Raw genomic sequence first — 110,424 nt, 5'->3', positions numbered from 1 at the left:
ACTGGCCCGTACACGCATGCCGGTGTTGCTGCAGGGCGAGACTGGTGTTGGCAAGGAGGAGTTTGCACGGGGCATTCACGGCAACAGAGGCGGACCCTTCGTAGCCTTGAACTGTGGCGGCTTGTCGCGTGAGTTGCTGGCCAGTGAATTGTTCGGTTATGCAGACGGAGCGTTCACCGGCGCACGCAAGGGGGGAATGGTTGGAAAGATCGAAGCTGCCGATGGCGGGACGCTGTTTCTCGATGAAATCGGAGAAATGCCGCTGGATATGCAGCCCAACCTGCTGCGGGTGCTCGAACAGGGCGAGATTTACCGGCTGGGTGAAAACACGCCGCGCCGCGTGAACTTTCGGCTTGTCGCGGCCACGCACCGCGACTTGCGCCAGGACATCGCCGCAGGGCGTTTTCGCATGGACCTGTTCTACCGGATCGCCGTCACCAACCTGCGCATTCCCGCGCTGCGCGAGCGCCAGGGCGACGTCGAGGTGCTGGCACAGCATTTTCTTGAGCGCTTCAGGCGCGCGCAAGGTCAGGGCCCCGAGCGCATCACACCCGACGCCTTGAGGGTTCTGCGCTCCTACCCGTGGCCGGGCAATGTGCGGGAGCTGCGCAACCTGGTTGAAGGCCTGGTGCTGCTTTGCGAGGAGCCTTCCGTCACCTGTGCCCATCTGCCGCATGAATTCCAGGCGGTGCACGATGCCGCCCAGCCCGGTTCCTGCAATCCGTCGGGCGCGATGTCCATGGCTGAGGGCGAGGAGGATTTGATTCGGCGCGCCATCCGGGCGAGCGAGGGAAACCTTACCCTGACCGCGCGCAAGCTGCAGATCGCCAAGAGCACGCTGTACGCAAAGATGCACCGCTACGGCCTCTCGCGCGACGATAAATAAGGGGATCGCAAATACAAAACCGCCCGGCGGTGACGCCGAGCGGTTTCCTGTTTTGATAGCTGCCAGCGCTTTCCTGGTAAGCGCTGGAGGCCGATTTGATGCTTATTTCTTGGTGCTGCCGTCTTCCAGCTGCGCCAGTGCCGCGTTGCCGCCCAGCGACAGCAGCCCGGCGCGCGCGTACACGCCGAGCTTGCCGCGCGTGTCGGAGATGTCGAGGTTGCGCATGGTGAGCTGGCCGATGCGGTCCAGGGGGCTGAACGGCGCGTCCTCCACCTTCTCCATCGACAGGCGCTCGGGCGCGTAGGTCAGGTTGGGCGACTCGGTGTTGAGAATGGAGTAGTCGTTGCCGCGGCGCAGCTCCAGCGTCACGGTGCCGGTCACGGCGCGCGCCACCCAGCGCTGGGCGGTCTCGCGCAGCATGATGGCCTGGGGGTCGAACCAGCGGCCCTGGTACAGCAGGCGCCCGAGCTTCAGGCCGTTCAGGCGATACTGCTCGATCGTGTCCTCGTTGTGGATGCCGGTCACGAGGCGCTCGTAGGCGATGTGCAGCAGCGCCATGCCGGGGGCCTCGTAGATGCCGCGGCTCTTGGCCTCGATGATGCGGTTCTCGATCTGGTCGCTCATGCCCAGGCCGTGGCGGCCGCCGATGCGGTTGGCCTCCAGGAACAGCTCCACGGGGTCGGCGATCTCCTTGCCGTTGAGCGCCACGGGCTGGCCTTCGTCAAAGGTCACCGAGACCTCCTCGGCTGGCACCTTGACCTCGGGCTTCCAGAACGCCACGCCCATGATGGGGTTGACGATGCGGATGCCGCTGCTGAGGTACTCCAGATCCTTGGCCTCGTGCGTGGCGCCGAGCATGTTGCTGTCGGTGCTGTACGCCTTCTCGGCGCTCATCTTGTAGCCGAAGCCTTCCTTGGTCATGAAGGCCGACATTTCGGCGCGCCCGCCCAGCTCGTCGATGAACTGCTGGTCCAGCCAGGGCTTGTAGATGCGCAGGGACGGGTTGGTGAGCAGGCCGTAGCGGTAGAAGCGCTCGATGTCGTTGCCCTTGAAGGTGGAGCCGTCGCCCCAGATGTGCACGTCGTCCTCCTTCATCGCGGCCACCAGCATGGTGCCGGTGACGGCGCGGCCCAGCGGCGTGGTGTTGAAGTAGGCGATGCCGCCGGTGCTGATGTGGAACGCGCCGGCCTGGATGGCGGCGATGCCCTCGTGCGCCAGCTGCGTGCGGCAGTCCACCAGGCGCGCGGCCTCGGCGCCGTACTCCATGGCCTTGCGCGGGATGGCGTCGTAGTCGTCCTCGTCGGGCTGGCCCAGGTTGGCGGTGTAGGCGTAGGGAATGGCGCCCTTGTTCTTCATCCAGCGCAGCGCGGCGCTGGTGTCGAGGCCGCCCGAGAAGGCGATGCCGACCTTCTGGCCGACGGGGAGGGATTGCAGGATGGTTGCCATGGAACGTCGTGTGTTGAGGGGTTTGCGTCAGCCGTAGTGGCAGATGTAGTGGAAGGCTTCGGCCACGCGGATGTCGAAGCTGGAGTTGGCCGGGATGCTGAACTTGTCGCCCGGGCCGGCCGCGAGCCAGGCGTCGCTGCCCGCCAGCCGGTATTCGCACGATCCGGCCACGCATTCCATGATCTCGGGCGCGCCGGTGCCGAACGTGAGTGTGGCCGGCAGCACCACACCGACCGATTTCTGCGTGCCGTCGGGGTAGGTGATGCCGTGGCTCACGCATTTGCCGTCAAAGTACACGTTGGCCCGGGTGGCGACGCTGACGCCGGCGATCTTCTCGGTGGTCATGGGTAGGAGCGGGGGATGGGACAAACCATCGATTTTAGGGCCTGCGGCCCGCCGCGGGCGTCAGTAGCGGCCGTAGTAGTGCGGCGGGCGATGGGGGTAGCCGTAGGGGGCGCGGTACTCGATCACCGTGGGGGGCGGCTCCACCACGTAGGCGGGCGGGCCGGGCGGGGTCGAGACCACCACGCCGGGCTGGGCGTAGCCGCCATAGCCGGGTGCGTAGCCGGACGGATGGTCGGACGGGTAGTCCGGCGGGTAGCCGGGCACGCCTGGCACGGCCGGCTGCACGCTCAGCGGGATCCACTGGCCCGGGTCGCTTTGCGTGCGCGTGGTGTAGCGCCGGCCCGCGTATTCGTAGACCACGTCGTAGCCCACCACGCGGTTGTCGTAGTAGGTCTCGGTGGTGCAGCGCTGCACGTTCTGGTAGCCGGGACGGCCGCTCTCCACCTGGTTGCCCAGCACCGCACCGCCGATCACGCCCAGCGCCGTGGCTGCCGCGCGGCCGCTGCCGCCGCCGATGGCGTTGCCCGCGGCGCCGCCGGCGATGGCCCCCAGCACGGCGCCCGCGCCCGTGGTGGGGCGGGCGCCGCCGTAAATGGTTTCATTGCCGCACACCTGGCGCGGCACCGCCACCTGCTGCGTGACGGGGGTGGCCGAGAACACGCGGCCCTGTTCCTGGGCCTGGGCGGCCAGGGCCGCCGTGGCCAGTGCGGTGAGGATGATGGTCTTGTTCATGGGCTCGAAGCTCCTTTGGGCCGGCATACAACGCGCCAGCCGGCCAAAAAGTTTCGGCGCGGCGCGTCAACGTCCCGGGGCAGGTCCGTAAAACTGCGTAAAGACGTTCTAAAGGCAGGCTCAGGCGTTGGAGCCGCCGCCCGCCAACTCGTTCCACTGGTCCGCCTGGAAGCCCACCGTCACGCGGTCCGTCGAAGTGCCGCTCCACTCGACCACGGGGCGCTTGATGACCGAGGGCTGCTCGGCCATCAGCGCGGCAGCGCTGGCGGCATCATGCACACGGCCCTGCACGGTGGGGTCGAGCTTGCGCCAGGTCGTGCCCTGGCGGTTGAGCAGCCTGTCCCAGCCCACGGCGGCCATCCAGGCCGGCAGGCGTTCGGCGGGCACGCCCTGTTTCTTGAAGTCGTGGAACCGGTAGGGCAGGCCCTGCTCCTGGAGCCAGGCGCGCGCCTTCTTGACGGTGTCGCAGTTGGGGATGCCGTAAACGATGATCGTGGGGGTACTCATGGGCGCGGATCATCGCGCATGCGCGGCTCGGCGACAATTCGGCCCGCTATGCACACCATTCCCCCGACACTGGAAAGCTGGCTCGCCCACTGCGAGCGACTGCACGCCAAGAACATCGACATGGGCCTGGCGCGCGTGGGCGAGGTGGCGCGCCGGCTGGCGCTGCGCTTCGACTGCCCCGTGATCACCGTGGCCGGCACCAACGGCAAGGGCTCGACCTGCGCCATGATCGAGGCCGTGGCCATGCAGGCCGGCTACCGCACGGGCGTCTACGGCTCGCCGCACCTGGTGCGCTTCGAGGAGCGCTGCCGCATCCGCGGCGAAACGGTGGACGCCGCCTCACTGGTGCCCCACTTCGAGGCCGTGGAGCGCGCCAGGACGCAGGGCGACGAGGTCTCGCTGACTTACTTCGAGTTCACCACGCTGGCCATTCTGCGGCTCATGAGCATGTCGCTGCTCGACGTGGCGATTCTCGAGGTGGGGCTGGGCGGGCGGCTCGACGCCACGAACGTCATCGACGCGGACTGCGCCGTCATCACCAGCGTGGACATCGACCACGTGGAATTCCTCGGGCCGGACCGCGAGGCCATCGGCCGCGAGAAGGCCGGCATCATGCGCACCGGGCGCCCCGTGGTGGTGAGCGACCCCGTGCCGCCGCAGAGCGTGATCGACCACGCGCGCGAGATCGGCGCCGACCTGTGGCGCTTCGGCCATGACTTCAACTATTCCGGCGACAAGCAGCAATGGGCCTGGGCGGGGCGCAGCCGCCGCTACGCGGGCCTGGCTTACCCGGCGCTGCGCGGGGCCAACCAGCTGATCAACGCCGCAGGCGCGCTCGCGGCGCTGGAGGCGCTGCGCGCGCGCCTGCCCATCACCGCGCAGGCCGTGCGCCTGGGCCTGGCCCGGGTGGAGCTGCCCGGCCGCTTCCAGATCGTGCCGGGCCAGCCCACGCTGGTGCTGGACGTGGCGCACAACCCGCACGCGGTGGCGGCGCTCACGGCCAACCTGGACGCCATGGGCTACTTCCCCACCACGCACGCCGTCTTCGGCGCCATGGCCGACAAGGACCTTGCGCCCATGCTGGCCAAGGTGGGGCCGATCATCGACCGCTGGTACTTCACCGACCTGCCCACGCCGCGCGCCGAGAGTGCCGCGGCGCTGCAGCAGAAATGGAACGCGCTGCAGATGGTGGCGGGCGGGCGCCGGCCGGTGTCCACGAGCCTGCACACCAGCCCCGAGGAGGCGCTGCGCGCAGCCGTGGAGGCCGCAGACCCGGCTGATAGAATCGTAGTCTTTGGCTCGTTCTATACGGTGGGCGGCGTGCTCAAAGACGGAGTGCCCCGCCTGCAGGCCAAGCATCTGGGCGCATAAAAGCACTCCATGGCATTTTTCAAGTTTCGTTGGCCCGGCAGGCAGGAGCCGCAGGGCGACAGCAGCAAGCCCGCCCGGCGTTCGCGCGGCACCGCCCAGGCCGAAAGCATCGAGGACATGCGGCGGCGCGCGCGGCACCGGCTCATCGGCGCCGTCGTGCTCGTGCTGGCCGGCGTGGTGGGTTTCCCCATGCTGTTCGACACCCAGCCGCGGCCGGTTGCGGTGAACATGGCCATCGACATCCCCGACCGCAACAAGGTGGCCCCGCTGGTGGTGCCGCACAAGGGCGGAGAAGCGGCCGCGCCCGCCGCCGAGCCGCCCGCGGCCGGGCTGGATGCGGGCGAAGAAGTCGTCGCATCGCGCCCGCGCGGCGAGCCGGCGCCGGGGCAGCGCGCCCAGGCCGAGCCCAGGCACGAGCCCGCGCCCGAGCAGCGCACCGAACCCAAGCCGGCGCCGAAGGTCGAGCACAAGGCCGAGCCCAAGCCGGAACCGAAACCTGAACCGAAAACCGAGCCGAAAACCGAGCCGAAAACCGAGCCCAAGACCGCGCGCCAGGAAGATGCGGCGCGCGCGCGCGCGCTGCTCGAAGGGCGCGTGCAGCCGCCGGCCGCGGCGGCCGCCGGAGAGCAGGGCCGCTTCATCGTGCAGGTGGGCGCGTTCGCCGATTCAGACAAGGCGCGCGAGGTGCGCGAGCGGCTCGAACGCTCGGGGCTCAAGACCTATACCCAGGTGGTGGACACCAAGGACGGCAAGCGCACGCGCGTGCGCCTGGGGCCGTTCGACAGCCGCGCCGAGGCCGACAAGGCGGCCGGGCGCGTCAAGGGCGCAGGCCTGTCTGCATCCGTGCTGAGCCTGTAACGACGAATTGCGCATGGCGGCGCTGGACTGGATATTCCTGGCGGTGCTGGCCGCGTCGCTGCTGCTCGGCGCGTGGCGCGGCCTGGTGTTCGAGCTGCTGTCGCTGGCCGGCTGGGTGGTGGCATTCTTTGCGGCGCAGTGGTTCGCGGGCGACGTGGGCGCGTGGCTGCCCATGGGGCAGTCGGATGCCGCCTGGCGCCACGTCGCGGGCTTCGCGCTGGTGTTCGTGGGCTCGGTGTTCGCCTGCGGCCTGGTGGCCTGGCTGCTCAAGAAGCTGGTCGAGGCCGTGGGGCTGCGGCCCGCGGACCGGGCGCTGGGGGCGCTGTTCGGCGTGCTGCGCGGCCTGGTGCTGCTGCTGGCCGTGGTGCTGGTGGCGGGCTGGCTGCAGGTGCAGGAGGCGCCGTGGTGGAAGGAATCCCAGGCAGCCCCCATGTTGCAGGGGGCGCTCAAGGGATTGAGGCCCGTGCTGCCCGATGAACTAGGGCGGCACCTGCCTTCGTGACGGCAGGCGCAGAGAATTGTTGTCGGCGGGAAGTCTCCCGCCCTTGTGAATGGAACGCGAACTATGTGTGGAATCGTCGGCGTGGTCAGCACGGCCCCTGTCAATCAGCTGATCTATGACGCCTTGCTGCTATTGCAGCACCGGGGGCAGGATGCCGCGGGCATCGTCACCCAGCAGGGGCGCAAGTTCTTCATGCACAAGGCCAAGGGCATGGTGCGCGACGTGTTCCGCACGCGCAACATGCGCGCGCTGCCGGGCACGGTGGGCCTGGGCCAGGTGCGCTATCCCACGGCGGGCAATGCGTCGAGCGAGGAGGAGGCGCAGCCGTTCTACGTGAACGCGCCGTTCGGCATCGTCATGGTGCACAACGGCAACCTGACCAACGCCAAGCAGCTGCGCCGCGAGCTCGCCGAGACCGACCACCGCCACACCAACACCGAGAGCGACTCCGAGGTGCTGCTCAACGTGCTGGCGCACGAGCTGGCGCGCGCCAGCAGCGGCTCGCCCCTGAAGGACGAGGACGTGTTCGCGGCGGTGCGCGCCGTGCACCGGCGCATCAAGGGCTCGTATGCCGTGATCGCGCTGATCGCGGGCTACGGGCTGCTCGCCTTCCGCGACCCGTTCGGCATCCGCCCCCTGTGCATGGGCAAGGGCGCTGACGGCACGGTGATGCTGGCCAGCGAATCCGTGGCGCTGGAGGGCACGCTGCACCAGCTGGAGCGCGACGTGGCGCCCGGCGAGGCCGTGTTCGTGCGCCTGGACGGGCGGGTGCTGACGCAGCAGTGCGCCGAGAACCCGCACCTGAACCCCTGCGTGTTCGAGTACGTGTACCTGGCGCGGCCGGACTCGGTGCTCGACGGCATCTCGGTCTACCAGGCGCGCCTGAACATGGGCGAGACGCTGGCCAAGCGCGTGATCTCCACCGTGCCGCCCAGCGAGATCGACGCCATCATCCCCATCCCCGAATCGAGCCGCCCCAGCGCCATGCAGCTGGCGCAGCTGCTGGGCATTCCGTACCGCGAGGGCTTCGTGAAGAACCGCTACGTGGGCCGCACCTTCATCATGCCGGGGCAGGGCACGCGCAAGAAGTCGGTGCGCCAGAAGCTCAACGCGATCGCCAGCGAATTCAAGGGCCGGCGCGTGCTGCTGGTGGACGACTCCATTGTGCGCGGCACCACCTCCAAGGAGATCGTGCAGATGGCGCGCGACGCGGGCGCCGTCAAGGTGTACCTGGCCTCGGCCGCGCCGCCGGTGCGCCACCCCAACGTCTACGGCATCGACATGCCCACGCGCACCGAGCTGGTGGCGCACAACCGAACGGTGGAGGAAATCCGCCAGGTGATCGGCGCCGACGCGCTGATCTACCAGGACGTGGACGCCATGAAGCAGGCCGTGGGCAAGATCAACCCGCGCGTGGAGGGCTTCGAGGCCTCGTGCTTCGACGGCCTCTACATCACGGGCGACATCTCCGACGAGGACGTCACCGCGCTCAACGAAGGGCGCGAGCGCGGCGGCGACGAGGAGCCCGAGGACACCTCGCGCCTGTCCCTGCCCAACGCAGAGGCGCTGTGAGCGCAGCCGGACTCATCAAAAAAATGAGCGACTTCCACTTGTCGGTTATGGTTTCCAGTATAAAAAGATACTGAAATCCCCGTGAATCAAGCGCAAGCAGCTCCTGTTTTTAAGCAAGGACCGTCATCGTGACCGATAAAACCCTGCCTGCCGGCCTGCACCCGGACACCCTCGCCGTGCGCGAGGCCGTGGAGCGCAGCCAGTGGGGCGAGCACAGCGAAGCCCTTTACCTGACCAGCAGCTTCGTGCAGAGCGACTGCGCCAGCGCCGCGCGGCGCTTCGCCAACGAGGAAGCGGGCTACACCTACAGCCGCACCAGCAATCCCACGGTCACCAGCTTCGAGCGGCGCCTGGCCGCCATGGAGGGCACGGAATGCGCCGTGGCCACTGCCACCGGCATGTCGGCCATCCTGCTCGTGGCGCTCACGGCGCTCAAAGCGGGCGACCACGTCATCTGCTCGCAGTCCATGTTCGGCTCCACCATCAAGCTCCTGGGCACCGAAATGGCGCGCTTCGGCGTGGAGACCAGCTTCGTCTCCCAGACCGACGTGCAGGCCTGGAAGGCGGCGATGCGCCCCAACACGCGCCTGCTGTTCGCCGAGACGCCCACCAACCCGCTCACCGACCTGTGCGACATCGCCGCGCTGGCCGAGCTGGCCCACGCCCACGGCGCGCTGCTGGCGGTGGACAACAGCTTCGCCTCGCCCGTGCTGCAGCAGCCCGTGCGCTTCGGCGCCGACCTCGTCGTGCACTCGGGCACCAAGCTGCTCGACGGCCAGGGCCGCGTCATGGCCGGCGCCGTGTGCGGCACGGTGGCGCTGGTCGACAAGGTCATGGGCACCTTCCTGCGCAGCGGCGGGCTGAACCTGGCGCCCTTCAACGCCTGGGTGGTGCTCAAGGGGCTGGAGACGCTGGGCCTGCGCGTCAAGGCCGAAAGCGCCGCGGCGCTGGAGCTGGCCACCTGGCTGGAGGCGCACCCCAAGGTGGCGCGCGTCTACTACCCCGGATTGAAGAGCCACCCCCAGCACGAGCTCGCCATGCGCCAGCAGAACGGCATGGGCGGCACCGTGCTGGCGTTCGACGTGGCGGGGCAGGGCGCACAGCAGCTGCGCGCCAACGCCTTCCACGTGGTCGACAGCACGCGCGTGTGCTCCATCACCGCCAACCTGGGCGACGTCAAGACCACCATCACCCACCCGGCCAGCACCTCGCACGGGCGGCTCACCGAAGAACAGCGCCAGGCCGCCGGCATAGGCCAGGGGCTGATCCGCATCTCCGTCGGCCTGGAACACCTGGGCGACCTCCAGAACGACCTGGCCCGCGGGCTGGACACCCTGCCATGACGAGCACCAAAGTACGCACCCGGTTCGCCCCCTCGCCCACGGGCTTCATCCACCTGGGCAACATCCGCTCGGCCCTGTACCCCTGGGCCTTCGCGCGCGCCAACGGCGGCGACTTCATCCTGCGCATCGAGGACACCGACCTGGAGCGCTCCACGCAGGCCTCGGTGGACGTCATCCTCGAAGGCATGGCCTGGCTGCAGCTGGACCACGACGAGGGCCCGTACTACCAGATGCAGCGCATGGACCGCTACAAGGAGGTGCTGGCCCAACTGCAGGCCGCGGGCCACGTCTACCCCTGCTACATGAGCGTGCAGGAGCTCGACGCCCTGCGCGAGCGCCAGATGGCCGCTAAGGAAAAGCCCCGCTACGACGGCACCTGGCGCCCCGAGCCTGGCAAGGTGCTGCCGCCCGTGCCCGAGGGCGTCAAGCCCGTGCTGCGCTTCAAGACGCCGAAGGACGGCGTGGTTGGCTGGGACGACAAGTGCAAGGGCCGCATCGAGTTTCAGAACAGCGAGCTCGACGACCTCGTCATCGCCCGCCCCGACGGCACGCCCACCTACAACTTCTGCGTCTGCGTGGACGACATGGACATGCGGGTCACCCACGTGATCCGCGGCGACGACCACGTCAACAACACGCCGCGCCAGATCCACATCTTCGAGGCGCTCGGAGCGCAGGTGCCCGTCTTCGCCCACCTGCCCACGGTCCTGAACGAGCAGGGCGAGAAGATGAGCAAGAGGAACGGCGCCAAGGCCGTCACGCAGTACCGCGACGAGGGCTACCTGCCCGACGCCATGGTCAACTACCTCGCGCGCCTGGGCTGGAGCCATGGCGACGACGAAATCTTCTCGCGCGCGCAGTTCCTCGCGTGGTTCGACCTGGACCACCTGGGCAGGAGCGCCGGCCAGTTCGACGAGGCCAAGCTGCGCTGGGTCAACGCCCAGCACCTCAAGGCCATGGACGACGCGCAGCTCGCCGACATGGTCGAGCCCTTCGCCGTGAAGGCCGGCGTGGCCGCGAGCCAGCTCGACGAGCGCCTGCCGCGCATCTGCGCCCTGTTCAAGGACCGCTGCGAGACCCTGGTCGATCTCGCGCGCTGGATCGCCGTGTTCTATGCCGATGCCGTTGAGCGCAACGCCGACGACTACGCCAGGCACGTGACCGAGGCCGCGCAGCCGCTCCTGGACGCCTTTGCCGCCGCGCTGCAGACCGTGGAGTGGAACAAGGAGGCCATCGCCGCCGCCATCAAGGACGTGCTGAAGGCGCAGGGCGCCAAGATGCCGCAACTGGCCATGCCCGTGCGCGTGCTCACCATGGGCACGGCCCACACGCCCTCGGTCGATGCGGTGCTCGAACTGCTCGGACGCGAAAAAATCCTGGCGCGTTTGAAAAGCCGCTGAAAACCTGTCTATAATTTGAGGCTCAGGTGATGACGGTAGTTAAGAAAAATAAACGCCGGAATCAACGGGGGTATAGCTCAGCTGGGAGAGCGCTTGCATGGCATGCAAGAGGTCAGCGGTTCGATCCCGCTTACCTCCACCACCTGAAACAATCTAGGTTTTGACCCTATCGTCTAGAGGCCTAGGACATCACCCTTTCACGGTGAGTACCGGGGTTCGAATCCCCGTAGGGTCGCCAAGTTTTGTGGCACTTGGTTCCGCAAGGAACGAAAGTCACACCGACGCGGAGTGGTAGTTCAGTCGGTTAGAATACCGGCCTGTCACGCCGGGGGTCGCGGGTTCGAGTCCCGTCCACTCCGCCATAAACGACCTTCTAAGTCATTGATTCAGAAGGAAAAAGAGCCGCCTTCGGGTGGCTCTTTTGTTTTCGACATCCGCTACCACCCCAGTGTGTAGATGCGACTTCTTGAGACGCAGTGAATTGTTTGCAGTAGGTATAGCAAGGACTTTTCCGCCCAATCGGGCTTGAGAGAACTTCACGATGGACGGTTCTGGCTGGACAAGTCGCAGCCTGCATCAAGGAGAGTACGGCGAGTTGTACCAGTGCGAGCTGACAGCGATGACCCACCGTCTGCCGCAAGCGTCTCGAGCGCCACACGCGCGTTCACGAGTGCGGCGTTGTAGTCGGGCGGCCTCGCGCAAAAAGCCTGCGTCTAATCGGCGATCTTTTCCATGATCTCGGTGGCCCAGAGGCGCGCCGGACCTCTGAAATGACCAACGGGAGTGTCCGAATTTCCGTGTGTGAGGCTCATTGAACCTTCACCGATTTCGTGAAGCTGGTTGACTATCTTACGTGCTCGATTTTGTGAACCGGTCTTCGTAGAGGATCGCGAATTGGTTCATCGCTGATTTCCAGTGGCCCTGCGCCAGGCGCTGACGACAGTCGGGAATTTTTGCCCCCATGGCCTGGCCTCAAACGCGTGCAGTTCGGCCTCGGTCGCTTCGGCGCTGCAGTCGTTTGCGCGCAGCCGCTCGCTGCCTGCAGCCTTGAGCGCACGGGCACGCATCGTCCTGAGCAGCGCCGATGGTGAGCCCAACAGCACGATTTCCGAGCGCTTGGCTCTGACCAAGGCCACCGTGGGCAAGTGGCGCGCGCGTTTCATCGAACGACGCATCGCGGGTCTGTACGACGATGTTCGACCGGGCAAGCCGCGCACGATTGACGACGAACGCGTGGCGCATTTGATCAAGACGACGTTGCACACCAAGCCAGCCAACGGCTCGACGCATTGGAGCGTGCGCACCGTGGCCGCCGAGACCGGCATCTCCAAGAGCAGCGTGGCGCGCTACTTCCAGCTCTTTGGCCTGCAACCGCACCGCAGCGAGAGCTTCAAGCTCTCCACCGACCCGTTCTTCATCGAGAAGCTGCGCGATGTGGTCGGGCTGTACCTGAGTCCGCCGGACAACGCCTTGGTGATCTGCGTGGACGAGAAGAGTCAGTGCCAGGCGTTGGAGCGTACCCAGCCAATGCTGCCCATGGGATTTGGCTATGTCGAGGGCGTGACCCACGACTACAAGCGCCATGGCACGACCACACTGTTTGCAGCCCTGAACGTGCTCAACGGCGCGGTGCTGGCCGCGTGCAAGCCGCGCCATCGGCATCAGGAATTCTTGTCTTTCCTGCGCGAGATCGACAAGGCCGTCCCCGCCGAGCTGGACATTCACTGCATCTGCGACAACTACGCCACCCACAACCATCCGAAGATCAAGGACTGGCTGACAGCGCGGCCCCGTTGGCACATGCACTTCATCCCGACCTACAGCTCCTGGCTCAATCAGGTCGAGCGCTTCTTTGCGCTGATTACCGACAAAGCCATTCGGCGCGGTTCGTTCACCAGCGTCAAACAGCTCGTGCAGCGCATCGACCACTTCGTCGCGGCCTACAACACGAACTGCCAGCCGTTCAAGTGGACCGCCACCGCCGATTCCATCCTCGAAAAGCTGCATCGACTTTGCTCACGTATCAGCGGGACAGGACACTAGGCTGGAGTGAGATAACCCCTTGATCCCCCGGCCCCGTCCTGTCGCTTATCGCTGCGACAGCGCGCGGCGATGGGGTGTCATGCGAGACCATGGGCGCCCGGCGATATCGTCGGACTGATTGTTCTATCAGCCGCCGGAGTACAGCAGACGCCGTGCTTCGCGTTGTGCGGCGGTCTCATTGCGCATCTCATCGATCACCTGTTGGCGGGTCTTGTTCGACGTCACCGGTGCGGCTTCTGCACCTCGCGGGAAGTTGCTTTGGCCGTAAGACAAACGGCCTTGTCGCATCGCGGCTTCGGTTTCCGCCCTGACTTGCTCGCGGGTCTTTTCGCTTTTGAAGTGTTCCGGGTGAACGACCACGCCAGCTTGGTTGTTGGCGGGATGCATGTATTCCGCCGATGCCATTCCCGGCAGGCCGAAGGCCACCACGGCGGCCACGCTGGCGATCACGGCGGAGAGGGACAGGCGACGTTGAGTCATGATCAATATCCTTTTTGGAGTCTCTGAGGTTTGCATCTCCAGCGCTTTGGTACAGAGCTGAGGAGATGTGTTCATGGTAGAAGCCCCTACCCAACAAAACCTAGACAGCCAGATGACATCTTCGACAGCTTTCGTTGCGGCTCACATCCCTTGACTACAGATCGCCCTACGAATAATTGCAGACCCCCTCCCGCTCCCATGGCATCGAGTTTGAAACTGTGGGTGCTGGCAACCGAAAGATGACAAAACAGTCATCTGACTGACCCGGCGACAATCGCTCATCTCGGTGTTACGCCGATACGCTACTGCCGACAGTGGTTGAATCTGGCACCGTGAAAGTCCTTGAGCGAAAGGCGATTCAGAAAGCAAATCGCCGCGACGGCGCGCGGCGATGGGGTGTCATGCGCGACCATGGGGGCGCCCGACGATATCGTCGGGCGGGTTGTCCGATCAACCGGCCGTGTACAGCAGCCGCCGTGCTTCACGTTGCGCGGCATTCTCATTGCGCAGCTCGTCGACCACCTGTTGGCGGGTTTTGCTCGACGTCGCCGGTGCGGCTTCTGCTCCTACAGGGTAGTTGCTTTCGCCATAAGACAGACGGCCTTGTCGCATCGCGGCTTCGGCTTCCGCCCTGACCTGCTCGCGGGTTTTTTCGCTCTTGAAGTGTTCCGGGTGAACGACCACGCCAGTTTCGTTGTTGGCCGAGTGCATATATTCCGCCGATGCCATTCCCGGCAGGCCGAAGGCTGTGACGGCGGCCACGCTTGCGATCACGGCGGAGAGGGAGAGGCGACGTTGAGTCATGATCAATTTCCTTTTGGAGTCTCTGAGGTTTGCATCTCCAGCGCTTTGGTACAGCGCTGAGGAGATGTGTTCATGGTAGAAACCCCTACCCAACAAAAGCTAGACAGCCGGATGACATCTTCGACAGCTTTCGTTGCGACATACGTCATGCCTGGATCGCGCGATGCGGAAACACCAGGGCAAATCATGTACGCCTATGTGATGGTCAGTCGCCGACGGGTAGCGCGTCGCCTTGCAATTAGTGGCCGTGGCATATAGCCATAATGCACACAATATGGTCATCCATGAACATCAGTGTCCTCCACGCCCTGCTGGCTGCCGCCCTGTTTGGCGCCAGCACCCCGCTGGCCAAGCTGCTGGTGGGTCTGGTTTCTCCGGTGCTACTGGGCGGGCTGCTTTATCTGGGCAGCGGCATCGGCCTGGCAGTCATCCGGCTCCTGCGGGATCGGCGTTGGGCGGCTTCGGGCCTTGAGCGCGGCCAGTGGCCCTGGCTGCTGGGGGCGATCTTCTTCGGCGGCGTCCTGGGTCCGATCGCGCTGATGTTCGGTCTGGTGCACACCAAAGCGTCCGACGCCTCGCTGCTGCTCAACCTTGAATCCGTCCTGACCGCCGTACTGGCCTGGTTGGTGTTTAAGGAGAACGCCGATCGTCGCATCGTCGTCGGCATGGCCGTCATCGTGGTCGGCGGGGTGCTCCTGTCCTGGCCGGATCAACGCGTGGCAGCTAGCGGGAATTGGCTTGGCCCTGGGGCCATCGCGTTGGCATGCCTGTGCTGGGCCATCGACAACAACCTGACACGCAAGGTTTCGACCACGGACGCCTTGTTCGTTGCCGGAGCCAAGGGTCTGATTGCCGGGCTCGTGAATTGCGCAGTGGCACTGTCGATGGGGACGGCGCTTCCTGCCTGGGGCACCGTGGCTTCGGCTATGGTGGTCGGCTGGTTCGGCTACGGCATCAGCCTGGTGCTGTTCGTGCTGGCACTGCGCGGTCTGGGTGCGGCGCGCACAGGGGCCTATTTTTCCACAGCTCCGTTCGTCGGGGCGGCGGCGGCGCTGGTCTTTCTGGGTGAAACACCAACGCTACTGTTCTGGCCAGCGTGCGCACTGATGGCGTTTGGCGTCTGGTTGCACCTGACAGAGCGTCACGAGCACCAGCACACCCACGAGCCGCTGGAGCACAGCCATCGCCACGTACACGACGAGCACCACCTGCACGAGCATGGCCCTGATTGGGATGGGCGCGAACCGCACGAGCACTGGCACCGCCATCTGCCGGTCACCCACAGCCATCCGCATTTTCCAGATATCCACCATCGACATCCGCATGGGTGACGAGATGGTTACGTCGACTGGCGCCTGGGTTCCGTCAGCAGATTGCCCCTAGATTCGCAGTTCTCGGGCCAAGTTCGATGAAATGATGGTCAGGCACTGAAAGCATTTTGCAGGCCGCCCAGCTATTCGACTGATAGGGAGTTGGTCAAACGTGGAATTCGTCGGCTACAGATGGATCATCACACCCACTTATTTACGTTACTGTTTCCTGACTGATTGGACCGTCTCGCCTGCCATTGCTCAACATGCTGAAACCAATCGTCGTCACACCGTCTTTCGAGTCGGCCAGTGGTTCACCGCCATGCATGCGCGCAATAGCCGCGACGATGGCCAGGCCGAGCCCATGGTTGCGGACGGCGTAGCTGCGAGATGGGTCGGCTCGGTAGAAGCGATCAAAAAGGCGTGGAAGGTGTTCTGGAGCAATGGTGCCACCGAGATTGATGACCTGCAGGCGCACCCGACCGTCCAGTTCCTGGATTTCTACACGAACCGTAGTTTGTGGCTGCGCATACCGTGTCGCATTTGACAGCAGGTTGGAGATCGCACGCTGCAACAGCGCATCGTCAAACTCCCCTTGCGCATCGCCAACAATTTCCAGGCGCAGATCCGCATCAGCCAGTTCCCCCTCGTGGTAGTCGGTGATTTTTTGGGTCAGTGCGGCCATGCTGAACACTGGTACACGGCGTGCAAGTGCACCCCGATCGGCCTGGGACAAAAACAACATGCCCTGCACTATGTCGGTAATGCGGTGCAATTCCTCCAAGTTGGAACCCAGAACGTCCTGCAGCTCTTCGGCACTTCGGACCTTGCGCAGAGCCAGCTCTGTGCCACTGACCATGGTGGCCAGCGGCGTACAAAGCTCGTGCGCGACATCCGCATTGAATCCTTCCATCTGGTCGTAGGCGCGTTCAAGGCGCGCCAGCAGCGCATTGAACTGCTCCACCAGGGGCTCCAGCTCCTCGGGTTGCGCCGATCCATCCAGCCTCTTGTGCAAGGTATCTGCAGCCAGCTGCCGTGTCTGCGCGACCAGGTCGCGCACTGGCCGTAGTCCTCGTTTTACGAGGGCATACCCACTGGCCGATATCACCGCCACTCCAATCAGGGCCACTGCCAGCAGCGTCAAACCAATACGAGACAGAAGGAGTCGATCGTCACGCGTATCCAGCCTGAGTTCGGCATGCAGGGGCGCACTATCGACGGTGGGCGCGGCCACGGCAAACTTCAGCACGCGCAGATTCGCATCGGCATGATTCGGCACAGTTGCGATGGCGCCATAAAACCGTGTGCCGTCGGCGCGCCTCAGCGTCAGCTTCATGTCCTGGTGGCCAATCAAAAAGTCGTCGAGCCTATGGCTCAATGCCTCTGCGTCCGACATCTCCACAGTGTCGGACAACAGGTGGCGTATCTGCATCTCCTTGTCTGCAAGCGCGTTGCGCTGACGTGCCTCGAAGGCCAGAAGGGTGGTGACGTATACAACCACGCAAACCATCGCCAAGGCGACCATGCTCTGCAGTGCGAGCCAAAGCGAAAGCCGGCGCCCCAATGAGCGAATGGGATGCCGGGTCATTTTGCTCGCGCCTCCAGCACGTAGCCCATGCCACGCACCGTATGAAGCAACGGCCGATCGAACGGCGTGTCCATTTTGGCGCGCAGGCGTCGTATTGCGACGTCGATCACGTTGGTGCCATGGTCAAAATTGACGTCCCAAACCTGCTCCGCGATTTCAGCACGTGAAAGCACTTCACCTTGCCTACGCAATAGCAGAGACAGTAGTTGAAACTCCTTGGCTGTCAGGTTAAGACGCTTGCCCGCCCGTTCCACACGCCGCCGCACCAGGTCCATGTGCAGATCGTCTATTGCCAGCGTAAGTGCTTCGTGACTTGCAGGGAGCGGATGGGAGCGTTTAAGCAGAACCTCGATCCGCGCCACCAGCTCGGTAAATGCAAAGGGTTTGACCAAATAGTCATCCGCCCCGGCCTTCAGGCCGCGCACCCGGTCTTCGACACGCATGCGCGCCGTCAGCATTAAAACGGGTGTTTGCCTGGATTGCCGCAGTGCGGCCAGCACCCCCATTCCGTCTATGCCCGGCAACATGCCATCCAGGACGATCAGGTCGTATGCGCCTTCCATCGCCAAGTGCAAACCATCCACACCGTTGTGCGCCACCTCCACCACATAGCCCTCCTCGGACAGGCCCTTGCGCAGGTATTCGGCCAGCTTGATCTCGTCTTCAACAATCAACAACTTCATGCGTCGGGTTCCATATTGAAGAGGCGATCCGAAATTCTGTCCCCAATGTGGGGTGGAGCGCGCCGTGAATCACAGCCCATGCGCACTCGCCTGGCGGACAAGGTCTGTCAAGGTGCGGCTGTCATGTGGCTCCCCGACCCTGCGGCATGTTCGCCGTGGTGTCGCGGTAGGCCAGCAGCCGCAGCGCGTTGAAGACGACCAGCAGCGTCGAGCCCTCATGCACCGCCACTGCGGCCCCGATGCCCAGGCCCATGATCGTCGCGGGCACCAATACCGCCACGATGCCCAGGCTGACAAACACGTTCTGGCGGATTACCGTGCGGGTATGCCGACTCAGGCCCACCGCGAATGGCAGATGCCGCAGATCGTCGGCCATCAAGGCCACGTCCGCCGTTTCCAGCGCCACGTCCGATCCGGCGGCGCCCATGGCAATGCCGACCGTCGCGTTGGCCATCGCGGGGGCATCGTTGACGCCATCACCTACCATCGCCACCTTGGTTTCTTGGCGCAGCTTGCGGATCGCCTCGACCTTGTCCTCGGGCATCAGGTCGCCCCAGGCTTCGTCGAGACCGACCTCAGCGGCCACCGCGTCTGCCACCTTTTGGTGGTCGCCCGAAATCATGATCATGCGTTTGATGCCCAGCTCGCGCAGTGCCTGCAGCGCCTCGCGCGCGCCGGCGCGCGGCGTGTCCAGCAGACCGATCGCACCCAGGTCGCGCGCACCCTGGCGTACCACCATGGTGGTGCGGCCGCGCTCGCGCAGGCCCGCGACAGCGGCCTGGGCGGTGGCGCCCAGGGCTGGCACATCCTCGACGCCGAACATCTCGGCCTTGCCTATCCACACCGTCTCACCCGCCAGCCTGGCGGTGACGCCGCGGCCTATCAGGTTCTGCAAGCCATCAGCGACCGGTTCCGTCCGGCCCGCCAGGCGCTCGCGCCCGTCGCGCGCAATCGCGGCTGCCAATGGGTGATCGCTGAGCGACTCAACGGCCACCGCCACGGTCAGCAGTTCCTCCTCGCTTGCGCCGTCCACCGCCACCACATCGGTGATGCGCGGACGCCCCTCGGTCAGCGTTCCGGTCTTGTCGAAGGCCATGGCGTCGAGTGAGCCCAGCTCCTCCAGCGGCGCACCGCCCTTGATCAACACGCCGCCGCGCGCTGCCCGGGCAATGCCCGACAGCACCGCGCTGGGCGTGGCGATGGCCAGAGCGCAAGGGCTGGCCGCCACCAGCACGGCCATCGCGCGGTAGAAGCTGTCGCGAAACGGTTCGTCAATCGCCACCCAGGCGAACAGCAACAGAAATGTCAGACCCAGCACCGCTGGCACAAAGATGCGTTCGAACTTGTCGGTGAAACGCTGGGTTGGCGACTGCCGCGTCTCGGCCTCGCTGACCATCTTGACCACCCGCGCCAGCGCGGAGTCGGTAGAGCGGCGCGTCACCTCGATTTCCAGGCTTCCCGCGCCGTTGATGGTGCCGGCGAACACGCGCGCGGCAGACTCCACGCCATCCGGCCGAACGCGCGCCAACGCCGCATCCTCCACCGGGCGCTTGTCAACCGGGATACTCTCGCCGGTCACCGGTGCCTGGTTGATCGCCGAGCTGCCCTGCACGATGAAGCCGTCGGCCGACAGGCGTTCGTTCGGCCGCACCAGCACGATATCCCCGACGCGCAACTCCTCCACGGCAATCTCACGCGTCAGGCCGTCGCGCCGCACCGTCGCGGTGTCCGGCGCCAGCTCCGCGAGGGCCTCGATGGCGCGCTTGGCGCGGCCCATTGCATAGTGTTCCAGCGCATGGCCAAGGCTGAACAGGAACAGCAGCAGCGCACCCTCTGCCCATGAGCCCAGGGCCGCGGCGCCGGCCGCCGCCACCAGCATCAAGGTGTCGATTTCAAAACGCCTGAGCCGGAGGTTGTCGAACGCCTCGCGCAGCGTAAAAAATCCACCGAAGCCGTAGGCCAGGACAAAGCAGGCCCAGGGCAGCCAGCCGGGCGCCCCCGGCACCAGCTTCTCTATCAGCACGCCCAGGCCCAGCAGCGCGCCACAGCTCAGCGCAAAAATCATCTCGGTATTGGGACCGAGCAGGCCGCCATGGGCGTGCCCATGGCCGTCCGGCTCACCGGGCGCATGCCGGTGTCCCGACTCGCCGTGGCCGTGCACTTCCTCTGCGGGCGCGGAATCCGCCTGCGGCCATACGCCCCAATCGGCCAGAGCGGCGAGGATGGATTGATCCGAAGTCAGCTGGCGGTCGAAGTCCACATGCACCTGTCCCGCAGCGCTGGCCTCAGCCTCCAGCACACCGGGCAGGCCTCGCAGCTGCTCGGCCACCGTGCGGGCCCGGCGCGCATGGCCGATGCCGTCAACCTGCCACAGCGCGTGCCCGAAACGCTCGGTAATACGCGCGCCGGCCGCCTCAACGATCTCGCGGATGCGCGCCAGTGGCAGCGCCTGCGGGTCGTAGTGAACGCACAGCTGGGCCGAAGCCCCGGCCTTCTCGGTGCGCACATGCACCGCATCGATACCCTCGCGGCCCTGCAGATCCTCGACCAGGCGCTTGACGCAGACGTCCTCGGCGGCGTCTATCTGTGGCAACACAAGGGGAATGTCCAGGCGGAATTTGGTGGTCATGATGAAGATGGCGGGTCATGAGGGGATATAGGCGGTAGGCGACACCTGGCATAACCAAGTGCCGCCCAGCGAGCTCAGTCTTCCGAGAGGGCCGGCACACCGGTGGCAGATGATCCACCGGTGACGGAAGCGTCCTGCGTCCGCCCGCGCCATGCATGCGCCCAGCGATAGAGCACAGGCAGCACCAGGAGCGTCAGCGCCGTCGACGACATGATGCCGCCGATGACGACCGTGGCCAGCGGGCGCTGTACCTCGGCGCCGGTGCCGGTCGCCAGGGCCATCGGCACGAAGCCCAGAGAAGCCACGAGAGCCGTCATCAACACCGGCCGCAGGCGCGTCAGTGCGCCTTCACGCACTGCCTCGTCCAAGCCCAACCCTTCCTCCCGGAGCGATCGGATGAAAGAAATCATTACCAGGCCATTCAATACCGCCACGCCGGACAATGCGATGAAGCCCACCCCTGCCGAGATAGACAGTGGTATGTCGCGCAGCCACAGCGCCACGATGCCTCCGGTCAATGCGAAGGGCACGCCGGTGAACACCAGCAACCCATCCTTGACGTTGTTGAACATCGCAAACAGCAGCATGAACACCATCAGCAAGGCGATGGGCACGACGATCTGCAGGCGCTGGCTGGCGGACTGCAGCTGCTCGAAGGTGCCGCCCCAGGCGGTCCAGTAGCCGCTGGGGATCTCGACCTTCTGCTGCAGCTGCTCATGCGCCTCGGCCACAAAGGAGCCGATGTCGCGGCCGCGCACGTTGGCGGTGACGACGACGCGGCGTTTGCCGTTCTCGCGGCTGATCTGGTTGGGGCCGGGCGCTATCTCGAAGCTCGCCACTTCGCCCAGCCTCACATAGGCGGGCGAACCGCCAGCGCTGGGCAGGCGGATCGGCAGGCGCTTGAGCGCCTCGATATCGTTGCGTTGCGATTCCGGCAGACGCACCAGAATGTCGAAACGGCGGTCGCCCTGGAACAGCGCACCCGCTTCCCGGCCGCCAATGGCGGTCGCTGCCGTACTTTGCACGTCATCCAGGCTCAGCCCCAGCCGCGCCAGCTTGGTGCGGTCGATCTGCATCGTCAGCATGGGCAGCCCGGTGGTCTGTTCGACCTTCACGTCCGCAGCCCCGGGAATAGCTTCGAGGACCTGCGAGATCTGTTCGGCCGTGTTCTCCATCACGGCCATGTCATCACCAAAAACCTTGACGGCCACGTCGCTGCGCACCCCCGATATCAGCTCGTTGAAGCGCATCTGTATGGGCTGCGTGAACTCGTAGTTGTTGCCCGGCACCTTGTTCACGGCCTGTTGCAGGGCCGCCACCAGCGATTCGGCGCTGCGCTTGGGGTCGGGCCACTCGGTGCGCGGCTTGAGCATCAGGAATGTGTCGGCCACGTTCGGCGGCATCGGATCGGTGGCAATCTCGGCGGTGCCCAGCTTGGCGAACACCTTGTCCACCTCCGGAAACTTCTTGATCACCCGTTCCAGCTCGAACTGCATCTCGATCGCCTGGCTCAGGCTTGTGCCGGGGATGCGCAAGGCATGCAGTGCGACATCACCCTCGCTGAGGCTGGGGATGAACTCACTGCCCATGCGCGAGGCCAGCAGCCCGCTCAACGCGACGGACACCGTTGCAATCGTCACCACCAGTGGGCGATTTACGAGCGCCCAGTCCAGCATCGGCGCATAGCCCTTCTTGGCCGCCAGCATCAGGCGGTTTTCCTTCTCGCCCACATGCTTGCCGATCAGCAGCGCGACGGCGGCGGGGATAAAGGTGACGGAGAGGATCATCGCGCCGACCAGGGCAGCCACCACCGTGAAGGCCATCGGGTGGAACATCTTGCCCTCGACGCCACTGAGGGCAAAGATCGGCAGGTAGACCACCATGATGATCAGTTGCCCGTAGACCAGTGGCCTGCGCGCCTCGCGGGCGGCGGCGAAGACCTCATGAAAACGCTCCTGGCGGGTCAGGGGCCTGCCCGCAGCCGCCTGCGCGTGGGCCAGGCGCCGCACGCAGTTCTCGACGATCACTACCGCGCCGTCGATGATGATGCCGAAGTCCAGCGCTCCCAGGCTCATCAAGTTGGCGCTGACCTTGTTGCTCACCATGCCGGTGAAGGTGAACAGCATGGCCAGCGGGATCACGGCCGCCGTGATCACGGCAGCGCGGATGTTGCCGAGAAACAGGAACAGGATTGCCACGACCAGGAGCGCGCCCTCGGTCAGGTTCTTTTTGACCGTGGCGATGGCCTTGTCGATCAGGATCGTGCGGTCATAGACCGTCTGGGCGATCACGCCCGGGGGAAGGGTCTTGTTGACCTCCTGCAGGCGCTTATCCACGGCCTGCGACACGGTGCGGCTGTTCTCGCCCATCAGCATGAAAACCGTGCCCAGCACGACCTCACGACCGTTCTCCGTGGCGGCGCCAGTGCGCAGCTCCTTGCCAATACCTACCTCCGCAATGTCACGCACGCGAATCGGTGCCCCTTGTGCTTGGCTCACGACGATGTTGGCGATGTCTTCGATGCCGGCCACCTGGCCGGGTGCGCGGATCAGGTACTGCTCGCCACGGCGTTCGATGTAGCCGGCGCCCACATTGGCGTTGTTGCGCTCCAGCGCCTGCACCAGATCGGCCATGCTCAGGCCATAGGCCACCAGTTTGTCGGGGGAGGGTGCGACCTGGTATTCCTTGGCGTAGCCGCCAATCGTGTTGATCTCTGTCACCCCCGGAACGTTGCGCAGCTGGGGTTTGATGATCCAGTCCTGAATCTCGCGCAGGTCGGTCGGGGTGTAGGGCGTGCCATCGGGCTTGAGTGCGCCCTCCTTGGTCTCCACCGTCCACATATAGATTTCGCCCAGGCCCGTGGCGACCGGACCGAGCGCGGGGGACAGGCCCGCGGGAAGCTTCTCCTTGGCCTCCTGGATGCGTTCGTTGACGAGCTGGCGGGCAAAGTAGATGTCGGTGCCGTCCTTGAACACCACGGTGACCTGCGACAGGCCGTAGCGTGACAGCGAGCGTGTCTGCTCCAGGTGGGGCAGGCCTGCCATCGCGGTCTCGATCGGAAAGGTCACGCGCTGCTCGGATTCCAGGGGCGAGTACCCCGGTGCCGGTGTATTGATTTGGACCTGTACATTGGTGATGTCGGGCACGGCATCGATGGGCAGGCGCTGGTAACTGAAAACTCCCAGCGCGGCCATGCCCAGCACGGCGAGCAGCACCAGCCAGCGCTGCTCGATGGCAAAGCGGATAATTTTTTCAAACATGGATTGTCCTGTGCTGTGCTGCCTCAGACGGCTTTGCGGCCATGCTCGCCGCTGCGGATGCGCACGATGTCGATGACCTCGGTCACGGCAATCAGGCCGTCGCCCGGCTGTCCCGTATGGGCCGCCTGCTCAATGGTTTGCACGATCGCATCGACCTGTTCATCGTCGCAGTAGATCCACAGAATCAGGCGTAGATGGTGGCTGGGCTCCCATTCATCGGCCAGGTAGGCGTGGCTGTGCCCACGGCCGCGTGGATGACCTCGTCCCTGAAAAATCGTGAAGCCCGGAAAATGGGGCAGGCGGTGCAAGGCGTCTTCGACTTTTTCCAGTCGGTGCGGCTGCAGGATGGCGGTAATCTGCTTCATTGCTGACTCCTCAGTGGTCGTGGCTCGCACCGGCCTTGCCAAGCTCGGCCTTGATCAGAAAGCTGTTCTTGGCGGCGTAGCGCTCGCCTGCCGACAGGCCTTTGACGACCTCGGTGAAACGCCCGTCGCTGCGCCCGAGCTCCAGCGGTCGCGCCTCGAACTGCTGGCCGTAGCGGCCGAACACCACCGGCCCTGTACCCAGTGTCTGCACCGCATCTGCGGCCACCGCCACCGGCACGGTGACTTCGTCCGACGTCAGATCGACGGACACCGGCAACCCCGGGCGCCATTGGCCCTTGGCATTGCCCAGCACCAGGCGTGCGGTGGCATTGCGGCTCTGCTCGCCGATCAGCGCGCCCACATAGGACACCTTTGCACTCGCCTCGCCCTCCAGTGCCGCGGATTTGACCCGGGCCTGGTCGCCCACCTTGATCCGCCCCACATCCTTGGCCGGGACGATCAGCTCAACCCACACCGTGGATAGATCGGCCAGCTGGAATACGGTGCCGTCCTCCTTGAGCACCTCGCCGACGCTGATTTTCTTGTCGGTGATGACCCCGTCGATCGGCGCGCGTACTTCGTAGCGCGTCAGGCCCTGGGTGGACTCGGTGGCGCCGGCCCCCAGGCTGGCCAGCTTCTGGCGCGCGCTTTCGGTGGCGATCTCGGCCTCTTGATAGAGCTGGCGTGCAGTCAAGTAATCTTGCTCTGCGGAGATCTTGTCTTCCCAGAGTTTCTTTTCGCGCTCATAGGTTGTTCGGGCCAGATTCAGGCGCTTCTGTGCGGCCAGCAGCTCACTGCGCTGGTCGGCCAGCGCCTGACTCGAAATCACGGCCAGCACCTGCCCGCGGCGCACCGGGTCGCCGGCATTGGCGCGTACAGACTCGACGATGCCCGCCAGGCGCGGGGTGACGAAAACGCTGCGATCCTGGTTCAGCTTCACCTCGCCCAGCAATTGCAGGCTGCTGCGGATGCGCGCCGGGCCCGCGTCGCCCAGCTCCACGCCGTTGCGCTGGAGCTGCTCGTCCGTCATCTGAACACGGCCCTCTACCTGTTCGAACTTGAACTCGTAGGTCTGGGTGCCGGCCTGCGCTTTGATCGCGGCATTGAACGAGTGCGGCTCCTCGACGGTGGCCGAGCCCTTGAGGTAGTCCTGCTGCGGGGTGAAGCTGAACTGCTCCGGCGGGCGGCCCAGGCGCTCCAGGGTCACGGCGACCTGGGCCTGGCCTGGGGCCACGGGCTTGCCATCCTTGAACAGATAGACACGGAATTCCGGTTCCGCACCCGTCTCGAAAATGGTCAGCTCGAGCCCAAAGCCGTCCTGCACGAACAGCTTGCCGCCATGCGGCCCCTTGGCGGGGGCAGTGCCTTGGCCTGCATCCTCGTGGTGCTCCTCGTCATCATGCCCGGCCTCATGCGCATGCTTGTCCTCGGCCTTCTCGCCATGGTGTTCCGCATCGGCATGCGCCGCGCTCTCGGCATGGCCATGGCCATGTTCGTCACCCCCGGGGTTGACCTTGCCACTGCGCAGGATGGTGATGCCCAAGGCCACACCCACCACCAGCACTGCGGCAATGGCGATGGCCGATTTTTTGCTCTTCGTTGAATTCGTCATTGTTTACTCCTGGAGTGGATCGACCCCGCCGGTGCCTTGACCGAGCAGGCGATCGATGTCGGCGGCGGCGCGGTAGGCGTCGGCCGTGCTGCGCAGCACCTGCTGGCGCAGCTGGAACAGGGTGCGCTGGGCATCCAGCACGTCGAGGAAGGCGAACTTGCCCAATGCGTAGCCCTTGACGGCTGCGTCATAGGCCGCCTGCGCGGTGGTCAGCACCTCGCCGCGCAGCAGTTGCACCTGCTGGCGCGTCAGGCGCAGTTTCTCCAAGGCCGCGGACACCTCGGTTTGCAGCTGCAGACGGACTGTCGTCACGGTCTCCCGCGCCTGGTCTTCGCGCCGCAGGGCTTCGAGCAAATTGCCTTGGTTGCTGTCCAGTATGGGTAGCGGGACGGATATGCCGACGACGAGCTGTGTGCGCCCCAGTTCCGCGGCCCGCTTCGCCCCCAGAGTGACGGTCGGATTGGGAATGCGCTTGGCCTGCTCGATGCCGGTCAGCGCCTGGCGTCGTGCCACATCGAGTTGCGCCACCCTCAGTACCGCCGCCTGGGCCATGCGCTCACCCACCTCGCGGTCCGAGGGGATGGCGGGTAGTGCATCGGCATTGCCCTCGGCCCGCTCAAAGTTGGGGGCTGTTTGCCCCCAGAAGGCGGACAGGCGTTGTCTGGCCAACTGCAGCTCGCTCTGTGACTGGATCAGTTCGGCGCGCACGCCGGCCTCGGCCACCTGCGCCTTCGCCAGTTCCAGCGGCGGCACCTTGCCGGCCTGCAGGCGCTTGCTGGCAATGGTGCTGGCGTTGTGCGCCAAGCCCAGCGAGGCCTGCATCAGGACCACCTGCTCCTGGGCGCCCAGCAATTCGAAAAAGGCACTGGTCACGGTCGCCTGCAACCCGGCCTGCTTGGCCTGCAGCGCCACCAGCGCCTGTTCGCGGGCACGTGCCGCGGCGGTGAGGCGGGCGCTGCGCTTGCCTCCCAGCTCGATCGGCTGGGTCCATTGCACCGTCGTCGTACGGGTGGCGCTGCGCGTGTCTTCGACCAGCACGCCGAGCTCGGGGTTGGGCCGGGCACCCGCCTGTATCTCGGCGGCCTCCATCGCCTGCACTTCGAGGCGCGCGCTCGCGAGCTCCGTGTTGTGCGCCAGGGCCAACCGCAGGGCATCGCCAAGCGTCAGGGCGGGGATGGCGGCAATGCTCGGCGCCACCGCCTGGGCTGGTGCGACAGAGTTGCCTTGGGCAAGTGCCCATGAATAGGGGGAACAAATTACCGCCAGCAATAGCGGTACACAGTAGCCTCGAAGACGGCTTTGCATCGAACTCTCCAGGGTTGTGGGAACAACAAGGTGTGGTTCGGCGCGGCATCTTCCCGCTCTGAGGAGCGGGCTACCGGACGGGGTCAGCGAATTGCAGACAGCGCGCCGCTCAGGCGCGGCGCCAATTGGGGCGTTCTAGGCGTGGGGGGATATGCGACTCACCGATACCGGCAAGCACTCCGCACGGAGCACTGGGCGGTGCTGCCTCCAAGACGCAGCGCACCGGCGAAACCGCTGCGGCGTAACCGTGGAAGCAATGGCAATGACTGGCGTCGCAAATATGAGCCGTGTCGTTGCCCTGGGCCTGCGCGACGTCAGACCCATCTGTCGCGGACGATGGTGACGTCGCAAGTGCCACCTCTGCGCCCGCGCTATGCAGTTCGTCAATGCCGGTCGTGGTGGCCTCGACGGCCCAGGAGAACTGGGCCGCAATCACCAGGGCAACAAGGACAATGAGCCAGCGGCGCATGAATTTCAGTCTATCGGCTAATGCCAGATTATTTGCGGCTTGGCCAAGTAGGCAATTCGCGTGTGGCCGGGATCACGAACTGAGTCGAATTCTAGCCGCGCCAAAGGAACGTAGTGGCAACCGAAAGATGACAAAGCTGTCATCTTGAATCGCGAAGACCTCACGATTTAACCTGTAGATGAAGAGAAAAACTATGCACGTAATCGGTTCGACTTGGCTGAATGGGTCGGCGCCTTTGGCGACTTGGGAACGCTGATTCCTTTTGCGGTGGCCTACTTTTCGGTCCTCAAGATGGATGCCGCTGGCATGCGGTTTGCCTTTGGCATCGCGCCGATCACAGTCGGGGCTGTCTACCGTACATGGCTAGAGTTGGCATCTACAAGTTTGAAACACCTAGAGCACGGGATCGGTTGTTGGCAACCGGCGTCTAGGCATGGCCTGCGCGCACTGTCTTGCTCCCGCTCACAACCATGAACCCGCCCAGCGGCAAGCCACCAGGGATCAGCTGCTCCATGAGGCGGGCCGGCCATCTCCCCGACGGGAAATACACCGCGCTTTGCAAACAAAGGTTGGCAACCGACAGCCCGCTGAAAGCCTGGCGAAACTCCGCCGGCGACAGCCAGAGCGCACCGCGATAGGCTCCACTGCCTCCGAGGCGCCCCTTGTCGATCCATAGCAGACTGTGCCGGTTCAGCAAGCCAATCGCAAAGCGTTGACGCGTGACCCGGACCATTTCAGAAACAGCCTGCCGCCAATCGGCGGTAAAGCACAGTGCCGCCATCGACACCACATGATCAAAGCTGGCGTCGACAAAGGGCAAGGCAAGCGCATCGGCCTGCCGGTAAGTTGAAACGGGATCTTGACTGCGCGCGAATGCCAGTGACTCCGCATCGAGATCGATGCCGGTCACCTGCAGTCTGGACTGTGCCGCCAGTCGTCGGGTAAACCAGCCCGTCCCACAGCCGACATCAAGCAACTGCCCTGCAGCCGGACAGCCCAACCCGCTCCACATCAGGCGGTACTCGGCCTGGCCAATCCAGCGCCCTCGCGGGCTGTCGTACCAGGCGTCGTATTCTGTCGGGTTCAAGGCGTCACGGCGCCCGCCGACGCTTTCAAAAGGTGATCACTTTGTCGCACTCGATGACCCATTGGGCCAGGGCGGACATGGTGGATTGCTCCGCCCCGTCGAAATACGGATGATTCTTGTAGATTCCGCAGCGTGACATGCAAGTCCCGCAGACCTTGACAGGCACGCCTTTCGCGATTAGGTCCTTGAGCATTTTCGAGAGATCCTGGTCGTAGCCCTCTGGCGGACGACACACGTCGCGTGCCATATCCACCGCGTCGTTCATCAGGAACAGTCTGACCTCGCTGCCGGCCTCCAGCAGCTTGTCTGCCAAGCGCAGGCCGTTCCAGGTGACATCGGTATTGTCATAGGGTTCGCGGTTGAAAATGATCAGGGTTTTCATGCCAGCTCCTTAGGGTGTTGGCTCAGCGCCTGGCCAGCAGGCCAAAGTGATACGGACAGCAGCCTTGCAGGTCCACCGCTTCAATGGCGGTGAAGCCGGCCTGGGCCATCCAGTCCCGGCACTGCTCGGGCGACGGACGGATCGACAGGGAAGGGCCGCGCGGGGTGGGGATGTCGCTGCGCCAGTGGATCACCGATAGCACGCCTCCCTCCTTCATGGTCCGGCGCGCCTCGCGCAACAGTTCCACCGGCTGCTCCAGGTGCAGCAAGTTGAAAATCATGGCGTGTGCCTGCGAACCGGTCGCCACTTCGGCTCCATCTGCGACAAAGTCCCTCACTTGCGCCTTGATGTTGTCGAGATGGCCGGCCAGTGCCTTCTGCCGCACGCAGTCGACCATTTCGGGCTCGATGTCCAGCGCGGTAACTTGCCCCGTCGTGCGCCGGGCGGCTGGTACGGTAAACGAGCCATATCCGCTGCCGAACTCGATTACATTCCCATCGACCCTTGGCCCCAACAGCCTTTCAACCGCGACCTCGGTGTCGAAAAAGCTCGCCCAGTAGGTTTCCTCGGGCATGCCACTTTCACGTCCCTTCATGTTCCTCACGCTCCCTGCTCCACAGGAAACCCTGCCGCCTGCCATTCACTGACCCCATCGCGAATTTTTCGTATTCGATAGCCCTTGGCCGCCAGCAAGACCACCGCCTCATCGGACATGAGGCAGAACGGTCCGCGACAGTAGGCGACGATGGCACGGTCCATGGGCAGCTCAGCCAGCCGCCTTTCCAGTTCGTCCAACGGCAGCGAGCGGGCATGAGGCAGATGTCCGGCATTGAACTCGCTGACGGGACGCACGTCGATCACGACGATTTCGCCTTGCCGTGCCTTCTCCAGCAGGCTCTCCCGGCTTTCCGAAACCAGTGTGTCAGGCTGCGAGGTCATCTGCTCCAAGGCCAGGCGCAACTCCAGCAGGTGCTCCTCGGCGGTTTCCCGCATCGCCACCCAAAGCTGTGACACATCCGGGCCACTGAGCCGGTAGTAGATGTATTTGCCTTCCCGCCGGGTCACGACCAACCGGGCTTCGCGCAGCGCCTTGAGATGCGCGCTGGCCAGCCGCATGTCCAGGTCGGCCTGGGCCGCCAGTGTCTCGACGCTCTTCTCGCCTTGCGCCAACAGTTCGACCAACTCCAGTCGCTTTGGGCTGGCCAGCGACTTGCCGATGCGGGCGACCTGTTCGTAGAGCATGTCTTTCAATAATCGGCTTTTCATGCAATCATTCTAATGATTATTGGATTGTTAGTCGATCTTGAGCTAAACCCAGCCATCAGAGTCTTTTTCAGTAGGCGAATGACTGCACGAAATGTCAGGATCCATCTGCACTACCTCGTGATGCCGTCACCTGCACTTACAGGGCTCTCGCATTGAGAAAGACATTGGGGCGCACTCAACGGGCGCAGCAGTTGCGACAAGCGTTGCCGCTTGTCACGATCTTCCCGAAGAGGTTCGCCGAAACTATTCTTCGGCAGGCAAGCGCACTCAAGAAAGGAATGGACATCGGACACTGTGTCCGAGGAACGGTCATGACGCGTGAGAAACTTGGGTGCATCACCCGGGCCAGCGGCGCCATCACCGATACGGCAGCATGGCTTGAACGCAAACCTGATTTACGCTCGGCACTGGCGGGAGCGCGACAAGCGAGTTCGGCCCCGGGCAACGCTCCATCGCCGTCTGCCCCGGAATTCATTGCCTTGCCGCTGGTATTGGTGTTTGCGCTCGTCGTCTAGGTCATTCACAGCCGCTTGCGAGTCAACAGCAGGTTAGCAAATCGCCGCGTCTGTGCGCGGCGATGGGGGAGTCATGCTAGGTGAGAGGGCGCCCAACGATACCGTTGGGCTGGCTTTCCGTTTAGCCGGCCGGGTACAGCAGTTGCCGTGCCTCGCGTTGCGCGGGCGTTTCATTGCGCATCTCGTCGATCACCTGTTGGCGGGTCTTGCTCGACATCGACGGCGCTGCTTTTGCGCCTCGCGGGAAGTTGCTTTCGCCATAAGACAAAGGGCCTTGCCGCATCGCAGCTTCGGTTTCCGCCCTGACTTGCTCGCGGGTTTTTTCGCTCTTGAAATGTTCGTTGTGAACGACCACGCCAGCTTGGTTGTTGGCCGGGTGCATGTATTCCGCCGATGCCATTCCCGGCAGGCCGAAGGCCGCCACGGTGGCCACGCTTGCGATCACGGCGGAGAGGGAGAGGCGACGTTGAGTCATGATCAATTTCCTTTTTGGAGTCTCTGAGGTTTACATCTCCGGCGCTTTGGTGCAGCGCTGAGGAGATGAGCTCATGGTAGAAACCCCTGTCCAACAAAACCGAGACAGCCGGATGACAACTCCGACAGCTTTCGTTGCGGCCAGCGTCAGGCGTGGTGAATCGCCCCGGATTCCCTAGACACTTTTGAGCCGTTGGGAATGGCGTCTCTCGAACTCTACCGGCGAAGTATCTCCGGCAGTGCCATGGCGGCGCTTAGGGTTGTAGAACATCTCGATGTAGTTGAAGACATCGGCTCTCGCGTCATCGCGGGTCGGATAGATCTGGCGGCGGATGCGTTCGCGCTTGAGCAACTGGAAGAAGCTCTCGGCCACGGCGTTGTCGTGGCAGTTGCCGCGACGGCTCATGCTGCAGATCAGCTTGTGGTCGCGTAGGAAGTCCTGCCAGTCATGCCCAGTGAATTGACTGCCTTGATCCGAATGCACTGTGACTGGCTGCTCGGGTCGACGACGCCACAAGGCCATCACCAGCGCATCGAGCGCCAGCCCGGTATCGATGCGGCTACCCATTGACCAGCCGACCACCTGACGCGAGAACAGATCGACCACCACGGCCAGGTACAGCCAGCCCTCATGGGTGCGGATGTAGGTGATGTCGGTCACCCAGGATTGATTGGGCTGCGCCACGGAGAACTGGCGCTGCAGGTGGTTGGGCGCGACGACCGCGGGCTTGCCACCACGCATGCCAGGGCGACGGCGGTAGCCGGTCTGCGAGCGCAGTCCTTCGAGTTTGAGCAATCGGGCCACGCGGTGCTTGCCGCAGGACTCGCCTAGATCGCGCATGTCCAGGGTGAGCTTGCGGTAGCCGTACACGCCGCCGCTCTCCAACCACGCGTGCTTGAGCAGGCCCAGCACCCGTTGATCGTCCTGGGCGCGTGGGCTCACCGGATCGGCCTTCCAGGCGTAGTAGCCGCTGGGGTGCACCGTCATGATCTTGCACATGCGGCGCACGCTGTGCTCGTGTTCATGCCGCTCGATAAATGCGTACTTCACCCGGACTGCTTGGCAAAGTACGCTGCGGCCTTTTTTAAGATGTCGCGCTCCTCGGTCACACGCTTGAGCTCGGCCTTCAGGCGGCGCATCTCGTCGGCTTGCGAGCACTGCGCTTGGCGCTGGTCAGGCGACATCTGCTTGACTTTGATCCATTGATACAGACTGTGCTGGCTGACGCCAAGCCTGGCCGACACGTCGGCCACCTTGTGGCCTCGTTCGGTGATCTGCTTGACCGCTTCGATCTTGAATTCTTCGGGGTATCTCTGCTTGCTCATGGCACCTCCTATTGGGCCTCAGGTTTGAGGCTCAGAGGTGTCTAGAAAACCCGGGGCGATTCATGGGTCGCGTGATGCGGAAACACCAGGGCAAAGCATGTACGCCCATGGGATGAGGTGACGGTGACGCAGCCGCCGTGGGCTTCGGCAATGGCACGGGTGATGGCCAGTCCCAGCCCGCTGCCCTCGGAGTCGGGATGCGCCCTGGCGGGATCGGCCCGGTAGAAGCGGTCGAACAGCCGCGGCAGCATCTTGGGGTCGATCTCGGAGCCCGTGTTCACCACGGACACCACCGTGGATCGATGCAGAAAGCAACCTCAAGGCGGCCGTGGGGGGCTTTGGGCACTCCTCACATGGAACTAAGCCGGGCGCACAAGGCACCCCGGATCTGATTAAGCCTGCTGCCTCCGTCGGACATCAGGGTGAAGGCAAGGTGGAGGAGTTTGATGCCAAGGCCGGCACGGTCACTATTGCCCATGGCTCCATACCTACCCTCAAATGGCCCGCGATGTCTATGGAGTTCAGGGTCTCCAACAACGGGCTGCTGGAGGGCATCAAGCCTGGCGCATTGGTCGCCTTCGAGTTTGTTGAGCGTGGACAGGGCGAATGGGTGATCACCTCCGTGAAACCCGTGGGCAGCGCGGCTGCCAATGCGCACACCGGCCATAACTGACCGTCAGGGAACACCATGCTCGCGAAGATCATTGACTGGTCGGGGAACAACCGTTTTCTGGTTCTGCTTGCTACGCTTTTTGTCATTGCCGGGGGGGTGTTCGCGGTACTGCGAACACCGCTGGACGCGCTGCCGGACTTGTCCGACGTGCAGGTCATCGTCTACACCGAATACCCTGGACAAGCGCCCCAGGTGGTCGAGGACCAGGTCACCTATCCGTTGACCACATCCATGCTGTCGGTGCCCAAGTCCAAAGTGGTGCGAGGTTTTTCGTACTTTGGAGCGTCCTTCGTTTACATCATCTTTGAGGATGGCACAGACATCTATTGGGCACGTTCGCGCGTGCTGGAATACCTCAACTTCGCTTCCAGCCGAATGCCCAAGGGTGTCACGCCGCAAATCGGCCCTGACGCCACCGGCGTGGGTTGGGTCTACCAGTACGCGTTGCTTGCCAAGGACAAGACGCTGGCCGAGTTGCGCACATTGCAGGATTGGTATCTGCGCTATCAGTTGACCAAGGCACATGGCGTGGCCGAGGTGGCATCCATTGGTGGCTTTGTCCAAACCTACCAGGTCACCGTCGATCCGGTAAAACTGCGGGCCTACGGCATTCCGTTGGCCAAGGTGTCGCAGGTTATTCGCGATTCCAATCGTGACGTCGGAGGCCGCGTCGTGGAGATGGCCGAGACGGAATACATGGTGCGCGGCAAAGGCTATTTGCGCGGTGTTGCGGACATTGAAAATCTGGTCGTCAAGGCCGAGAAGGGCACGCCCGTATTGATTCGAGATATTGCCCGCGTCGAAATCGCTCCCGACGAAAGGCGTGGTCTTACCGAGCTCAATGGGGAGGGCGAGGTGGTCTCGGGCATCGCCATGGCCCGCTATGGCCAGAACGCCCTGGAGGTCATCCATAACCTGAAGGAGAAGATCGCCGAGGTTTCGACCGGCCTGCCCGAGGGCGTGACCATCGAGGCGGTGTACGACCGCTCCGACCTGATTCATCGAGCCATCGATACGCTCAAGCGCACGCTGCTGGAGGAAAGCGTGATCGTTGCCTTGGTCTGCATGGTCTTTCTGATGCACATGCGATCAGCCCTCGTGGCTATCTTGATGTTGCCCGTGGGGGTGCTGATCTCCTTCATCGCGATGCGCATGCTGGGCATGAATTCCAACCTGATGAGTCTGGGTGGTATCGCCATTGCGATCGGGGCCATGGTAGATGCGGCCATCGTCATGATCGAGAACGCCCATAAGCACTTGGAGAGACTCCCGCCCGAGCACGACGGCAAGCAGCGAGCGCAAGCCATGCTCACGGCCTGCAAGGAGGTCGGCCCGGCACTGTTCTTCTCGCTGCTCATCATCACCGTGTCGTTTCTGCCCGTGTTCACGCTGGAATCACAGGAAGGACGCATGTTCTCGCCGCTGGCCTTCACCAAGACCTTCTCGATGGCGGGCGCGGCACTGCTGTCGGTGACGCTGGTGCCGGTGCTCATGATGATTTTCATTCGCGGGCGCATCATGCCGGAGTCACGTAACCCGGTGAACCGGTTCCTGATCTGGGCCTACCGGCCCATCATTGCCGCTGTGATGCGCTGGAAGAAAGTGACCATTGCTATTGCCCTGATCGTGCTTGGGGTGTCGTTCTATCCGGCCAGCAAGCTAGGGTCGGAGTTCATGCCGACACTCAATGAAGGCACCTTGCTCTACATGCCCGCTTCGCTGCCCGGCATGTCGATCACCAAAGCCGCCGAGTTGCTGCAGACGCAAAACAAGATCATCAAGAGCTTTCCGGAGGTGGAATCGGTCTACGGCAAGGCAGGGCGAGCCAACACGGCCACCGACCCCGCACCGACGGAAATGTTCGAGACGGTCATCAATCTCAAGCCTGAGTCAGCGTGGCGATCTGGCATGACCACCGACAAATTGATTGCCGAGATGGACAAGGCACTGCAATTTCCGGGAGTCTCCAATGCCTGGACCATGCCCATCAAGGCGCGCATCGACATGCTGTCCACCGGCATCCGCACGCCCATTGGAATCAAGGTTTTTGGCAAGGACCTGGACGAGATGGAACGCCTGGCGCGGGAGATCGAGACCGTGGTGAAAGCGGTTCCAGGCACGACCTCGGCATTCGCGGAGCGGATCACAGGCGGTTTCTACCTCAACATCGAGCCTGACCGCACTCAGTTGGCACGCTACGGTCTGGCGGTGGGCGATCTGCAGGACGTCATCGGTACGGCGCTTGGCGGGGACATGGTGACCACCACGGTCGAGGGGCGAGAGCGTTTTGGCGTGACGGTTCGCTACCCACGCGAGCTGCGGTCTGATCCCCAGCAGATCGCTCGCGAGGTCCTGGTGCCGACCATGGATGGAGCCATGGTGCCGCTGGGCCAGGTCGCGCGCGTGGAGGTGGCCAAGGGCGCACCGGGCATCCGTACCGAAAATGGATTGCTGTCAGCCTACATCTTTGTGGACATCCGAGATCGTGACATCGGAGGCTACGTCGCCGAGGCGCGCAAAGCAGTGAACGAGCAGGTCAAATTCCCGCCAGGCTACTACGCCACATGGAGTGGTCAGTTTGAATCCATGGAACGAGCTATCGAGAAGATGAAACTCGTTGTGCCGGTAACGTTGTTGCTCATCTTCTTGCTGCTGTACCTGAATTTCCGGCGCCTGACGGAGACACTGATCGTCATGCTGTCGGTGCCGTTCGCGCTGGTCGGCGGAGTCTGGCTGATGTGGTGGCTTGGCTACAACCTCTCCGTCGCGGTTGCGGTGGGCTTCATCGCCCTGGCCGGGGTGGCCGCTGAAACCGGGGTCGTCATGCTGATCTACCTGGACCACGCCTGGGAAGAGATCAAGGAGAAACGCCGCACTGAGGGGAAAGAGCCAGGAGTTGCTGACCTTTATGAGGCAGTCATGGAGGGCGCCGTCGAACGGGTTCGTCCCAAGATGATGACGGTCGTTGCCATCATGGCGGGCCTGCTGCCCATCATGTGGGGGACCGGCACCGGCTCGGAAGTGATGAGTCGCATTGCCGCACCGATGGTCGGTGGCATGATTTCCTCGACCGTACTGACACTGGCCGTGATCCCTGCGCTTTACGCTCTCGTCAAGCAAGTTGAACTTCGAAGAAGGCGAGCTTGATGCGATTGGCCTCGCATGCACAAGAAACTGCTCGCCCGTGGCATCCGGGTGGGCAGGGAACGTGTGCGCCGCCTGATGCAGCAGCACGGCATCCGGGCCAAGACCCGGCGCAAATTCGTGGTGACCACGGACAGCCGCCACAGCCTGCCGGTGGCCCCGGACCTGGTGCAACGACGTTTCAATCCCGATGCACCCGACCAGCTCTGGTATGGCGACATCACCTACATCGCCACCGACGAAGGTTGGGTGTACTTGGCGGCGGTCATCGACCTGTTCAGCCGCCAAGTGGTGGGCTGGAGCATGCAGGGCGCACAACGAGGCCGCCGTCAAGGCACTTTGTTCCCCCCACGCAGCTCAAGCCCCCTGTTTCGCATACCAAAGGAATCATCATGAACAAGCTGATCTACCCCCTCGTCGGCGCGCTGATGCTGGGCGCCACCTTACCGGTCCTGGCCGGCCCTGACTTTCAGGCCATCGAGCAAGGGCGCAAGGCCGGGCAGGAGGCCGAGGCCACGCGCACGCGAGAGGCCGCCGAGGCCGCCAAAGCCGGCCGTGGCGACTGCCCGCCCCAGCCCTTGATCCTGCCGCTTGACCATGGTCCGCGGGCCCTGACTACGCCCTACCTGAACCAGCTGCGCAAGCAGCGCTTCGAGGCGGAGGTGAAGGCCTGCAAGGAATGACTCCGAGGAATCGCCTATTCGGTCGGCCCTGAAAAGCGCACCGGCAACGTGAGTTGCTGATTTGGTGACATCAATCTGCCCAACGTGGATGGTGAAATTTCAAACCTGCATGTTCATCACATCGGTATAGGCCTGAACTATTCGGTTTCGACTTTGGAGCGTGGCCTGGAATGCGATATTCGACTTGACACCAGCGAGCATCGTTTCTTCAAGGCCCACCGTTGGATTCTCAAGAGTAACCTCTCGACTCAGGCGGCCAGACTCCGCTTGTAGTTTGCTCGTGGTCGAGAGCGCCTGCTTCATCGCGTCCAAAAAACCGCCGTCCTGCACACTGGGTGTTTTGGACGCCAATTTGCCCGCCTGGGTGACGGGCCGTAGTGCTTCGAGCGGGTTTGTGGTTACGTTCATGTTATATCCGTTGTCCAACCGAAGAGGGTGATGAACAACCCTTTTCGGAAGATCGAGGTCAGGAGCCGGTACGAGAAATAGTAAGTCCAGCCCGCTTGTCCGTAAGCCTTCAGACTGGGGCATCGGCCCTCCAAATGCATGGCTATGGATTACAAAAACTTAATCTCGCTGACATCACCACCCAGGTCGGTCCTCGGAGTGTGAGCGCAGCAACAACCCCATGAGCGTGAAAGAAGGCATGTCAAGGCAGACGACTTACATCCGCTGTGAAATCTCCAGCAATGGCTTGATACCCGAGCCCAAGCGGCTCATGGACGCGTGGTTCTGACCGACCTGGCGCCGGTTCTCGATGCAGCGCGATTGGGGTGCTGCGGGGTGGATAGACTGCTAGTCTTCCTCAAGATTCCTCCAAGGCCCAGCCCCAGTCATGCACGAACACCTCGCCGTCCTGATCGACCGGTGGAAATCCGATCCGCACAGCACATACAACTCATGGTTTCTCTGGGACCAGCGGTTGAAGAATTTCCGATCGATCCGCCGCGGCCTGGCCCAGGTGGCGCGCGAGATCGAAGCGGGAACGTTCGGCAACGCCTACCGGGGCTCGACGCTAGAGACGGTTGTCGGCTCCATTGCGGAGCAGCGCCAGATCTTCAAGGGCGCGGACCACGCCTTTCTCTGGAAGCCCAAGTTGCGCATCCCTGACATCTACGAGAACCCGGCCAACCAGAAAGCCTTCGCGCATCTGCTGACGAGCTGTGACTGCTGTGACACGGCCGAAGGGGTCGTCGAGGCCATTCGCCGCATTGATGCTATACAGATCAAGGGCTTGGGGCCGGCTGCGGCCAACCTGCTCTATTTCATTCACCCCACTTGGGTCGTGCCCTTCAACACGGCGATAGTCAAGGGCTACAACGCGTTGACCGGCAGCCATGTCAAGCTGGGGCGATGGGACCATTACTTGACGATGCGCGAAGGGGTGCTCCGACTCAATGGCGAGCATCGCACGCGGTTGTCGAACGACCTGGGCGCCATCGCGGGCCTGCTGTTCGACGTCGGCAGCGGCCGCTACGCGGCGCCTCCGCGCGAGGACGACCAGGCGTCCCACGCCGCTTGGGAAATCGACCTGCAGCGTGTTCGGGAAGAGAGCGCCTCGGCGCACAAGCAATGGCTCGCGCAAAGGGAAGGGGACACGACGCATACCGAGGTCCAGGGCTGGCTGCGTGATCTGGGCAAGGCACTGGGCTTCGACGTCTGGGTGGCGGCCAATGACCGCAACCGCAGTTATGGCGCAGGACGGCTTTACGATGGCTGCCTTGACCAGTTGCCGCCGCAGATCAACGGGGCCGCGGATGCGGTACGCCTGATCGACGTGGTCTGGCTCGACCCGGCCTCCCGGCGCGTCAAGGCGGCCTTCGAGGTGGAGCATTCGACCACGATCTACTCGGGCATCGTGCGCATGCTCGACCTGGCGCTGGACGGCGACATGGGCTCGGAAAGTACGCTGTTTCTGGTCGCGCCGGACGAGCGCCGCCAGGAAGTCGCCCAGCAGCTGCGCCGCCCGGCATTTTCCCGGGTCGCCGACCTCGGCATCCGCTACCTGCCGTATGGCGAACTCAAGGACCATCGCCAGGCGATCCAGCGGTTTGGGGCCGGCATAAAGCCCTTGCTCGAAGTCTCAACCGTGCTTTGATGCGGCGCCAGGGGAGCTTTTGCTGCGGTCCTGCCTTGAGCCAGCGCTTGACCTTGCCACGTGGGAAGGTTTTATCGTTGACGCGCGACGCTGAAGCCGCCGCGCTGAAGGATACCGCCATGCTATCCAATGTCGAAGTCCGGGGCAGGTTAGAGCAAGACTTGCTGAGCCTTTACCGTAGGGCACTGTCCGCCGATTGCTTGGACGTGGCTGAACATCTGCTGCGGGCGCTGGAGCAGCTGGCAGCCACTGGCTCCTCGTGCGCCGCGCTGGACGCGGGCTACCTGGACCTCGCAGCCCATGCCCGCCGCAAACCGGGTTCAGGTGGGCGTCTCACTTGAAGGTCGCAACGGCATCTCCGCCCGGCTCGGGGAGCGGGGCACCGCCGCGCATCACCAAGGCGCGCAGGGCGACATGGCTAAAGATACCACCCTGGGGTTCTTCGTCCTGGTTCAGGTCTGGGCATCGACACCGATCAGCAGCTTTAAGGCGCTCGCGTAGCCAGCCCGACGATATTGTTGGGCGCCCGCCCATCTAGCGTGACTCCCCATCGCCGCGCGCTGTGGCGGCGATTTGCTTTCTGAACGGCCGCTCACTCAACGACTGCCGCGAAACCAGGTTGAAACCCATGCAGTCATCGCGCATGGCAGTAGAACTGCTTGCCTTCATTTTTGATGGCGGGAGGTTTCACAGCAGGCTCATGTTGGCGCCCTTTTCATGGCTTCCTGTGCCGCCTCACGACGAGTCCGATGGGGGGTATGTCGCTGAAAAGATGACGAACGGGTTACGCAAATGTAATTAATGCGTAGCACGCCGGTCAGCCATCTCCCTCTAGCATTCCGATAACGCACCGTCGCACCAGCAAACAAGTTCCCATTGAAGTCAAAGGAGCATCGTTATGAACCTGCCGTATGACCCAGGCCAGCGTCGTCCATCCGGACCTAACTGGTCTCGCATCAACCAGTGGTTGCTTTGGATCGGGCTAGCTGCGGCTGTGGCCTGGATGTTCTTCCGTCACAACGCCCACCTCCTGCAATTGCTGCCCTTCCTGTTCATCCTGGCGTGTCCGCTGATGCACATCTTCGGACACGGAGGCCATGGTGGCCATGGGGACGCTTCACCGCGCAATACGGACAAGCCATCGGCGCAACGTCCCGAACAAGAGGCAAACCAACAACCACCGGCCGGCGGTCATGCCGGTCATCACCACTGAACTCCAGGAGAACATTATGGAAACCGCCGAACTCTACGTTGCCGGCATGACTTGCGGGTCCTGTGTCGCATCGGTTACCAGGGCACTCAAACGAGTGCCCGGAGTGAAGGATGTGCACGTCGATCTTTCGAGGGGCACTGCTCAAATCACGGGCGAAGAAGCCGCGCAACAACTGCCGGCGCTGCTCGCGGCCCTGTCCGATGCAGGGTATGAGGCGTCCGCGAAGACGACAGCGGCATCGGAGGATCATGTCGCACCGGTATCTCACCATTCAGCCAAAGCCACAGGTGCTGGAAAGGGTAGCTGCTGCTGCCGCAGATGAAACCGACAGGAATATGACGACCCACGCTTGGCTCACCCGATGCGCGCCAATCGGAAGCTGTGGTCCGAGCTTACTGCGGCGGAGTTGGCCTGGCTGCAGTGGCCGAGGCATGGACCTCCTGGCGAACGCTGCGCGATCTGTGGGCCAAGACTCATATTCATTGAGAGAAGCGGCGCTGTCTATTTCAAGTTCATAGGAGTCGGATCAATAAGGCGCAGTTGTCGTCTCCCAGCTACTTCATGCTGGCACTATCCGGTTCTCTTGCAACGAAGCAATCAGCGGACAGGAAACATTCCCCTTCCGCGCATGACAGGCGCACACCAATGCGGATAGCGCGGCTTCCATGCGCGCCAAATCAGCCATCTTTTCGCGTACGTCCTGGAGCTTGTGCTCCGCCAAGCGGCTGGCTTCATCGCAGTGCGTGCCATCGTCCAACCTGAGCAGTTCGGCAACTTCGTCCAGGCTGAAGCCCAGCCGCTGGGATGATTTCACAAACCGTACCCGCGCCACGTCGGCTTCGCCATACCGGCGAATGCTGCCATAGGGCTTGTCCGGCTCGGGCAACAAGCCTTTGCGCTGATAGAAGCGGATGGTCTCCACATTGACCCCGGCCGCCTTGGCAAAAGCGCCAATGGTCAGATTCTCAAAAATAGTTTGCATATTGCTTGACTCCGTACATGACTACGGAAATAAGGTTACGCTATTCAATCCATTTTCGATAGGACAGGCACATGGCTGAACCACAAAACGGGCGCGGCGCGCTCGTCGCCGGCGGGCTGGCCGCCATTCTCGCTTCGACCTGCTGCCTGGGGCCGCTGCTTCTGATCACCCTGGGATTCAGTGGTGCCTGGATCGGCAACCTGACGGTACTGGAGCCGTACCGTCCGCTTTTCATCGGTGCGGCGCTGGTGGCGTTGTTCTTCGCCTGGCGGCGCATCTATCGCCCGACACAAGCCTGCAAGCCGGGGGAGGTGTGCGCGGTTCCACAGGTGCGCGGTACCTACAAGCTCATTTTCTGGATCGTTGCCGCGCTGGTACTGGTTGCGCTTGGATTCCCCTATGTCCTCCCCTTGTTTTACTGACCGGAGATCACCATGAAAAAACGGTTTGCCGCCCTCGCTCTCGTCGCCGTCGCTGCCCCAGCGTGGGCCGCCACCCAAACCGTCAAGCTGTCGGTGCCTGGCATGACTTGCGCAACCTGTCCGATCACGGTCAAGAAAGCGCTCTCCAAGGTCGATGGCGTGAGCAAGGCCGACGTGAACTTCGATAAGCGCGAAGCCGTCGTCACCTTCGACGACGCCAAGACCAGCGTCCAGAAGCTGACCAAAGCGACCGAAGACGCGGGCTATCCGTCCAGCGTCAAGCAGTGAGCCGTTGAACCGGGCGCGGCATCATGGGTTTGATGGTCGGGGTGTCAATCTGGGATTTCGCCTCGCCAGCGCATCGCCGCTGCAGACTGGACGGTTGCGAACTGCCAACCCAATGCGGCTGACGGCAGAGGCCGTCGCCGACAACAGAAAAGGAACGAGCATGACCACCCTGAAGATCACCGGCATGACCTGCGATTCGTGCGCGGCCCACGTCAAGGACGCGTTGGAGAAGGTGCCGGGCGTGCAGTCGGCCGTCGTGTCCTATGCCAAGGGCGCGGCGCAGGTCGCCATCAAACCCGGCACTGCATCGGACGTACTGACGGCCGCCGTGGCGGAGCTTGGCTACCAAGCGACGCTCGCCGATGCTCCGCTGACCGAGAATCGCAGCGGTCTGCTCGACAAGGTGCGCGGCTGGAGGGGGGCCGCCGACAAGCACAGCGATGGCGAACGCCCGTTGCAGGTTGCTGTGATCGGCAGCGGCGGCGCGGCAATGGCGGCGGCGCTGAAAGCTGTCGAGCAAGGCGCACATGTCACGCTGATCGAGCGCGGCACGATCGGCGGCACTTGCGTCAATGTGGGGTGCGTGCCGTCCAAGATCATGATCCGCGCCGCCCACATTGCGCATCTGCGCCGTGAAAGTCCGTTCGACGGTGGCATCGCGGCGAATGTGCCCGCGATTGACCGCAGCAAGCTGCTGGCCCAGCAGCAGACGCGTGTTGATGAGCTGCGCCACGCCAAGTACGAAGGCATTCTGGACGGTAATCCGGCCATTACCGTACTGCACGGCGAAGCGCGTTTCAAGGACGCCCAGAGTCTGACCGTGCGGCATGGCGATGGGGGTGAACGCGTGGTGAGTTTCAACCGCTGCCTAGTCGCCACCGGTGCCAGTCCGGCCGTGCCGCCGATTCCGGGCTTGAAAGACACGCCGTATTGGACATCCACCGAGGCGCTGGTGAGTGACACCATTCCCGAGCGCCTGGCAGTGATCGGATCGTCCGTAGTCGCGCTGGAACTGGCGCAAGCCTTTGCCCGGCTGGGCAGCCAGGTCACGATCCTGGCGCGCAACACTTTTTTCTTCCGCGAAGATCCGGCCATTGGTGAAGCCGTCACCGCAGCCTTCCGTGCCGAAGGCCTCAAGGTGCTGGAACACACGCAGGCCAGCCAGGTCGCCCATGCAGACGGTGAATTCGTGCTGACCACCGGGCATGGTGAAGTGCGCGCCGACAGGTTGCTGGTCGCGACCGGCCGCACACCGAACACGCGCAGCCTGGCGCTGGAAGCGGCGGGTGTCGCCACCAATGCGCAGGGGGCCATCGTCATCGACCAAGGCATGCGCACCAGCGCGCCGCATATCTATGCCGCCGGCGACTGCACCGACCAGCCGCAATTCGTCTATGTGGCGGCGGCGGCCGGCACCCGTGCGGCCATCAACATGACCGGCGGAGAAGCCACGCTCAATCTGACCGCGATGCCAGCAGTGGTGTTCACCGATCCGCAGGTGGCCACCGTGGGCTACAGCGAAGCGCAAGCGCATCACGACGGCATCGGGATCGACAGCCGCACCTTGAGCCTGGACAACGTGCCACGCGCGCTGGCCAACTTCGATACGCGCGGTTTCATCAAGCTGGTGATTGAGAAAGGCAGCGGGCGACTCATCGGCGTGCAGGCGGTGGCTCCTGAAGCGGGCGAGCTGATCCAGACGGCGGCGCTCGCGATCCGTAACCGCATGACGGTACAGGAACTGGCCGATCAGTTGTTTCCCTATCTGACGATGGTCGAAGGGCTGAAGTTGGCGGCGCAGACCTTCAGTAAAGACGTGAAGCAGCTTTCGTGCTGCGCAGGCTGAGGAAAAGGAGGTGTTCGATGAATACCCACACGGTGCCCCTCCCATAGGAAAGCAAGTCTCAACGGTGGGGCGCATGCTTATCTGCGTCGGCATGACGTTGTCGACGTGCGGGCTCATCCGGCCAGCCTTGGCACACGCGGCGCGTAAAAGTGCCATGCGACGATCACGCTGAGCAGCGCGGCGAAGAAGCACCAGACCGAAATGAACCAGGTCGCGTAGGAGGCATAGGCGGCGACCGCGGATCCGAATGCGGCGATACCGAAGGCCACCACGCGGCGGTGACTGGAAAACATCAGGCTGGCGCAGGTTCCCGCGAAGTACAAGGCCATCGTCGTCAGCACGTAGAAATGCGGCGAGTCGTAGAAGATGTGCTGACCGATCACGCGCGCGGTGATCGGCAGACGGACGAGCATGACGAGCAGATACAGCCCGACCACGGCGCCGGCCAGGGCAATTGCGATCAGAACCCGGCGCCGCCAGCGCACGGGTTCGAGTGCCAAGGCCGCGAGCGGGATGTAGATGGGCCACAGCACATGCGAGAAAAACGAGAACGCATGTGTGAGCCACACATTGAGCGTCGGTGCCCGGTCCGGGAAGGTCAGCCATAAGGTACCCTCGAGCAACTGTTGCAGGCCGAACAGCACTGGAATCAACGCATAGGGCAGTTCAGCGCGGCTGGCGGCGCGCGGAACCGTCGTGGCGCCGAGCGCCAGGAGGACGCCGCCAGCGGTGAAACTGGCAGTGGCTGAGAAACACATTCGCTAAAGACTCCAATAAGTTGATCGTGTGTTAGAGCGCGCGTTTGCCGTCTCGCGTGAACCACGTTCCCGCATCGCCCAGCAGCATCGCCTCAATCTGCTCCAATGAGCCTATCACCGCCCGAAGTCCGGTGGCCCGCACGAACGCGCAAGCTGCTTCGACCTCGGGCACCATTGAGTCGGCGGGAGAAATGCTGTGCGTCGAGCGCCATCGGCGACACCGCTGCGCAGCGGGCACTGCGCCGGTTGGCCGAAATCGAGGTAGACCGCGTCGACGTCGGTGGCGATCACCAGACAGTCGACGTTTAACTCGCGTGCCAGCAGGCTGCTGCACAGATCTTTGTCGATCACCGCGTCGACGCCGCGCAGGCCAGGCTCGTCCGCAGCCTTGGCGACCGGGATCCCGCCGCCGCCGGCCGCGATGACCAGGGCGCCGTTTGACAGCAGCCAGCGGATGGGTTGCAAGCCGACCACGCTCAAGGGCTTTAGCGATGCCACGACCAGCAGCCGGAAGGCGGGCCGATCGGCTCCACGGGTCAAGGCAGACACGAAATGGGTCTCGAGCGCGCGCATGGTCCCGCTTCATTGCTTGCGTGTGACCGGCCTCTGGCCGAGTTCAACCGTCACCGCGATCGGTTCGCCGCCGCGCAGGAGCTTGAACTGCGCGCTCGTACCGGGCACCAGCGCCGCCGTCTCGCCGACCAGGGCCGCGGTGTCGATCACCTCCTTGCCATTGATCGCCAGCACGGTGTCACCGGTGCGCAGGCCTGCCTTGTCCGCCGGGCCTCCTCGCTGCACCGCGGCCAGTGCTGCGCCGGCGGGTGCCCCTGTCGTCTCGTGGATCACGTCGCGCGCACTGACCCCGAGCCAGCCGCGGCTGACTCGTCCCGTGGAAATGATTTGCTCCAGCACCTGCCGAGCCAGACTGACGGGGATCGCGAAGCCGATCCCCTGCGAGCCGCCGCTGCGCGAGTAGATCGCCGTGTTGATGCCCACGAGATGGCCGGCGGTGTCTACCAGCGCGCCGCCGGAGTTGCCCGGATTGATGGCCGCATCGGTCTGGATGAAGTTCTCGAAGGTGTTGATACCCAGCCGGTTGCGGCCGGTCGCGCTGACGATGCCCTGGGTCACCGTCTGGCCCACGCCGAAGGGGTCGCCGACTGCGAGCACGATGTCGCCGACCTGCACCGATGCCGGGTCGGCGAAGGTGATCGGCTGCATTCCCTTCGCCTCGACGCGCAACACGGCAAGATCCGACTCGGGATCGGTGCCCACGACAAGCGCTTCCGCCACCTTCCCGCCGGGCAGCATCACGGCGATCTCGTCGGCGCCCTCGACGACGTGGTTGTTCGTGAGGATGTAGCCCTGCGCAGCGACGACCACCCCGGAGCCCAGACTCGACTGCCCTTGTGCTGCCTCGTCCTGGTCGCTTGGGGGACGCAGCCAGCTCGGCAGTTGTCGTGGCGGCGCCTTGTGCGTATAGATGTTGACGACGGAGGCCGAGGCCTTGGCGGCGGCGGCCCGGAAGCCCGCCTCGAGGCGCGACGCCACCGCCTTCGAGGAAGGCGCCGATGCCGGTGCTTCGACGGCTGGCGCCTCGCGCAGCGCGACGACGTCGTTCCGTGTTGGCGCGGCCGGTGCCGGGCCGAAGGCGCGCCAGGCGATCAGCAGGCCGGCGGCAATTGCGATCACCTGGGCCACGAGCAGCCACAGTCGCCGGAGGGCGGATGGCCGATCCGAGTTCATGTAGCGCTTCCCTCCATCAGTTGTTCCAGCGCGCGGGCCATCGCTTCAGTGACGTCGATGCCGTTCGAGGCGTGCGGCACCGTGTTGCAGGTGACGACCCGAGCGGCCCCGCTGGCCAGCAGCTCGTTGTAGGCATCTGGTGCGAACAAGGCGTGCACGCCGATGCAGACGGGCGTGGGCAAGCCGACCTTGCGCACGCTGCCAACAGCTTGAATCATAGTGCGCGCGCTGGAGACGATGTCGTCCACGAGCACCGGCTGCCGGTCGAGCCAGGGCGTGACGTCCGGCAGACTCACCTCCACATCTCGGTCGCCGTGGCGGATCTTCTGCAGCACGGTGAAGGGCGCGCCGGCGTCGGCAGCAACCTGCGTCACCCATTGCTCGCTTTCTGAATCAGGCCCAATCAGCAGCGGACGATCGACCTGCGCCTTGACCCATTGAGCGATCAGCGGCGCGGAATGCACGACCCGGCTCGGGATGCGGTAAATCTCGTCCAGCGAGTGGTAACGGTGCAGGTGCGGATCGACGGTGACCAGGGCGTCGAACGTGTCTGACAGCAGGCGCGCGTATGTCTTCGACGTGATGGCTTCGCCGGCGCGGAACCGGCGGTCCTGGCGCAGGTAGGCGAGATAGGGTGCGGCGAGTACGACGCGGGCCGCGCCGAGGTCACGCGCGGCATCGGCTGCGAACAGCAGCGGCAGCGTCTTCGCATCGGGCTTCGCAAGGCTGCAGGTGATGACGACCGTGCGCCCCGCCACGCTGGCGTCTAAGCGCACGAGCGATTCACCATCGGGGAAGTGGTGCAACGCCAGCCCGGCTGACTCGGCCTGCAGCGCGAGGGCGAGTCGGTCGGCGAAGTCTTCATCGCCTGGCAGATGAAAGACCAGTGGTTTCATGCTGCCTCCGAGATCTGGAAGATGGGCGGACGGGTGTCCACGAAGTGCCCGGCGTAGTCCAGCTCGCCGGCCGTCTGGGCATGCAGCGTGAACAGCGGTTGGCCGGCCTGGACCGGATCGCCGATGCGTGCGTGCACGTCCACCCCGGCGGCTGGCGCCTTTGGCGCACCAGCCAATTTGGCCGCGCGCGCGAGCACGCGGTTGTCAATGGCCGCAACCCGCCCGGCCACCGCTGCCGTGATGACCTGCCGATACGGCGCCACGGGCACCTCGCGCAGCCCTCCCTGCGCCTCACAGATGGCCTGGAACTTGGCCCAGGCGCGGCCGTCAGCAAGCACCTCGGCGGCCAGTCGCAGGCCGCTTCCGTTAGGCGCGGCATTGCCCAGCTCCAGGATGTCGCCGGCCAACTGCAGGGCCCGCTGGCGCAGATCGTCAGGTGCATCGGCCTGGCCGCGCAGCACCGCCAGTACGTCGCGTGCTTCCAGTGCCGGGCCGACACCCCGGCCGACGGGCTGCAACCCGTCGGTGATGCGCAGAGTGACCTGCAGGCCGATCGCGCGGCCGACTTCCATCAGGCGGCGACCGAGCGCCTGCGCGGCCTCGGTGCTGCGCACCTTGGCGGTCGGGCCGACCGGCAGGTCGATCAGCACATGGGTGGAGCCGGCTGCGGCTTTCTTTGACAGAACCGAGGCGACCAACTGGCCCTCGCTGTCGAGGTCCAGCGGCCGCTCGACGCGGATCAGCACATCGTCGGCCGGACTCAGCCGCACCGAGCCACCCCACACGATGCAGCCACCGGTGCGCTCAACGGTGCGCCGCATCGCGGCGATGTCCAGGTCCACTGGCGCCAGCACCTCCATCGTGTCGGCGGTGCCGGCCGGCGAAGTGATCGCGCGCGAGGATGTCTTGGGCATGGTCAGCCCGCAGGCCGTGACAATGGGCACGACCAGCAAGGTGGTGCGGTTGCCTGGCAGCCCACCGACGCAGTGCTTGTCAACCACGGTTTCGCGGCCCCAGTCGAGCCGGTGGCCGACGGCGACCATGGCCCGGGTCAGCGCCACGGTCTCGGACAGGTCGAGCCGGTCGCCGGCGCATGCGGTGACGAATGCGGCCAGGTACAGGTCGGAGTAGCGGCCTGCCGCGACGTCGCCGATCACGGCATTGAATGCGCCGGCATCGAGACGGTGGCCATAGACCTTGGCGCGCACGTGGCTCATCGAATCAAGCGTCGGCGCGTAGCTGACGTCGATCCAGGCGTCGGCGGCAGGATCGAGCGCACGCCAGGTCGCCTCGGACAGGCCAGCGACGCCAGGGGCCAGCCAATTTCCCTCGACCACATTCAGCGTGGCCACGGCGCTGCGGGTGCCGGCGGTAAGCAGCACGCGCGTCTGCGTCGTGAAGCCCTCGGAACGGCAGACCACGCAGTCACTGCGCATGTAGACGATCGGCTCCTGGTAGGTGTCGATACCGGTGCGCCAGGCGCGCAGCCTGGTGTCATGGTCGCGCTGCCCGTTCATGGCGTGGTCACTCATGCCAGCTCCACCGTTTCCAGGTAGTCCGGCACGCGGCAGGGCCAGCCCAGCTCGTGTTCGATGCGCGAGCGCATCGCATCGGCCGCCGAGGGTTCGCCGTGGGTCACAAAGGTCATTTGGGGCGCCGCGTCAAAGCCGCGCATCCACTGCAGGATCTCGCCCGCGTCGGCATGGGCCGACAGGCTGCCGAGCGAGGCGACTTCGGCCCGGATCGGCACCTCCTCGCCGTGGATGCGCACCGAGGCCGCCCCCTGCAGGATCGTGGCACCTCGTGTCCCGCCGGCCTGGTAGCCGGCGAACAGGATGGTGTTGCGGTGGTCTGGGGCGAAAGATTTGAGGTGGTGCACCACGCGCCCCCCGGTGGCCATGCCGCTGGCGGAGATGATGACCATCGGACCGCGCCGCGCGCTCAGCGCCTTGGAGTCTGCGGGCTTGTTGACGATGGTGGCGGCGTGGCACATGGCTTCGCACTGATCGGGCGTCAGGCGGTGTTCGTCGCGATGTGCGTGGTAGATGCGTGTCGCGTCGATGGCCATGGGGCTGTCCAGGTAGACCGGAAGATGGTGAATCACGCCGCGCTCCTTGAGCAGGTGGATCGCATACAGCAGCGTCTGCGCCCGGCCGACAGCGAAGGCCGGGATCACTACCGTGCCGCCGCGCGCGGCCGTGCGGTTGATGACATCCCCCAGCTTGGCCAGCGGATCGCCTGGCTCATGCGCCCGGTCGCCGTAGGTGGATTCGACCACCGCGTAGTCGGCGCCAGGCAGGCGTGTCGGCGCGGCCAGCACCAGGTCGTTCGGGCGCCCGATGTCGCCGGAGAAAAGAATCGAGCGCTTGCCGTCGTCGATGCGCACGAAGGCTGAGCCCAGCATGTGGCCGGATCGGTCGAGGCGGGCATGCAGGCCATTTGCCGGGCTCCATGTCGTGCCGAACGGCCGCGGCGCGAACAGCTTCAGGCAGCGTTCGGCGTCCTCGCGCGTGTACAGCGGCAGCGCCGGTTTGTGCTTGGAGAAACTGTGCCGGTTAGCGTACTCGGCTTCCTCCTCCTGCAGGTGGCCGCTGTCTGGCAGCAGGATGCGGCACAGGTCGAAGGTCGCTTCAGAGCAGTACACCTTGCCCTTGAACCCCTGGCGCGCAAGCAGCGGAAGGTAGCCGCTGTGGTCGATGTGGGCGTGCGTCAGTACGATCGCGTCGATGTCGGCCGCCGGCACCGGGAGGGGGGCCCAGTTGCGCAGCCGTAGCTGCTTGTAGCCCTGGAAAAGGCCGCAGTCGACAAGCAGCGTTGCGCCCTCGTGGCGCAGCAGGTACTTTGAGCCGGTGACGGTGCCGGTGGCGCCGAGAAATTGAAGTTGCATGATGGTTCCTTGCTTCTGGTAGGTTTCACAGCACGACCGGGTTGTCGGGCAGTTCGTTGTGGTCGTCGCTGTGGACGGGGAAGTGGCAGGCGAGCAGGCCTGTCACGGCCTCGATGCCGAGCACCGAGCCGGCGCCGAAGTCGCCCTTGGCAAATCGCTCTTCCATGCCACGGCAGATCTCGGTCCAGGCATTGGCCCGGCAACAGGCATGGATCCCGCGATCGGCGACGATCTCGACGCGTCGGTCCGCCAGCAGCACGTAGATCAGCACACCGTTGTTGTGCTCGGTATCCCAGACGCGCAGACGACCGAACAGGTCGATGGCGCGTTCGCGTGCGGACTGGCCCCGCCACAGCGGAGCTCCGTCGAGGGCGCCTTCGACGACGAAGCGCAACTCGCCACCGTGGCTCGATTCGCTGGCGCGGACGGCCTCTTCGATGGCCTTCAGCGTCGATGCGGGAAAGGCGTGCCGAACCTGCCATGAGGTCATGGCCAGGTGCCGCAAGATGCCAGACAGGTCCATGTTCACCATCTCCCGGAAGCGCCGCCGCCGCCAAATCCGCCGCCGCCGCCGCGGAACCCACCACCGCCGGACCAGCCGCCACCGCCCCCGTGCCCGTGGCCGCCGCGTCCATGCATGCCGCCATGGCCGCCCATGCCGATGCCGAGCAGCGTGACGAAGAATCCGGTCAACCCCGCGGTTGCCGCGACGGCTAGAGTCCCGATTGCGAACCAGGTGACGACGCCGAGCACACCGCCGGCCACCAGCGCACCGGGCAAGCGGCCCAGCACTTGCCGCAGCACGCCGCCGAACATCAGCGCCACAATGAACAGCAGCGGCCAGGTCTGTCCGAGTCCGTTGTCGCCGCGATCCTGCCGCGACGGGGCAGGCAGGGGCTCGCCGTCCAGGACGCGCACGATCCGGTCGACGCCGGCCGTGATGCCCCCGTGGAAATCGCCCTGCTGGAATCTTGGCGTGATGACCTCGGCAATAATGCGGCGCGAGGTTACATCGTTGAGCGCGCCTTCAATGCCGTAGCCGACCTCGAGGCGCACAGCCCGGTCGTCTTTGGCGACGAGCAGCAGCGCGCCGTCGTCCACCTTGCGCCGCCCCAGCTTCCACTGCTCGGCGACGCGCAGCGCGAACTGCTCGATGGCTTCCGGGCGCGTGGTCGGCACGAGCAGGACGGCGAGCTGGATGCCCTTGCGATCTTCGAAGGCACGCAGCGACTGGTCGAGCGACGTCGTCTGCTCCGACGTCAGCGTGCCGGTCAGGTCGGTGACGCGGCCTTTGAGCGGCGGCACCGGCACCAGGTCCTGCGCTGCGGCGCCGAACATGACGACCAGCAGCAATCCGAAGGCGGCGAAGGCCCGCGTCACTCGGCGGAAGCTGCCGTGGAGCAGAGTCACTTCGAGCCCCCCCCGGCGCCCGAAGCGCCGAAATCGACTTTGGGCGGCACGGCCAGGGCCTTCTCGTCAGCGACGCTGAAGTTCGCCTTGACGCCGTAGCCGAACAGCATTGCCGTCAGGTTGCTCGGGAAGCTGCGGACCGCCACGTTGTAGTCCTGCACCGCCTTGACGTAACGGCCGCGCGCCACGGCGATGCGATTCTCGGTGCCGTCCAGTTGCGCCCGCAGGTCCTGGAAGCCCTGGTTGGCCTTCAGGCTCGGGTAGTTCTCGCTGACCACCAGCAGGCGCGACAGCGCACTCGTCAGCTCACCCTGGGCCGCCTGGAACTTGTTGAAGGCCTCGGGGTTGTTGACCAGTTCGGGGGTGGCCTGGATCGAGGTGGCCTTGGCGCGTGCCTCGACCACCCGGGTCAATGTCTCCTGCTCGAAGTTTGCCTCGCCCTTGACGGTGGCGACGACGTTCGGGATCAGGTCCGCGCGGCGCTGGTACTGGTTGAGCACCTCCGACCAGCTCGCCTTGATCTGCTCGTCGGTCGACTGGAAGGTGTTGTAGCCGCAACCCGACAACGCAAGCGTCAGGGTGGCGAGTACGGCAAGAAGCAGTTTGCGCATGGTCATGGCTCCTGTGATGGCCCGGAGGGCCGCGAACGAAGTGAAAGCTGAGGCGCCGGGGCGGCGTCCTGGGCGAACCAACGCGCCGGGCGCACCAGCAGCAGAGCGAGCGTTGCCAGCAGCGGCAGGGCGAGCCAAGCGAAACTCGTTTGCGCGACGGCACCGAACATCCATCCTGTGGCGGCCGAGCCGATCGTTTGGCCGAAACCCGCCGCGGAGGCCAGGCCGCCCATGGTCGCCCCCAGGCGGCGGCGCGATGCGCCGGCGGCGAGGAACGAGATAGTCGGCAGTACCAGCCCGGTGCCGGCCGCGGTGAGGCTCACGCCGACGTACATCCAGGCGTCGCTGCGGTGCAGGGCCAGCATCGCCAGGCCGGCGATCGCCAGCACGAGCCCGGCGGCGAGAACACCTCGGCCCGCGGCGCGCTCGAGCAGTCCGGTGAAGAAAAGCATAGCGTTGATGACCAGCATCACGAGGCTGCACTCCGCGAACATCAACGAGATCTCTCGCGACGAGAGCGTCGGGTGCTGCTGCCCCTGCAGCACGATGCCGAGCTCGAAGCCGGCCAGCACGAACATGACGACGCCGTTCAAGACCCAGAGCGCGATCGCGCGGCGCTTGTCATCCGTCTCCCCGCCGGCCTGTTCAACGTCTAGTGTGGGCGCGAGGTCGCTCGGCAGCGACGCCGCGAGCCCCAGCATCATCAGACCGCCGAGCAAGGCCGCCAGAAGGATGACAAGATCGGTCGCCGCATACGAACCTGCGCCTGCATCGGTCAAGGCGGACGACAGCCGACTGGCGACCGCGTTCAGTCCGGGCCCGAACAGGAAGCCGAGCAGCGACATCGCACCGAGCCACGCGAAGCGCCGCGCCCGCCGGTCTTCCGGCGTGTATTCGGCCACCAGTGCAGGCACCACCAGCACGACGGCGGCGACGAAGAAGCCGGTCGCCGCACGCAGCGCATAAATGCCGGCCAGACCGGTCCACTCGGGCCATAGCAGCGGCAACAGGCTGAGCACGTAACCCACCAGGCCGATCAGCAGGATACGGCGGCGCCCGACGCGATCCGAGATCATGCCCCACAGCGGCGCGCCGACAAGCAGACCGGCCGTATACGCGCCACTGAGCAGGCCGACGTGGCGAGCAACCTCCGCCTTGTCATCTGCGGGCATCAGAGGCAGCAGCCAAGCAGGCAAAACCGGCATCAGCGCACCGTAGCCCGCAGAAACGACAAATACAGCCGCTGCCAAGCAGCCGAGTTGCCAGCGTCCAAGCGAGACCATGGTTCTGTTTCCAGATGGTTTGCTAGATGTGGAGTCGGTCATCGCGGCGCGTCGGTGTCTGTGGATGTAACGGTGCGGTCGACAGATTGGATCAGGTAGACGCACCTTGCCCCTGTGCGCCAACGACAGGCAAAGTCGACTCCTGATGCGTGCCGCGGATGCCCGTGAGCTTGGTGCGCTTGAGCATCAGCGCGTTGATGGCCACGATGGCCGAACTGCCCGACATCGACAGCGCGGCCACTTCGGGCGACAGCGTGAAGGGGTAGAAGACGCCGGCGGCGAGCGGGAAGGCCAGCAGGTTGTAGCCCACCGCCCAACCAAGGTTCTGGTGCATCTTACGCAGCGTTGCGCGCGACAGCTCAATGGCGCCGACCACGTCCAGGGGGTCGCTCTTCATCAACACGACCTGGGCGCTGTCCATCGCCACGTCGGTGCCAGCGCCGATCGCGAAGCCGACATCGGCCTGGGTCAGTGCCGGCGCGTCGTTGATGCCGTCGCCGACCATGCCGACCTTGTGACCCTGGCCTTGCAGTTCCTTGACCTTTGATGCCTTCTCGCCCGGCAGCACGTCGGCCAGTACGATGTCGATGCCGAGCTCCTGGCCGATGCGCTCGGCGGTGGCCTGATTGTCGCCGGTAATCATCGCCACCTTGACGCCGCGCTCCTGGAGCTTGGCCACGGTCTCCTTCGACGTCGGACGGACGGCGTCGGCAATGGCGATCAGGCCGATCAACTGGCCGGCACGGGCCACGTGCACGACCGTGCGGCCGCCGCCCTGCAGGCGTGCCGACTCAGCGGCCAGCGCGTCCAGGGCGACGCCTTCGGCCCGCATCAGCTTACGGTTGCCCAGCAGGATGCGATCGTCGCCGATCGACGCCTTGGCGCCCTGGCCGTCGATGTTGGCGAAGTCCGAGGCCGTCTCGTCGATCGCGTCGCCCGCGCGCTTGAGTATGGCCAGCGCGAGCGGATGCTCGGAGAACTTCTCGACCGCCGCCGCGGTGGACAGCAGCCGGTCTTCGGTGATGCCGGGGGCGGGAACCATTTCGACGACATCAGGCTGGCCGAGCGTGAGCGTGCCGGTCTTGTCGAACACGACCACGGTCAGTTTGGACGCGTTCTCCAGCGCCGCCGCGTTCTTGAACAGGATGCCGTTCTGCGCGCCCAGGCCAGTGCCGACCATGACGGCCATCGGCGTCGCCAGCCCCAGGGCATCCGGACAGGCGACCACGAACACCGTGATCATCAGTGTCACGGCCAGCAGCAGGGGTTGGCCCAGCACCCAGAACCAGACCGCGAAGGTCAGCAGACCGATCGAGATGGCGGCCAGCACCAGCCATTGAGAGGCCCGGTCGGCCAGCAACTGACCCGGCGCCTTCGAGTTCTGCGCCTCCTGGACCAGCTTGACGATCTGCGCCAGTGCCGTGTCGGCACCGACCTTGGTCGCCTGGTAGCGGAAGCTGCCGCTCTTGTTGATGGTCGCGCCGATGACAGTGTCGCCGACCGCCTTCTTCACTGGCATCGATTCGCCAGTCAGCATGGATTCGTCGACCTGCGAACCCCCTTCGGTGATCTTCCCGTCCACCGGAATCTTGTCGCCTGGCTTGATGACGACGGTCTCGCCGACCAGCACCTCGGCCGTTGGCACCTTGGTCTCGGCGCCGCTGCGCAGCACGGTGGCCATCGGCGGCGCCAGGTCCATCAGGGCGCGAATCGCGTCCGTGGCGCCGGCGCGGGCGCGCATCTCGAGCCAGTGACCGAGCAGGATGAAGACGAGCAGCACCGCGGCGGCCTCGTAGAAGACCTCGCCTTCGTAGAAGAAGGTGGCGCCGACGCTGAAGGCGTAGCCGGTGCCGACCGACAGCACCACCAGCGTCGCCATGTTGACAACCTTGTTGCGCGCCGCGCGCCAGGCCGAGACGAGGAACGGCCAGCTCGGATAGGCGATCGCCGCGGTGGCGACGATGAAGAGGAACAGGTTGCGGTCCATGCCGAACGGCGTGGAGAAATTTCCGATCATCTCGCCCATCGGCGAGTAGAGAAACACCGGGATAGCGAAGAACAGCGCGACGAAGAAGCGGTTGCGCATGTCGACAACCATGTCCTCCATCGACATGCCCGCCCAATGGCCCATGTCGTGCATCACGTCGCTCATCTGGTGGCCCGCATCGTCGCCGTGACCTGTGTGCCCGGAGCGGATCTGTGCGGTCGGCGCCATGCCTGAAGGTGCGGCTGAATGACCAGCGTGTGCGGCGTGTCCCGCATGTGCTTCGCGAGCGGCATGCGTATCGGGCGCATGTACATGCGCTTCCGGCAGGCAGACGTGAGCGGGGAGCATCTCGCCGCGGCAGTGGTAGCCGCACTCGACGATGCGCTGGCGGATCGTCTCAAGCGTGACCTTCATCTCGTCGTAGTGGACAGTCGCGCTGCCTGCGACGTAATTGACGTCGACGTGATGAACACCGGGCAGCGCTGCGATTTGGCCTTGGACGCCAGCGGCGCTCAGGCTGGATACGAGTTCGCCGACTTCAAGCGTGCTTGTTTTCATGGTTTTTTGGAGCTGGTTGTCAAGGGGCCAGGCGACCTGCCTTGAGGCAGTCCGGCGAGAACTCGAACACGACACCGGGATCGGGACGCACAAGCTTGTCCTTCTTGCCCGCGTAGTGCAGTCGCGACAGGATGTCTCGCATCAGGTTGAGCCGTGCAAGTCGCTTGTCGTCGGCACGCACGATGTGCCATGGGGCCGCCGCGTTGTGCGTACGCATCAGCATCTCGTCCCGTGCCTGCGAGTAGGCCCTCCAGTGCTTCACGGCGACGGCGTCGATCGGGCTCGATTTCCACTGTTTCAGCGGATCGTGACGCCGATCGCGCAGGCGCTTGATCTGTTCGTCCTTGCCGATGTCCAGGTAATACTTGAGTAGCTTGATGCCCGAGCCGACGAGCATCGCCTCGAAGCTGGGGACCGACTGCATGAATTCCTCGTGCTCGTCCAGCGTACAGAAACCCATCACGTGCTCGACACCCGCGCGGTTGTACCAACTGCGGTTGAACAGCACGAGCTCCTCAGCCACCGGCAGGTGCGGCACGTAGCGCTGGAAGTACCAGGCACTGCGCTCGCGGTCGGACGGTTTGCCCAGTGCCACAACGCGGGTCTCGCGTGGACTGAGGTTCTCGACGATGCGCTTGATGCTGCCATCCTTGCCAGCCGAGTCCCGGCCTTCGAGGAGGATGAGGATCCGGTCGCGGCACTTGATGAAGTGACGCTGGAGCTTCACGAGTTCGATTTGCAGCAGGCGCAACTGGGCCTCGTACCCCTCCCGGTCGAGTACCTGGGCAACGGCGGCATCGCCCTCGTGCCGACGGGGTTGGGCGTCGTCAGTACGAGTTGCCTTGCTCTTCTTGGTCTTTGTCATGTGTTTCTCCGTCATGCCTTGGTGTCCTCGCCAACGACAATGGTGCAAGGGCCGGCCAGCCGATAGGGCGGAACGGTCAGGTTGGTCGGCGCCGGAACATTCTTGACGACACGTCCTGCGAGATCGAACTTGGAGCCGTGCGCCGCCGGTCACCGACATCGCGCGGAGCCAGCGGCAGCGCGCGAGATGTCGTCGGCTCGATCGCTCACGGCGTATCCCTCGTCCAGTCGTAGGCTGCAATCGCGTACGGACCGGCGTCCACACGCAGTACGGGGCTTTCGTTCATCTCCAGGCTCCTTCCCTGGGTTGCGTGAGAGCCTGAAAGAAGCGTGGCGCGCGCGCCGCGTAGGCGTCGAACTCGGCCCTCAAATAAATGCGCATTTCGACTTCCTCGTTGATGACCAGTCGCAAATACATCAGCACCAGAATCGGGAACATCAGCAGAGTGAGCAGCGTTGGCCATTGCAGCAGGAACCCGAGCAGGATAGTCACGAAGGCGGTTTACTGAGGATGCCGGATACGGGCATATGGTCCACTGATCGCGGGGCGGCCTGGGTCATACGGCAGGTTCATAACGATGCTCCTTTGACTTCAATGGGAACTTGTTTGCTGGTGCGACGGTGCGTTATCGGAATGCTAGAGGGAGATGGCTGACCGGCGTGCTACGCATTAATTACATTTGCGTAACCCTTTCGTCATCTTTTCAGCGACATACCCCCAATCGGACTCGTCGTGAGGCGGCACAGGAAGCCATGAAAAGGGCGCCAACATGAGCCTGCTGTGAAACCTCCCGCCATCAAAGATGAAGGCAAGCACCATGTTCGGATGCAGGTCATGACTCAAGGCCACGCCGCTCACTGAGGCCCCGGGCTCACGGGTCTGAGCCAGAACCGACGCCTTGAAGGCAGTGCTGTACTCGCGCCGCAGCCGGCGCTCTTCATCGATCAATCGTTCCATCGTCTCCACGATCTCCTTCGTGGGGACGATCCTCGATTACCTCAATCGATTCAAGATGGGTTCACCGGACGCATACGCAGCAAGCGCCACCTGCTGGTGGACGGGCGTGGCGTCCCGTTGTCTCTCGTCGTGACGGGAGCCAACGCGAACGACGTGACGCAAATTGAGGCCGTGCTCGATGCCATCGTGGTCAAACGTCCGGCACCAAAGCAACGCCGCTTCAAACATCTGTGCGCCGATGCAGGCTATCGCGGCAAAGGTGCCATGGCCGTGATCCTTGCCCATGGCTATATCCCGCATGTGGTCAGCCGCAAGAGCGAAGCGGCACAGAAGAAACGAGACCCGAAGAAGAAGGCCCGCCGCTGGGTGGTCGAGGCCTGTCATGGCTGGTTCAACCGTTTCAGGAAACTATTGGTGCGCTACGAAAAGCTCGAACACACCTTCCTGGCGCTCAACCACCTCGCTGCGGCCATCATCGCCCTGCGCAAGATCGAGTTGCCAGTCAATGTTATTTACGGATAAATCCTAAGTTCAGCAGCGGCATGCCCTCCAAAGTCGGCTGAATTCTTGAAGCCGACCATCGTGCATGCCGCTTCCCCCATCTGACGAACAACGGCATCGTGATTTTCCTGATGCGCCGATCGGAAAAGCGGATTGCCGTGCAGGGCTACATCACAAGAGGAGGTTGACATGGGAGGCGATTTCGATTTTTCGGTCGTCTGGCATTCGCTGGCTGCCGATCAGTCAAGGCCAATCTTGACTGATGAGCAGATCGAGACTGGAGCGCATCGTATTCGAGTTCGCAGTAGCCAACCGCTGGGGGATTTAGCGCTCTACTACATGCTGTTCGCGACGGGCGCGAGGCCATTGGAAATTGCGCGATTGGAAGTCCGTGATTATCTAGAGTCCAACGGTGACGTGCGCTGCGTGTCCGTGGTGCGCGAAGAAGTTGCGATCAACGCGCGCTCAAGGCCATTGTACTTTCGGAGCGTTCGGCTAGACAATGCGCTTGAGCCATACTTGGCGGCGCGTGTGCGTAGCAAGGTGGAGTTGGAAAACGGAGGTCATTTCCGGGGGCTCAACCCTCGAAGCCGACTCTTTCTTTCGGCTAGTAGCCAGGGGTTTGAGGTCATACCGATCGGAAAAGGAGGAACCCGGCGGTTTCTCTGCGGGGGCATTCAGGAAGCGTATCGCAAGTTATTTCAGTATGCTGAGTTCGAACGGTTGACAGCAATGACGGCCCGCTACACGGTTGCGGAGCGGCTGTACTTGCGTGGCGCCGATGATTCGCAGGTTGGTCTGCTGCTAGGTATTGCGGAGCGCAGCGCAGTGCGCCAGCGTTTTCCGCGTCGACTGCAGTCCTTGGAGGAGTTGACCAAAGATTTGGTGTAGTTGCGCTGCAAAGAGCTATCAGGTAGCTTGGAGCCAAGGCGAGGCCGTGAGAGATTTAGTCGTACGAAAAGCCATCTTCCTCTTCTTCCTGCTGCTGGGCGTCGGTTTCGGCTACCTGTCTGCGCGCCATGACGACTGGGGCCTTCGGGTTGGCATGATGGTCATGGGCGCGCTGTTCGGTGGGGCGATCGGAGGCGGGCTGTCCCAGATCGGCAAGCACCGCCACAAGCTTCGGCCTGTTCCGACAGAAGAAGAGCTCAATCCGATCCCTGGAATGGGTACCTCCAGTCGCGATCTGGCGGCGAACTATTGGCGTGACGAGGGGCATCCGCAGTTCATGAAGCCGCCGCACCCCGAGTACGGCAATCGCATGCTCGATGCCGACAAAAATCTCTAACGCTTCTATTTCTTCAGCGCATCCTTGATAGCCTGCTTGGCGTCTTCGACGATGGGCGCGGCGTCTTCCGTGACCTGATTGACGGATTGCTTCATCAAGGAACGCTCAGATGCCAACGTTCCATCCGGTGTTTTGGTGATATGCGCCTTGCGCTCAAAAGTGGCCTGATCCGCGGAGGAGCTTGCACGGATACGCTGGCCTTCTGCCTGGACCTCGCTGCGCATGGCTGACGGGGACTCACCCGGAGCCGCAGTCCTGGGCCCACCGCCGGAGCCGCGCACGCTGCCTTGGTTGGCGCGGTGCTGGCCTCCAATTTCCGGCGCAAGGGCAGGATTGCCGGAATTTTGCAAGTGCTGGACGGACAGGTCTCCAAAGGCAGTCGGTACTGCGGTCCCGTCCGAGAACACGCGGTTCGGCTGTAGCGACTGCCTGGCCAGCTCCGCTTCCATCAGCACGCGAGCCGACGCGCTGCTGCCGCCATACTGATCGGCATAGCGGGTGAACATTGCGAGGTTATGGGGATCCTGGGCGATATCGATTGAGATGGTTTCACCGCGTTCATAGGCCGTTGAGACACGCTCGGCAAAGGCGCTGCGCTCGTTCAAGCTGGCGTCGGCCCGCTCGGTCCGCGCGCTGGTCGATGCCAGCCGGGCGGATAGGTCCTGAGCCTCGCGGCTGTCGCTGGCGACCATGCTGATAAAGCTTCTGTCCCGAGACACCCGGTCGCCAAACTGCTTGAACTCGGCCAGTTGCTCGCTGTTCATGGAGGCCAATACCTTTTGCTCGGCAGCGGAGAGTCCGGACAAATAGCTCTTGTCACCGGATGCGTTTGCTCCTAGCCCCGCAATGGGTGTATTGATTCCCACATGGCCTGTGGCACCCAAGGCAATTCGTGCGACCTGAGATTGCGTGAGCCCTGTCGTATCCGCCACGCTCTTGCTGATCTGGTCCAGCCGGTTGACCGTCTCACCGAACTGCTCGAAGCCGCTCGACGTGGTGCCGGTGCTGTTGCGCGATGAGCGCAGCTTGGCGATGCCCTTGGTGAACGCCTCCGCGAGCACTGCCGAGCGCTCGCTGCTGGCCGCCACCGCTTCGCTGCGCGCAGCATCGACCTGGCGGCTGGCATCCTGCACTTCCTGCTCGGACACCCGCATTGAGACCACCCGCGACGCAAAGCCCTGGTTGCGCAGCAGGCTCACGGCCGTGCGACCCGTCAGCGCGTTGCTCGTGAAGGTGTTGCCAGTCAGGTCATGCTGCCAACTGCCCATGAAGGCAGAGGTGCGGTTCGGGGCGAGCTGCATCTGGTCCATGGAGACATTGCCCAGCGAGGTATTGCCCACGGTGGACGCCGAGGTCGAACCCGAAAGCATGGCCTGCAGCCCCGACAGCCCGCCCACCAGGGCCGTGCCGAAGTTCTCCATGCGTTTGAGTGCGGCCCAGGCGATTAAGGGGATGCTGATGGCGAGATAGCCGACGATGGCCTCGCCCGACAGGGCCCGGGTGTAGATCACCGACGCGGTCTGCAGCGCCAGGGCCTTGCCGCCGGTGCCGAGATCAGCGGCAGCTGCCAGATCGTAGGCGGCGTAGATCGAGGCCATATAGTTCAGGATCGCATAGAGCGGCGGCCACAGCTGGATCCAGATCAGGATGGCCGCATAGCCCTTGAAGGCCAGCATGGTCTCGCGGCCGCTGGTCAGCAGCAGCAAGAGCACGAACAGCGGGAAGAGGGCGTACGTCACCGCCTCGATCACGTTGCGGAACACCGGCAGCGCCTGCTCGGCCACCTTGCCGTAGTTCAGCCACGAGGCATTCATCTGCGCCACGGCCTGTGCCCGCCCGACGGCCAGCACCATGGCAGCTGGGTCATTGACCTTCTGGCCCACGATGTTGCCCGTATCCTTCAGCGCATTGAGCATGGCGTTCTGGCGGATGATGTCGGCGGTGGTCGCCGAGGCGTTGGCGATATCGTTCTTCAGATAGGCCTGCTGGATCTGGCCCGCAATGGCCGCCGCGGCTGCCGTGCCCGGCAGCGTCGGGTTCAACTGGAAGGCCAGTCGCCCCTGGATGCGCTGCAGCTGCGCCGGCAGCCGTCCGTTCAGGCTCAGGTACACGTTGGGACAGGTGTCCACGCCGACGGTGCCGCCGGCTCCCGTCAACGTGCTGAACCGGGCCGGATTGGGCGAGCCCATCAGCGGCCACACATCGTCCGATGCAGAAAACGCCGCCAGATCCAGCGTGCCGTCGGCCAGGTCGTACGTCGTGCAGTTGTGGATGAAGTTCACCAGGTCGGTTCTGAACCCCGGATCCTGGAAGACGACATTGCCGGTCTCCCGGATCAGCCGGTTGCCGAACATCAGGCCGTTGCGCTGGTAGGATAGTTCGGCCGGCAGCGCGCCGGCGCCGGGAATCACCTGGAAGGCCGTCTCGAAGAGGCCGGTCAGCGTATGGCCGATGGTGCTGGTGAGGCTGCCCAGCAGCGCCACGCCGAACGGCACGTTGTCCACCACCTTGACCGCGGAGCCGCCGGTCTTGTCGACCACGCCCACGGTCACCTTGGGCACGATCAGGATGCCGAAGACCAGCACCACCGACCCCAGCCACTTCCAGCCCTGCAGCTTCTCCGGCGCGAAGGCATAGGCGATCAGGGCCGCGACGAAGCCGCAGAAGGCGACGGCCGCGACGGCCGAGGCGTAGTCGTTGGACGAATGGATGGCCGCGGCGGCGTTGAACACGCCGAACAGGCTGTCGGCATTCTGGTAGGCGTAGATCTCCCACATGGCGGTGCATCTCCGGCGCTCTCAGCGCGACAGGTAGGCCGCCTGCTGGCCCAGCATGTCCATGACGTGCTGCGGCATGCTGGAGCGCAGTTGCCGTTCCAATTGCTCCAGGTGGCTGACCACAGCCCGGAACGAGCCGACCTTCTGGTACAGCAGGTTCTTCTCCTGGGAGATCTGCAGCAGCATGGCCTGTGCGCGCTGCCGCACCTGGTTGGCCTGGTCGCGCTGGGTCTGCTGGAGCGTGTAGTCCTTGGACAGTGCCGCCATGCCCAGACGCAGATTGCGTTCGAGAAAGACATAGGCATAGTCCGCCGCGATCACATCGCGGTATTGGCCGATCAGGCTGTCGGCCAGGCCCGAACCTGGGATGCTGGTGCCCACCGAGAGCATCTTGTAGACGGGTTCGGTGGTCTGATTCACGAAGCCGACTTCCGCTGAGTTGTTGGGAATCGGCGTGCGCGTGGCGATCTTGTCCGCGATCGAGCGCATCATCGTCTCCACCTTCGCCGTGAACGGGACGTGGTTGTAGTTGGTATTGAGTGAAACCACGTCGCAGTTCGCGTAGTCGTTGCAGCGCAGCAGGTGCTGGACGACATTGGTGCCGGAGCCCGCGGCCTGGCCGTAGAGCAGCTGGCTGATGGAGGTGAGCGTCGGGGCGATGGGTTCCGGATCGCGCTTCGATTCCTCCGGGTAGTAGATGACGGTGCCGACCATGCTCATGATCAGCTCGCGTTCGGCATCGTCCAGATAGGCGCCGGTGTGCTGCAGCGCTTTCCAGGTCAAGTTCCCTACGAACGGCGCCTTGTTGCGCACGTTGGCATCGCCCGACGAGCGCGCCGAAGACAGGATGCTCGGCCGGTCGGTGCCACAGCGCTTGCGCGCCGAGTCCCGGTCACTCTCCAGGCCCATGTCGATCGCGAGATCGGCGCAGGTCTCCTGCGAGCTGTAGCCCACGGCCTCGGCTGCCGTACTGACGATGGCTTTCGCCGTTTCGCAGGAATTGATGCGGGCGTTGTTGATCCAGGTCTCCAAACCCTTGGCCCACTTGGTCAATCCGCCCAGCAGGGGTGAGACCGCTTCCAGCGCCAGTTGGAACGCGATTCCCGGCAGGGCCGCCGTGATGTTGCGCAGCATGTTCTTGAACTCCTGCGCGGAGATGTGACTGAAGCTGCCGCCGAACACGTCGATCCCGCCGCAGCCTGCTTTCGCGCTCGGGAACTGGATGGCCGCGAGCTGATACACCTTGTTCGGCGATCGCATCATCAGGTTGCCGCCGGTGTAGGTGTTGTAGGTCTGGCCGCGAAACGCCCCCGGCGCCGTGTAGTTGCCGATGGCGCCCAGGTTGTTGAACATGTCATTGACCTCGCTGTTGAGATCAGCGCGACTGGGCATCGTGGTGCACAGCAGCGACAAGGCGATGGCCGCAGCAGTGGCCTTGCGCGTATGAACGGTGCGGGAACGGATGGGCATGAAGACCTCCTACGGAAGAGCCAGGCGCTGGGTGGCACCGGGCAGCATGGCCTCGCCCGTGGGCGATGAGACGGTGGCGATCCGCTCGAGCAGTTGCGATTCGGACAGCACGCCGAAGCCGATCGGGGTGATCTTTCCGGTATAGGGTTGGGCCAGGAAAACGGCCGGTACTTGTGTCACCTTCAAGGTCGTGGCAATGCCGTTGTCGGGGCGCGCCCTGGGGAAGCCCGGCATCGGTCCGCCGTCCACGCTCACGGCCACCACCTGAATGCCATGACGGGCTTCGAAAGCCTGCAGGGTTGGCGCGAACGCGTGGCAGTAGGGGCAGTCACTGCGGTAGAAGAAGAACAGCACATGGTCGCGGCCCAACGATTCGACGGAGGTGGAGCGGCCTGCGCGCTGCTGTTGATCGAAAGCCTCCAGCGCCTGGGCATTGACTGGACGACCTTGCAGGGTTGGGTCAAGCTCGGGCGTGGCCCACGCCACGCGCTGCGCCATGTCCGCGAAATAGGAGGCCCGGTTCACAACCTGCATCTCCAGCTCCATGTAGCGCCGCACGTTGCGCTCGGTCGGCCGCATGATCGCGATATTGCGCAGTTCCTCAAGGGTCTTCTGCAAGCGCTCGAACTCCACCAGCTCAGGCGGGCGTGGTGGAGCGGAGGGCCGGGACGGGATGGCCGGCGCGGGCCGGGCGGTGGGTACGGGCTCTTCCTGGGGTGGATCCTCGTAGAAGTGCCAGCCGCGCCAGCCGTCGGACCAGTAGGGGCGCAGGGCGTCACCCATGGACGCCGGCGGAGCAATGCCCTGTGCCGAAGCCATGCCGATCACCATGGCGGCCGCAGAGACCACTGCAGCGGCCAGGATCGAAGGGAGACGCGCGTGCATGGCCATCCCCTCAGAGCAGCGACTTGGGCGGAAGGCCCGTGGCGCAGTAGTTGATGCCGAACTCGATCGTCTGCTTGCGTGGCGCCTTGGCCTCGGGCAGGCGCACGCCTTCTTGCCAGAAAAGCACCTTCAGCCGGCTGCAGCCCGGCTCCCGGTAGCGCCGTTCAGTGGAGACGTCGATGTAGATCGGCGAAGTCGCCTCGAAGCGCTTCGTGATGGCGTCCGCCATTTCTCCGGTCAAGACACCATGGGCCGTGCCGTCGGCGGACTGCAAGGCGGCCAGCAGGACGGGGCGAGCGTCAGGAACCGGAGTGCGCACCGGCTCGGCGTGTGCCCCCGCGCAAAGCAGGCACATGGATACCGACGCAGCGGCGCAGACGTTGCGTGCGCGGATGTTCATTGGCATCTCCCTTCCCCGTAGTAGCAGTTGCTCGCGCGGCCTGCGTTGCCGCCCTGGATCGCGCCGACGTTGGGCAGCTTGGGCACGATGGAGGCATAGAACTCGGTCAGGTCCATGCGCGAGAAGTCCAGCGATTGCAGCTGGGCGATCGTGAAGCCCGAGCAGTCCGGCATCTCCGCCGTGCCCCACCACTTCATGACCTGCAGCCGGCCCTGCTCGTTGATGATCCGGGCCAGCACCGAGTTGAAGCAGCACTTCGTGGTCGTGTGCTCGATGCAGGACACGCACTTGCCCAGGATCCGCAGGCAGGAAGAGCAGTAGGTGCCGACCGTGTGGCACAGCTTCGCGCCTTCCTTCATGGCGAGCTTCCCCTCATCCTCGTTGCAGGACATCATCGACATCACGATGTAGATGACGACCGCGATCACCAGGCTCCACGGGTCGAAGGCAATGATCACGCTCTCGCCGGAGTAGAGGACGGCTGACCCCGCCGGCAGGGCCGTGCCGTTCACGGCCACGGTGACCCCGTAGCTGGTGAAGCTGCCGGAAAATCCGCCGCCGGTCAGCAGAGCCGACAGTCCCTGGTAGACGAACTCGCGGTTGCCGGCGTTCATAAGCGTGTCGTAGACCAGCCGTGAGCCGACGCCGTAGACGCTCTGGTTGCTCATGCCCGAGCCGACCGAGTCGGCGTAGCAGCAGTTCTTGAGCAGGCGGTCGCGGCAGCTGTTGGCCTCTCCCTTGAAGACCTGCAGGTTGTCGGTGTCGAGGTAAACACCGGCCTCGCGCCCGGCCTCCAGGAACGACATGGACCGAGCAAAGTCGGCGTCGTTCGTGTATGCCGTGTTGAAGCAGTTGCCCGCGATGCAGAAGACGTTGGCCGGGCAGTTGCTGGCCGCCACGGTCGAGCCCGGCGCCACCGGGCAGGTGTAGCGGTTCTCGGTGATCTCGCAGGCACCGGTGGCGGGATTGGCTTGCCTGCAGCTTGTGCCCGCCGGCGTGCAGCCTGCGGCAGCCAGCGGCGCGCACTCGTCGGTGGGTGCGCCGTACTGGCATGACATGGCGGTCTCGTAGCGCCAACAGGCCCGGGTGACCGGCGCACCGTCGATCTGCCTGGTCGCGGGCCCGTCCACGCAGCGAGCCGCACCGGAAATCGTGCAGCGCCCATCGCCTTGGAGGCTGGGACATTGATCGTCCCACTGGTCCGATTCCGTTACCGTGGTATGCGGCCGCTCATAGGCCAGCGTCATTTGTGGGATCGGTCCGTAGGCGGGGTTCAGTTGGAACCCGACGATGGGGCGGCTCGATTGCACAGTCCAGTAGCTGCCCGAGACCGTGCCCATGTCGTCGGATCCAGGGTAGTCCGAGGGCCCCTGCGTGGGCGCGTAGCAGGTAGCCTTGTCCAGGTAGGTCGTCTGGCCGGACCCTCCGTCGCCGCCGCCACCGGCGGTGTACGCGATGTGATCGCCGCTCTGCGCCCCGGCGGGGCACGCGGCGTAAACCTCCAGGAAGGGCCGCTCGGTGGTGCAGGTCACGTCACCCGCGTCCCCGCCGCTGCCAGTGCAGATCTGCCGGTACTGCTGGGCGATGAAGCCGGTGAGACGGCAGTCGTCACCCGTGCACCGGTTGTTGGCAACCCAGACGCCGTTGGCGCCGCCACCCCACCAATTGCCACCTGGCACCTGCGCGACCATCTGCGGGAACACGTACGCGGCGCTCATGTTCACATCGAAGAAGGCCAGCGGCACGCCGTTGCTCGCGACTCGGAAATGCTGGGCCGAGGCCGGCAGATCTGGCTTGCACTGCACGGCGAGGGCGATGCTTCCCGAAGCCGCCTGGGCGAACCACTCGCCCGGCGAGCAGTTGCTGGTGCGCGAGGTCGACACCGACAGGGTGCGCGCGCAGGATTGCGCCGAGGCGCCGCTGTACTGACGGCACACGCGGGTCTCCGTCGCCGGCGTGGCCACGGTATCGACCTGGCAGCCGCTGTAGTAGCTCGCGATGTCCTCCAACTGCGTCGACGGGTTGGCCGCGATGCGCCGGGCGCCCAGCACGGCGGGGTCGTAGGGCGAGACCGGCTCCCGCGGCGTGTTGGCCGAAGCTCGGGCGCCCAGCAGCGCCTGGCACACCGGGTCGTTGGGCGTGAGGGCGCAGGCGGCGAGCTGGGCGCTGGTCTGGCCCGAGAGATTGGGCTGGCTGTAGTAGAGGCGCTCGGTCGGTGCCGCCGTGTAGCCCGGCACCACGGACGAAGCGCTGGGCGTGGTGATTGTTCCCCGGACCAGCGGGTTGGCCGCCTGCCCGGCGGCCGTGCCTTCCTCGTGCGGATCGGCCACGGCCGCCGTTTGCGTCGCGAGGAAGCTGACCAGCGTGAAGCCGACGACGATCCGGCGCAGCAGCAGTGCAAGGGTGGCAGGCATGCGGGTCTCCTAGTTCCGCAACCGTGCGAGGAACGGGGCCGCGTCGGCGCGGAAGGCAGGGGCGGCGCGCTGCATGTGCTCGAGGGCGTAGTCCAGGCTCACGTCCCCGGCCGTGCGCAGGAAGGCCTCCCGCGGCGCGCAGCTGCCGGCGGCGCAGGACTCGGGCCGCGTGCCGTCGCGCACCAGCACGAAGCTGGGCACCCGCACGATCGCGAAGCGGTCGAAGGCCTGCGGGTCGATCTGCACCGCGACCTGGCGTTGGCCGATCAGTGGCTGCACCTGGGCCACGGTCTGGCGCAGCGAGCCATTGGTCAGGCCGCGCAGGATGACCGAGGCCCGGGCACGTGCGGCTTGGTCAATCAGCCGCTGCAGCGTAGGCCGGGGCATCGCGAGGCTGACGAAGACGAACAGGCCAGGGCCCTTCGCCAAGCCTTGGGCGGTTTCCATCGTGTCCGTCTGCGATACATATCCGCGCGCCAGCGCTTCGAGGTCGATCGGCGTGCGCGTCACGGGCTGCGGCAGGGCGTCGATGGAAGGGGCGGTGGTCGCGGGAGGGATCGCTGGGATGTCAATCGGCGGCAAGCTGTGCTTGCGCCGCGCCTGTTCGATGTCCTGCTCGGTGACCGTGGGCTGGGCGCGGCGCGCTCGTTCGATGTCGGCCTCCGTGATGGCCGGGCCGGCGGCCCAGACCGCTGGCAGCGCGCCAGCGGCCAGCAGCGAAGTCAGCGTGCGCCGCAGGAGGGCGGGGAGGTGGGAGCGGTCAGTAGCCGACACAGCAGTTCCTTTTTCTGAAGAGCAGGAAGGCGAAGTCCTCGCCGCGCACCGGGTACTCCTTCCCGGCGCCCCAGGTCACGGTCGTGCGGCCGAACGGCTGGCAGCACTTGCCGGCTTCCTTCGCGGTGTTCGGGATGGGGTGGGTGAGCTGGGTCTTGTAGGCGGTCTTGTCCATGACCGGCGCGAAGTAGGGCCCGCAGAGGCCGGCCTGGCCGTGCCAGGCCCAGGCGATCAGCTCGCGGTGCATCTTGGCCGTGAGCCGCTGGGCCATCAGGGCTGCCGTGCGCACGCCACCCATGTGGTACGGGACATGGCCGTTCATCGGATACAGGCCACCTTGGCAACCCGCGCACCAGAACATCTCCCGGATCCCGAAACCCACCGAGGCGGCCACGCAGTCGGCGGCGCACGCGGCGATCGCCACCGGATTGGCGAACAGCGCCGCGTCCGGATTGATGATCAGCGTGAGCTCGTCGTCGGCCCACAGCGGATCGACCTCGGTCAGGTAGGCCAGGTCGAACGAGCCCTTCTCCAGGCACGGGAAATCGGTCACCACCTCCAGGTAGTAGAGGACCGGGTTCACGTAGAAGTGCGCCTGGTAGAAGCTGCCGCCGTCGCCATCGCCCTCGGGGCGTGTGAAGCGCGCCGCCTCGGGCGCCGGGATGCCGGGATCGAGGTCGATGCCGCCCAGCGACGTCAGGCAGAACGGCTTGCGCACCGCCTCGACGTGGCGCGCGGGTTCCCAGAATCCGATCGACAGGCCGATGATGGGATTCACGCCGCAGGTGCACAGCGGACTCGAGGGGTTGTCGATGTCCTCCTGGTCGCCGAAGTTGCCGATTCGGGCGCCGCCGATGCTCAGCGGCAGAATGCAACTCCAGCAGATATCGGTGATGGGGTTCGGAAACTTGCCGGTGCAGGTGGCCGCGCCCGCGGCGCCTGCCGCAGTTCCAGTGGCCAGGAGCAGAGCGGTCAGCAACGCGGTCGCCAGCGCGCGGAAGATGCGGGTCATCGCGGCACCTCCATCTCGTCGATGCGCAGCCGCTTACCCTCCTGCGAGACCAGGGCCGGCACCTGGGCGATGCCGAGTCGGCGCGTCAGCAGTCCCTGCTGGTCGTAGTAGACCGGGGTGCGCCAGGACTGCATCAGGTCCAGGTAAGAGCCGCCCGTCAGGATCGGCTTGACCTTGCCCTGGTAGCGCGCCATCAGCTCGCGCGCTTGGCGGATCTGGCGGCTGTCGCGGGCATCGAAGAACAGGAGATGCCGCGACAGCGACACCACGTCCAAGGGATTGGCTTTGGTGCCGGCGGCGAACATCAATTCACCCTTTGCACCCAGGATGTTGCGATCCAGCGTGTAGGTTGGGTCGAAATAAAAGGTGCGCGGCTTGGCCGTGGTCTGCACACCCGCAACAGGCGCCGGGCTGCGCACCGCCTCTGTGCCGCGGGCGCGCGCATCCTGCTCGATCCGGGCCAATTCGCCGGAGCGATCCTTCTCGCGCAGGCGCTGCTCGATCATCTGCAGCAGATGGGGCTCGGCGATCTCGTAGGTGGGGCCCAGGGTGCCGAGGTCGGTGGCGTGTGTGGATGCGCTGGAGCCGGCCAGCACGGCGAACGCGAGGGCAAGGTGGGCTTTGGGGTTCATCGCGTGTCTCCGCGTGGACAGGGAAGCTGGGCGACGAGCCGGTCTCGAGCGGCGGTGTCCTTCTGGTGGGCGGCGCGGATCAAGCCCATCAGCGCGGGATTGCCTTCGCCCTCGGACACGGCCTGCCGCAGCTCGGCCGTGCTCAGCGTGCGGCCGCAGCGCAGCTGCAGGGCGCCGAGGTAGGTGCGCGCGGCGCTTTCCGCCGAAGGGGCGATCTGCTTGAGCAGCCCGAGGTAGTCGGCCATGGGTATATCGCGGGCGGCTTCCGGGCCCGGCGTTGCGGAGGAGCCTGCAGCCAGTGGGCCAAAGGCCGGGCTGGTCTGGGCGAGCGCGGTGCTCGCGGCCAGCGCTTGGCCCAGCAGGAGCGCGGTGAGGATGGAGGCGCTGCGCATGGTCCGGCTCTCAGAAGATCGGCACCACGATGCCCACCACCTGCTCGGCACGCACCAGGCCGCTTTCGGCGTAGCGCGAGTCGAAGCTGTGGGGACCGATGCCCTGTACATAGAAGTGACCGGGTGGAATGACCGTCGGCGCGATCGGCGCGAGCGGATGGCCGTCGAAGGCCCGAGTCTTGGCCAGGCCCACGGCCTCGCCGTTGACGAAGACCGTGCGCTCCGACACCGTGACGACGTCGCCAGGGATGCCACGCACCTGCTTGAAGAAGGGCTGTCCGCGCAGGCCGGGGTAGTGGGCCTGGGCCTCGCCCGCGAACGCGAACACAATCAGGTCGCCGCGCTGCACCTCCGGGTGCTGGTACTGCATCAGCGCCAGGTGGTAGGGCAGGCTGGGCGTCCAGTTGACCAGCAGGGGCAGACGCGGCGTCGGGTCGATGAAGAGCCGCACATAGGCAAAGCCCCAGATCGCGAACACCGGCAGGTACAGGTACCAGCGCCGGCGCATATGGCGCAGAAAGTCCAGCAGGGCATCGGCGCGTCGCCGCCACCAGTTGCGGGGCTGGCTATCCAGGGCGACGAGGGAATCCGGGTGCGCGGTCATGGCAGATCCACCTTGCGGCGCAGGGCCGCGGTCAGGTCGAGCCCATGGGGCGTGCCGGCGATCGCGCTCTTGATGACGACGAGGCACCCACACTCCCGGGGCAGCTCGTCCAGCGCGGCGGGTAGGCGCTGCGAGAAGTTGCGCGCCAGCGCGAGCGCCCGCTCGCGGTCCGCGTCGCTGCCGGGCTGGGTCAGCAGGCGGGTGAACTCGGCTTCCTTGGCACGGTAGACCTCGGGGAGATCGACCACGCCGACCACAAGGGCCGGGCGCAGTACCCAGCGGTCATAGGCCGTGATGCCGAGGGCGACCAGCAGCGCCGAGACGATGGCGTTGAGCAGCAGCGGCCGGGTCATAGCGCATGTCCCCGTTGCCGCAGCAGCTCGGCGATGGCCTCGTCGATCGACAGGCCCTGGGCGCGCAACGCATCGATGGGCGCGTTGTCCTCCAGCTTGTTCGAGAACAGCAAGTGCGTAGCCGGATCGAGGATGTTGCGCGCCACGCCTTCGCCCACCGGCGAGGAGATATACAACTCCGAGAACGCCCCGGCCTCGGTGCGCAGCGAATTGAGCAGCCGCTTCTTGGGCTCGTCCATGGCCAGGCGCCCCTTGCGGTCCAGCATCTCGATGGATTCGGGCTTCTGGCGCAGCAGGAACACCCAGTCCGAGCAGTTGAAGGCGGCCTCCATCTGCGCCGAGCCGTAGTAGTCGTCGGCGCTCTGGGTCGCGGTGCCCAGGGCGCCGCCGTACTTGCGCGCGCGCCGGGCGGCTTCCTCGACCACGGCGGCCTTGACCGGATCGTCGGCGCCGATGTCGCCCAACTGCTGCTTGAGTTCGTCGATGAACAGCACCTTGCGCCGGTTGCGCGTCAGGTACATCTCGCCGGTGATCTGGTGCAGCAGCAGGATGTTGACGACGGCATGCAGGTCGGGCCGGCGCTTGAGCTCCTCGTTCTCGATGACGATGAAGTCGTTCGAGAAGTCCACATTGGCGCGGCCCTCGAAGAAGCGCTCGTACTGTCCGCCCCTGGCGTAGGGGTTGAGCATGATGGCCAGGTCCTTGATGCGCTGGTCGTTGACAGCGCCCAGTTCCTCCAGCGTGCCGGTCTTGAAGGCATCGCGTAGCCCGGTGACCGTGAGGTCCTGGCCGTACTGGCGCCAGAGCTTGAGGATCATGGCCGAGATGGCCTTGTACTGGACCTCGTCCAGCGCATGCTGCATCGAGCACATCTTGCTGATGCCCGGCACCAGCATGTCGATGTCCTCGTTGATGTCATGCACGATGGTGAACGGGTTCAGGCAGATGTCCACGTCCGGCCGGAACTCGATGTAGGTGCCCTGGGCCTTGCGGCACAGCTTCTCGAAGCTGCGGCCCAGGTCCAGCATCCAGACCTTGGCGCCAATCGCCCGGTATGACCAGGCCATCTCGTTCATCAGCACGGACTTGCCCGAGCCGGGCGCACCGATGATCGCGAAGTTGTAGTTGCCCAGGTCGTTGTCGAACAGGTCCAGCGTCATGACTTGTCCGCGCCGGCCACCGAACACCAAGGCCGGAGTGCGCGTGCCGCGCCACTCGGCGATCAGCGGCGCCATGTGGATGGCATTGGCCATGGTCTTGCGCGTGACGCGGCGCATCTTGGCGAGGTCCTTGTGGAACCTCGGGGTCAGCGTCATCGGCAGGCTGGCCAGCAGCGCCTGGCGATGCATGTAGGCGTCGGCGTTGAGCTGGAAGCCCCGGGCGCGCCAGATGGCGTTCGCGGCCTCGTGCGCCGAGGCCGCCTTGTCTGGCGCCGTAAAAATTGCCAGTTGGTGGTACAGGCTCACCAGGCTGCCGCCGGTGTCGATTGCGTTGGCCGCGGCCGACCAGTCGTCGAGCTTCTTCCTCACATCCGGCATCACATCGGCCATCCTGGATTTGGCGTTCTGCGTCGCGCGCACGTGGTTGGCCGTGATGATGGACTTGGTGGCGTTCGGATCCAGCACATGCACGCCCAGCGTGATCAGGAAGGGGGCGCTGTACTGCAGCGCCGGCTGCATCAGGTCACCGATCAGTGAGCCCATCTGCCACAGGGCAAAGCGCTCGGGAAAGCTCTTGATCGAATAGAAGCGCGCTTCCAGCACCTCGGCGCTGGTTTCCTTCCATAGCGTGATCCCCGAGGGGTTCGGGTCCTGGATGGTGTCGAAGTCCACGATCTGGTCGCGGATCTCCCGGCCGTCGTCGTAGCGCAGCCAGTGGTCATCGTCGTAGTTCAGGTCCTCGGCATCCGAATGCGCGATGCGGTCGGGGTTGGTGAACAGCGCGCACCAGTTGATCAGGTCGGCCGCGTCGCAGACCCGGTTGGGCAGCATGGCCGAGCGCAGCGTCGCCGACATGGAGTCGCGCAGGGCCAGTAGCGCGTCGCGCCGGTTCAGGTCCTCGGCGCTCCCCGGAAACGCCACGCTCAGCATCAGCCGAAAATCCCGCAGCGTGTAGTGGAACCCCGCCGTCAGCGAGTCCTGGGTGCCGTGCAGCAGGTGGTTGACCCGCTGGCGGGCCAGCTTGCGGAACAGGTTCTCATTGGGAACGGGGCGGCCCCACTCGCGGGCCTTCTCGGCCTGGTCTTCGTCTTCGACGCGCAGGTTGGTGTACTGGCGCAACTGGTGGCGGATGTGGGGCGACGCGAACAGGTGGAACTGCAGGCCGGTGCCCGGCGGACAGTTGGCATAGAGCGATACCAGGATCTCGGCCATGCGCTCGTCGGCGCCCGACTGGGGCATGACTTCGAGCATGAAGCCCATGCCGTCGCGGTTCACGAAGATCTTTTCATGGGCGAGATAGGCTGAATATGGCAGCCAGTTGGCAAACTGCTCGGCCGGCGTGTCCGCGGCTGTGCCGAACGGAAATAGTGGTGCGGCGTGGGTACCGCCGGGCCGTGCATCGGTGGAATAAAACAGCATGGCAACCTCACTGCGGACGTGCGCCCAGCCCCGCCGGCGGTTGAGCGAGCGAGGGGAAAGCGTTGAACGGGGCGGGGCGCTGAACGGCGCCCTCGGCAGGGGCGGCGCCGTCAGGGGCGGACGGGGCAAGCCCAGAAGAGGCCGGCGCGTCGCCAGGTGTCGCGGCAGGCGCAGCCGCTGGCGGCGGACGCAGCGGGGCGTACTGGTCGCGGATGCGCTGGCGCACATGTTCGATCTGCCAGCGGCCTGCATCGACCTGGACATAGACATAGCCCTGGTCCCAGAGATCGCCATCGGCGTCTTCCCAGGGCTTGGTCCACAGACGCAGCACCCGGGCCTGGGAGCGCAGTGCCAGGGGCGGAGCACCGTCCGCGCTGCCGTCGGCGATGCTGCGCGGCGCACCGGCCATCGGTTGGCGCACTGGTACCGATGCGGTGGGCGCTGCTGTAGTGCCCTGTGGTTCGGCGCGGGAGGCCGACGCCTGCTGGCTGGGCAGGTTGTTATGAAGGGCGTTGGTGTAGGTGCCGGACACCGAGTCGCAGGCCACGCCTTCCGGCGCGGCGCACGAATATTTGGAACTGCCGCTCAGCCCCGACATGTTCATGCAGCCGGCGAGCGGAAGCAGCAGAGCGGCAACGGCCCAGCGTGCGATCCATGCGATGCGTGCGCTCATGGCCGCTTCTCCGTCTTGACCGGCTGGGCCACGGCCACCTTGCCGACCTCCGCGAACCTGGCTTCGAGCACGGAGCGCCCGACATAGCCGTCGGTGCGGCTGCCGTCTGCCCAGATCATGGTCGGCGTTCCCTGCACGCGGAGCCGGCGCGCCAGCTCGAGGTTGCGCGCAATCGGGTGATCGCACTGCGCGCCCGGCTGCATCAGGCTGGCATCCGCCTGCAGCATCCATTGGCGCCAGGCGCGTTCGCGGTCGGCTGCGCACCAGATGGCGACCGGCCGGGCCTCGCCCTGGAATGGGACGAGAAAGGTGTAGATCGTGACGTTGTCCAGGCCTGCGAGCTCGGGTTCGAGCTGCTTGCAATAGACGCAGTTCGGGTCGCTGAACACGGCGAGCTTGCGCTGGCCGTTGCCGCGCACCGTCTTGATCGCATCGGCCAGCGGCAACTGATCGACTGGCACCGGCGCGGCGGAGACGGCTTCCGTCTGCGCCCGTCCATCCTGGCTGGACTGGCTGGAGCGCTGCGCGATCCTCGGGCCGGTGATGTCACGCATGGCCTGGGTGTCGAACAGCCGCCCGAAGATGAAATAGCGTGGATTCGTCGACATGACATAGGCGACGTTGCCGTTCATCCAGACCTCGTAGAGGCCCGAGACCTCGGTGCGCGACACCTCGGAGAACTCCGTGCCCGGATGGGCCTTGCGCAAAGCGGTCAGGAGCCGGGTCTCGTCTGGAGACGCGGCTTGGGCGGCGGCGGCCGCAGCCGCCAGCACAGCGCAGAGCACTGTCGAAGCGAAGCGGTGGCTCCGGCGCGCGGATTCAGTAGTTGCCATCATCGGTGGTCTCCAGGTAGCGGGTTTCAGGGGAAGCGGTGCGGCGCTGGCCGCGCTCGGCAAGGGAGTGGGAGGAGGCGGTCATCGGCACGTCGATGCGCACGCCCTTGGTGATCACGACGTCGATCTGGCGGCCGGCGTCCACCTCGATGACCGGGAACGTGTTCTCGGCCAGCTTGATGTAGTACTGGGCGAGCCGGTCCAGTGCTTTGCCGACGCCGTGGCCCAGGCCCGCCCGGTAGGCATCGGCATTGCTGTCGGTGCTGGCCATCGTCCCGAGCGGGGAGCTGCTGTAGGTAGTGTTGGCGGTGGACAGGCCTTGGCCGATCCCGCTGACCACGCCGGCCAACAATGCGTTGGCCAGCATCTGCCCCTGCTTGGTGACCAGCCGCCCGCGCATGCCGACCTTGCCGTCCTCGCCGTTGACCGAACCCTGGATGCGCACCTCCAGCGTGGCGCCGTCGGCGCGCACGCACGAGAGGTTCTCGGTGCGCAGGTAGGCGCGCTCGGAGCTGATGTCGCCATAGCCCGCCGCGACCACGAAGCACTCGCGGTATTCGCCGCGGAACTGGTTGGGCAGCACGCTGTTGTCCGACAGGCGGATCAGCACCGGATGGGGGTTGGCCTGGGATTGCCCGCCCGTGGGCGCATCGAGGCCGCCGAGCAGGATGCCGCGTGTGAAGCTCACGGGCAGGAAGGTGGACACCGTCTTGGGGGCGTTCGATGCCTGGCCGCCCCCCTCGGCCCTGTGGGGGCCGTCGCCACCGGTCGTGGTGGACGAGCGAGGACGCTCGGCGAGCGTCACGCGGGAGATCACGGGCGCTGGCGGCGTGGCTGCGGCCATGCCTTGGAACGCGGGCATGCCGGAAGGCATGGCGCCTGTGCCCGGGGCGGGCGGCGCGGGCGGCAGGCCAGCCGCGGGCGGCATGGTGGTCGGGGCTGCCGGTGCGGGCGCCGGCGGCGGCGCAGGCGTGGGCGCGGGAGGCGGCGATGCGGCGGCCTGCTGGGTGCTGGTCAGCCGCTTCTCCAGTTCCGCGAAGCGCTGCAGGGTCTTGTTCTCGAAGGCCTCGCGGTCCTTGTTGACCCGGCTCTGTGCCTCGCGCTCGGTCTCGTACTGGGCAAGCTTGCGTCCCGCCGTGCCGACCCACTGATCCACCGGATTGACCTGGCCGCCTGGCGGCATCACGCCGATGTTGGTGACGTCGCCGGGCTGGGGCTGGGCCGCGCGGCCGCTGTGCGGCTTGGCGTCGCTTCCCGCGAAGCTGAAGATCATCCACAGCAGGCCGATGCCGCCGCCCAGGATGGCGGCCAGCAGCGCGTACTGGCGCTGGCGCGGCGATAGCCGTTCCAGCCAGCCGCGCACGGCGTGGCTGGATGGCCGTCCGGTTCCGGACGGCCCCGAAGGCATGGAAGGAGTGCTCATCGTGAGCCTCCTCGCCGGATCACATAGACGCTGGTGGTTTCGCCGGGCCGCAAGTTGTGATGCTCGATCGCGATGCCGGTGATCTCCCCGCCGGCACGGCTGTCCGGGCGGTCGAACTCCTGCTCGGCCAGCACCATGGGAGCCAGGCTCGCGTTTTGCAGCGCGTACTTTTCGCCCACATAGCCGCGGCCTTCGTAGCGGCGCATCAACGTGAAGCGCGCTTCCGCCCAGAGCTGGATGGGCTTGGAAGCTTCCTCGACGCGCACGTCGGCGGGCACGCGGTCCGAAGACATGGCCACCAGCAGGCCCTTCATCGCGCGCACATGGCTGGGTGCCGGGCCGGAGGGCGCCGCCTCGGGTGCGCCGGAACGCAGCGCCACGGGCGTCTTGTCCCGGATGACGATGGTGTCGGCCGGGGTGTCCGAACGGCGCAGCAGCAGCGTGTAGGTGGCCGTGCCCGACGAAACGAACAGGTTGATTGGCCGCAGCGCATCGCCGACGGGCCGGATGTAGACCTCGCCCTTGTCGCGGTCGCATTCGACGATGACGTCCCCGGCCGGGTTGACCGAGGAGGAGGTGATCGATGCCGGGCTGGCAAGGCCGGGCGTGCTTGACGGGGTGTTGGGTGCGGCAGAGATGGCCGGCGCGCCGCCGCCGCAATGGCTGGAATGGATGTTGCCGAACACGTCGGTGATCGCCGCACCCTCGATGCGGATGCGCGTGGGTTCCTTGAGAGAGACGATGGCCTCGACCGCCACCCCGTCGCTGGCCTCCACGACTTGCAGCGCGTGGGCGTGCAGGCCGAGGGACAGGGCGGTGACGGCGAGCACCTTGCGCGCGGCCGGCGGCAACCGGCGCCAGCGCTGGCGCGACGGATTGCCGCAAGAAGCGGGCGCCAGGGCCGCGAGGCTCGCGGCCCGCGGCCGCAGGGCCACAGTGCGCGAGAGCGTGCGCGGGAAATACGCGGGCCAGGGCCGCGTGAGCGTGCTGTCACTTGACCGCATAGGGCACCTCCTTGAATCCGATGACGTGCATGCGAGCTGCGGCGTGGCCGAACTCGATGCGATAGGCCTTGAGGTCGTTGGCGGTCTCCATGCCGTTGACCAGGGTGCGCAGCCGCCCGCGCACGACGAGCGACTGGGTGTCTTCGCTGGCGACGAGTTGCTGGGGCGCGAAGGCGGTCGCGGCGTTGATGCGCTTGAGCCGCTCGGCCTCGACCTCCTGGCGTGTCTTGAGCGGGCCGTACTGGGCCGGGTCGACGTAGCCCAGCAGGATGTCCTTCTTCCAGTCGATCGTGGACGGGGTGACGTCCAGGATCAGCCAGGCGACGAAGCTGCCCATCTGCTCCAGGTATTCGCTGGAAGCCCGGTCGCTGGTGACCCAGAACGTCTTGCTGAGCGAGGGCGGCACGACGACGGTGCGCACCGTGCCGAGCAGGTTGAGGATGATGGCGAGCGCGAGGAAGAGGCCCGCAGCCAGGGCACCGACGGCCAGGCCCAGGCCCCGGTTGCGCCGGCGCATGTCCTTGAGGTCGCCGCTGAGCCGATCGAAGTCCATGGTGCTTCTCCGGTTCAGCCGACCATGCGGCGGATGTGCGATGGCGGCGTGGCGCGCATGGCGGTGGCGGGATTGACCGGCAGGTGCCAGTACAGCCAGTGCAGCGCGAAGGCCGGGTGCTTGTCCGCCTTCAGGCGGGCGATCCAGCGTGAGACAGCGATACCGGCCGCCATGCAGACCGCGAACGCGGCCTTGCTGGCCGACAGGTAGCCGATGAAGAAGGCCAGGACGATGGGCGCGGCGACATCCACGTCCCAGAAGCCGATCTTCCACTGGTCGTCCAAGCGCCGCGGGATATAGGTGTCCGCTTGCATGTGGGCCTCCGGGAGGGGGATGCGCCGGGGCTCAGACGACCGCGCCCATGATCGCGCCGGCGATCACGAGACCCACGGCGGCGAAGATGGCCAGGCCCACGTAGAACAGCACGGGCCCGAAATTGCGCAACGCGGACAGCGAGATCAGCGCCACCACGAAGCCGACGAAGCCCACGAGCGCCTTGATGCCCGGCCCCAGTTCGGCGATCTGCGTCAGGGCCGACGTGAGCGGGCCGGTGATGCCCGTGAAGGCGACGAGATCCAGCGCATGGCTCGGGAACGCCAGCGCCAGGCCGGCCAGGGCCAGCGCGACCAGACAGAGAAAGCCGAGGATCCTGCGCGCGGGGGCGCGCCGCGAGGCAGAGGTGGGAGTGGACAGAATGGCAGTGCTCATGACGAATCTCCGGAATAGGAAAAGACGGGTGTCGATCGGGTGGTGCGGTTCGGTCTGCTCAGTGGCGGGGTGGGGCCAAGGCCCGGTCGGGTGTTCGTTGGCGTTCTTGGTCGGGCAGTGAACTACTGCGCTGTGGCGCCTCCGGTGGTGGTTCCGCGCCAGGCGGCCCCTCGGTTGCGGGCGTTGCCTGATGGGTCTGCACCTCCACCTGCTCGCCGGGGCCCATCGACTCGATGAGCGGAACCGGGGCATCGGCTACGGGATCCAGCACTACCGGGGAGATGACTCTTGGCGCTGTGTTCAAGGTCTTGGTCGTGGGTTGGGGACAGGCGTCACCACGGCACAGCGCGAACGCGGCTTGCGCACCATGTCCGTGCTGGGCCAGCCGCGCCCAGGCTTTGGTGGCCACCGGTGCGGGCGGCTCGATGGCGCTGGGCGGCGCTGTGGTGCAGGCCGAGATGGCCAGACACGCGCACAGCGCGCAGCGGCGGTACAGCGCCTCGGGTGTCAAGCACCTCATGGCGAAACCCTCACGCGCAGGCCCTGGCTTTGCGCCACGACGGCGGTGGCCTTCTGCCGTGTACCCTGACCCACACCACGCGTTGACGGCAGATGCCGGTACACCTTCCAGGCATAGGCGGCCCTGGCTTGAGTGCAGGCATCCCCCTTGAGCTGGGTGCATGCTGCGTTGTAGGCACCCACGGCATTCCAGCTGATGCCGTGCCGGGCGAAGCTGTCGGCCATCAGCCACGCCCCCACCTGCAGGTTCACGCAGGGGTCGTACAGATCGGCTTCGCGTATGCCGAAGCCAGCCAGCCGGGGCAGGTGCCGGCTGTTGATCTGCATCAGGCCGATGTCGTAGCTGCCCGTGCGCCTCTCATGCGCGCGGTTCACCGCACGCGGATTCAGGCTCGACTCGGTACGGGCGACGGCGTAGAGCAACTCCGGCGCAATGCCGTAGCGTTGCGCCGCGGTGTCCCAGCACGTGGCCAGGGCTGAAGCGGCCGGCAGCATTGCCACCATGAAAACGGCAACCAAGCGCATCGAACACCCCCCAGTGGTTCAGGACAAGCCCGCTGCGACGCGGGCACGGGGTGGGACCGGCGTGCCGGTCAGGGTCTTGGCAGGTAAGTCGGGCAGGGGCCTGGAGGGTCAATGCGGGTGAGCGGCGCCTGCCGCAAGGTCATCGCTGGTGCCGCGGCGCGAGGTGGGTCAAGTGCCGCTCCACCATGTTCCGGCGTGCCTGGACCAGGACGGCTGCACCCGAGGCATCGTCCAGTTGGCAGAGCGCCACGCAGGCGGTGGTCAGCTGATCGAGCTGGAATTTGGGGTTGGGATGCCTGTTGGCAGGTGAGCATTGCAGGTCGTGCAGCAGCTCGAACTGGGGGCGCCACAGCGATTCGCGTCGGCGCGGCGTGGTAGGCGAGCGCATGACCAGCGCGGTTCCGAGAAAGCCGAAGATGCGTTCCGCGGCATTGTCATTGCCGAAGACGAGAGCCACGCAAGCGCTGATCAGATCCGGAATGCGGAACGTGGGAGCGACATTGCTCTCGCTGCGCAGGAGGGCATAGAGCCAGTTGTGCTCTTCCAGCCAGAGCCGTGTCTCGACCACGTCGCTGGTGTCGGCAGCGCCCTCGGCGGCCTGGCTTGCAGGGCTGGTGTTCGGCATGGCAATCAACATGACATGGGTCCTCGTGTCCTGGAGTTCAATGAACACGCGCATCAGCGCATGGGCAGAGAATAGGAGAGGGCGGTATGCAAGTCGCCCAGGAATGAAGCTCAACTCAGGGGTGTTTCGCAATCAGCTCGTTTTGATGTGCATTCCGTAGAGAACGCGAGTGGTGAGACTGACATGGGACTCAGTGATCCCCACTCTGATCGGCATCAGGGAGTGAGTCCTGAGAGGCGAACATGGGCAGACCGTCAATGACAGGTCCCTCGGAGTCGAAAAATAGCCACTCGATACCAGCACGGGCCGAGAGTCCCGCGATGAGCGCAAGATCAGTCTCGACAGGAATGCGGTGTGGCGGTGAGCCGACGTAGACCAGTCCTCCAAATTCGGTGGGATAGGCGTTCACCGACAGGTCATTCCGGTGCAGCTTTGCACGTGTGGCTGGCTGCAAATGGGACAATGAGAGAGCAGTGATGGATTCCGCCAACTCCCGGAGGCGTTCGATGCAGGCTGTGTTCATGGTCGTGCCCTCGACAGAGATGATGCATTGCGTCAATGCAAGACGAGTCCAGAGTTAACGGGAACCGTCCAGGATTAACGGAACGACAAACAACACCACCGGTCGCACGCTCTCCCACTGGCCGTGTATGTGGAAGATTGTCCGTGGTGTGATTGGCATCATATCCCCACCATGCGGGGATGCCCATTACCTCGCCTCGGCACGCCAACGACCCGGTGCTCATCGCACTGGGCGGTGCCATTCGCCGCAGCCGGCGCGCGCGAGGCATCTCTCAAGAAGAACTCGCACACCGAAGTGTCATTGATCGTTTCTACATGAGCAGCATCGAACGCGGCGGCCAGAATCCCGGGATCGTCTCGATCGCTCGCATCGCGAAAGCGATGGAGATGAGCATGACCGAACTGATGGCCGAGGCCGAGTTGTAGCGGGCAATGGCGCAGTCATGCGCGCCGATGAAAATGCATGATCGCACGGCCCAGCAGCACGGTCATCGCAATGGGCGAAGCGGCCAGCATGGCGGGATGCAATTGGATGGGCAGCACGAATGCGACCACCGTTGCCCAGCCGGTGATGATCAAGAGAGAGCACCACACGGCGAACATCTCCGGATCGTGCAGCAGAAACTCCTTCGACCGAACAACGCGCAGCAAGAAGCCGTCAATGCTGGCGGCCAGCATCAGAGGGATCAGCCAAGGCAGCCATTCCAGCAAACAGGAAAGGCGATAGCTCGCGAGCATCAGCAGCGCATCGACCGAGCGGAAGTAGGCGTTGTTGAACAGGCGCTGATTGACCGAGCTCATCTCGGAGGCGACCGCTTGGTTGGTGCCGTGGATCTTCGGAATGTCCCTCGGCGCTGGCAGAGGGCTGGCTTCGGCGGCATCGGACTGCAGGCGTATGGCGCGATCGAGCATTCGGTAGGCGGGTTCCGCTCCCCAGAATTCAACAGCCACCTGGTGCTCGCTGCGCATTTGGTCCAGGAATCGCTCGGGCGGATGCACGGCAGGGACGTACAGCACCAGTATGAGCAGCAGCACGAGGGAGATGACGGCGATGGCCCGGATCATGCGGCCGCTCCTCCCTGCTGCGCGTCCGCGTCAGCATCGATGATCGGAAAACGGCCCTTGATGATGCGGCCGCCCGATACCGATGCGAAGTACTGCAGGTTCGGCAGCTTGCCGAGAATGTCCGCCGGCACCACCTCCTCGAAGCTTTCGGTGAGCTGGGTCGAGTAGCTCGATGAGAAGTCACCGAGGTGGGTATCGGCCCCGTGGCTCAGGCCCACGCGTACCGTGTGGATCGCGGTCTTGCCAAAGGTCTCGACCACGAAGTCCTGCGTGGGCCGGTCCTTGGTGCGCAGCGCAATCAGGTTGTTCAGGTTGCCCAGCGCCATGCGGGCGGCATCCTCGCTGCCCAGGCGCCGCGCCAGGTCGGCCAGGGTCTGCATGGCGCAGGTGGCGAAGATGCCGCCCTCGGCGCCCTTGTTGAGGATCTCGATCAACGGTTGGTTGATGACGTTGCTGACCTCGTCCACGAACAGCGAGATGCGGCGGTAGGTGCCAAGGTTGTAGCGCATGCCGGCCCGGGCGGCCTGGTCGGCCAGTGCCAGCGCGCCGATTGCCGAAGCCACGGATGGGTCCGGCAGCGAATCCAGGCACATGTAGAGCACATGGCCGCCGCGCTCGATCTTCTCGAAGTTCATGATCGGGCGCGGATCGTCTGCATCGAAGGGATCGGGCGACAGGCTGCGGCCCAGGTCGCCCGATGTCAGCATCGAGAGGATCGGCAGCAGGTTCGCCGTGATCTTCTGGTAGTGCTCCCGGTTGTGCCGGAACGTACGCACCTGGGCATCGAGCACCTTGTTGCGCTGGTTCTGCGCGACGTGGTGCTCGTAGTAGGCGACGAATCCCATCAGGTCGGCGCTCGCCGCCTCGGAGGGCCTGCGCATGTTGCCCCGGTGCGCATCGTGCAGCAGCTTGCGCATCTCGGGCTGCTCGCGCCAGCCATGGCCCAGCAACTGCTCGTAGAAGCGCCGCAGCGAAGCTTCCAGCACCGGCTCGATCCCACCCTCAATGTACTTGGTGAGCTTGATGAGATTCGGCCGCTCTTCCAGTTCGACCAGGCCCTGCACCACCACGTTGACGGCGTCCCAGCCGAAGGCCGTGAACGCGCCGGCCGTGTCGGGCGGCATGATGGACTGGATGCGCGATGCGATCTCGGTGGGCTTTTGCCAGTTGAACGTGAAGTCCAGGCGCACACCGCGCTCCGGAAAGGCAGGGTGGAACTCCATGAAGGTGTCCGTCTCGCGGTAGTCCTCGCAGGCCCGCTCGACGACCCGTTTGAGGCGGCGGCTGTTCTTGGGGTCGATCACGATCACGACGTCGCCGCGGCGCACGGCCTGGGTGATCAGGTTGGCCAGCGCCACGCCCTTGCCCGACTGCGTGGTTCCCACCAGGAGCGTGCCGCCCTCGAAGTTCTGCAACGGTCGGCGCAGCGCATGTTCGGTCGGCTCTACCCCGTGGATGTAGGGCAGACCGATTTCCGCATCGGGCTGTGCGGCGCCACCTTGCCCGAGGGCATGCTGCAGCCACCCGGGCACCTTGAACTCGCGGTAGTCCACCTTGGCGAGTTCGTAAAGACGCTGCGCATGCACCGGTCTCCACTCGAAGCCGAAGCCCAGGAACACCTGGGCTGGATCGGTGCACAGGCGCCCCAGTTCCTGCGCGCTCAGCACTTGGATGCGGCGCCCGCCGAGGGATCCGCGCAGCCGCAGTATCCGTAGCGCCTGGGCCGTGCGCCGGCAGGCCATCAGCAAGCAGGCGGCAGCCAGTCCGAGTGAAGGAAGGACAGGCAATGGGCCGGCCAGAGCAATGATCGCGAAGGAGAGCGAGGCGGCGAGCCACACCAGTCCCGCATGGGCCTCGAAGGCGCGGCGCCAGGGCATTTCGTAGCGGCGTACCAGCATGTCAGCGGCCTCGCTGCTGTGCGGCGGTGGAGTCGGAAGGGGTGGCCGCTTGTTCCTCCGCAGCGAGGCCAAAGGCCGCAGGATCCAGGCCTTCGACGTGTGCGGGCGCGAGGATCACGCCTACCACGGTGGTGCCGCGGATCTGGCGTGAGACCGTGGGCGGGCCGCCTGGCTGCGGATGCCGGATCATCCGCGTATCGTCCAGAGCGCGGATCGCGATGCTGGGTTGTATGCCGCGGCATTCGAAATCGGCCAGCGGCACAAAGACGCCCTCGGCCACCGTGCAGCTATTCGATGCGGAGGCGCCGTCATTGAGGGTCGCCACGATGTCGGCCAGGGCTTTGCGCACGGCAGGGTTCAGGCGCATCGGGGCTCGCAGGCGGATAGCGGATGGTTCTGTCCCTGAAGGGACTGAAGCCGGTGCGTCAACCAGGGCGGGTGCCTCTTGCTGCCCAGTTTCGGGCGCGTCGGTATTGCCGGTGGCCTCCAGCAGCGACAGCTGTTCTGCTGGTGTGGCTGCCGCAGACACTTCGGGTGGGGACGTGGTTGGAGGAGAGGGCGCGGTCGCCGTGGCGGCAGGTGAATCTCCGGCTACTGCGGACTTCGTGTTGGCTGCCTGAGCCGGTGGCTTCGTTGGTGGTGAAGACGGAGCGAGGAGGTTTGTCGTCAGGGCGGTGGGTTGTGGATCAAGGCCAGCCAGCAAGATGGCCGGATTGGCGAGCTTCACGGCTTCGATCGCCGTCTTCGCTCCCGGCGGCTGGATGTCCCAGGTTTCGTGGCCGGCGCTGGCGGCCACGAATACCTTCGCCTCTAGCAGCAAGTCCAGCAGGGTATGGGGCGATTTCGGGATACCGACCAATTGGTCGCTTTCCAGCAGCGACAACGCATCCTCCGCGGCCCCCGGCCAGACCAGGAACAATCCCTCCGGCCCCAGCCAGACACGGCTCTTGTCGCGGTTCGGCGTCCACGCGGAATGGCCGGCGGCGAGGCGTCGCAGGGCGTCCACGAGGTAGCGCTCGAGGTGAGATCCATACTGGGGCTTGCCGTAGCGGTCTGCGCTCGCCAGCAGGTTGCGGTCGATGACCAGCGCCATCGACCGGCGCACGAGTTCGTCCAGAACGTTGTGCTCGCGGTACTGGGGGACACCCGCGATGCTGGCCAGCAGCTGCGGCACCACCAGGGAATTGCCCTCGCCCAGCATCTGCAGCACTTCGGCCGGGACGACATGGGTCAGAGCGAACAGGCCCACGCCCCGGGACTCTCGCGCATTGGCGCGCCAGCGCACGAAGTAGCGATCGGCTGCTCGCTGCTCCAGCCATGGAGTCAGGCCACCCAGGAATGCCGGCCATTCCTCGCCGTCCGCAGTGGTCACGATGAGGTGGGTCAGCGTCCGGTGCAGTTCGCTACATAGGCCGCCTATGAAGGTTGCGATGCGCCAGCGTGGCTCCAGTTCGCGGCGTTCGGAAATCGTGGCTCGGCCTGAGAAGATGTGCGCATCCGTGCCCTGTAGGCTGAAGAATGCCGTCTCTAGTCCGAGCTGCAGTAGACCGCCAGGCGTGTGGAAATAGTTGTCGGGGGTGGCCGGGAGCAAGTGCACGAAGCGTGCGTAGCCCTGAACCAGCGGCATCAGTTCGCGCTCGAAGGTGGCGCGGTCCGCGCCGAAGCACAACTTGATGCGGCCCAGAAGCGCTTGGTGGCCCGCGATGACTGCGGCCAAGGGCAGTGCTTCGAAGCCGGGATCCGAGGATGCGAACGGTTGTACGCCGGTGCTGGACGATGAGGTGCCGGGAGCCATCGAAGAATCTCCACGCCCGCGTGGGGCCATGACGATTCATTGTTCAGGAAGGGCTAGGTTTCGGCCGGTGGCAATGAAGACGAATTGGAGGGGGTTTCGCCATTGGCATCCGTGACTGGGCCAGGAACGGTCATCAGGTGCGCGATCAGCTCCTCTGAAGCCGGCGGCGGTTCGGGGAATGACGCGGTGAGGCGCGGATCGCGGGCGTGCCGATCGAGCAATTGGCAGAAAGGGCAGGGTCGTGCCGTCGTGTCGGCGCCTGCGAATGCGTCCAGGAACTCGCTGCTGCAGCGGGAACACGATGCCAGGCGGAAGCTGGGGGCCTTGGCGATCCACAAGCCCTCGGTATGCGCTGCGAGATCGAATGCCCGGTCGAAGCTGATGCGAGCCGGGGGCCGGTACATCGATTGGTAATAGCGGTACGCGCCAACCAGGGCCTCAGGCGCAGGAAAACCCAGATGGCGCATGCGCCGGAAGTTGGCGATGACGATGGAAGCCTCGATCCGTTGCAGAAGGTTCGCGTGGTGGTACCACTCGCGGGAATTCGGGGCCCTGCCGCAGGGTGGTATGGCGTGCGAATTGAACAGCAGGTGCAGCAGCTCGCGCGGGCGCAGTCCGGTGAGGTGGTGGATTGTCCGGATGCGCGCGCCCAATGCTGCGCAGTCGCGGGCCAGTTGCAGCGCCCGCATGCGCTGGCTGATCTTGGTGCCTGGCATCTATCGGGACACCTGGACGTGCATGGGCGGCGCAGGAAGGGGCGGACGCGCGGCGGCCAAGGTGCCCGCAAGCGCCGGCGGCGAGTCGATCAGCGCGACAAGATCGGCCCGCGGAACGAACAGGGAGGTCTGACCGACCGCATGCACCAGGCTCCAGACCCCGGCAGGTGTCAGGGTGCGCAGGCGCTCGGCCTGGGCCGCATGCAGGTTGAATTTGCGGCAGGTCTCCACCATGTCGCGCTCCGTGCCGATCAGGATGGCATGGAGCAATTGAAGGTTGGTGGATTGCACATCGGATAGAAGCAGGTGGCTCATGATCGTTCCTCGATGCCCCTCTGAAGGGGAGTGTTAACAATGTTTCACGGGTACTCGATTCGAATGGGGTGGTGGTAAGGTCTGAGTCAGCATATGCTGTCGACCATGAACTTGTGCGCATCAATTGCTGTGTTCACGAAGGCGGGCTGAATTCGCCACCGTAAAGGGCAAGGGTTGGCGGTCGTTTTCGAAACTGGCCACATCCGGTAACAAAAGTAGCGGTAAAACACACGCTTTTGACTTTTTTCGGCGGGAGGTCGTGTGACTGCCAAGACAACGTCGTCGAGCCGCGCGGTGCCACGCTTGCCAGTGGATCGGCGTGGAAGGCTGGAGGACAGCCGTGCAGTGAGCCGCGCAGGGCGTTCCTTTGCCGCATCCCTCGACGGTGATCTCGACTTGATTCCTGGTGTGCGTGACCGCCTGCAGGCCAGGCTGGTCGCCATGGGCATTCCCGCCGACAAGACGGTTTCGCATGTGGCCGGGATCACGCAGCGCGCGGCCCAGAGCGTGCGTCGATGGTTCGATGCCAGCGAGCCTGGTTTGCCGGATCTGGAATCGTTTGCCCGGCTGTGTGCGGGTCTGGGTTGCAGTGCGGACGAGATCATCGGCGCGCTGCGGCCCCACGCTGACGATGAGGTCCACTGCGCCCAGCTCATTCAGGTGGCCAACTGCATCCAGGCCATCACCGATTCTCTGGCCCACCATGGCCAACTGGGCATTCCAATGCAGGTGCCCGGAGACGAAATGGCGCCCCATCTGAAGGCAGGTGATCTGGTGTTCGTCGATTCGGCGGTGACGCAACTGGCCGGCAACGGAATCTATGCGTTCAACTGCAACGGCAGTCTTTTCATCCGGCGGGTGGAACGGCGCATGGACCGGAGCATCGTGCTCAAGTGCGACAACAAGGCCTACCAGGACTACGAGTGGACAGGGGCAACAGCGGCCGCAAAGCGCCGCGTGGAAATCCTAGGCAAGGTGCGCAGCGCCATCAGCGTGAAGGTGTTCTCCTGACACCGGTGTGCGCAGGAGCGTGAAACGGGCGGAAGGGGCATCCCCTCCCGCCACGGTTCATCTATAGGCCGTTGACGCCGCTCATGCCGCTTCGGCGAGCGGCTTCCATTCGGCAGCCGTCAACTCGATCAGCTTGCCACCCAGCGCTTCGAACTCGGTCGCCCGGTCGTAGTCCTCGACTTCCTGGCTGAAGTGGGTCACCGCGTTGACCAGGCCGTAGCCTGACATATCGCCTCCGGCCACCAGATGGCGCAGCACGCCCGAGCGTTCGGTGTCGTTCAGCGTGTAGCGCTGGGCAAGCACCTCCACGCTTTGCACCGGATCGCCTGTCAGCTTGATGCCCATGGTCTTTTGCATCTTCACTGCCGCTTGCCGGAATGTCACGTCCGATACGGCGGCTTGCACGACGTCGCGCACCTTCAGGAAGAAGGCCTTGTCGTCGGCCTGCAAGGTGTCGTCCTGGTAGATCGTCACGCCTTCATCCTCTTGGGCGAGCGCGCGGCCGACGTGGGTCTTGCGCAGCGCCCGGTCGGCGACGATCAGGCCATTGCGGCACACGAGGCGGAACAGCAGCGGCTGCACCGACAGCGTCCCTTGGCCGACCTCGGAGTTCGAGATTGCGATCCCGGCCTGCACGATGTCGCCGGGGGCCATCTCGAACTTCAGCTGCGGCGTGACGCACTTGAGGTACATGCGCGTCTCGGTCAGCTCCACCGACTCGAACTGAATGTCGTGCAGGCCCTGCAGAATGGGCAGGACATGCTCGGCCAGGTCGTAGTTGTCCAGGCGGCGAAAGCGGTCGGACAGCACGGCGCGTACGCGGCCATCGAGCGTGCGCAGCAGGCGGCGGTCGCCTTCGCTTTGCAGCCAGGTGTTCACATTGCGGTCCAGCAGCACGGGCTGGTTCTCGCGCATGCGCTCGAAATAGGCATACGGGATGCTCAGTTTGTCGGCGAGCTGGCGCCGGGCCAGCGGCGTGACGCCGTAGCTCGTGGGCCCGCCGGCTTCTTCGATGACGAGGGTGGTGCCGCCGCCCTCGCTGGTGCTGTGGCGCACCAGCGGCGAGGGCACCACCAGATCCTTCTTGGTATCAAGCTGGCGCTGTAGTTCATGGGCCAGGCTCACCAGGGTACGTCCGCTTCTCATGAGAATCTCCTTTGGGGGAACAGGAAAAAGCGGGGACGGCAGAGCCCCGACGGGGATGCATCCCCGCATGGGCCGATGAAGGATCGGCGTACGCCAATCCACGATGGCGCAATCGAATTGCGCGAAAAACTCCAAGGCTGCCTTCGCCGCACGATGGGTGTCGTGAACGGCCTGGTCTGGCAGCGACCAGGGGGAGAAACCTTTTCGGTGCAGGCGCTGAGCGAACCCCTCGAACCTGCACTGAAAAGGTCCGGGAGTGGGCGAACCCACCCCCGAAGCAAGCATCACGCGGCGCGCAGCACCGTGGATTCCTGGCGCTGCAGCCACACATCGGCCCAATCGGTTCCCGCCAGCTTGGGCAGGAACACCTGAACCGTTCTCGGGCCGCTTTGCGCCTCCTCGCGCTTGACCCGGCGCGCCAGCGCATAGGCACTGGCCTGCCCTGTGAAATCGCCGTCGGCATCGTTGTCGCCATAGATGCACAGGCGCCTGACGGTCTCCGGGATCCAGAGCTTTTCGAGATTGCCGGCGCTCAGGGCGCTCCACACGGGCGTGCCGGTGGCCAGGAAGACCGCGATCGCGGTCTCTATGCCTTCGCACACGGCAAGTTCCTCCGTCGCCTCGGCCAGCCGGATCGCGGCCCCGACGAAGCCGCTGCAGAGCACCTTCTTCGCATCGGGTGCAGCCAGCTTGCGGCCGGCGTGCAGATAGGTCCGGTGCAGCGTCACGGCGCCCTGGGCATCCCGCACGCTGGCCAGCATGGCCGGGTATTCAGCCACCTTGCGCGCCTTGGTAGCACCCTCCTTCTGGTAGTAGCCCAGGGCAGGGTGGAACCGCAACGAGGCTGGGTACTGGCTCAAGGCCAGTCCACGATCGCGCAGGTAGCGATCCACCTCGTCGCCCAGCGTCACCGGTCGGGCTTCATTCCAGATGCGCTGCACGAGCTTTTTCATGCGATCCGGCGAGGCTTCGCCAGCAGGTGCCGCAGGAGGCAGCACGCCGACCAGCTTCTCGACGGCACACAGCGCGGTGTGGAAGTCCATGCCCTTGCAAGCCTGCAGCAGCTTGAAGCCGCCGCCTGGACCGCACTTGCGGCAGTGGTAGTTCCCTTCGCCGAACTTGTCGGTGTACTGGAAACGGTCCACACCGTCCTTGCAGACGGGGCAGGGCATGGGCTTGCGTTTGAGCATGCGCTCGTCCAGGCCCAGGGCTCCCAGGATCTCGGTCCAGCGGCCGTGAGCGCGCCGCTTCACGTCTTCCACGCGGGCAACGCATTCAGCGTTCTGCATGGCCGTCTCCGCTGGATGCGAGCGCCTCTTCTGCGCCGACCAACTCCACTGAGCATCCCGGCATGTTGCCAACACCCACGGTCACCTCGAAGCGCCGGCCGTGCAGCAATGCGTACTTGCCAAGGCCGAGCTCGGACAGCAGCGAGCTGAGCGCGGCGACCGGATCGGTCGACCGCAGCCTGCGGATCAGGTCGGCAAGCGCCATGCAATCGGCCTCGGCGTCGTCTTCGCGGTACTGATCGTTTCCATCGACGAAGTCGGACATCTGCCGCATGGTTTGTCCCGAGACTTCGTTGGCGGGAATCAGGAGATTGCCGTCGTGGCATACCCCGTCATCCACGAGGATGGCCGCGTGCCCGCCAATGCGGATACCTGACCGACTCGCAAAGGACGACCTGTGGCCAGACCCAGCGGCCCTCCAACGTGATGCGCGCGGTTTCACCTTGCGGTTCGACCACGGCTGTCTCCAAGTCCGGGTAGTGGACATGCGGATGGAGCCAATGGTTGCTGTCCAGGCGGTAAGCCTCAGTGAGCAGCCACTGCTTTTGCCGGGCCAGCATCCAGTGCGCGGCGTTTTCCTCGCTGACTGCTCCCATGGACACCAGCGTGACCTGACCGGATTCGATGTCTGCGCGGCTGGGGGCTACGGTGGCGGGCTCGAGAAAGCCCTGCTGTCCGTAGTGGGTCTGGAAGGGGTAACCCGAGATGCATTGGAACAGCGTGGCAGGCAACTCGTCCAGGTCATTGAGCAGATCTTGATGCTGCCACTGGAGCATCACATCGAAGTAGGTTGCGACGAAGTCCTGCGGCTTGAGCTGGGTCTTCGCCACCTCGAGGATGCTGCGCCAGGACTGCTTGATCTGGGCATCGACCCGCTTGAGCTGCTGGTCGGCGTCGATCAGTTGATCCCGATCGGGGAGCCTGGCCATGAACTGCTGCGGGTCGAGGTGAACGACATTCACGGAGTCCGCCTGGAAGTACCTGGGCCGATGGACGCAGAAGCCCTGAAGGAACACCAGCGTGGCGTAGGTGGCCTTGCCGTCGCGGTTGCCGCTGACATGGATCGCGCCAATCGGCGTGGGGCTCAGTGCAATCTTGTCTTCGGCATAGCGGCGCACCATCGGCGTGCCGTTGAACACCACGTCGACCGGGAAGCCCTCGCACAGTGTCTCCATCTGCTTGGCGAGATCGCTGATCTCGACGCCATGCAGTTCGATGGCCGTGCCGTTCACGACGCGCCGCGTGGTGGTGACGTCGAAGGACTCGCGCTGCAGGGCGGCCGCGGTATCAATGTCCACCTGCTGGCGTCTCGATGCGGCCACGATGCGTGCGGCCGCGTAGAGGCACTTGGTGAAGCCGACGCCGAAGGGATGCTCCTGGCCGGCCAGGCCCTCGTCCCAGCCGGATTCGTGAAAGCTCAGCAGCTTCTGAAAATCCTCCACGCCGCAGCCATCATCCATGACGCGCAGCACCCGATCTTCGGGACGGTGCTCGACGGTGATGTGGTGCGCGCCGGCGCGGCGGGCATTCTGCAGCAGCTCGGTGACCAGCGTGAACCGGTCCGTGAAGGCATAGCGCTGGTTGCGCAGTGCGCCTTCCTCGTTGAAACGGATCTGGATCTTCATGGTGATCTCCTGAATGGCCAGCGCCCGCCCGCACAGCGAGCGAGCCCGCTGGCGGGGTGAAAGAAATCAGGCGGTGGCGCCGGATGCGCCAAACGCGCAAGACACGCGCGGCACCGGTGCCGTGAACAACTGGCCGCAGGCGAGGGCCTGGGCCAAGCTGTGCTGAGAGAACTCCCAGGGCAGCAGGTGCTGGCAATTCAGTACGTCGCCGCTCTCGTCGAGGCGCTCGACCTTGAATCCGAGCGGATGCCAGTGCACCCGGTAGGACAGGCGGTCGGCTCCGGCGATGACAAAGCTTCTGCCGGCCTGGCCGGTGAGCACTTCGCTCTCCTTCACCAGGTACTCGATGTCGCCCAGGGCCTGGACCGTGAGCAGGGCGGCCGGGCGGCTTGGTGTGCGTGCGATGTGGTTCATTTTTCGATCCCTTCGTGATCCTCCGGCCGCCAGGCCGGTGGGGTGTGGGGTTCAGCCCGGGCCAGGCGCGCAGGCGTTGACTCGAACTGCGGCGTGGCGCAGGACGGCGGATCGTCCTGGCGCATGGCTTCTTCCATGGCGACGGCATCCTGGTAGTCCAGGTGGCCGGCCAGGCCGTAGGCGAAGAAGATCGCCAGCAGGCAAAGAACGTTCTTCATGGCGGACTCCTTTCGGACGGGGTTGATGGGCAGTCAGGCGAAGAGGTCGCCCTCGCTGGCGAAGCGCCTGACTTCTTCGTTGATCCATTGCGGGTTGCGGGCCAGTCGCTCTTCCACCCAGTCGGGGTGGTCCACGATGGCCTCGCGTACCCAGGTGGGGTAGCGCTTCAGGGTCTGCTGCAGCCAGTGGGGGATGGCGAGACGGATGAAGTCGCGCACTTCCTCGACATCGACCAGGCCGCAGTACGGCAGGGGCGACAGGGGGCTGCAGCCCACCACGCGCAGGCAGGACACGAAGCTGAAGGGCCGGAGGTCCTTGTCGCGCTCGGTGAAGACCCAGCGCAAGGTGTCGAACTTCTCTTCCAGCGGTGTCTCGGGATCGGCCAGGCGGCCGATTTCCTTGAGCAGCCGCCAGTGAAGCAGCACGACGTCTTCCTCGCTCCATTCGATGGGAGAGCCTTGGTCCGCATCCAGCGAGGCCAAGGCTGTGGCCGTTGTGGCCGCCGAGGCATCGGTTTGAAGCCTGTCGAGCAAGACGTGGAAGAAAGGCCGCGATGGCTCGGAGTAGACGGAGGAAGCAGCTCGGAACTTGGGTGCGACGCTGGGGTGCAGCATGGTTGGCTCCTTGGAGAAAAACAGGAGCCAACGCACCAATCAAGGGGCGATGAGCCCCAAGGGGTGGATGGGTGGACGGATCCGCGAGACGGATCGGAGATTCCTGGGCTGGCTTGGGTCACGGCGGGATGCGCCATGGGGCCGGTGTGCCAGCGACCGGCGGGGGAAGCTTTCGGCGCCAGGCCGAGGGCATTGCTACCCTCGGGGCCGGCCTCGAAAGCCGCCTGCGGGAAGCGCTACGTGGAGACAGCGATCCCGCGCATCGCGCTCAGACCGTGTCGATGGAAACTCCAGGGCTTGCCAGGGGTGCAGGGCCAGCTACTGCATGCTTCGCACAGTAGAGGGCCGCCCCTTGCGCGTCAATGCCTGAGGTGCAGGCAATGCGCGCCAATGCCGAAAGCAGCCTGACTTCGTGGCCGTTTCGCGTGGCGACCCGTGGCTGCATGGCCGATCATTGATCCGGGCAGCGCTGCCTCAGGAGAACTCGATCATGGCCGACATTGATTTCGTCAAGCACGACCAAGGGGGGGTCAACGCCCGCATCCTCGCGAAGGAAACCAAGGCCGACTTCCGCCGCGTCGAAGCGGCTTCGTTGAAGATCAAGGCGAGCTTTGCCAGTGCCGAGGGCAAGCGCCTGTTCATCCGCTACTTCAACACCTTCCAGTTGGGCATTCATTTCATCTCGGTGATCTCGCGCACCCGGCTGAACCACGACGACGTCAGCAAGGTCGAGGCGCTGATCCGGTCGCAGATGGACAAGGTTGCCGAGGATCTCAACAAGGCGATCGACGGTGCCGAGGCCCTGTTCCATGCGAATGGCATCACCAGCACCGCGACCTACGACACCGTCCCTTTGGATCTGGAGGTGGGGGTGCTCTCGTCGAGCAGCCGCCGGTATCTGGAAATCCTGGGCAAGCTCGATCAGCTGATGCCGCTGCTGCAGACGCTCGAGATCCACGAAATCATCACCCAGCAGGCCGTCGATGTCGAACGGGCCGCGCTCAAGCGCAAGGTGCGTGACGTGGCGAACGGGGCGCGCAACCTGGCGACACGCCTGCGGCGGGAGATGAATGCGCTCGACGCGCGCCGCACTGCCGGTGATGCTGGAAGTGCGGGCGAAGCGGAGAGCTCCCAACCCGGCGAAGCGCCGCCAGCAGACGATGTCGCAGCCAGTCTCCTGGTGGAGGCCGACGCAGCGCAGGGCGTGGCTGGGGCCGACGACATCGCACCACCTTCGTCTTCAGAGGCCGACGCCGTCACGGTGGATCCGGCATAGCATCGTGACGTCTCCACGGACAACCGGCTGCGCGTGGGGCCGTTTGCCCGCGCCGCGTTGAATGCAGCCGGTACGGCATGGGCCTGCGCGGGTAAAGTGATGCACAGGGGCTGAGATTGCACCTTCGCCCCGCAGTCCACTTGGCAAGCCAAGTGCGTCGCAGTCGTCACCTGCCTTCAGGCCGCGTTCCCACTCGGCCCCATGTATTGAACACTGTTCCTGTTGCTCTGCGCTTTGCGGCCGGAATGTGTTCGTGATCTGCTGATTCAAACCTCATACACCCATTGCCCTGTGCCTGAATGGAACGCCTGCACAGAGGTAGGAGTCCTGCGTTCCTCGGCAGCGAAAGCCTTTCAAGACCGACTTCGCTGCGACAGAGCTGGTCATGCCCCTGCACCTTTGGCATTCGCCAAGACAAGGAATGATCATGCAAGTTACCTCGACCACTTCTCCCGCTGCGCCCGCCGGACTTCAGGCGCAGCGGCCCAGGCTGCCCGATACGGGATTCGTCCGCCAGAAGCTGCTGCTGAGCTTCGTCCCGTTTTCCAAGTCCACGCTTTGGCGGCGTGTCAACGAAGGGGTATTCCCCGCCCCGATTCGCCTGTCGGTTGGGATCACGGCATGGCGCGTAGAGGATGTACGGCGATGGATTGCCGAGCAGGATTGAACGACTGGCGTGTTCCGGCTGCAGTGGATGCGTGAGCAACCGGAACCTCAGGCGACGGTCAGAGGCGCTGGCCCGATGCTTTGGGAGGCAGTGACGGCATCGGATTGGCGGTATGCCAATGCCACGCGTTTGAAATTCCGCCAGCGAGAATCGCTTTTTGCTTCAGGGCCCGGTCCCTTGGGTTCATGAATTCGCTGGTCAGATGCAAAGGGACGAGTGTGGTGCCGCAGTCCAGCAGCAGAGCATTGGGGAAGGCTGCCGCAGCTTTGGCGTCATAGCGCAACGGTTTGAGAAAGCGCCGCCTTTGCGCGATCAAGGCATCGACGAGGGGGAGTTCGTGGATGCCATCCACGGGAATCCACTGCTCGCTGACCAGCATCAGACTGGCAGCGTCGATCTCGTAGGTGAACTCCCGCCGGGCGTGGATCAGCGCCGCCATGACGAGCCGGACGGGGTGGCCGGAATCTGCATCGCGCGCTTCCAGCAGGGCCGCGTAGGTGCGAGCCAGGCGATCCCACGCGCGTGAGTCCATCAGAAGCGGAGCATCCGGCATGTGGCGGATCCAGATGCGGCAGCCGTTGTCACCGCGCTCGCAGGTCTTGAACTCGCCGATCACCAGCGCGAGCGGTGCCTGGCCGTCATGGGGTTGCAGCACTGCCAACTTGGCACGCCGACGCCGCGCGATATCAGCCTTTGCGGGTTCGCTGAAGGGCTCGGGGACGTAGAGCCTTTCGGCCAGGCACTTGCCCTTGACCTCGATCTCCGCAGCGGCTTCGAGCAGGTACTTGCACAGCACCCCTTGATTGCGTTTCCCGGACATCGCCGGTGTCCACCGGTTGAAGCCCGCCCGTTCGAACAGGAAGTGCGTGACGGCTCTGAGGGTCATGCGCCTGCGCGGTACCGAAACCTCTCCCGGCTCGTCCGGCTCGCCGCGCGCCACAGCCCGCCTATGAACGCGCGTCCACGGAAAGTCGACGCGAAGCTCGACATGGCCCGGATGCGTTTCGAGCACGGCGTCGCCCACCAAGTCACCCAGTCCCGAATAGGCGTTGTCGGGCTCATACGATGGGCACAGTGGATGATGGGACTTGCCGGTGTCCGGCATTCGTTTCACGAGGTATTGACGGTGCCGTGCCACGTACATCTCGACCCCATCGGGCACGCACAGGCAACGCGGCCGTTCCGCCGTGTCATGAATCTGGGCGAGGGCCTCTTGCAGGCCCGGATCGGTGATCTGCCAGATCTGGCCACGGATGGAGAATCGTTGCTCATCCGGGGCCGGAACGGCTGTGATCCCGTTCATGGCCGCTACACCAGATCGGTGGTCAGGGTGTCCAGCGATGGCAGACGGCGGGGGAATTGCTCCCGTACCGCACTGCGGTCGGCGATGCCCAGCAGCAGTCCTATCTGGGATTCGTCCGCGCCTCTTGCATAGAGGCGGTCGGCCACGGTATGGCGGACCGTGAGCGCGGTCACCTGCTTGAGTTCGGCGTAGCGGAAAAGCTTGCGGTAGGTTTCTTGTATGGCACGGCACCGGAACCGCTTCTGGCCATTCGACCCATAGGGCTTGATCTCGAAGCCCTGGCCATTGGCGGACAGAAAGAGCCGGCTGGCGGGGTCGAGTCCTCGGTACCACCCGCCTGAGCCCAACCCCTGTCGGGCGGCAACGCGTTCTGCCAGGTAGGCGTTCAAGGCTTCCTCGAGCCGCGTGCTGCAGAAGAAAAGCGGACGCTCCTTCCCGGTGATGGCGACCTCGGGCCGGACAGACGAGATTCGGCGCACCGTGCCGTCGGCATGGAGATAGTCGCGGACTTCAAGGCGAGCGATCTCCAGCGGCCGGGCGCCCGTGGCGAGCAGGATGTAGTAAAGGGCGAGATCTTCGTGGGGCTGCTGACTGCGCCCTCGAATGCGCACGGCACCTGAGCTGATTTCCTGATCGGTGAGAACGCGAATATGCCGTGCATGGGCAGGTGGTTCGGTGCCCAGTCTGTCCAAGGCGTCGTGGATGGCGTCGCGATGCAGCCGGAGACGCCGAACGAAGGTCGCTCCCTCGGCATTCAGTCCCGCGATGCCGGCGGTGGAGGCGACATGGATGGCGACGGCCTTGATGCGCCGTTCGACGGCCGTGCGCGTGATGCCATGTCGGGATGCGACGGCGTCGTAGGTGTCACCGTTCAGAACGCCACGCAGCATCGCGATCGCGAGCGCCCAGGAACTTTGCGGTGTTCCCTCTTCGGGTTCGATGGTTTCCTCCACTTGCACGCTATCGCTCCTTGTTGCTCCAGCTTGGCCATGGATCCATGCTGAACAGTTGCTTGACTGCGCGCCAGCCGAAACCGCGGCGAAATGCAGGGGGTTTCGGCATCAGCCAAGTGTGTGCCCTGTCCGTCAACGCTACGCCTTGGGCAATCTTGAAGATTCAACTCGGGAATGTTGGGTCTATCGGCTTACAGCTGCGCGATCAGCTGCAAGCCGGTGCCAAGGGTTGATGACGGCCATATGCGCGAGAGCATGAACCATCGGAATGTCCCGATGTTCATGAAGGAGCACTCCATGGCACAAGCCATTATCACGGTGCAGGGCGGACCGGACTCCTTGCCGACCTTGCTGGGCCAGGCCCCCGCGCGCATCCCCATCGGCGGCAAGATCCGCCCGGGCATCATGGTGCTCACGCGCAAGGCGGCCGAGCAACCCGAGGCCAAGGCCATCTACACCCAGGGCGTGGCCGAAGGGCGATCGTTCGAGGCGATCGAGAGGGCGCTGGCACAGGCGCTGCCCCAGCTCAAGTCCCCGCTGGTGCCGCGCAACGTACCGTGGTTCACGGTGCGCGGAGTGGACTTCCCCAACCCGGAAATCGCGCGCGAGATTCTCGACACCTACGGCGAGGATCGGGGGCAGGGCCATCGGCTGTACCGCTTCCCGGTCGTTTTCCCGTCCGACCACTGGCAGACCGTGATGCCGCACGAGCTGGCGGCTTGGAGCACGCACGAAAAGCGATTCTGGTCGCAGTATTCGCCCGATGGGCTGGTGCGCCACTGCATGCGCCATGCACCGGTGCCGGTGGACCACACCGGGCGGCGCACGATCCGCATCTTCGGCGGGCGCAAGACCATGCCCCGGGAGGAAAACGGCGGCATCTGCAACCCGGAGTCTTGCCCCGAATACCAGGCCCGCCAGTGCAATCTCACGGGCCGCTTCCTGTTCTTCATTCCCGGCATCCGTTCGATCAGCGCGTTGGAGCTGCCCACCACGAGTTTCTACGCGATGAGTGCCGCCATCCAGCGCTTCCAGGCCATCGCCCAAATGCGCGGTGGGCGCATTTCCGGATTCCTGGGACGCGACCGCACGACCTTCTTCCTGACCAAGGTGCTCAAGGAGGTGCCGCACATCGATGACCAGGGACGGGCGGTGCGCGTGCCCCAGTGGATCATCGTGCTCGAGGCACCCGTGGACGTGACGGCGCTCCTGCGCGACCACGAAGACGAGGAGGCGATCGTCCAGCAAGCCCGCCTGGCGACCCAGATCCTCGACGGTACAGCAGTTGGCGGGCAAGGCCTTGACGAGGTGCAGACGCGGGCAGAGGAGTACGACATTGACGGTTCGGAGACGGCGGAGCCGTCCCCGGGCCGCCCGACGCTGGAGCAGTTGCTGGCGCGCGTGCGGGGCATCGGTCTGCCGGTGGAGCGCTACCAGGCCTATGCGGATCGCCGATGGGGCCGTGGCTGGCGGGTCAACCCGCATGGCAGGGGCCGGGCCTGGGATGAACTGGAGCGCTACCGTAACGATCCGCGGGGCTACGCCGACAAGATCGACGTCGAGTTGCGCGCGTCGGCGTGAAGGAGACGACCATGCGCATTGCCCATTTTTCCGACTTGCACTACGGCAGCCGGACGCTGGCCGAGGCGGACCTCTGCTTCGGCGCGGCCATCGACCGCGCGGCGTCGCTCGGCGTCGACGCCGCCGTCATCTCTGGGGATGCCACCGACCATGCGCTCGACCTGCACGCCCCGGCGGCCCGGCGGCTGGTGGAGCAGGTGCGGCGGCTCGCCGATCACTGTCCCGTGCTGCTGCTGCAGGGAACCTACTCCCACGAGCCGCCGGGCACACTCGGGATCTTCCGGGCGCTGGGCGGCCGCCATCCCATCCATGTGGCCGAAGGCATCGGGCAGGCGGTGCTGACGCGCGGGCGGGGCTGGCAGCGCTCCCCCGACTGGCGCTTTGAGGTGCTGCCCAGCGATGCCGTCGCCTTGTTTTCCTGCCTGCCGACTGTCAACAGGGCAGAGCTGGCGGCTGCGGTCGGGGCGGTGGATGCCGCCGAGGCCGTTGGCGAGCACCTGGAGCGCCTGCTGGCCGGCTGGGCGCCCACCCACCGGCTGGCGCGCGGTCGGGCCCTGCCCACGATCGGCGTGTCGCACGGGACGGTGTTCGGCTGCGTGAGCGAGCACGGCGTGCCGATGGCGGGCTTCGACCACGAGTTCACGACTGGCGCGCTCTTCGCGGCCGAGGCCCAGGCCTTCATGCTTGGCCACATCCACCGGCACCAGGCCTGGAGCAGACAGGGTGACCGAGGAGAGCAGCTCATCGCCTATCCTGGGTCGATCGGTCGCTTCCACTACGGCGAGGAGGGCGAGAAGGGTTTTCTGGTCTGGGAAGTCGGTGCCGACGATGCGCGCTGCACGCTGGAAGCCACGCCAGCGCGCCGCACCGTCGACATCGTCTTCGAAGGGCGCCCGGATCTTGACCAACTGCGAGACGCAATCGCGCGCCAGGACGTGACGGGCGCCAGCGTGCGCGTGCGCTGGACCGTCGCGGACGAGGACCGCGGCGCGGTCGACCGCGAGGCGATCCAGCGCATGCTGGCAGGCGCGGCTGAGGCCAAGTTGGAGGGGCGCATCGTACCTGTGGTGCGCACGCGCGCGGCCGGCATCTCCCAACTGCCACACCTGGAAGACAAGCTGCGCGCCTGGGCGAAGGTGGCCGAGGTTCGCCCCGAACCCCTGCTGGCCTGCATGGCCGCGCTGGACCACGCGCAGCCCGAGGTCATCGCGGCAAGGCTGATCGGAAGCGCTACGGACTCAACGTCCTCGACGTGCCATGCGCTGCAGGAACCGCTGAGCGAACTGGTCTGAGGATCCGCCGTCCCAATCCGGGACGGCTGTGCGCGATGGGGACAGGCCGGTCAGCGCAGCGTGTCCAGCAGCGTGGCCGCCACCTTCTCAAAGTCCCCGAATGCCTGCTCGAATGCCGGTGTGCCACCGCCATAGACCAGGGGCAGCAGGTTGCCGGTGAATTCCGCCTGGATCTTCGTATCCGCACGGGCTTGCCGCAGCGCGCCGCTCAGCACCTGATGGGGTGCCGCGGCAAAGTCCGGGAACTGGACGCCAAACTCCTTCTGGTCGCCCGCGACCAGCACGGGGAATGCCCGCCGGGCATCGGCCAGCACTTCGGGCTGGCGCTGGAGAATGCTGTGCACGTCGTACAGGTGCCGTACCAGGGCCGTATCCCAGGCTTGGCGCATCAGCCCGGCGCGATGCTGGGCGTAGCGGCGCAGGAACGAAAGGACTTTCTCCGCGACCGTCTCGGCCACGGCGACCACCAGCGCCTCGAAGGCTGGATCGCTGCGGCCGGCGAGCTGGTCGGCCAGTGTGGTGATGCGGCAGACTTGCGCAGGCAGAACCGGGGTGCGTGCCGTCAATTCGATCTGCAGGTGAGGGCGCAGCCCCGCAGCGGAGCCATAGTGCCGCGCGTAGCTCCATTCGCTGCAGAAGTACCGGTTCTCGTTGAAGGCCAATTCCTTGGCGGGGTCTTCGACCAGGCCGATGCCGGCCAGCGTTTCGGTCACCAGGGCTTTCAGCGCGGAAAGCCGGCGGCGGGTTTCCGCGCGGGAGGCCTGACCGGCATCGGGGAGTACGACCTTCAGATCCGCGTCCTCGGACATGCGTTCGATCAGCCCATAGGCCTTCGACAAGCTGGTGCCGCCACAGAACACCAGCTGCACGCCTTCGGGCTGCAAGGCGAACAGGGCCCGCAACGCATCGGTCAGGTGCTCGTCTTTTTCCAACAAGCCCGCCGTAATCCCGCCAGGCGCCGCTTCCGCGACCAGCGCCTCGATCAGTTCCCGCCGCTCGGGCGCCAGTACCCTCATGCGTGTTCGTACTGGATCGCCTTGCCGTTGAAGCCGAGCTTGCGGGCGATACGGCGCCGTCCGACGTTGAAGACGATGCCCGCGGGCACCTGGGTGCTGCGCCCGGCGTTGTACTCCTGGGTCAGGCGGCTGGCCATGACGGCCACTCCCAGCTTATTCAGCGCCTCCGGGGCCAGAACCTCCAGCGGCCGTACCGGAATGGGCTTGCCGGTCAGCACGCTCGGCTTGGCCTTGGCGTAGACGCCCAGGCCCAGGCGCACCAGCGTGCCGTCCATCAGCAGTTCGCGCAGAGCGCGGCCCACCTGCGCAGCACTGCCGAACTGATCGAACTCGCTGCGCAGGAGCACGTCGTCGCTGCGGTTGGCAACAGAGCGTTTGATGCGGTTGAGTGTGTTCATGGCAGCGGAGCAGTGGATCCTTGGAGGGCTATTTTACCTCTCTTGCAGATTTCCGTAAGTTGCTGTCTGTAAAAGGGATTTTTGATCTTGACTCGCTCATTTTCTGAAGCATCCGTTCGATGGGCGACAGAGAAGGCCATCGGCGCTTTCAAGCCCTTGATCTCCGCCGGCCTCACGGGAAACTGGATTGCACCAATCCATGGAGATCATCGCCATGCAACTTCTTTCCCTGACCCTCAAGGGCTTTCGCGGCATCCGCGATGGCCTGGGGCTGGATGTCCTGACCCTGGACTTCGAGGCCCTGTGCGATGGGGCCGAACTGGTCGCCATCGCCGGCGCTAACGGGCGTGGCAAGACCACGGTACTCGACAACATGCACCCCTACCTCACCATGCCTTCGCGCGCGGCAGCGGCGGGTGCGGGCGGCTTCAGCTACTACGACCACGTCTTCCTCCCGGAGAACGAGAAGGATCTGGTCTGGGCCTTGGAAGGGCGCAGCTATCGCTCCCAGATCGTGATCCGGCTCAATGGCCGGCGCCGGACGGAAGCCTTCCTGTTTGTGCTCTCGGATACGGGAGCATGGCGCCCGGTCATCTTGGAGGACGGCACGGTATCGGACGGCAAGGTGGACACCTATACGCGCTGCGTAGAGCATCTGTGCGGCAGCGCCGATACCTTCTTCACCTCGGTCTTCGGCGCCCAGGGCAAGCGCCAGCTCAGCGACTACCGCAACGCGGAAATCAAGACACTGCTGGCCGACCTGCTGGGCCAGGAGCACATCCGCGAACTGGGCCGCAAGGCTGGTGACACCGCCAAACTCCTGAAGGCGGGGTTGGCAGCGGTGCGGCAGGATGCGCTCGGCATGGAAGCCGAGGCCAGCCGGTTGGCGGCCGCATGGGACGAAGTTGCGGATGCACCGGCCTTGGCCGGACGAGCGCAGGACGCCGTGACGGCCGCGGCCACCGAACTGGAAGTCGCTCGGCAGGTCTGCGCCCAGGTCACCGCGCAGCGTGACCACGCCCGTGAGGCCGATGCCCGGCGGGCCCAACTGCTCGCGGAGCGGGAAGCGGCGCAGACCGTTGCTCGCAGCGCGATGCAGGAGCTGGCGGATCGGGAGACCGGCGAGGGCCTGCGGTTGGAACGCCTGGCCCGGCGAGTAGCTCAGCGGCAGGCCCAGGCCGGACAGCGCAGGGAGCGTCTGGAGGGCGTGCAAGCGCAGTGCAATGCCTTGCTGGCTAGTGAACCTCTGGTGCGGCGCGCGGTTCGGCGCCTGCCGCTGGCCGAGCACCTTCTGGCGCAGCGCGCGGAGCGTGTTCGTCTGGCGAGGATTCAATTGGCAGACCGGGAGCAGGCCCGCGGCCAATTGCGGATGCTGGCGCAGCGGGTCCAAGGCATCGAGCGCGAGGCGGGGCAGGCGGCCCTGCAGACGCAGGCACTGCGGCGCCGTTTCGGCCTGACCGCCGAGGTGCCCTGCAGCGGCATGCCGCTGCAAGGGCGCTGCCAGTTGCTAGCCGACGCTCGCGAAGCCCAGGCGCTGATTCCCAGCGCCGATGCGGTGCTGCAGCGGCTGGCCGACGAGAAGGCCGGGGTCGAGCGTGAGGGCCGGGCCGTCAAGGCACGCGTCTTGGCCTTGAATTCCGTTGGGGCCCAGTTGGAGCTGTCAGAGCGGAACCTGGAGCGTGCACGGGGCCGGGCATCCACGCTGGCGCTGCTTGCAGCGAAGGCCGACGACATGGAGGTGGCCCGGCAGCGTCTTGCCGATGCGCGGGACGAGCTGACAGGCCTCGGTGTGGCCGGCGGCGAGGACGGTTCGGCCGAAGCCCGCGCAGAGCGGGAGGAACGGGAAGCCATCACGGCGGCGATGCAAGCCATCGGCACACAGCGGCAACAGCAGTCGGCCGGACTGCAGCAAGCGCTGGCCCGACTGGATGGCGTGCTGGCAACGCTGCCCGAGCCCTTCGACCACAATACTCTGTCCGCAGCGAATACGGCCCTGGATGACGCCGTCACCGTGCACGAGGCCGCGCAGCGCGCCCATGTGCAAGCCCTCCAACAGGTGCAGAGCCTGGCCGCACTGCACCAGCAGCGGGAAGCATTGTCCGAACGCCAGGCGGCGGCCCGTCGGCGCAGCCAGCTTATCGAAAGCGCCATCGGCGACTGGACCCTGCTGGCGCGCTGCATGAGCAATGACGGCCTGATCGCCCTGGCGATCGACGACGCGGGGCCGGCCTTGTCGGCTCTGGCGAATGATCTGCTGCTGGCCTGCTACGGCCCGCGCTTCACCGTCTCCATCGTCACGCAGGCGGAGACCGTCAAGGGGGAGAAGCGGGAGGATTTCGACATCGTGGTGCACGACGCCGAATCAGGGGAAAGCAAGAGTGTGCGGCTGATGTCCGGAGGGGAGAGGGTCTGGATCAACGAATCCCTGGTGCGGGCCGTGGCGCTGTACCTGGCGCAGACCAGCGAGCATCGCTATGAAACGCTGTTCTCGGACGAGGCCGATGGCGCGCTCGATCCGGAACGCAAGCGCATGTTCGGAGCAATGAAGCGGGAGGTGTTGCGGCTCGGAGGCTACCGGCGCGAGTTCTTCGTCTCGCAGACGCCCGAGTTGGCGGGCATGGCAGATGCAGTGATTGACCTGGAGGCGCTGCGGATGGACGCCGGTGCCGTTCCCGTCGGGTAATGGCGATGGAGGTGGGCCAGTCCCCGGCGCCGAGTCGGCACCGGGGGCGTTCTCACAAGAGGGGATCTTGGGGAGAGAAGATCGGCAGTCCCTCGACGGCGGGGGCCTCGCTGTCGAATTTGAGCCAGACGATTCCGGCTCGCTCGGCGGCCTCGAAAATCGTTGCCAGGTCGGATTCCGCAGGCGAGCGATAGCACGGTGATCCTACGAAGACGAAGCCGCCAAAGTCAGTCGGGTAGGCATTGACGGACAGTTCGTCGTCTCGCAGCTTTTGCCGCGTGGCTGGTGTGAGATGGTTCAGCGAAAGCGCCGCCAGAGGTTCTGCCAATTCGCGTAACTGCTCAATGCATTGGGTGTGCATGGGGGTCGCTCCTTGTGGGGCAATGCCGGCATGGGATCGGGGAAGTCTTGTGGACTTCGCCAACCCTGCAGAGGGAGGCCACCATGAATATCAACGTTCCCAGAAACATGGTTTCGGCACCGCTGATGCGGTGCTGCACGAGGACGGCGTCCCCGGCGGGAAGGTGGTGCGCAACGGTTGTCGGCACGGTGGTCTTTGCAAGTAGCGATTGCGGCGCCGGCGACTGGCCGGAGGGCCTTTATCTGAATAGAAAGTGGGTTTGGGCAGTGTCGCCCTGGCCTCGCTGCGTCACAAGGGGGAAAACGTGTGCAGGCCGTAAACCGCGGTGATAAACCTCTCATTCATTGCCGAATTCGGATGGCAATTGCACGCGGTGTCGCGAAGCGTCAACGCCGAGAGAGTCTGATGCATGCCACTGACGGTCTTGTGACACTCAAAAGTTACTCCGGTGTCACTCCAGATATTTTTTGATCAGGCTCTGCTTATTCGCCCTAAAGTTTGTTTTTTGGCGTCAGTATGGTGGCTATCAAGAGGCTTCACCATGATCCGCTTAGGGGCGCAGATCCGTTTGACGAGCAAGGAAATCGAGCATTTCCGATGGCTGACCGACATCGAACCGGCCGGCATCCGCACGCGCGCGGATCTCGATGCGTATGTGGCGAAGTGCAAGGCGCACTATTGGGGCGTGTCACACGACACGCAGTTCCTGCATTGGATGATCGACCAGGAGATTGCGCGTTGCCTGGCGGCCTGATGGCGTGAGCGCGGTGGGGATGGAGGTGTTCTGCCTGATGGCCTGCCTATCGCGGCAGAAACACCGAGTCCTCCCGGCCATGGGCCAGGAGAACTGGGTGCCAGGCTCAGCCGTTGGCCTGAGCCGCTCGGGGTGCCGCATCCATTACTTTGACAGCCGCCGGTTGGGCGGGTGTCTCTGCAGCGGCTGGTGGCGCCTGGAACGCCGCGCGTGCGGCGCGAACCTTGGGGCTTTTGCTCAAACGCTGAACCTGCGCAGCGGCCGGCTCGGCGCCGGTTTCGGGCAGACACGCTGCGGCGAGATCACTTCCCCGGCCGATGGCGCGGCGCGCGTTGGCGGGGAGTCGGACGAACAGTCCACTGAGCAGCCAGCGCACGAACTGCCCGAAGCGCTGGTTGCGCGCCTCGCGGGCCTGGTGCAGGCGCAGCGATTCGCGGCAGCACAGATACAGCGCCAGGTGCTCGCGCTTCATTTCGATGTCGGCTTCGAGCTGGGCCGCCACTTCAGCAGCGATCGCCGGATCCTTGCCGGCGCGCCGGTAGAAGGACACCCAGGCGCGCTCTTCCTCGAGGCCGATGGCGTTGCGCTTCGGCCGGATGCGGGTGGCGTTGAGAGTCATGGTCGTTACTCCTTGCTGGAGGGAAGCACGCGCCAGGCCCCGTTCGGGAGGCGTCAGTCTCCCAGGGGTTGCGGCGATGTGCTGCCTTGCTAAGCTGGCATCCCACACGCCTTGAAAAGCCCTCACATGCTTCGTGCAGGCCACTCACTCCGGTTCACGCCCACCGAAACCGATGAACTCCGAAAACTCGGCATCGGTGTCGGCGGGGCGCGAACGCAAGACGATCTTGACCAGGCGCTGGCCCAATGGGCCGGCACGCTGGCCGAGGAACGTCCGGAACTGCTGGAGAAGATCGCTGTGGCGATGGCGCAGGCGAAGGGAGCCTCGCTACCCGTGCGTTTGACGCGGGTGCGCTGAGCTGCCTCGCTGTGCGTTGGCCTGGGCAATCGTGATCCAGCGCTCGGCGATCCGGTCCAGATAGACCAGATCGTCGGCCTCGATTTCGCCCGCCGTGCGCAGGCGGGCAATGACTTCCTTGACCAGGAACGGATCGTCCCGGGCCAGTTCGACGACAGTGGCGGCAATGCGCCGGCGGTACAAGTCGACCGGCATGGTCAACCTCCCGCACGGCACGCCGCACACGGGAGCCCCATGCACTTGCCGAGGCAGGGCAGGGGACGCAACAGCAGCGCAAGCTTGCGCTGCGCAGCGGGCAGGGGACTGGCGATGCCAGTCCCGCCCAGCAGCACCGGGACGCGGTGCGATGCTCTGGCTGCAGGGACAGCAGACATGGGGTTCTCCTTCGGTGAAAAAGGGGAACGCCCAACCCTGGCGGGGACTGGGGTCCCCGTTCGGGTATGCCTCGCTGGCGCGAAGCGGCTCGGCACCGGCCTCGAGGGCCGGCATGGGATGAAGGCCCGTGCCTTTGCGGCAAGGGCCCTTGCTCAATGACGCGCCACGGTGAGGTGGCGCGTCACGGAGAAAGGTCGGCGCGGACGCCGACGGATGCTCTCGGCTGCCGAAGCAGCCGCCCCGGCAGAAGCCAGGGAACTCGAGGGCAGGTAACGACTGCGACGCCAGCAGGGCTGAACTTCGGCGCGGCCGAGGCCGCGAGGAAGGCTTTATGGACGCGATGTCCATGGGAAGCCCCTTCAGTATGGCGAGCGCGCGGCCACATGCTCACCGGGCGGGGAAATACCCACCGCAATCGACGGACCGGCCCGGCGGTTGCGCGTGGCTATCCTCCCGCGTATCCAGCGCCTGACTGTTGACTCGCTGCGAAGCCGGTCCCCACATCGTCAGGGCAGGACGCGGCGAGCAGCCGGGGCCTTGAAGCCGATGCGCACGTCGCGATGGGCTTGGGGCGTTCCGCGCATCCCCTGGGAATGAAACGCCATGGAATCCGGCGCCGTCCGATTTCATTGCGCACAATAAAAAACGCCCCACCACCTTTCGGCAGCAGGGCGTGAACTCAGGCAGCCTGGCGCATCGCTTCGCCATCCAGGCTGGCGTTGCCGGCCTCGTCCTTGTCGAGGTCGAGCTGTTTGAGCAGCTCGCGCTGGTGCACCAGCAGGGAGGTCAGCCGCGCCTCGTGCTCGAACGGCCGGGCCAGCTCCAGCTGGAGATCCTCCAGCCGCTTGCGCCCCAGCGCGAGCTGTTCGCCCGTCCTGGACTGCTGCTCGCCGACCGAAGCCAGCGCCGCCAGCAGCGCGGACACCAGCCCGGGCCCGGTCTGGTAGGGTTCGGCGTCGTAGCGGCAGCGCCCCGCGAGGAAGAACGCCGGTACAGCTTCGGTGCCGATGGCCTGCAGCCCCAGCTCGAAGCCGCCGAAGCGGCCCAGGATCTGGCCCGACAGCAGGGCTCTGCCGTGGATCGCGGCGCGGGCGGTTTTCACGAGCTCGCGCAAGGCGTCACCCACGGCATCCGGCCCAGCGATCCGCCGGCCACCCAGCTCCACGGCGATCTGCGCCATGGTCTGGGGCTCCGCCTGGGCGGCGTCCTCGGCCTGCAGCGTCAGCTTCTGTTCCAGCGACTCGATCAGCATGGGCAGCCGTCCCACCTCGCTCTCGTTGGACCAGCGCTGGTTGCGCCAGACCGAGAACAGAGTGGAGAGCTTGGCCACCTCCGCGTCCACGCCGGCCTTCTCGATCACCATGGGGTTGCCCGAAGCGAGCGCCTTGACCTCGGCGTAGCTCAGCGTGGCCAGCTCCACGTCCTCGATGGCCCGCAGGCCCTTGTCGCCGCGCATGACCTGCGCGATGAAGCGGGCCTTGGTTTCCAGCGTCTGCCAGCTGTAGGCATCGAAGCTCTGCTCGGTCACGTAGCGGAAGATCTCGACCTCCTCGCATTCGTTGCCCTGGCGCAGGATGCGGCCCTCGCGTTGCTCGACGTCACAGGGGCGCCACGGCGCATCGAGGTGATGCAACGCCACCAGGCGCGTCTGCACGTTGGTGCCCACGCCCATCTTTCCGGTCGAACCCAGCAGCACACGCACGCGGCCCTCGCGGACCGCCTTGAACAGCGTGGCCTTCTGCGCGTCGGTCTCCGCATCGTGGATGAATGCGATCTCCTTCTCGGGAATACCGGCCTCCACCAGCCGCTGGCGCAGATCCTCGTAGACGCTGAAGGCCTTGCCGCCCTTTGGGCTGGACAGGTCGCAGAACACCAGCTGCGCGCCGCGAAAGTCCGCCGTGCGCTGCCAGATCGCCAGCACCTCGCGGGTACAGGCGACGACCTTCCCATGAGGATCGAACCGCGCCGCAGGCGCCACCAGCCGAAAATCCAGCGCTGCCGCCCGGCCGTCGTTCGTGACCGCGAGCATGTTGTCCTCGGTCGGATTGACGTGGCCGTTGCGGATCTTCTCGGCGCGCTGCACCAGCGTCTGCACATAGGCCTTGAGCGCCGTGCTGGCAGGGCAGGCCACCGTGCGCGCCTTGCCGCCGCGCAGCTGGGGCACCGGCAAGTTCAGCATCTCGGCGGTGCGAATGTCCGCGACCTCCCCGAAAACGGCCATCAGCTCCGGCACGTTGATGAAGCGCGCGAAGCGCGTGTGCATGCGATAGCCGCTGCCGTCCGGCGCGATCTCCAGCGCCGTCACCGACTCCCCGAAGGTCGCCGCCCAGGCGTCGAACTGCTGCAGGCCTAGCTCCTCCAGCCGCCGGGGCTGCAGGTAGCGCTGCATGGTGTGGATCTCCGCCATGGTGTTGGCCACCGGCGTCGCCGTCGCGAAGACCACGCCGCGCTGCGCGTTGCCGTGCAGCTTCATCGTGTAGCGCGTCTTCAGGTACAGATCGAACGCACGTTCCGAGTTCGAGAGCGGCAGACCCGCGACCCGCGTCATCTTCGTGAACCTATAGAGGTTCTTGAAGAGGTGGGCTTCGTCGACGAACAAGCCGTCTATGCCCAACTGCTCCCAGGTCAGCAGATCGTCCTTCTTCTGGTCGGCGGCCAGCCGCTCTAGCCGCGCCTTCCAGCTTTTCTTCTGCGTTTCGAGTTGCTTGATGATCCGGTTGCTCCGGTCACCGCTCTTCTCGGCGCGCACTGCCATCTCTATCTCATGGATCACCTCCGCGATGTAGTCCTCGGTGAATTGCGGCGACATCCGGATGCGCTCGAAGCTCGAGTGCGTGATGACCACCGCGTCCCAGTCGCCCGTGGCGATGCGCGACACCAGCTCGCGCCGGCGGTCGCCCTCCAGATCCTCCTTTCCGGCCATGAGCACCGAGGCCTGCGGGTACAGGCGCACGAACTCGGCCGTGTACTGGGCCAGCATGTGGTTGGGCACCACATGGCAGGGCTTGGACAGGAACCCCAGGCGGCGCATCTCCATGCTGGCGATCACGCACACCGCCGTCTTGCCGGCGCCGACCACATGGAACAGGCCCACGTTGCCGGTCTGCACGGCGCGCCAGACGGAATCCCGCTGGTGCGGATGCAGCTCGAAGCACTGCGAGAACCCCGGCAGCTTCAGGTGCGAGCCATCGAAATGCCGCGGCCGCGTGGCGTTGAACAGGTCGTTGTAGACCCGGCACAGCCGCTCGCGGCGCTTGCTGTCCTCAAAAGCCCATGCCGCGAAGCGGTCCTTGAGCGACCCGAACTTCTCCCGCGCCGCCAGCGTTTCCGCTGGATTGACGTGGTAGCG

The 110,424-nt window shown here is 65.1% G+C and carries 107 protein-coding genes, 3 tRNA genes and 4 pseudogenes (2 of these 114 cut by a window edge); 36 read left to right on the top strand and 78 right to left on the bottom strand.

Features of this window, described 5'->3' with window-relative positions; genetic code table 11:
* Positions 1-886 carry the 3' end of a sigma-54-dependent Fis family transcriptional regulator gene (locus ALIDE2_RS16955; RefSeq protein WP_013722722.1) on the top strand. It extends 1,097 nt beyond the left edge of the window, so 886 of the gene's 1,983 nt are visible here — the last part of the coding sequence; its start codon lies off the left edge, out of view; it ends in the stop codon at positions 884-886.
* Positions 887-988: 102 nt separating this feature from the next.
* Here the strand turns inward: ALIDE2_RS16955 and argG are convergent, their stop codons facing one another.
* From argG to ALIDE2_RS16935, 4 genes are all read right to left on the bottom strand, one after another.
* Positions 989-2,332 carry an argininosuccinate synthase gene (gene argG, locus ALIDE2_RS16950; protein ID WP_013722721.1) on the bottom strand — a complete coding sequence of 448 codons (1,344 nt, stop codon included), beginning with the start codon at positions 2,330-2,332 and terminating at the stop codon, positions 989-991.
* 27 nt (positions 2,333-2,359) lie between these two features.
* Positions 2,360-2,677, bottom strand: a complete 318-nt coding sequence (gene ppnP, locus ALIDE2_RS16945) for a pyrimidine/purine nucleoside phosphorylase (protein WP_013518379.1) — start codon at positions 2,675-2,677, stop codon at positions 2,360-2,362.
* Between the two features lie 60 nt (positions 2,678-2,737).
* Complete coding sequence (locus ALIDE2_RS16940) at positions 2,738-3,409, bottom strand: glycine zipper 2TM domain-containing protein (protein ID WP_013518380.1); 672 nt, start codon at positions 3,407-3,409, stop codon at positions 2,738-2,740.
* A gap of 120 nt (positions 3,410-3,529) precedes the next feature.
* Positions 3,530-3,916 carry an ArsC family reductase gene (locus ALIDE2_RS16935; protein WP_013518381.1) on the bottom strand — a complete coding sequence of 129 codons (387 nt, stop codon included), beginning with the start codon at positions 3,914-3,916 and terminating at the stop codon, positions 3,530-3,532.
* 48 nt (positions 3,917-3,964) lie between these two features.
* On the opposite strand from ALIDE2_RS16935, the gene folC reads away from it, so the two are divergent.
* The 10 genes from folC to ALIDE2_RS16885 all read left to right on the top strand — a co-directional run bounded on the left by folC (position 3,965) and on the right by ALIDE2_RS16885 (position 13,005).
* Positions 3,965-5,287, top strand: a complete 1,323-nt coding sequence (gene folC / locus ALIDE2_RS16930; RefSeq protein WP_041701058.1) for a bifunctional tetrahydrofolate synthase/dihydrofolate synthase — start codon at positions 3,965-3,967, stop codon at positions 5,285-5,287.
* A gap of 9 nt (positions 5,288-5,296) precedes the next feature.
* Positions 5,297-6,145, top strand: a complete 849-nt coding sequence (locus tag ALIDE2_RS16925; protein ID WP_013722719.1) for an SPOR domain-containing protein — start codon at positions 5,297-5,299, stop codon at positions 6,143-6,145.
* A 13-nt stretch (positions 6,146-6,158) separates the two neighbouring features.
* Positions 6,159-6,647: a CvpA family protein gene (locus ALIDE2_RS16920; protein ID WP_013518384.1), complete on the top strand. Its 489-nt coding sequence runs from the start codon at positions 6,159-6,161 to the stop codon at positions 6,645-6,647.
* A 63-nt stretch (positions 6,648-6,710) separates the two neighbouring features.
* Positions 6,711-8,219 carry an amidophosphoribosyltransferase gene (purF, locus tag ALIDE2_RS16915; RefSeq protein ID WP_013722718.1) on the top strand — a complete coding sequence of 503 codons (1,509 nt, stop codon included), beginning with the start codon at positions 6,711-6,713 and terminating at the stop codon, positions 8,217-8,219.
* 128 nt (positions 8,220-8,347) lie between these two features.
* Positions 8,348-9,562, top strand: a complete 1,215-nt coding sequence (locus tag ALIDE2_RS16910; protein WP_013518386.1) for an O-succinylhomoserine sulfhydrylase — start codon at positions 8,348-8,350, stop codon at positions 9,560-9,562.
* Positions 9,559-10,962, top strand: coding sequence for a glutamate--tRNA ligase (gltX, locus tag ALIDE2_RS16905; RefSeq protein ID WP_013518387.1), 1,404 nt, complete (start codon positions 9,559-9,561; stop codon positions 10,960-10,962). The genes ALIDE2_RS16910 and gltX overlap by 4 nt, the downstream gene beginning before the upstream one ends.
* 66 nt (positions 10,963-11,028) lie before the next feature.
* Positions 11,029-11,104: transfer RNA gene (locus ALIDE2_RS16900), tRNA-Ala, on the top strand.
* A gap of 20 nt (positions 11,105-11,124) precedes the next feature.
* Positions 11,125-11,200: transfer RNA gene (locus ALIDE2_RS16895), tRNA-Glu, on the top strand.
* A 47-nt stretch (positions 11,201-11,247) separates the two neighbouring features.
* Positions 11,248-11,324 (top strand) — tRNA-Asp (locus tag ALIDE2_RS16890).
* 604 nt (positions 11,325-11,928) lie between these two features.
* The gene (locus tag ALIDE2_RS16885) at positions 11,929-13,005 is read left to right on the top strand and encodes an IS630 family transposase (RefSeq protein ID WP_081471095.1); all 1,077 of its coding nucleotides are present in this window, start codon (positions 11,929-11,931) and stop codon (positions 13,003-13,005) included.
* A 126-nt stretch (positions 13,006-13,131) separates the two neighbouring features.
* Here the strand turns inward: ALIDE2_RS16885 and ALIDE2_RS16880 are convergent, their stop codons facing one another.
* Complete coding sequence (locus ALIDE2_RS16880) at positions 13,132-13,485, bottom strand: DUF4148 domain-containing protein (RefSeq protein WP_013722716.1); 354 nt, start codon at positions 13,483-13,485, stop codon at positions 13,132-13,134.
* Positions 13,486-13,935: 450 nt separating this feature from the next.
* On the bottom strand, positions 13,936-14,289 hold the full coding sequence (locus tag ALIDE2_RS16875) for a DUF4148 domain-containing protein (RefSeq protein ID WP_013722715.1): 354 nt from the start codon (positions 14,287-14,289) through the stop codon (positions 13,936-13,938).
* A gap of 284 nt (positions 14,290-14,573) precedes the next feature.
* Between ALIDE2_RS16875 and ALIDE2_RS16870 the strand changes: the two genes are divergently transcribed.
* Positions 14,574-15,620 (top strand): DMT family transporter, encoded by a 1,047-nt coding sequence (locus ALIDE2_RS16870; RefSeq protein ID WP_013722714.1) that lies wholly within the window; start codon positions 14,574-14,576, stop codon positions 15,618-15,620.
* A 193-nt stretch (positions 15,621-15,813) separates the two neighbouring features.
* On the opposite strand, the gene ALIDE2_RS16865 is transcribed toward ALIDE2_RS16870, so the two are convergent.
* The 11 genes from ALIDE2_RS16865 to ALIDE2_RS16815 all read right to left on the bottom strand — a co-directional run bounded on the left by ALIDE2_RS16865 (position 15,814) and on the right by ALIDE2_RS16815 (position 30,245).
* Entirely contained in the window at positions 15,814-17,187 is a 1,374-nt protein-coding gene (locus tag ALIDE2_RS16865) for a heavy metal sensor histidine kinase (RefSeq protein ID WP_013722713.1), read from the bottom strand.
* Positions 17,184-17,870 (bottom strand): heavy metal response regulator transcription factor, encoded by a 687-nt coding sequence (locus ALIDE2_RS16860; RefSeq protein ID WP_013722712.1) that lies wholly within the window; start codon positions 17,868-17,870, stop codon positions 17,184-17,186. Before ALIDE2_RS16860 ends, ALIDE2_RS16865 begins: the two co-directional genes overlap by 4 nt.
* A 121-nt stretch (positions 17,871-17,991) precedes the next feature.
* A complete protein-coding gene (locus ALIDE2_RS16855; protein WP_013722711.1) occupies positions 17,992-20,499 on the bottom strand; it encodes a heavy metal translocating P-type ATPase in 2,508 nt (835 codons plus the stop codon).
* 74 nt (positions 20,500-20,573) lie between these two features.
* Positions 20,574-23,759 carry an efflux RND transporter permease subunit gene (locus tag ALIDE2_RS16850; protein ID WP_013722710.1) on the bottom strand — a complete coding sequence of 1,062 codons (3,186 nt, stop codon included), beginning with the start codon at positions 23,757-23,759 and terminating at the stop codon, positions 20,574-20,576.
* Positions 23,760-23,782: 23 nt separating this feature from the next.
* Positions 23,783-24,124, bottom strand: a complete 342-nt coding sequence (locus tag ALIDE2_RS16845) for a P-II family nitrogen regulator (protein ID WP_013722709.1) — start codon at positions 24,122-24,124, stop codon at positions 23,783-23,785.
* 10 nt (positions 24,125-24,134) lie between these two features.
* The gene (locus tag ALIDE2_RS16840) at positions 24,135-25,736 is read right to left on the bottom strand and encodes an efflux RND transporter periplasmic adaptor subunit (protein WP_013722708.1); all 1,602 of its coding nucleotides are present in this window, start codon (positions 25,734-25,736) and stop codon (positions 24,135-24,137) included.
* Between the two features lie 3 nt (positions 25,737-25,739).
* Positions 25,740-26,933, bottom strand: a complete 1,194-nt coding sequence (locus ALIDE2_RS16835; protein ID WP_238530041.1) for a TolC family protein — start codon at positions 26,931-26,933, stop codon at positions 25,740-25,742.
* A 1,004-nt stretch (positions 26,934-27,937) separates the two neighbouring features.
* On the bottom strand, positions 27,938-28,597 hold the full coding sequence (locus tag ALIDE2_RS16830) for a class I SAM-dependent methyltransferase (protein WP_013722706.1): 660 nt from the start codon (positions 28,595-28,597) through the stop codon (positions 27,938-27,940).
* A 25-nt stretch (positions 28,598-28,622) separates the two neighbouring features.
* Positions 28,623-28,979: a DsrE/DsrF/TusD sulfur relay family protein gene (locus ALIDE2_RS16825; protein WP_013722705.1), complete on the bottom strand. Its 357-nt coding sequence runs from the start codon at positions 28,977-28,979 to the stop codon at positions 28,623-28,625.
* Between the two features lie 22 nt (positions 28,980-29,001).
* Complete coding sequence (locus ALIDE2_RS16820) at positions 29,002-29,553, bottom strand: class I SAM-dependent methyltransferase (RefSeq protein ID WP_238526530.1); 552 nt, start codon at positions 29,551-29,553, stop codon at positions 29,002-29,004.
* Between the two features lie 26 nt (positions 29,554-29,579).
* Positions 29,580-30,245 carry an ArsR/SmtB family transcription factor gene (locus tag ALIDE2_RS16815; protein WP_013722703.1) on the bottom strand — a complete coding sequence of 222 codons (666 nt, stop codon included), beginning with the start codon at positions 30,243-30,245 and terminating at the stop codon, positions 29,580-29,582.
* Positions 30,246-30,556: 311 nt separating this feature from the next.
* Here ALIDE2_RS16815 and ALIDE2_RS25055 point away from each other — a divergent pair, with 311 nt between their 5' ends.
* Entirely contained in the window at positions 30,557-30,760 is a 204-nt protein-coding gene (locus ALIDE2_RS25055; protein ID WP_148215375.1) for a hypothetical protein, read from the top strand.
* 121 nt (positions 30,761-30,881) lie between these two features.
* On the opposite strand, the gene ALIDE2_RS16810 is transcribed toward ALIDE2_RS25055, so the two are convergent.
* From ALIDE2_RS16810 to ALIDE2_RS16795, 3 genes and pseudogenes are all read right to left on the bottom strand, one after another.
* Positions 30,882-31,235 carry a DUF4148 domain-containing protein gene (locus ALIDE2_RS16810; RefSeq protein WP_013722702.1) on the bottom strand — a complete coding sequence of 118 codons (354 nt, stop codon included), beginning with the start codon at positions 31,233-31,235 and terminating at the stop codon, positions 30,882-30,884.
* Between the two features lie 174 nt (positions 31,236-31,409).
* Positions 31,410-32,560, bottom strand: a protein-coding gene (locus ALIDE2_RS16805) for an IS3 family transposase (protein ID WP_085945350.1) whose coding sequence is annotated in 2 segments (ribosomal slippage) — positions 31,410-32,314 and positions 32,314-32,560 — 1,152 coding nt in all. Because the reading frame shifts where the segments join, the coding sequence is not laid out codon by codon here.
* A gap of 41 nt (positions 32,561-32,601) precedes the next feature.
* Positions 32,602-32,856 (bottom strand): annotated as a pseudogene (locus tag ALIDE2_RS16795) (ATP-binding protein); the annotation flags it as partial.
* Between the two features lie 32 nt (positions 32,857-32,888).
* On the opposite strand from ALIDE2_RS16795, the gene ALIDE2_RS25645 reads away from it, so the two are divergent.
* From ALIDE2_RS25645 to ALIDE2_RS16780, 4 genes and pseudogenes are all read left to right on the top strand, one after another.
* On the top strand, positions 32,889-33,233 hold the full coding sequence (locus ALIDE2_RS25645; RefSeq protein ID WP_476489883.1) for a copper-binding protein: 345 nt from the start codon (positions 32,889-32,891) through the stop codon (positions 33,231-33,233).
* Positions 33,234-33,248: 15 nt separating this feature from the next.
* Positions 33,249-36,380, top strand: a complete 3,132-nt coding sequence (locus ALIDE2_RS16790; protein ID WP_013722699.1) for an efflux RND transporter permease subunit — start codon at positions 33,249-33,251, stop codon at positions 36,378-36,380.
* 6 nt (positions 36,381-36,386) lie between these two features.
* Positions 36,387-36,686, top strand: a pseudogene (locus ALIDE2_RS25790) (DDE-type integrase/transposase/recombinase); the annotation flags it as partial.
* An 83-nt stretch (positions 36,687-36,769) separates the two neighbouring features.
* Positions 36,770-37,060: a hypothetical protein gene (locus tag ALIDE2_RS16780; RefSeq protein ID WP_013722698.1), complete on the top strand. Its 291-nt coding sequence runs from the start codon at positions 36,770-36,772 to the stop codon at positions 37,058-37,060.
* A gap of 99 nt (positions 37,061-37,159) precedes the next feature.
* Here ALIDE2_RS16780 and fliE read toward each other — a convergent pair whose 3' ends face one another.
* Entirely contained in the window at positions 37,160-37,468 is a 309-nt protein-coding gene (gene fliE / locus ALIDE2_RS16775) for a flagellar hook-basal body complex protein FliE (protein ID WP_013722697.1), read from the bottom strand.
* Between the two features lie 427 nt (positions 37,469-37,895).
* Here fliE and ALIDE2_RS16770 point away from each other — a divergent pair, with 427 nt between their 5' ends.
* The 4 genes from ALIDE2_RS16770 to ALIDE2_RS24620 all read left to right on the top strand — a co-directional run bounded on the left by ALIDE2_RS16770 (position 37,896) and on the right by ALIDE2_RS24620 (position 40,693).
* Positions 37,896-39,158 (top strand): hypothetical protein, encoded by a 1,263-nt coding sequence (locus ALIDE2_RS16770; protein ID WP_013722696.1) that lies wholly within the window; start codon positions 37,896-37,898, stop codon positions 39,156-39,158.
* 300 nt (positions 39,159-39,458) lie between these two features.
* On the top strand, positions 39,459-39,659 hold the full coding sequence (locus ALIDE2_RS16765; protein ID WP_041701056.1) for a hypothetical protein: 201 nt from the start codon (positions 39,459-39,461) through the stop codon (positions 39,657-39,659).
* Positions 39,660-40,056: 397 nt separating this feature from the next.
* Complete coding sequence (locus ALIDE2_RS24625) at positions 40,057-40,371, top strand: DUF2933 domain-containing protein (RefSeq protein ID WP_011804776.1); 315 nt, start codon at positions 40,057-40,059, stop codon at positions 40,369-40,371.
* The gene (locus ALIDE2_RS24620) at positions 40,352-40,693 is read left to right on the top strand and encodes a heavy-metal-associated domain-containing protein (protein WP_238530039.1); all 342 of its coding nucleotides are present in this window, start codon (positions 40,352-40,354) and stop codon (positions 40,691-40,693) included. Before ALIDE2_RS24625 ends, ALIDE2_RS24620 begins: the two co-directional genes overlap by 20 nt.
* A 237-nt stretch (positions 40,694-40,930) precedes the next feature.
* Here the strand turns inward: ALIDE2_RS24620 and merR are convergent, their stop codons facing one another.
* The gene (gene merR / locus ALIDE2_RS16760; protein ID WP_013722695.1) at positions 40,931-41,353 is read right to left on the bottom strand and encodes an Hg(II)-responsive transcriptional regulator; all 423 of its coding nucleotides are present in this window, start codon (positions 41,351-41,353) and stop codon (positions 40,931-40,933) included.
* Between the two features lie 71 nt (positions 41,354-41,424).
* On the opposite strand from merR, the gene merT reads away from it, so the two are divergent.
* The 3 genes from merT (at position 41,425) to merA (ending at position 43,909) form a co-directional block, all read left to right on the top strand.
* The gene (merT, locus tag ALIDE2_RS16755) at positions 41,425-41,775 is read left to right on the top strand and encodes a mercuric ion transporter MerT (RefSeq protein WP_013722694.1); all 351 of its coding nucleotides are present in this window, start codon (positions 41,425-41,427) and stop codon (positions 41,773-41,775) included.
* Positions 41,776-41,787: 12 nt separating this feature from the next.
* The gene (merP, locus tag ALIDE2_RS16750; protein ID WP_013722693.1) at positions 41,788-42,063 is read left to right on the top strand and encodes a mercury resistance system periplasmic binding protein MerP; all 276 of its coding nucleotides are present in this window, start codon (positions 41,788-41,790) and stop codon (positions 42,061-42,063) included.
* A 160-nt stretch (positions 42,064-42,223) separates the two neighbouring features.
* Entirely contained in the window at positions 42,224-43,909 is a 1,686-nt protein-coding gene (gene merA / locus ALIDE2_RS16745; RefSeq protein WP_013722692.1) for a mercury(II) reductase, read from the top strand.
* Between the two features lie 113 nt (positions 43,910-44,022).
* On the opposite strand, the gene ALIDE2_RS16740 is transcribed toward merA, so the two are convergent.
* The 14 genes and pseudogenes from ALIDE2_RS16740 to ALIDE2_RS24080 all read right to left on the bottom strand — a co-directional run bounded on the left by ALIDE2_RS16740 (position 44,023) and on the right by ALIDE2_RS24080 (position 57,867).
* A complete protein-coding gene (locus ALIDE2_RS16740) occupies positions 44,023-44,667 on the bottom strand; it encodes a DUF6629 family protein (protein ID WP_013722691.1) in 645 nt (214 codons plus the stop codon).
* 114 nt (positions 44,668-44,781) lie between these two features.
* Entirely contained in the window at positions 44,782-45,240 is a 459-nt protein-coding gene (locus ALIDE2_RS16735) for an amino acid kinase family protein (RefSeq protein WP_013722690.1), read from the bottom strand.
* A gap of 9 nt (positions 45,241-45,249) precedes the next feature.
* Positions 45,250-46,413 carry a S1C family serine protease gene (locus ALIDE2_RS16730; protein WP_013722689.1) on the bottom strand — a complete coding sequence of 388 codons (1,164 nt, stop codon included), beginning with the start codon at positions 46,411-46,413 and terminating at the stop codon, positions 45,250-45,252.
* Complete coding sequence (locus ALIDE2_RS16725; RefSeq protein ID WP_013722688.1) at positions 46,410-47,309, bottom strand: ribose-phosphate pyrophosphokinase; 900 nt, start codon at positions 47,307-47,309, stop codon at positions 46,410-46,412. The genes ALIDE2_RS16730 and ALIDE2_RS16725 overlap by 4 nt, the downstream gene beginning before the upstream one ends.
* Entirely contained in the window at positions 47,306-48,841 is a 1,536-nt protein-coding gene (locus ALIDE2_RS16720) for a thymidine phosphorylase family protein (RefSeq protein WP_013722687.1), read from the bottom strand. Before ALIDE2_RS16720 ends, ALIDE2_RS16725 begins: the two co-directional genes overlap by 4 nt.
* On the bottom strand, positions 48,838-50,196 hold the full coding sequence (locus ALIDE2_RS16715) for an MBL fold metallo-hydrolase (protein ID WP_013722686.1): 1,359 nt from the start codon (positions 50,194-50,196) through the stop codon (positions 48,838-48,840). The genes ALIDE2_RS16720 and ALIDE2_RS16715 overlap by 4 nt, the downstream gene beginning before the upstream one ends.
* Positions 50,197-50,221: 25 nt before the next feature.
* On the bottom strand, positions 50,222-50,719 hold the full coding sequence (locus tag ALIDE2_RS16710) for a TPM domain-containing protein (RefSeq protein ID WP_013722685.1): 498 nt from the start codon (positions 50,717-50,719) through the stop codon (positions 50,222-50,224).
* Positions 50,720-50,721: 2 nt separating this feature from the next.
* A complete protein-coding gene (locus tag ALIDE2_RS16705; protein ID WP_013722684.1) occupies positions 50,722-51,606 on the bottom strand; it encodes a TPM domain-containing protein in 885 nt (294 codons plus the stop codon).
* Entirely contained in the window at positions 51,603-52,217 is a 615-nt protein-coding gene (locus tag ALIDE2_RS16700) for a LemA family protein (RefSeq protein WP_013722683.1), read from the bottom strand. Before ALIDE2_RS16700 ends, ALIDE2_RS16705 begins: the two co-directional genes overlap by 4 nt.
* 2 nt (positions 52,218-52,219) lie before the next feature.
* Complete coding sequence (locus tag ALIDE2_RS16695) at positions 52,220-53,500, bottom strand: MFS transporter (RefSeq protein ID WP_013722682.1); 1,281 nt, start codon at positions 53,498-53,500, stop codon at positions 52,220-52,222.
* A gap of 91 nt (positions 53,501-53,591) precedes the next feature.
* Entirely contained in the window at positions 53,592-56,045 is a 2,454-nt protein-coding gene (locus tag ALIDE2_RS16690) for a heavy metal translocating P-type ATPase (RefSeq protein ID WP_013722681.1), read from the bottom strand.
* A 19-nt stretch (positions 56,046-56,064) separates the two neighbouring features.
* Entirely contained in the window at positions 56,065-56,910 is an 846-nt protein-coding gene (gene ppk2, locus ALIDE2_RS16685; RefSeq protein ID WP_041701588.1) for a polyphosphate kinase 2, read from the bottom strand.
* 282 nt (positions 56,911-57,192) lie between these two features.
* Positions 57,193-57,453 (bottom strand): annotated as a pseudogene (locus ALIDE2_RS16680) (methyltransferase family protein); the annotation flags it as partial.
* 126 nt (positions 57,454-57,579) lie between these two features.
* Entirely contained in the window at positions 57,580-57,867 is a 288-nt protein-coding gene (locus ALIDE2_RS24080; RefSeq protein WP_013722679.1) for a transposase, read from the bottom strand.
* Between the two features lie 30 nt (positions 57,868-57,897).
* Between ALIDE2_RS24080 and ALIDE2_RS16670 the strand changes: the two are divergent.
* The 3 genes and pseudogenes from ALIDE2_RS16670 to ALIDE2_RS16660 all read left to right on the top strand — a co-directional run.
* Positions 57,898-58,389 (top strand): annotated as a pseudogene (locus ALIDE2_RS16670) (IS5 family transposase); the annotation flags it as partial.
* 168 nt (positions 58,390-58,557) lie between these two features.
* Positions 58,558-59,259, top strand: coding sequence for a site-specific integrase (locus ALIDE2_RS16665; RefSeq protein WP_013722677.1), 702 nt, complete (start codon positions 58,558-58,560; stop codon positions 59,257-59,259).
* Between the two features lie 46 nt (positions 59,260-59,305).
* The gene (locus ALIDE2_RS16660; protein ID WP_013722676.1) at positions 59,306-59,656 is read left to right on the top strand and encodes a hypothetical protein; all 351 of its coding nucleotides are present in this window, start codon (positions 59,306-59,308) and stop codon (positions 59,654-59,656) included.
* A 5-nt stretch (positions 59,657-59,661) separates the two neighbouring features.
* Here the strand turns inward: ALIDE2_RS16660 and ALIDE2_RS16655 are convergent, their stop codons facing one another.
* From ALIDE2_RS16655 to ALIDE2_RS16550, 22 genes are all read right to left on the bottom strand, one after another.
* Positions 59,662-62,433 carry a conjugal transfer protein TraG N-terminal domain-containing protein gene (locus tag ALIDE2_RS16655; protein ID WP_013722675.1) on the bottom strand — a complete coding sequence of 924 codons (2,772 nt, stop codon included), beginning with the start codon at positions 62,431-62,433 and terminating at the stop codon, positions 59,662-59,664.
* Positions 62,434-62,454: 21 nt separating this feature from the next.
* The gene (locus ALIDE2_RS16650; RefSeq protein WP_013722674.1) at positions 62,455-63,903 is read right to left on the bottom strand and encodes a conjugal transfer protein TraH; all 1,449 of its coding nucleotides are present in this window, start codon (positions 63,901-63,903) and stop codon (positions 62,455-62,457) included.
* A 9-nt stretch (positions 63,904-63,912) separates the two neighbouring features.
* The gene (traF, locus tag ALIDE2_RS16645) at positions 63,913-64,788 is read right to left on the bottom strand and encodes a conjugal transfer protein TraF (protein ID WP_013722673.1); all 876 of its coding nucleotides are present in this window, start codon (positions 64,786-64,788) and stop codon (positions 63,913-63,915) included.
* A gap of 10 nt (positions 64,789-64,798) precedes the next feature.
* Positions 64,799-65,188 carry a hypothetical protein gene (locus tag ALIDE2_RS16640; protein ID WP_013722672.1) on the bottom strand — a complete coding sequence of 130 codons (390 nt, stop codon included), beginning with the start codon at positions 65,186-65,188 and terminating at the stop codon, positions 64,799-64,801.
* Positions 65,185-67,602 carry a type-F conjugative transfer system mating-pair stabilization protein TraN gene (gene traN / locus ALIDE2_RS16635; RefSeq protein ID WP_013722671.1) on the bottom strand — a complete coding sequence of 806 codons (2,418 nt, stop codon included), beginning with the start codon at positions 67,600-67,602 and terminating at the stop codon, positions 65,185-65,187. Before traN ends, ALIDE2_RS16640 begins: the two co-directional genes overlap by 4 nt.
* A 9-nt stretch (positions 67,603-67,611) precedes the next feature.
* Positions 67,612-68,376: a type-F conjugative transfer system pilin assembly protein TrbC gene (gene trbC, locus ALIDE2_RS16630; protein WP_013722670.1), complete on the bottom strand. Its 765-nt coding sequence runs from the start codon at positions 68,374-68,376 to the stop codon at positions 67,612-67,614.
* Positions 68,363-69,388, bottom strand: a complete 1,026-nt coding sequence (gene traU / locus ALIDE2_RS16625; RefSeq protein ID WP_013722669.1) for a conjugal transfer pilus assembly protein TraU — start codon at positions 69,386-69,388, stop codon at positions 68,363-68,365. Before traU ends, trbC begins: the two co-directional genes overlap by 14 nt.
* Positions 69,385-70,020 (bottom strand): type-F conjugative transfer system protein TraW, encoded by a 636-nt coding sequence (traW, locus tag ALIDE2_RS16620; protein ID WP_013722668.1) that lies wholly within the window; start codon positions 70,018-70,020, stop codon positions 69,385-69,387. Before traW ends, traU begins: the two co-directional genes overlap by 4 nt.
* Positions 70,017-70,412: a hypothetical protein gene (locus ALIDE2_RS16615; RefSeq protein ID WP_013722667.1), complete on the bottom strand. Its 396-nt coding sequence runs from the start codon at positions 70,410-70,412 to the stop codon at positions 70,017-70,019. Before ALIDE2_RS16615 ends, traW begins: the two co-directional genes overlap by 4 nt.
* A 10-nt stretch (positions 70,413-70,422) precedes the next feature.
* Positions 70,423-71,016, bottom strand: a complete 594-nt coding sequence (gene traF, locus ALIDE2_RS16610; protein WP_013722666.1) for a conjugative transfer signal peptidase TraF — start codon at positions 71,014-71,016, stop codon at positions 70,423-70,425.
* Positions 71,013-71,369, bottom strand: a complete 357-nt coding sequence (locus ALIDE2_RS16605) for a hypothetical protein (RefSeq protein ID WP_013722665.1) — start codon at positions 71,367-71,369, stop codon at positions 71,013-71,015. Before ALIDE2_RS16605 ends, traF (ALIDE2_RS16610) begins: the two co-directional genes overlap by 4 nt.
* Positions 71,366-73,948, bottom strand: a complete 2,583-nt coding sequence (gene traC, locus ALIDE2_RS16600; protein WP_013722664.1) for a type IV secretion system protein TraC — start codon at positions 73,946-73,948, stop codon at positions 71,366-71,368. Before traC ends, ALIDE2_RS16605 begins: the two co-directional genes overlap by 4 nt.
* 7 nt (positions 73,949-73,955) lie before the next feature.
* On the bottom strand, positions 73,956-74,621 hold the full coding sequence (locus ALIDE2_RS16595; RefSeq protein WP_013722663.1) for a TraV family lipoprotein: 666 nt from the start codon (positions 74,619-74,621) through the stop codon (positions 73,956-73,958).
* Positions 74,618-75,457 carry a DsbC family protein gene (locus tag ALIDE2_RS16590; protein WP_013722662.1) on the bottom strand — a complete coding sequence of 280 codons (840 nt, stop codon included), beginning with the start codon at positions 75,455-75,457 and terminating at the stop codon, positions 74,618-74,620. Before ALIDE2_RS16590 ends, ALIDE2_RS16595 begins: the two co-directional genes overlap by 4 nt.
* Positions 75,441-76,877 carry a TraB/TrbI/VirB10 family type IV secretion system protein gene (locus ALIDE2_RS16585; protein ID WP_013722661.1) on the bottom strand — a complete coding sequence of 479 codons (1,437 nt, stop codon included), beginning with the start codon at positions 76,875-76,877 and terminating at the stop codon, positions 75,441-75,443. Before ALIDE2_RS16585 ends, ALIDE2_RS16590 begins: the two co-directional genes overlap by 17 nt.
* A complete protein-coding gene (locus ALIDE2_RS16580) occupies positions 76,874-77,881 on the bottom strand; it encodes a type-F conjugative transfer system secretin TraK (RefSeq protein WP_013722660.1) in 1,008 nt (335 codons plus the stop codon). The genes ALIDE2_RS16585 and ALIDE2_RS16580 overlap by 4 nt, the downstream gene beginning before the upstream one ends.
* Positions 77,868-78,434: a type IV conjugative transfer system protein TraE gene (gene traE, locus ALIDE2_RS16575; protein WP_013722659.1), complete on the bottom strand. Its 567-nt coding sequence runs from the start codon at positions 78,432-78,434 to the stop codon at positions 77,868-77,870. The genes ALIDE2_RS16580 and traE overlap by 14 nt, the downstream gene beginning before the upstream one ends.
* Positions 78,435-78,448: 14 nt before the next feature.
* Entirely contained in the window at positions 78,449-78,748 is a 300-nt protein-coding gene (gene traL / locus ALIDE2_RS16570; RefSeq protein ID WP_005800222.1) for a type IV conjugative transfer system protein TraL, read from the bottom strand.
* Positions 78,749-78,779: 31 nt separating this feature from the next.
* Complete coding sequence (locus ALIDE2_RS16565) at positions 78,780-79,142, bottom strand: hypothetical protein (RefSeq protein ID WP_013722658.1); 363 nt, start codon at positions 79,140-79,142, stop codon at positions 78,780-78,782.
* A 516-nt stretch (positions 79,143-79,658) separates the two neighbouring features.
* Positions 79,659-80,165, bottom strand: coding sequence for a lytic transglycosylase domain-containing protein (locus tag ALIDE2_RS16560; protein ID WP_238530037.1), 507 nt, complete (start codon positions 80,163-80,165; stop codon positions 79,659-79,661).
* A 160-nt stretch (positions 80,166-80,325) separates the two neighbouring features.
* Positions 80,326-80,823, bottom strand: a complete 498-nt coding sequence (locus ALIDE2_RS16555) for a hypothetical protein (protein ID WP_013722656.1) — start codon at positions 80,821-80,823, stop codon at positions 80,326-80,328.
* A 178-nt stretch (positions 80,824-81,001) separates the two neighbouring features.
* Positions 81,002-81,334: a DUF5983 family protein gene (locus tag ALIDE2_RS16550; protein WP_013722655.1), complete on the bottom strand. Its 333-nt coding sequence runs from the start codon at positions 81,332-81,334 to the stop codon at positions 81,002-81,004.
* A gap of 179 nt (positions 81,335-81,513) precedes the next feature.
* On the opposite strand from ALIDE2_RS16550, the gene ALIDE2_RS16545 reads away from it, so the two are divergent.
* Complete coding sequence (locus ALIDE2_RS16545; RefSeq protein WP_013722654.1) at positions 81,514-81,759, top strand: helix-turn-helix domain-containing protein; 246 nt, start codon at positions 81,514-81,516, stop codon at positions 81,757-81,759.
* Positions 81,760-81,774: 15 nt separating this feature from the next.
* On the opposite strand, the gene ALIDE2_RS16540 is transcribed toward ALIDE2_RS16545, so the two are convergent.
* From ALIDE2_RS16540 to ALIDE2_RS16520, 5 genes are read right to left on the bottom strand one after another with little or no spacing between them, the layout of a single operon-like run.
* Positions 81,775-82,398, bottom strand: coding sequence for an IncC plasmid conjugative DNA transfer DtrJ family protein (locus ALIDE2_RS16540; RefSeq protein ID WP_013722653.1), 624 nt, complete (start codon positions 82,396-82,398; stop codon positions 81,775-81,777).
* Complete coding sequence (gene traD / locus ALIDE2_RS16535) at positions 82,395-84,296, bottom strand: conjugative transfer system coupling protein TraD (protein ID WP_013722652.1); 1,902 nt, start codon at positions 84,294-84,296, stop codon at positions 82,395-82,397. The genes ALIDE2_RS16540 and traD overlap by 4 nt, the downstream gene beginning before the upstream one ends.
* Before the next feature lies 1 nt (position 84,297).
* The gene (mobH, locus tag ALIDE2_RS16530; protein ID WP_013722651.1) at positions 84,298-86,091 is read right to left on the bottom strand and encodes a MobH family relaxase; all 1,794 of its coding nucleotides are present in this window, start codon (positions 86,089-86,091) and stop codon (positions 84,298-84,300) included.
* A 53-nt stretch (positions 86,092-86,144) separates the two neighbouring features.
* Entirely contained in the window at positions 86,145-86,807 is a 663-nt protein-coding gene (locus ALIDE2_RS16525; protein WP_013722650.1) for a FlhC family transcriptional regulator, read from the bottom strand.
* Positions 86,808-87,122, bottom strand: coding sequence for a hypothetical protein (locus tag ALIDE2_RS16520; protein ID WP_013722649.1), 315 nt, complete (start codon positions 87,120-87,122; stop codon positions 86,808-86,810).
* A gap of 345 nt (positions 87,123-87,467) precedes the next feature.
* On the opposite strand from ALIDE2_RS16520, the gene ALIDE2_RS16515 reads away from it, so the two are divergent.
* A complete protein-coding gene (locus ALIDE2_RS16515) occupies positions 87,468-88,133 on the top strand; it encodes a S24 family peptidase (RefSeq protein ID WP_238530036.1) in 666 nt (221 codons plus the stop codon).
* A gap of 81 nt (positions 88,134-88,214) precedes the next feature.
* Here ALIDE2_RS16515 and ALIDE2_RS16510 read toward each other — a convergent pair whose 3' ends face one another.
* The 7 genes from ALIDE2_RS16510 to ALIDE2_RS16485 form a co-directional block, all read right to left on the bottom strand.
* Complete coding sequence (locus ALIDE2_RS16510) at positions 88,215-89,279, bottom strand: DUF932 domain-containing protein (RefSeq protein WP_013722647.1); 1,065 nt, start codon at positions 89,277-89,279, stop codon at positions 88,215-88,217.
* Between the two features lie 284 nt (positions 89,280-89,563).
* Positions 89,564-90,568, bottom strand: coding sequence for a DUF7146 domain-containing protein (locus tag ALIDE2_RS16505; RefSeq protein WP_013722646.1), 1,005 nt, complete (start codon positions 90,566-90,568; stop codon positions 89,564-89,566).
* Positions 90,555-90,833, bottom strand: a complete 279-nt coding sequence (locus ALIDE2_RS25480; protein ID WP_238530035.1) for a hypothetical protein — start codon at positions 90,831-90,833, stop codon at positions 90,555-90,557. Before ALIDE2_RS25480 ends, ALIDE2_RS16505 begins: the two co-directional genes overlap by 14 nt.
* A 67-nt stretch (positions 90,834-90,900) precedes the next feature.
* On the bottom strand, positions 90,901-92,193 hold the full coding sequence (locus ALIDE2_RS16500) for an ATP-binding protein (RefSeq protein WP_238530033.1): 1,293 nt from the start codon (positions 92,191-92,193) through the stop codon (positions 90,901-90,903).
* Positions 92,194-92,259: 66 nt separating this feature from the next.
* On the bottom strand, positions 92,260-92,607 hold the full coding sequence (locus tag ALIDE2_RS16495; RefSeq protein WP_013722645.1) for a hypothetical protein: 348 nt from the start codon (positions 92,605-92,607) through the stop codon (positions 92,260-92,262).
* Entirely contained in the window at positions 92,604-92,825 is a 222-nt protein-coding gene (locus ALIDE2_RS16490) for a hypothetical protein (protein ID WP_013722644.1), read from the bottom strand. Before ALIDE2_RS16490 ends, ALIDE2_RS16495 begins: the two co-directional genes overlap by 4 nt.
* Positions 92,826-92,858: 33 nt before the next feature.
* Complete coding sequence (locus ALIDE2_RS16485; RefSeq protein WP_013722643.1) at positions 92,859-93,440, bottom strand: hypothetical protein; 582 nt, start codon at positions 93,438-93,440, stop codon at positions 92,859-92,861.
* Between the two features lie 490 nt (positions 93,441-93,930).
* Between ALIDE2_RS16485 and ALIDE2_RS16480 the strand changes: the two genes are divergently transcribed.
* Both ALIDE2_RS16480 and ALIDE2_RS16475 read left to right on the top strand, forming a co-directional pair.
* Positions 93,931-94,716 carry an AcaB family transcriptional regulator gene (locus tag ALIDE2_RS16480; protein ID WP_013722642.1) on the top strand — a complete coding sequence of 262 codons (786 nt, stop codon included), beginning with the start codon at positions 93,931-93,933 and terminating at the stop codon, positions 94,714-94,716.
* A 427-nt stretch (positions 94,717-95,143) separates the two neighbouring features.
* Complete coding sequence (locus tag ALIDE2_RS16475; protein WP_013722641.1) at positions 95,144-95,383, top strand: helix-turn-helix transcriptional regulator; 240 nt, start codon at positions 95,144-95,146, stop codon at positions 95,381-95,383.
* A gap of 58 nt (positions 95,384-95,441) precedes the next feature.
* On the opposite strand, the gene ALIDE2_RS16470 is transcribed toward ALIDE2_RS16475, so the two are convergent.
* Together ALIDE2_RS16470 and ALIDE2_RS16465 are read right to left on the bottom strand one after the other, a co-directional pair.
* On the bottom strand, positions 95,442-96,686 hold the full coding sequence (locus tag ALIDE2_RS16470) for a DUF1173 domain-containing protein (RefSeq protein WP_013722640.1): 1,245 nt from the start codon (positions 96,684-96,686) through the stop codon (positions 95,442-95,444).
* Positions 96,687-96,691: 5 nt separating this feature from the next.
* Complete coding sequence (locus ALIDE2_RS16465) at positions 96,692-97,645, bottom strand: site-specific integrase (protein ID WP_013722639.1); 954 nt, start codon at positions 97,643-97,645, stop codon at positions 96,692-96,694.
* 291 nt (positions 97,646-97,936) lie between these two features.
* Between ALIDE2_RS16465 and ALIDE2_RS16460 the strand changes: the two genes are divergently transcribed.
* Both ALIDE2_RS16460 and ALIDE2_RS16455 read left to right on the top strand, forming a co-directional pair.
* Positions 97,937-99,220, top strand: coding sequence for a recombination directionality factor (locus ALIDE2_RS16460; protein ID WP_013722638.1), 1,284 nt, complete (start codon positions 97,937-97,939; stop codon positions 99,218-99,220).
* A gap of 11 nt (positions 99,221-99,231) precedes the next feature.
* Positions 99,232-100,512: a metallophosphoesterase family protein gene (locus tag ALIDE2_RS16455; protein WP_013722637.1), complete on the top strand. Its 1,281-nt coding sequence runs from the start codon at positions 99,232-99,234 to the stop codon at positions 100,510-100,512.
* A gap of 50 nt (positions 100,513-100,562) precedes the next feature.
* Here ALIDE2_RS16455 and ALIDE2_RS16450 read toward each other — a convergent pair whose 3' ends face one another.
* Entirely contained in the window at positions 100,563-101,528 is a 966-nt protein-coding gene (locus tag ALIDE2_RS16450; RefSeq protein WP_013722636.1) for a nucleotidyl transferase AbiEii/AbiGii toxin family protein, read from the bottom strand.
* Positions 101,525-101,926, bottom strand: coding sequence for a DUF6088 family protein (locus ALIDE2_RS16445; RefSeq protein WP_013722635.1), 402 nt, complete (start codon positions 101,924-101,926; stop codon positions 101,525-101,527). The genes ALIDE2_RS16450 and ALIDE2_RS16445 overlap by 4 nt, the downstream gene beginning before the upstream one ends.
* 199 nt (positions 101,927-102,125) lie before the next feature.
* Between ALIDE2_RS16445 and ALIDE2_RS16440 the strand changes: the two genes are divergently transcribed.
* A complete protein-coding gene (locus ALIDE2_RS16440; RefSeq protein ID WP_238530032.1) occupies positions 102,126-104,609 on the top strand; it encodes a DNA repair protein in 2,484 nt (827 codons plus the stop codon).
* Positions 104,610-104,661: 52 nt separating this feature from the next.
* On the opposite strand, the gene ALIDE2_RS16435 is transcribed toward ALIDE2_RS16440, so the two are convergent.
* Positions 104,662-104,970 carry a DUF5983 family protein gene (locus ALIDE2_RS16435; protein ID WP_013722633.1) on the bottom strand — a complete coding sequence of 103 codons (309 nt, stop codon included), beginning with the start codon at positions 104,968-104,970 and terminating at the stop codon, positions 104,662-104,664.
* A 541-nt stretch (positions 104,971-105,511) separates the two neighbouring features.
* Here ALIDE2_RS16435 and ALIDE2_RS16430 point away from each other — a divergent pair.
* Positions 105,512-105,724, top strand: a complete 213-nt coding sequence (locus ALIDE2_RS16430; protein ID WP_013722632.1) for a hypothetical protein — start codon at positions 105,512-105,514, stop codon at positions 105,722-105,724.
* 106 nt (positions 105,725-105,830) lie between these two features.
* Here ALIDE2_RS16430 and ALIDE2_RS16425 read toward each other — a convergent pair whose 3' ends face one another.
* Positions 105,831-106,343: a hypothetical protein gene (locus ALIDE2_RS16425; RefSeq protein WP_013722631.1), complete on the bottom strand. Its 513-nt coding sequence runs from the start codon at positions 106,341-106,343 to the stop codon at positions 105,831-105,833.
* 126 nt (positions 106,344-106,469) lie between these two features.
* Here ALIDE2_RS16425 and ALIDE2_RS24605 point away from each other — a divergent pair, with 126 nt between their 5' ends.
* Entirely contained in the window at positions 106,470-106,700 is a 231-nt protein-coding gene (locus ALIDE2_RS24605; protein WP_013722630.1) for a hypothetical protein, read from the top strand.
* Here the strand turns inward: ALIDE2_RS24605 and ALIDE2_RS25050 are convergent.
* Together ALIDE2_RS25050 and ALIDE2_RS16415 are read right to left on the bottom strand one after the other, a co-directional pair.
* Entirely contained in the window at positions 106,671-106,895 is a 225-nt protein-coding gene (locus ALIDE2_RS25050; RefSeq protein WP_041701051.1) for a hypothetical protein, read from the bottom strand. The two genes, ALIDE2_RS24605 and ALIDE2_RS25050, sit on opposite strands and share 30 nt — an antisense overlap.
* A gap of 859 nt (positions 106,896-107,754) precedes the next feature.
* A protein-coding gene (locus ALIDE2_RS16415) for a DEAD/DEAH box helicase (RefSeq protein ID WP_013722628.1) crosses the window boundary here: on the bottom strand, positions 107,755-110,424 show its 3' portion. It continues 2,373 nt past the right edge of the window; the window shows 2,670 of its 5,043 coding nt (coding positions 2,374-5,043); the start codon falls outside the window, past its right edge; the stop codon is at positions 107,755-107,757.

Origin of the sequence: Alicycliphilus denitrificans K601 (assembly GCF_000204645.1) — a bacterium.
In the GTDB taxonomy this organism is placed as follows: Bacteria; Pseudomonadota; Gammaproteobacteria; order Burkholderiales; family Burkholderiaceae_C; genus Alicycliphilus; species Alicycliphilus denitrificans.
Note: the sequence above shows the minus strand (reverse complement) of the source record. Positions and strands in the feature narration are given on the sequence as shown.

What these genes read in the sequence shown, in the direction of transcription:
- argG (WP_013722721.1), bottom strand. Translation starts at nt 2,332, where the DNA reads ATGGCAACCATCCTGCAATCCCTCCCCGTCGGCCAGAAGGTCGGCATC.
- ppnP (WP_013518379.1), bottom strand. Translation starts at nt 2,677, where the DNA reads ATGACCACCGAGAAGATCGCCGGCGTCAGCGTCGCCACCCGGGCCAAC.
- ALIDE2_RS16940 (WP_013518380.1), bottom strand. Translation starts at nt 3,409, where the DNA reads ATGAACAAGACCATCATCCTCACCGCACTGGCCACGGCGGCCCTGGCC.
- ALIDE2_RS16935 (WP_013518381.1), bottom strand. Translation starts at nt 3,916, where the DNA reads ATGAGTACCCCCACGATCATCGTTTACGGCATCCCCAACTGCGACACC.
- folC (WP_041701058.1), top strand. Translation starts at nt 3,965, where the DNA reads ATGCACACCATTCCCCCGACACTGGAAAGCTGGCTCGCCCACTGCGAG.
- ALIDE2_RS16925 (WP_013722719.1), top strand. Translation starts at nt 5,297, where the DNA reads ATGGCATTTTTCAAGTTTCGTTGGCCCGGCAGGCAGGAGCCGCAGGGC.
- ALIDE2_RS16920 (WP_013518384.1), top strand. Translation starts at nt 6,159, where the DNA reads ATGGCGGCGCTGGACTGGATATTCCTGGCGGTGCTGGCCGCGTCGCTG.
- purF (WP_013722718.1), top strand. Translation starts at nt 6,711, where the DNA reads ATGTGTGGAATCGTCGGCGTGGTCAGCACGGCCCCTGTCAATCAGCTG.
- gltX (WP_013518387.1), top strand. Translation starts at nt 9,559, where the DNA reads ATGACGAGCACCAAAGTACGCACCCGGTTCGCCCCCTCGCCCACGGGC.
- ALIDE2_RS16880 (WP_013722716.1), bottom strand. Translation starts at nt 13,485, where the DNA reads ATGACTCAACGTCGCCTGTCCCTCTCCGCCGTGATCGCCAGCGTGGCC.
- ALIDE2_RS16875 (WP_013722715.1), bottom strand. Translation starts at nt 14,289, where the DNA reads ATGACTCAACGTCGCCTCTCCCTCTCCGCCGTGATCGCAAGCGTGGCC.
- ALIDE2_RS16870 (WP_013722714.1), top strand. Translation starts at nt 14,574, where the DNA reads ATGAACATCAGTGTCCTCCACGCCCTGCTGGCTGCCGCCCTGTTTGGC.
- ALIDE2_RS16865 (WP_013722713.1), bottom strand. Translation starts at nt 17,187, where the DNA reads ATGACCCGGCATCCCATTCGCTCATTGGGGCGCCGGCTTTCGCTTTGG.
- ALIDE2_RS16860 (WP_013722712.1), bottom strand. Translation starts at nt 17,870, where the DNA reads ATGAAGTTGTTGATTGTTGAAGACGAGATCAAGCTGGCCGAATACCTG.
- ALIDE2_RS16855 (WP_013722711.1), bottom strand. Translation starts at nt 20,499, where the DNA reads ATGACCACCAAATTCCGCCTGGACATTCCCCTTGTGTTGCCACAGATA.
- ALIDE2_RS16850 (WP_013722710.1), bottom strand. Translation starts at nt 23,759, where the DNA reads ATGTTTGAAAAAATTATCCGCTTTGCCATCGAGCAGCGCTGGCTGGTG.
- ALIDE2_RS16845 (WP_013722709.1), bottom strand. Translation starts at nt 24,124, where the DNA reads ATGAAGCAGATTACCGCCATCCTGCAGCCGCACCGACTGGAAAAAGTC.
- ALIDE2_RS16840 (WP_013722708.1), bottom strand. Translation starts at nt 25,736, where the DNA reads ATGACGAATTCAACGAAGAGCAAAAAATCGGCCATCGCCATTGCCGCA.
- ALIDE2_RS16825 (WP_013722705.1), bottom strand. Translation starts at nt 28,979, where the DNA reads ATGAAAACCCTGATCATTTTCAACCGCGAACCCTATGACAATACCGAT.
- ALIDE2_RS16820 (WP_238526530.1), bottom strand. Translation starts at nt 29,553, where the DNA reads ATGCCCGAGGAAACCTACTGGGCGAGCTTTTTCGACACCGAGGTCGCG.
- ALIDE2_RS16815 (WP_013722703.1), bottom strand. Translation starts at nt 30,245, where the DNA reads ATGAAAAGCCGATTATTGAAAGACATGCTCTACGAACAGGTCGCCCGC.
- ALIDE2_RS25055 (WP_148215375.1), top strand. Translation starts at nt 30,557, where the DNA reads ATGACGCGTGAGAAACTTGGGTGCATCACCCGGGCCAGCGGCGCCATC.
- ALIDE2_RS16810 (WP_013722702.1), bottom strand. Translation starts at nt 31,235, where the DNA reads ATGACTCAACGTCGCCTCTCCCTCTCCGCCGTGATCGCAAGCGTGGCC.
- ALIDE2_RS16790 (WP_013722699.1), top strand. Translation starts at nt 33,249, where the DNA reads ATGCTCGCGAAGATCATTGACTGGTCGGGGAACAACCGTTTTCTGGTT.
- ALIDE2_RS16780 (WP_013722698.1), top strand. Translation starts at nt 36,770, where the DNA reads ATGAACAAGCTGATCTACCCCCTCGTCGGCGCGCTGATGCTGGGCGCC.
- fliE (WP_013722697.1), bottom strand. Translation starts at nt 37,468, where the DNA reads ATGAACGTAACCACAAACCCGCTCGAAGCACTACGGCCCGTCACCCAG.
- ALIDE2_RS16770 (WP_013722696.1), top strand. Translation starts at nt 37,896, where the DNA reads ATGCACGAACACCTCGCCGTCCTGATCGACCGGTGGAAATCCGATCCG.
- ALIDE2_RS16765 (WP_041701056.1), top strand. Translation starts at nt 39,459, where the DNA reads ATGCCCGCCGCAAACCGGGTTCAGGTGGGCGTCTCACTTGAAGGTCGC.
- ALIDE2_RS24625 (WP_011804776.1), top strand. Translation starts at nt 40,057, where the DNA reads ATGAACCTGCCGTATGACCCAGGCCAGCGTCGTCCATCCGGACCTAAC.
- ALIDE2_RS24620 (WP_238530039.1), top strand. Translation starts at nt 40,352, where the DNA reads ATGCCGGTCATCACCACTGAACTCCAGGAGAACATTATGGAAACCGCC.
- merR (WP_013722695.1), bottom strand. Translation starts at nt 41,353, where the DNA reads ATGCAAACTATTTTTGAGAATCTGACCATTGGCGCTTTTGCCAAGGCG.
- merT (WP_013722694.1), top strand. Translation starts at nt 41,425, where the DNA reads ATGGCTGAACCACAAAACGGGCGCGGCGCGCTCGTCGCCGGCGGGCTG.
- merP (WP_013722693.1), top strand. Translation starts at nt 41,788, where the DNA reads ATGAAAAAACGGTTTGCCGCCCTCGCTCTCGTCGCCGTCGCTGCCCCA.
- merA (WP_013722692.1), top strand. Translation starts at nt 42,224, where the DNA reads ATGACCACCCTGAAGATCACCGGCATGACCTGCGATTCGTGCGCGGCC.
- ALIDE2_RS16740 (WP_013722691.1), bottom strand. Translation starts at nt 44,667, where the DNA reads ATGTGTTTCTCAGCCACTGCCAGTTTCACCGCTGGCGGCGTCCTCCTG.
- ALIDE2_RS16735 (WP_013722690.1), bottom strand. Translation starts at nt 45,240, where the DNA reads ATGCGCGCGCTCGAGACCCATTTCGTGTCTGCCTTGACCCGTGGAGCC.
- ALIDE2_RS16730 (WP_013722689.1), bottom strand. Translation starts at nt 46,413, where the DNA reads ATGAACTCGGATCGGCCATCCGCCCTCCGGCGACTGTGGCTGCTCGTG.
- ALIDE2_RS16725 (WP_013722688.1), bottom strand. Translation starts at nt 47,309, where the DNA reads ATGAAACCACTGGTCTTTCATCTGCCAGGCGATGAAGACTTCGCCGAC.
- ALIDE2_RS16720 (WP_013722687.1), bottom strand. Translation starts at nt 48,841, where the DNA reads ATGAGTGACCACGCCATGAACGGGCAGCGCGACCATGACACCAGGCTG.
- ALIDE2_RS16715 (WP_013722686.1), bottom strand. Translation starts at nt 50,196, where the DNA reads ATGCAACTTCAATTTCTCGGCGCCACCGGCACCGTCACCGGCTCAAAG.
- ALIDE2_RS16710 (WP_013722685.1), bottom strand. Translation starts at nt 50,719, where the DNA reads ATGGACCTGTCTGGCATCTTGCGGCACCTGGCCATGACCTCATGGCAG.
- ALIDE2_RS16700 (WP_013722683.1), bottom strand. Translation starts at nt 52,217, where the DNA reads ATGCGCAAACTGCTTCTTGCCGTACTCGCCACCCTGACGCTTGCGTTG.
- ALIDE2_RS16695 (WP_013722682.1), bottom strand. Translation starts at nt 53,500, where the DNA reads ATGGTCTCGCTTGGACGCTGGCAACTCGGCTGCTTGGCAGCGGCTGTA.
- ALIDE2_RS16690 (WP_013722681.1), bottom strand. Translation starts at nt 56,045, where the DNA reads ATGAAAACAAGCACGCTTGAAGTCGGCGAACTCGTATCCAGCCTGAGC.
- ppk2 (WP_041701588.1), bottom strand. Translation starts at nt 56,910, where the DNA reads ATGACAAAGACCAAGAAGAGCAAGGCAACTCGTACTGACGACGCCCAA.
- ALIDE2_RS24080 (WP_013722679.1), bottom strand. Translation starts at nt 57,867, where the DNA reads ATGGAACGATTGATCGATGAAGAGCGCCGGCTGCGGCGCGAGTACAGC.
- ALIDE2_RS16665 (WP_013722677.1), top strand. Translation starts at nt 58,558, where the DNA reads ATGGGAGGCGATTTCGATTTTTCGGTCGTCTGGCATTCGCTGGCTGCC.
- ALIDE2_RS16655 (WP_013722675.1), bottom strand. Translation starts at nt 62,433, where the DNA reads ATGTGGGAGATCTACGCCTACCAGAATGCCGACAGCCTGTTCGGCGTG.
- ALIDE2_RS16650 (WP_013722674.1), bottom strand. Translation starts at nt 63,903, where the DNA reads ATGCCCATCCGTTCCCGCACCGTTCATACGCGCAAGGCCACTGCTGCG.
- traF (WP_013722673.1), bottom strand. Translation starts at nt 64,788, where the DNA reads ATGCACGCGCGTCTCCCTTCGATCCTGGCCGCTGCAGTGGTCTCTGCG.
- ALIDE2_RS16640 (WP_013722672.1), bottom strand. Translation starts at nt 65,188, where the DNA reads ATGAACATCCGCGCACGCAACGTCTGCGCCGCTGCGTCGGTATCCATG.
- traN (WP_013722671.1), bottom strand. Translation starts at nt 67,602, where the DNA reads ATGCCTGCCACCCTTGCACTGCTGCTGCGCCGGATCGTCGTCGGCTTC.
- traU (WP_013722669.1), bottom strand. Translation starts at nt 69,388, where the DNA reads ATGACCCGCATCTTCCGCGCGCTGGCGACCGCGTTGCTGACCGCTCTG.
- traW (WP_013722668.1), bottom strand. Translation starts at nt 70,020, where the DNA reads ATGAACCCCAAAGCCCACCTTGCCCTCGCGTTCGCCGTGCTGGCCGGC.
- ALIDE2_RS16615 (WP_013722667.1), bottom strand. Translation starts at nt 70,412, where the DNA reads ATGCGCAGCGCCTCCATCCTCACCGCGCTCCTGCTGGGCCAAGCGCTG.
- traF (WP_013722666.1), bottom strand. Translation starts at nt 71,016, where the DNA reads ATGACCGCGCACCCGGATTCCCTCGTCGCCCTGGATAGCCAGCCCCGC.
- ALIDE2_RS16605 (WP_013722665.1), bottom strand. Translation starts at nt 71,369, where the DNA reads ATGACCCGGCCGCTGCTGCTCAACGCCATCGTCTCGGCGCTGCTGGTC.
- traC (WP_013722664.1), bottom strand. Translation starts at nt 73,948, where the DNA reads ATGCTGTTTTATTCCACCGATGCACGGCCCGGCGGTACCCACGCCGCA.
- ALIDE2_RS16595 (WP_013722663.1), bottom strand. Translation starts at nt 74,621, where the DNA reads ATGAGCGCACGCATCGCATGGATCGCACGCTGGGCCGTTGCCGCTCTG.
- ALIDE2_RS16590 (WP_013722662.1), bottom strand. Translation starts at nt 75,457, where the DNA reads ATGATGGCAACTACTGAATCCGCGCGCCGGAGCCACCGCTTCGCTTCG.
- ALIDE2_RS16585 (WP_013722661.1), bottom strand. Translation starts at nt 76,877, where the DNA reads ATGAGCACTCCTTCCATGCCTTCGGGGCCGTCCGGAACCGGACGGCCA.
- ALIDE2_RS16580 (WP_013722660.1), bottom strand. Translation starts at nt 77,881, where the DNA reads ATGCGGTCAAGTGACAGCACGCTCACGCGGCCCTGGCCCGCGTATTTC.
- traE (WP_013722659.1), bottom strand. Translation starts at nt 78,434, where the DNA reads ATGGACTTCGATCGGCTCAGCGGCGACCTCAAGGACATGCGCCGGCGC.
- traL (WP_005800222.1), bottom strand. Translation starts at nt 78,748, where the DNA reads ATGCAAGCGGACACCTATATCCCGCGGCGCTTGGACGACCAGTGGAAG.
- ALIDE2_RS16565 (WP_013722658.1), bottom strand. Translation starts at nt 79,142, where the DNA reads ATGAGCACTGCCATTCTGTCCACTCCCACCTCTGCCTCGCGGCGCGCC.
- ALIDE2_RS16560 (WP_238530037.1), bottom strand. Translation starts at nt 80,165, where the DNA reads ATGGTGGCAATGCTGCCGGCCGCTTCAGCCCTGGCCACGTGCTGGGAC.
- ALIDE2_RS16555 (WP_013722656.1), bottom strand. Translation starts at nt 80,823, where the DNA reads ATGTTGATTGCCATGCCGAACACCAGCCCTGCAAGCCAGGCCGCCGAG.
- ALIDE2_RS16550 (WP_013722655.1), bottom strand. Translation starts at nt 81,334, where the DNA reads ATGAACACAGCCTGCATCGAACGCCTCCGGGAGTTGGCGGAATCCATC.
- ALIDE2_RS16545 (WP_013722654.1), top strand. Translation starts at nt 81,514, where the DNA reads ATGCCCATTACCTCGCCTCGGCACGCCAACGACCCGGTGCTCATCGCA.
- ALIDE2_RS16540 (WP_013722653.1), bottom strand. Translation starts at nt 82,398, where the DNA reads ATGATCCGGGCCATCGCCGTCATCTCCCTCGTGCTGCTGCTCATACTG.
- traD (WP_013722652.1), bottom strand. Translation starts at nt 84,296, where the DNA reads ATGCTGGTACGCCGCTACGAAATGCCCTGGCGCCGCGCCTTCGAGGCC.
- mobH (WP_013722651.1), bottom strand. Translation starts at nt 86,091, where the DNA reads ATGGCTCCCGGCACCTCATCGTCCAGCACCGGCGTACAACCGTTCGCA.
- ALIDE2_RS16525 (WP_013722650.1), bottom strand. Translation starts at nt 86,807, where the DNA reads ATGCCAGGCACCAAGATCAGCCAGCGCATGCGGGCGCTGCAACTGGCC.
- ALIDE2_RS16520 (WP_013722649.1), bottom strand. Translation starts at nt 87,122, where the DNA reads ATGAGCCACCTGCTTCTATCCGATGTGCAATCCACCAACCTTCAATTG.
- ALIDE2_RS16510 (WP_013722647.1), bottom strand. Translation starts at nt 89,279, where the DNA reads ATGAGAAGCGGACGTACCCTGGTGAGCCTGGCCCATGAACTACAGCGC.
- ALIDE2_RS16505 (WP_013722646.1), bottom strand. Translation starts at nt 90,568, where the DNA reads ATGCAGAACGCTGAATGCGTTGCCCGCGTGGAAGACGTGAAGCGGCGC.
- ALIDE2_RS25480 (WP_238530035.1), bottom strand. Translation starts at nt 90,833, where the DNA reads ATGTCCGACTTCGTCGATGGAAACGATCAGTACCGCGAAGACGACGCC.
- ALIDE2_RS16500 (WP_238530033.1), bottom strand. Translation starts at nt 92,193, where the DNA reads ATGAAGATCCAGATCCGTTTCAACGAGGAAGGCGCACTGCGCAACCAG.
- ALIDE2_RS16495 (WP_013722645.1), bottom strand. Translation starts at nt 92,607, where the DNA reads ATGAACCACATCGCACGCACACCAAGCCGCCCGGCCGCCCTGCTCACG.
- ALIDE2_RS16490 (WP_013722644.1), bottom strand. Translation starts at nt 92,825, where the DNA reads ATGAAGAACGTTCTTTGCCTGCTGGCGATCTTCTTCGCCTACGGCCTG.
- ALIDE2_RS16485 (WP_013722643.1), bottom strand. Translation starts at nt 93,440, where the DNA reads ATGCTGCACCCCAGCGTCGCACCCAAGTTCCGAGCTGCTTCCTCCGTC.
- ALIDE2_RS16480 (WP_013722642.1), top strand. Translation starts at nt 93,931, where the DNA reads ATGGCCGACATTGATTTCGTCAAGCACGACCAAGGGGGGGTCAACGCC.
- ALIDE2_RS16475 (WP_013722641.1), top strand. Translation starts at nt 95,144, where the DNA reads ATGCAAGTTACCTCGACCACTTCTCCCGCTGCGCCCGCCGGACTTCAG.
- ALIDE2_RS16470 (WP_013722640.1), bottom strand. Translation starts at nt 96,686, where the DNA reads ATGAACGGGATCACAGCCGTTCCGGCCCCGGATGAGCAACGATTCTCC.
- ALIDE2_RS16460 (WP_013722638.1), top strand. Translation starts at nt 97,937, where the DNA reads ATGGCACAAGCCATTATCACGGTGCAGGGCGGACCGGACTCCTTGCCG.
- ALIDE2_RS16455 (WP_013722637.1), top strand. Translation starts at nt 99,232, where the DNA reads ATGCGCATTGCCCATTTTTCCGACTTGCACTACGGCAGCCGGACGCTG.
- ALIDE2_RS16450 (WP_013722636.1), bottom strand. Translation starts at nt 101,528, where the DNA reads ATGAGGGTACTGGCGCCCGAGCGGCGGGAACTGATCGAGGCGCTGGTC.
- ALIDE2_RS16445 (WP_013722635.1), bottom strand. Translation starts at nt 101,926, where the DNA reads ATGAACACACTCAACCGCATCAAACGCTCTGTTGCCAACCGCAGCGAC.
- ALIDE2_RS16440 (WP_238530032.1), top strand. Translation starts at nt 102,126, where the DNA reads ATGGAGATCATCGCCATGCAACTTCTTTCCCTGACCCTCAAGGGCTTT.
- ALIDE2_RS16435 (WP_013722633.1), bottom strand. Translation starts at nt 104,970, where the DNA reads ATGCACACCCAATGCATTGAGCAGTTACGCGAATTGGCAGAACCTCTG.
- ALIDE2_RS16430 (WP_013722632.1), top strand. Translation starts at nt 105,512, where the DNA reads ATGATCCGCTTAGGGGCGCAGATCCGTTTGACGAGCAAGGAAATCGAG.
- ALIDE2_RS16425 (WP_013722631.1), bottom strand. Translation starts at nt 106,343, where the DNA reads ATGACTCTCAACGCCACCCGCATCCGGCCGAAGCGCAACGCCATCGGC.
- ALIDE2_RS24605 (WP_013722630.1), top strand. Translation starts at nt 106,470, where the DNA reads ATGCTTCGTGCAGGCCACTCACTCCGGTTCACGCCCACCGAAACCGAT.
- ALIDE2_RS25050 (WP_041701051.1), bottom strand. Translation starts at nt 106,895, where the DNA reads ATGCCGGTCGACTTGTACCGCCGGCGCATTGCCGCCACTGTCGTCGAA.